125 protein-coding genes, 3 tRNA genes and 1 riboswitch (1 of these 129 running past the window's edge) are annotated in these 115343 nt (G+C 46.1%); of the genes, 101 read left to right on the top strand and 27 right to left on the bottom strand.

The window, feature by feature from the left end; genetic code table 11:
- Window positions 1-926: the 5' portion of a DMT family transporter gene (locus H6A32_RS06915; protein ID WP_204863990.1), read on the bottom strand. The gene continues 1 nt to the left of window position 1, outside the view; only the first 926 of its 927 coding nucleotides appear in the window; its start codon is at window positions 924-926; only part of the stop codon is in view: it crosses the left edge, with 2 bases visible at window positions 1-2.
- Window positions 927-1326: 400 nt separating this feature from the next.
- Between H6A32_RS06915 and H6A32_RS06910 the strand changes: the two genes are divergently transcribed.
- From H6A32_RS06910 to H6A32_RS06885, 6 genes are all read left to right on the top strand, one after another.
- Window positions 1327-3108: an adenine deaminase gene (locus tag H6A32_RS06910; RefSeq protein ID WP_087254695.1), complete on the top strand. Its 1782-nt coding sequence runs from the start codon at window positions 1327-1329 to the stop codon at window positions 3106-3108.
- A 24-nt stretch (window positions 3109-3132) separates the two neighbouring features.
- Entirely contained in the window at window positions 3133-4863 is a 1731-nt protein-coding gene (gene ade / locus H6A32_RS06905) for an adenine deaminase (RefSeq protein ID WP_204863989.1), read from the top strand.
- A 26-nt stretch (window positions 4864-4889) separates the two neighbouring features.
- Window positions 4890-6455, top strand: coding sequence for a xanthine/uracil/vitamin C permease (locus H6A32_RS06900; RefSeq protein ID WP_087169644.1), 1566 nt, complete (start codon window positions 4890-4892; stop codon window positions 6453-6455).
- Between the two features lie 182 nt (window positions 6456-6637).
- Window positions 6638-7678, top strand: coding sequence for an ABC transporter substrate-binding protein (locus H6A32_RS06895; protein WP_204863988.1), 1041 nt, complete (start codon window positions 6638-6640; stop codon window positions 7676-7678).
- Window positions 7656-8429: an ABC transporter permease gene (locus tag H6A32_RS06890; RefSeq protein WP_204863987.1), complete on the top strand. Its 774-nt coding sequence runs from the start codon at window positions 7656-7658 to the stop codon at window positions 8427-8429. The genes H6A32_RS06895 and H6A32_RS06890 overlap by 23 nt, the downstream gene beginning before the upstream one ends.
- 1 nt (window position 8430) lies before the next feature.
- On the top strand, window positions 8431-9054 hold the full coding sequence (locus H6A32_RS06885; protein ID WP_087169641.1) for an ATP-binding cassette domain-containing protein: 624 nt from the start codon (window positions 8431-8433) through the stop codon (window positions 9052-9054).
- A 51-nt stretch (window positions 9055-9105) separates the two neighbouring features.
- Here the strand turns inward: H6A32_RS06885 and H6A32_RS06880 are convergent, their stop codons facing one another.
- From H6A32_RS06880 to H6A32_RS06840, 9 genes are all read right to left on the bottom strand, one after another.
- Complete coding sequence (locus H6A32_RS06880) at window positions 9106-9555, bottom strand: Hsp20/alpha crystallin family protein (protein WP_204863986.1); 450 nt, start codon at window positions 9553-9555, stop codon at window positions 9106-9108.
- Between the two features lie 286 nt (window positions 9556-9841).
- Window positions 9842-10171, bottom strand: a complete 330-nt coding sequence (locus H6A32_RS06875; protein ID WP_087169638.1) for a type II toxin-antitoxin system RelE/ParE family toxin — start codon at window positions 10169-10171, stop codon at window positions 9842-9844.
- Complete coding sequence (locus H6A32_RS06870) at window positions 10168-10473, bottom strand: type II toxin-antitoxin system RelB/DinJ family antitoxin (protein WP_207753136.1); 306 nt, start codon at window positions 10471-10473, stop codon at window positions 10168-10170. Before H6A32_RS06870 ends, H6A32_RS06875 begins: the two co-directional genes overlap by 4 nt.
- A gap of 176 nt (window positions 10474-10649) precedes the next feature.
- A complete protein-coding gene (locus H6A32_RS06865) occupies window positions 10650-10772 on the bottom strand; it encodes a MerR family transcriptional regulator (RefSeq protein ID WP_330677504.1) in 123 nt (40 codons plus the stop codon).
- Window positions 10773-10934: 162 nt separating this feature from the next.
- Window positions 10935-11519, bottom strand: coding sequence for a sugar O-acetyltransferase (locus H6A32_RS06860; protein WP_204863985.1), 585 nt, complete (start codon window positions 11517-11519; stop codon window positions 10935-10937).
- An 84-nt stretch (window positions 11520-11603) separates the two neighbouring features.
- Window positions 11604-12020, bottom strand: a complete 417-nt coding sequence (locus H6A32_RS06855) for a hypothetical protein (protein WP_191433792.1) — start codon at window positions 12018-12020, stop codon at window positions 11604-11606.
- On the bottom strand, window positions 12007-12237 hold the full coding sequence (locus H6A32_RS06850) for a helix-turn-helix transcriptional regulator (protein ID WP_118636519.1): 231 nt from the start codon (window positions 12235-12237) through the stop codon (window positions 12007-12009). The genes H6A32_RS06855 and H6A32_RS06850 overlap by 14 nt, the downstream gene beginning before the upstream one ends.
- A gap of 180 nt (window positions 12238-12417) precedes the next feature.
- Window positions 12418-13521 (bottom strand): sporulation integral membrane protein YtvI, encoded by a 1104-nt coding sequence (ytvI, locus tag H6A32_RS06845; protein ID WP_204863984.1) that lies wholly within the window; start codon window positions 13519-13521, stop codon window positions 12418-12420.
- A gap of 108 nt (window positions 13522-13629) precedes the next feature.
- Complete coding sequence (locus H6A32_RS06840; RefSeq protein ID WP_087169633.1) at window positions 13630-14280, bottom strand: YczE/YyaS/YitT family protein; 651 nt, start codon at window positions 14278-14280, stop codon at window positions 13630-13632.
- A gap of 213 nt (window positions 14281-14493) precedes the next feature.
- On the opposite strand from H6A32_RS06840, the gene H6A32_RS06835 reads away from it, so the two are divergent.
- Window positions 14494-15519: a M42 family metallopeptidase gene (locus tag H6A32_RS06835; RefSeq protein WP_087169632.1), complete on the top strand. Its 1026-nt coding sequence runs from the start codon at window positions 14494-14496 to the stop codon at window positions 15517-15519.
- 135 nt (window positions 15520-15654) lie between these two features.
- The gene (locus H6A32_RS06830) at window positions 15655-16659 is read left to right on the top strand and encodes a hypothetical protein (RefSeq protein WP_087254677.1); all 1005 of its coding nucleotides are present in this window, start codon (window positions 15655-15657) and stop codon (window positions 16657-16659) included.
- A gap of 81 nt (window positions 16660-16740) precedes the next feature.
- On the opposite strand, the gene H6A32_RS06825 is transcribed toward H6A32_RS06830, so the two are convergent.
- Window positions 16741-17463: an ATP-binding protein gene (locus tag H6A32_RS06825; protein ID WP_204863983.1), complete on the bottom strand. Its 723-nt coding sequence runs from the start codon at window positions 17461-17463 to the stop codon at window positions 16741-16743.
- A 107-nt stretch (window positions 17464-17570) separates the two neighbouring features.
- On the opposite strand from H6A32_RS06825, the gene H6A32_RS06820 reads away from it, so the two are divergent.
- From H6A32_RS06820 to H6A32_RS06760, 14 genes are all read left to right on the top strand, one after another.
- A complete protein-coding gene (locus tag H6A32_RS06820) occupies window positions 17571-18266 on the top strand; it encodes a Crp/Fnr family transcriptional regulator (protein ID WP_087169629.1) in 696 nt (231 codons plus the stop codon).
- A gap of 1 nt (window position 18267) precedes the next feature.
- Window positions 18268-19239, top strand: a complete 972-nt coding sequence (locus H6A32_RS06815) for a LacI family DNA-binding transcriptional regulator (RefSeq protein ID WP_191427268.1) — start codon at window positions 18268-18270, stop codon at window positions 19237-19239.
- Between the two features lie 145 nt (window positions 19240-19384).
- Window positions 19385-20209: a glucose PTS transporter subunit EIIB gene (locus H6A32_RS16315; protein ID WP_346342252.1), complete on the top strand. Its 825-nt coding sequence runs from the start codon at window positions 19385-19387 to the stop codon at window positions 20207-20209.
- Window positions 20094-21188, top strand: a complete 1095-nt coding sequence (locus H6A32_RS16845; RefSeq protein ID WP_346342253.1) for a glucose PTS transporter subunit IIA — start codon at window positions 20094-20096, stop codon at window positions 21186-21188. The genes H6A32_RS16315 and H6A32_RS16845 overlap by 116 nt, the downstream gene beginning before the upstream one ends.
- 6 nt (window positions 21189-21194) lie before the next feature.
- The gene (locus tag H6A32_RS06805; RefSeq protein ID WP_204863982.1) at window positions 21195-22613 is read left to right on the top strand and encodes a glycoside hydrolase family 32 protein; all 1419 of its coding nucleotides are present in this window, start codon (window positions 21195-21197) and stop codon (window positions 22611-22613) included.
- 394 nt (window positions 22614-23007) lie between these two features.
- Window positions 23008-24372, top strand: coding sequence for a dipeptidase PepV (pepV, locus tag H6A32_RS06800; protein ID WP_204863981.1), 1365 nt, complete (start codon window positions 23008-23010; stop codon window positions 24370-24372).
- A gap of 178 nt (window positions 24373-24550) precedes the next feature.
- Window positions 24551-26284: an ABC transporter ATP-binding protein gene (locus H6A32_RS06795; RefSeq protein ID WP_087168717.1), complete on the top strand. Its 1734-nt coding sequence runs from the start codon at window positions 24551-24553 to the stop codon at window positions 26282-26284.
- Window positions 26277-28076 carry an ABC transporter ATP-binding protein gene (locus H6A32_RS06790; protein WP_087168716.1) on the top strand — a complete coding sequence of 600 codons (1800 nt, stop codon included), beginning with the start codon at window positions 26277-26279 and terminating at the stop codon, window positions 28074-28076. Before H6A32_RS06795 ends, H6A32_RS06790 begins: the two co-directional genes overlap by 8 nt.
- Before the next feature lie 51 nt (window positions 28077-28127).
- Window positions 28128-28721, top strand: coding sequence for an AAA family ATPase (locus H6A32_RS06785; RefSeq protein WP_087254651.1), 594 nt, complete (start codon window positions 28128-28130; stop codon window positions 28719-28721).
- A 21-nt stretch (window positions 28722-28742) separates the two neighbouring features.
- Window positions 28743-30008 carry a hypothetical protein gene (locus H6A32_RS06780; RefSeq protein ID WP_087254646.1) on the top strand — a complete coding sequence of 422 codons (1266 nt, stop codon included), beginning with the start codon at window positions 28743-28745 and terminating at the stop codon, window positions 30006-30008.
- A 46-nt stretch (window positions 30009-30054) separates the two neighbouring features.
- Window positions 30055-30690: a GntR family transcriptional regulator gene (locus tag H6A32_RS06775; protein WP_087168713.1), complete on the top strand. Its 636-nt coding sequence runs from the start codon at window positions 30055-30057 to the stop codon at window positions 30688-30690.
- Window positions 30691-30914: 224 nt separating this feature from the next.
- Window positions 30915-31832, top strand: a complete 918-nt coding sequence (epsC, locus tag H6A32_RS06770) for a serine O-acetyltransferase EpsC (RefSeq protein ID WP_087254640.1) — start codon at window positions 30915-30917, stop codon at window positions 31830-31832.
- Window positions 31833-31898: 66 nt separating this feature from the next.
- Window positions 31899-32057, top strand: coding sequence for a hypothetical protein (locus H6A32_RS06765; RefSeq protein ID WP_171027948.1), 159 nt, complete (start codon window positions 31899-31901; stop codon window positions 32055-32057).
- Window positions 32058-32077: 20 nt separating this feature from the next.
- Window positions 32078-32737, top strand: a complete 660-nt coding sequence (locus H6A32_RS06760; RefSeq protein WP_087168711.1) for an HAD family hydrolase — start codon at window positions 32078-32080, stop codon at window positions 32735-32737.
- Window positions 32738-32811: 74 nt separating this feature from the next.
- Here H6A32_RS06760 and H6A32_RS06755 read toward each other — a convergent pair whose 3' ends face one another.
- The 5 genes from H6A32_RS06755 to H6A32_RS06735 all read right to left on the bottom strand — a co-directional run bounded on the left by H6A32_RS06755 (window position 32812) and on the right by H6A32_RS06735 (window position 36639).
- The gene (locus H6A32_RS06755) at window positions 32812-33159 is read right to left on the bottom strand and encodes a hypothetical protein (RefSeq protein WP_204863980.1); all 348 of its coding nucleotides are present in this window, start codon (window positions 33157-33159) and stop codon (window positions 32812-32814) included.
- 19 nt (window positions 33160-33178) lie between these two features.
- Window positions 33179-34294, bottom strand: a complete 1116-nt coding sequence (gene nagA / locus H6A32_RS06750) for an N-acetylglucosamine-6-phosphate deacetylase (protein WP_087168709.1) — start codon at window positions 34292-34294, stop codon at window positions 33179-33181.
- Between the two features lie 72 nt (window positions 34295-34366).
- Window positions 34367-35098 (bottom strand): glucosamine-6-phosphate deaminase, encoded by a 732-nt coding sequence (gene nagB / locus H6A32_RS06745; protein ID WP_087168708.1) that lies wholly within the window; start codon window positions 35096-35098, stop codon window positions 34367-34369.
- Between the two features lie 60 nt (window positions 35099-35158).
- On the bottom strand, window positions 35159-35770 hold the full coding sequence (locus H6A32_RS06740) for a carbohydrate-binding family 9-like protein (RefSeq protein ID WP_158099290.1): 612 nt from the start codon (window positions 35768-35770) through the stop codon (window positions 35159-35161).
- On the bottom strand, window positions 35770-36639 hold the full coding sequence (locus H6A32_RS06735) for a class I SAM-dependent methyltransferase (protein ID WP_087168706.1): 870 nt from the start codon (window positions 36637-36639) through the stop codon (window positions 35770-35772). The genes H6A32_RS06740 and H6A32_RS06735 overlap by 1 nt, the downstream gene beginning before the upstream one ends.
- A 253-nt stretch (window positions 36640-36892) precedes the next feature.
- On the opposite strand from H6A32_RS06735, the gene yedF reads away from it, so the two are divergent.
- The 10 genes from yedF (at window position 36893) to H6A32_RS06685 (ending at window position 47967) form a co-directional block, all read left to right on the top strand.
- Window positions 36893-37501 carry a sulfurtransferase-like selenium metabolism protein YedF gene (gene yedF, locus H6A32_RS06730; protein WP_087168705.1) on the top strand — a complete coding sequence of 203 codons (609 nt, stop codon included), beginning with the start codon at window positions 36893-36895 and terminating at the stop codon, window positions 37499-37501.
- A gap of 168 nt (window positions 37502-37669) precedes the next feature.
- Window positions 37670-38719 carry a selenide, water dikinase SelD gene (selD, locus tag H6A32_RS06725; RefSeq protein ID WP_087168704.1) on the top strand — a complete coding sequence of 350 codons (1050 nt, stop codon included), beginning with the start codon at window positions 37670-37672 and terminating at the stop codon, window positions 38717-38719.
- 27 nt (window positions 38720-38746) lie between these two features.
- On the top strand, window positions 38747-40141 hold the full coding sequence (gene selA, locus H6A32_RS06720; protein WP_087168724.1) for an L-seryl-tRNA(Sec) selenium transferase: 1395 nt from the start codon (window positions 38747-38749) through the stop codon (window positions 40139-40141).
- Window positions 40142-40171: 30 nt separating this feature from the next.
- On the top strand, window positions 40172-42088 hold the full coding sequence (gene selB, locus H6A32_RS06715) for a selenocysteine-specific translation elongation factor (RefSeq protein WP_087254629.1): 1917 nt from the start codon (window positions 40172-40174) through the stop codon (window positions 42086-42088).
- Complete coding sequence (locus H6A32_RS06710) at window positions 42085-42990, top strand: selenium metabolism-associated LysR family transcriptional regulator (protein ID WP_087168702.1); 906 nt, start codon at window positions 42085-42087, stop codon at window positions 42988-42990. Before selB ends, H6A32_RS06710 begins: the two co-directional genes overlap by 4 nt.
- A gap of 114 nt (window positions 42991-43104) precedes the next feature.
- Window positions 43105-44244 (top strand): aminotransferase class V-fold PLP-dependent enzyme, encoded by a 1140-nt coding sequence (locus tag H6A32_RS06705; protein ID WP_087168701.1) that lies wholly within the window; start codon window positions 43105-43107, stop codon window positions 44242-44244.
- An 18-nt stretch (window positions 44245-44262) separates the two neighbouring features.
- Window positions 44263-45363: a YedE family putative selenium transporter gene (yedE, locus tag H6A32_RS06700; protein ID WP_087168700.1), complete on the top strand. Its 1101-nt coding sequence runs from the start codon at window positions 44263-44265 to the stop codon at window positions 45361-45363.
- A gap of 31 nt (window positions 45364-45394) precedes the next feature.
- The gene (locus H6A32_RS06695; RefSeq protein WP_343284064.1) at window positions 45395-45622 is read left to right on the top strand and encodes a sulfurtransferase TusA family protein; all 228 of its coding nucleotides are present in this window, start codon (window positions 45395-45397) and stop codon (window positions 45620-45622) included.
- Complete coding sequence (locus tag H6A32_RS06690; RefSeq protein ID WP_087254621.1) at window positions 45619-45855, top strand: DUF3343 domain-containing protein; 237 nt, start codon at window positions 45619-45621, stop codon at window positions 45853-45855. Before H6A32_RS06695 ends, H6A32_RS06690 begins: the two co-directional genes overlap by 4 nt.
- Window positions 45856-45984: 129 nt before the next feature.
- Window positions 45985-47967: a sodium-translocating pyrophosphatase gene (locus H6A32_RS06685; RefSeq protein WP_087168723.1), complete on the top strand. Its 1983-nt coding sequence runs from the start codon at window positions 45985-45987 to the stop codon at window positions 47965-47967.
- A gap of 43 nt (window positions 47968-48010) precedes the next feature.
- Here H6A32_RS06685 and H6A32_RS06680 read toward each other — a convergent pair whose 3' ends face one another.
- Both H6A32_RS06680 and H6A32_RS06675 read right to left on the bottom strand, forming a co-directional pair.
- Complete coding sequence (locus H6A32_RS06680) at window positions 48011-48598, bottom strand: TetR/AcrR family transcriptional regulator (protein ID WP_087168697.1); 588 nt, start codon at window positions 48596-48598, stop codon at window positions 48011-48013.
- A 34-nt stretch (window positions 48599-48632) separates the two neighbouring features.
- On the bottom strand, window positions 48633-49670 hold the full coding sequence (locus H6A32_RS06675) for a proline racemase family protein (RefSeq protein ID WP_087168696.1): 1038 nt from the start codon (window positions 49668-49670) through the stop codon (window positions 48633-48635).
- Window positions 49671-49978: 308 nt separating this feature from the next.
- On the opposite strand from H6A32_RS06675, the gene H6A32_RS06670 reads away from it, so the two are divergent.
- From H6A32_RS06670 to H6A32_RS06635, 8 genes are all read left to right on the top strand, one after another.
- A tRNA-Sec gene (locus H6A32_RS06670) sits at window positions 49979-50076 on the top strand.
- Window positions 50077-50257: 181 nt separating this feature from the next.
- On the top strand, window positions 50258-51586 hold the full coding sequence (gene prdC / locus H6A32_RS06665) for a proline reductase-associated electron transfer protein PrdC (protein ID WP_087254618.1): 1329 nt from the start codon (window positions 50258-50260) through the stop codon (window positions 51584-51586).
- 111 nt (window positions 51587-51697) lie between these two features.
- Window positions 51698-53548: a D-proline reductase (dithiol) proprotein PrdA gene (gene prdA, locus H6A32_RS06660; protein WP_087254615.1), complete on the top strand. Its 1851-nt coding sequence runs from the start codon at window positions 51698-51700 to the stop codon at window positions 53546-53548.
- A gap of 16 nt (window positions 53549-53564) precedes the next feature.
- The gene (locus H6A32_RS06655) at window positions 53565-53861 is read left to right on the top strand and encodes a CBO2463/CBO2479 domain-containing protein (RefSeq protein ID WP_171028009.1); all 297 of its coding nucleotides are present in this window, start codon (window positions 53565-53567) and stop codon (window positions 53859-53861) included.
- Complete coding sequence (prdB, locus tag H6A32_RS06650) at window positions 53858-54583, top strand: D-proline reductase (dithiol) protein PrdB (RefSeq protein ID WP_191433817.1); 726 nt, start codon at window positions 53858-53860, stop codon at window positions 54581-54583. Before H6A32_RS06655 ends, prdB begins: the two co-directional genes overlap by 4 nt.
- A 128-nt stretch (window positions 54584-54711) precedes the next feature.
- Window positions 54712-55482, top strand: coding sequence for a proline reductase cluster protein PrdD (gene prdD / locus H6A32_RS06645; RefSeq protein WP_191433819.1), 771 nt, complete (start codon window positions 54712-54714; stop codon window positions 55480-55482).
- Window positions 55483-55509: 27 nt separating this feature from the next.
- Window positions 55510-55974 (top strand): glycine/sarcosine/betaine reductase component B subunit, encoded by a 465-nt coding sequence (locus tag H6A32_RS06640; RefSeq protein ID WP_204863979.1) that lies wholly within the window; start codon window positions 55510-55512, stop codon window positions 55972-55974.
- Window positions 55975-56087: 113 nt separating this feature from the next.
- Complete coding sequence (locus H6A32_RS06635; RefSeq protein ID WP_204863978.1) at window positions 56088-56942, top strand: Rpn family recombination-promoting nuclease/putative transposase; 855 nt, start codon at window positions 56088-56090, stop codon at window positions 56940-56942.
- Between the two features lie 291 nt (window positions 56943-57233).
- Here the strand turns inward: H6A32_RS06635 and H6A32_RS06630 are convergent, their stop codons facing one another.
- On the bottom strand, window positions 57234-57752 hold the full coding sequence (locus H6A32_RS06630; protein WP_204863977.1) for a helix-turn-helix domain-containing protein: 519 nt from the start codon (window positions 57750-57752) through the stop codon (window positions 57234-57236).
- A 106-nt stretch (window positions 57753-57858) separates the two neighbouring features.
- Window positions 57859-58530: a hypothetical protein gene (locus H6A32_RS06625; protein ID WP_204863976.1), complete on the bottom strand. Its 672-nt coding sequence runs from the start codon at window positions 58528-58530 to the stop codon at window positions 57859-57861.
- Between the two features lie 349 nt (window positions 58531-58879).
- Here H6A32_RS06625 and H6A32_RS06620 point away from each other — a divergent pair, with 349 nt between their 5' ends.
- From H6A32_RS06620 to ftsH, 39 genes are all read left to right on the top strand, one after another.
- Entirely contained in the window at window positions 58880-59980 is a 1101-nt protein-coding gene (locus H6A32_RS06620; protein ID WP_204863975.1) for a hypothetical protein, read from the top strand.
- A gap of 29 nt (window positions 59981-60009) precedes the next feature.
- Entirely contained in the window at window positions 60010-61290 is a 1281-nt protein-coding gene (locus tag H6A32_RS06615) for a S41 family peptidase (RefSeq protein WP_204863974.1), read from the top strand.
- Between the two features lie 95 nt (window positions 61291-61385).
- Window positions 61386-62231, top strand: coding sequence for a hypothetical protein (locus tag H6A32_RS06610; RefSeq protein ID WP_204863973.1), 846 nt, complete (start codon window positions 61386-61388; stop codon window positions 62229-62231).
- A gap of 656 nt (window positions 62232-62887) precedes the next feature.
- Window positions 62888-63205, top strand: a complete 318-nt coding sequence (rpsJ, locus tag H6A32_RS06605) for a 30S ribosomal protein S10 (RefSeq protein WP_024731851.1) — start codon at window positions 62888-62890, stop codon at window positions 63203-63205.
- Between the two features lie 74 nt (window positions 63206-63279).
- Window positions 63280-63960, top strand: coding sequence for a 50S ribosomal protein L3 (gene rplC, locus H6A32_RS06600; RefSeq protein WP_087168684.1), 681 nt, complete (start codon window positions 63280-63282; stop codon window positions 63958-63960).
- 29 nt (window positions 63961-63989) lie between these two features.
- On the top strand, window positions 63990-64610 hold the full coding sequence (gene rplD / locus H6A32_RS06595; RefSeq protein ID WP_087168683.1) for a 50S ribosomal protein L4: 621 nt from the start codon (window positions 63990-63992) through the stop codon (window positions 64608-64610).
- The gene (gene rplW, locus H6A32_RS06590) at window positions 64610-64909 is read left to right on the top strand and encodes a 50S ribosomal protein L23 (protein WP_087168682.1); all 300 of its coding nucleotides are present in this window, start codon (window positions 64610-64612) and stop codon (window positions 64907-64909) included. The genes rplD and rplW overlap by 1 nt, the downstream gene beginning before the upstream one ends.
- A gap of 67 nt (window positions 64910-64976) precedes the next feature.
- Entirely contained in the window at window positions 64977-65819 is an 843-nt protein-coding gene (gene rplB / locus H6A32_RS06585) for a 50S ribosomal protein L2 (protein WP_087168681.1), read from the top strand.
- A 25-nt stretch (window positions 65820-65844) separates the two neighbouring features.
- On the top strand, window positions 65845-66126 hold the full coding sequence (gene rpsS / locus H6A32_RS06580; RefSeq protein ID WP_024731856.1) for a 30S ribosomal protein S19: 282 nt from the start codon (window positions 65845-65847) through the stop codon (window positions 66124-66126).
- 30 nt (window positions 66127-66156) lie between these two features.
- On the top strand, window positions 66157-66543 hold the full coding sequence (gene rplV / locus H6A32_RS06575; protein ID WP_048620766.1) for a 50S ribosomal protein L22: 387 nt from the start codon (window positions 66157-66159) through the stop codon (window positions 66541-66543).
- 11 nt (window positions 66544-66554) lie between these two features.
- Entirely contained in the window at window positions 66555-67211 is a 657-nt protein-coding gene (rpsC, locus tag H6A32_RS06570) for a 30S ribosomal protein S3 (protein ID WP_087168680.1), read from the top strand.
- Window positions 67211-67648 carry a 50S ribosomal protein L16 gene (gene rplP / locus H6A32_RS06565; RefSeq protein ID WP_087168679.1) on the top strand — a complete coding sequence of 146 codons (438 nt, stop codon included), beginning with the start codon at window positions 67211-67213 and terminating at the stop codon, window positions 67646-67648. Before rpsC ends, rplP begins: the two co-directional genes overlap by 1 nt.
- Entirely contained in the window at window positions 67638-67844 is a 207-nt protein-coding gene (rpmC, locus tag H6A32_RS06560; RefSeq protein ID WP_087168678.1) for a 50S ribosomal protein L29, read from the top strand. The genes rplP and rpmC overlap by 11 nt, the downstream gene beginning before the upstream one ends.
- A gap of 7 nt (window positions 67845-67851) precedes the next feature.
- The gene (gene rpsQ / locus H6A32_RS06555; protein ID WP_171027953.1) at window positions 67852-68112 is read left to right on the top strand and encodes a 30S ribosomal protein S17; all 261 of its coding nucleotides are present in this window, start codon (window positions 67852-67854) and stop codon (window positions 68110-68112) included.
- A gap of 36 nt (window positions 68113-68148) precedes the next feature.
- Window positions 68149-68517, top strand: coding sequence for a 50S ribosomal protein L14 (gene rplN, locus H6A32_RS06550; protein WP_087168677.1), 369 nt, complete (start codon window positions 68149-68151; stop codon window positions 68515-68517).
- Window positions 68518-68531: 14 nt separating this feature from the next.
- The gene (gene rplX, locus H6A32_RS06545) at window positions 68532-68843 is read left to right on the top strand and encodes a 50S ribosomal protein L24 (protein ID WP_087168676.1); all 312 of its coding nucleotides are present in this window, start codon (window positions 68532-68534) and stop codon (window positions 68841-68843) included.
- Window positions 68844-68866: 23 nt separating this feature from the next.
- Window positions 68867-69406 carry a 50S ribosomal protein L5 gene (gene rplE / locus H6A32_RS06540; RefSeq protein WP_087168675.1) on the top strand — a complete coding sequence of 180 codons (540 nt, stop codon included), beginning with the start codon at window positions 68867-68869 and terminating at the stop codon, window positions 69404-69406.
- 15 nt (window positions 69407-69421) lie between these two features.
- On the top strand, window positions 69422-69607 hold the full coding sequence (locus H6A32_RS06535; RefSeq protein ID WP_024731865.1) for a type Z 30S ribosomal protein S14: 186 nt from the start codon (window positions 69422-69424) through the stop codon (window positions 69605-69607).
- 143 nt (window positions 69608-69750) lie between these two features.
- A complete protein-coding gene (gene rpsH / locus H6A32_RS06530) occupies window positions 69751-70152 on the top strand; it encodes a 30S ribosomal protein S8 (protein ID WP_087168674.1) in 402 nt (133 codons plus the stop codon).
- A gap of 207 nt (window positions 70153-70359) precedes the next feature.
- Window positions 70360-70902, top strand: a complete 543-nt coding sequence (gene rplF, locus H6A32_RS06525) for a 50S ribosomal protein L6 (RefSeq protein WP_087168673.1) — start codon at window positions 70360-70362, stop codon at window positions 70900-70902.
- A 17-nt stretch (window positions 70903-70919) separates the two neighbouring features.
- Window positions 70920-71288, top strand: a complete 369-nt coding sequence (gene rplR, locus H6A32_RS06520; protein ID WP_087168672.1) for a 50S ribosomal protein L18 — start codon at window positions 70920-70922, stop codon at window positions 71286-71288.
- A gap of 21 nt (window positions 71289-71309) precedes the next feature.
- A complete protein-coding gene (gene rpsE / locus H6A32_RS06515) occupies window positions 71310-71819 on the top strand; it encodes a 30S ribosomal protein S5 (RefSeq protein ID WP_087168671.1) in 510 nt (169 codons plus the stop codon).
- A 14-nt stretch (window positions 71820-71833) separates the two neighbouring features.
- Window positions 71834-72016 carry a 50S ribosomal protein L30 gene (gene rpmD, locus H6A32_RS06510; RefSeq protein WP_024731870.1) on the top strand — a complete coding sequence of 61 codons (183 nt, stop codon included), beginning with the start codon at window positions 71834-71836 and terminating at the stop codon, window positions 72014-72016.
- 22 nt (window positions 72017-72038) lie between these two features.
- Window positions 72039-72479 (top strand): 50S ribosomal protein L15, encoded by a 441-nt coding sequence (rplO, locus tag H6A32_RS06505; protein WP_087168670.1) that lies wholly within the window; start codon window positions 72039-72041, stop codon window positions 72477-72479.
- Window positions 72480-73796, top strand: a complete 1317-nt coding sequence (gene secY, locus H6A32_RS06500) for a preprotein translocase subunit SecY (RefSeq protein ID WP_087254954.1) — start codon at window positions 72480-72482, stop codon at window positions 73794-73796.
- A gap of 70 nt (window positions 73797-73866) precedes the next feature.
- Window positions 73867-74511, top strand: coding sequence for an adenylate kinase (locus H6A32_RS06495; RefSeq protein WP_087168668.1), 645 nt, complete (start codon window positions 73867-73869; stop codon window positions 74509-74511).
- Between the two features lie 2 nt (window positions 74512-74513).
- Window positions 74514-75290, top strand: a complete 777-nt coding sequence (gene map, locus H6A32_RS06490) for a type I methionyl aminopeptidase (RefSeq protein WP_204863972.1) — start codon at window positions 74514-74516, stop codon at window positions 75288-75290.
- Window positions 75291-75539 carry a KOW domain-containing RNA-binding protein gene (locus H6A32_RS06485; RefSeq protein ID WP_118636487.1) on the top strand — a complete coding sequence of 83 codons (249 nt, stop codon included), beginning with the start codon at window positions 75291-75293 and terminating at the stop codon, window positions 75537-75539.
- A gap of 25 nt (window positions 75540-75564) precedes the next feature.
- The gene (gene infA, locus H6A32_RS06480) at window positions 75565-75783 is read left to right on the top strand and encodes a translation initiation factor IF-1 (protein ID WP_004607275.1); all 219 of its coding nucleotides are present in this window, start codon (window positions 75565-75567) and stop codon (window positions 75781-75783) included.
- 115 nt (window positions 75784-75898) lie between these two features.
- Window positions 75899-76012: a 50S ribosomal protein L36 gene (gene rpmJ / locus H6A32_RS06475; protein WP_003022746.1), complete on the top strand. Its 114-nt coding sequence runs from the start codon at window positions 75899-75901 to the stop codon at window positions 76010-76012.
- Between the two features lie 274 nt (window positions 76013-76286).
- Window positions 76287-76655 (top strand): 30S ribosomal protein S13, encoded by a 369-nt coding sequence (gene rpsM, locus H6A32_RS06470; protein ID WP_087168665.1) that lies wholly within the window; start codon window positions 76287-76289, stop codon window positions 76653-76655.
- Window positions 76656-76687: 32 nt separating this feature from the next.
- Window positions 76688-77083: a 30S ribosomal protein S11 gene (gene rpsK / locus H6A32_RS06465; RefSeq protein WP_024731877.1), complete on the top strand. Its 396-nt coding sequence runs from the start codon at window positions 76688-76690 to the stop codon at window positions 77081-77083.
- Between the two features lie 16 nt (window positions 77084-77099).
- On the top strand, window positions 77100-77693 hold the full coding sequence (rpsD, locus tag H6A32_RS06460; RefSeq protein ID WP_087168664.1) for a 30S ribosomal protein S4: 594 nt from the start codon (window positions 77100-77102) through the stop codon (window positions 77691-77693).
- 39 nt (window positions 77694-77732) lie between these two features.
- Complete coding sequence (locus H6A32_RS06455) at window positions 77733-78692, top strand: DNA-directed RNA polymerase subunit alpha (RefSeq protein ID WP_087168663.1); 960 nt, start codon at window positions 77733-77735, stop codon at window positions 78690-78692.
- A 105-nt stretch (window positions 78693-78797) separates the two neighbouring features.
- Complete coding sequence (locus H6A32_RS06450; protein ID WP_087168662.1) at window positions 78798-79325, top strand: bL17 family ribosomal protein; 528 nt, start codon at window positions 78798-78800, stop codon at window positions 79323-79325.
- 250 nt (window positions 79326-79575) lie between these two features.
- Window positions 79576-82188 carry a bifunctional acetaldehyde-CoA/alcohol dehydrogenase gene (gene adhE, locus H6A32_RS06445; protein ID WP_087254948.1) on the top strand — a complete coding sequence of 871 codons (2613 nt, stop codon included), beginning with the start codon at window positions 79576-79578 and terminating at the stop codon, window positions 82186-82188.
- A gap of 192 nt (window positions 82189-82380) precedes the next feature.
- The gene (locus H6A32_RS06440) at window positions 82381-83133 is read left to right on the top strand and encodes a phosphotransferase family protein (protein ID WP_087168660.1); all 753 of its coding nucleotides are present in this window, start codon (window positions 82381-82383) and stop codon (window positions 83131-83133) included.
- 131 nt (window positions 83134-83264) lie between these two features.
- Window positions 83265-83774: a GNAT family N-acetyltransferase gene (locus H6A32_RS06435; protein ID WP_204863971.1), complete on the top strand. Its 510-nt coding sequence runs from the start codon at window positions 83265-83267 to the stop codon at window positions 83772-83774.
- A 107-nt stretch (window positions 83775-83881) separates the two neighbouring features.
- Window positions 83882-85726 (top strand): ATP-dependent zinc metalloprotease FtsH, encoded by a 1845-nt coding sequence (gene ftsH / locus H6A32_RS06430; protein ID WP_087168658.1) that lies wholly within the window; start codon window positions 83882-83884, stop codon window positions 85724-85726.
- Between the two features lie 125 nt (window positions 85727-85851).
- Here the strand turns inward: ftsH and H6A32_RS06425 are convergent, their stop codons facing one another.
- A complete protein-coding gene (locus H6A32_RS06425; RefSeq protein WP_242959071.1) occupies window positions 85852-87108 on the bottom strand; it encodes a cell wall hydrolase in 1257 nt (418 codons plus the stop codon).
- A 128-nt stretch (window positions 87109-87236) separates the two neighbouring features.
- On the opposite strand from H6A32_RS06425, the gene H6A32_RS06420 reads away from it, so the two are divergent.
- The 9 genes from H6A32_RS06420 (at window position 87237) to H6A32_RS06380 (ending at window position 97108) form a co-directional block, all read left to right on the top strand.
- Window positions 87237-87818 (top strand): hypothetical protein, encoded by a 582-nt coding sequence (locus H6A32_RS06420; protein ID WP_087168656.1) that lies wholly within the window; start codon window positions 87237-87239, stop codon window positions 87816-87818.
- Window positions 87805-88635: a Cof-type HAD-IIB family hydrolase gene (locus H6A32_RS06415; RefSeq protein ID WP_087168655.1), complete on the top strand. Its 831-nt coding sequence runs from the start codon at window positions 87805-87807 to the stop codon at window positions 88633-88635. Before H6A32_RS06420 ends, H6A32_RS06415 begins: the two co-directional genes overlap by 14 nt.
- A 14-nt stretch (window positions 88636-88649) precedes the next feature.
- Complete coding sequence (locus H6A32_RS06410; RefSeq protein ID WP_087168654.1) at window positions 88650-89462, top strand: undecaprenyl-diphosphate phosphatase; 813 nt, start codon at window positions 88650-88652, stop codon at window positions 89460-89462.
- A 102-nt stretch (window positions 89463-89564) separates the two neighbouring features.
- Window positions 89565-90398: an AraC family transcriptional regulator gene (locus tag H6A32_RS06405; protein WP_087168653.1), complete on the top strand. Its 834-nt coding sequence runs from the start codon at window positions 89565-89567 to the stop codon at window positions 90396-90398.
- A gap of 78 nt (window positions 90399-90476) precedes the next feature.
- On the top strand, window positions 90477-91970 hold the full coding sequence (locus H6A32_RS06400) for an L-fucose/L-arabinose isomerase family protein (RefSeq protein ID WP_242960173.1): 1494 nt from the start codon (window positions 90477-90479) through the stop codon (window positions 91968-91970).
- 85 nt (window positions 91971-92055) lie between these two features.
- A complete protein-coding gene (gene xylB, locus H6A32_RS06395; RefSeq protein ID WP_087254931.1) occupies window positions 92056-93528 on the top strand; it encodes a xylulokinase in 1473 nt (490 codons plus the stop codon).
- A 106-nt stretch (window positions 93529-93634) separates the two neighbouring features.
- Entirely contained in the window at window positions 93635-94051 is a 417-nt protein-coding gene (locus H6A32_RS06390) for a DUF3783 domain-containing protein (RefSeq protein ID WP_207753134.1), read from the top strand.
- Window positions 94048-95853, top strand: coding sequence for an A/G-specific adenine glycosylase (gene mutY, locus H6A32_RS06385; RefSeq protein ID WP_204863970.1), 1806 nt, complete (start codon window positions 94048-94050; stop codon window positions 95851-95853). Before H6A32_RS06390 ends, mutY begins: the two co-directional genes overlap by 4 nt.
- Before the next feature lie 103 nt (window positions 95854-95956).
- Window positions 95957-97108, top strand: a complete 1152-nt coding sequence (locus H6A32_RS06380) for a double-cubane-cluster-containing anaerobic reductase (RefSeq protein ID WP_087168649.1) — start codon at window positions 95957-95959, stop codon at window positions 97106-97108.
- A gap of 96 nt (window positions 97109-97204) precedes the next feature.
- Here H6A32_RS06380 and H6A32_RS06375 read toward each other — a convergent pair whose 3' ends face one another.
- From H6A32_RS06375 to H6A32_RS06350, 6 genes are all read right to left on the bottom strand, one after another.
- Window positions 97205-97903 carry a phosphatase PAP2 family protein gene (locus H6A32_RS06375; RefSeq protein ID WP_087168648.1) on the bottom strand — a complete coding sequence of 233 codons (699 nt, stop codon included), beginning with the start codon at window positions 97901-97903 and terminating at the stop codon, window positions 97205-97207.
- A 46-nt stretch (window positions 97904-97949) separates the two neighbouring features.
- Window positions 97950-99302, bottom strand: coding sequence for a DUF5067 domain-containing protein (locus H6A32_RS06370; RefSeq protein WP_204863969.1), 1353 nt, complete (start codon window positions 99300-99302; stop codon window positions 97950-97952).
- Between the two features lie 120 nt (window positions 99303-99422).
- The gene (locus H6A32_RS06365; protein ID WP_204863968.1) at window positions 99423-100340 is read right to left on the bottom strand and encodes a diacylglycerol/lipid kinase family protein; all 918 of its coding nucleotides are present in this window, start codon (window positions 100338-100340) and stop codon (window positions 99423-99425) included.
- A gap of 92 nt (window positions 100341-100432) precedes the next feature.
- Window positions 100433-102172 (bottom strand): [FeFe] hydrogenase, group A, encoded by a 1740-nt coding sequence (locus H6A32_RS06360; protein ID WP_191433839.1) that lies wholly within the window; start codon window positions 102170-102172, stop codon window positions 100433-100435.
- Window positions 102166-103998, bottom strand: a complete 1833-nt coding sequence (locus H6A32_RS06355; protein WP_204863967.1) for an NAD(P)-binding protein — start codon at window positions 103996-103998, stop codon at window positions 102166-102168. Before H6A32_RS06355 ends, H6A32_RS06360 begins: the two co-directional genes overlap by 7 nt.
- Before the next feature lie 333 nt (window positions 103999-104331).
- Window positions 104332-104940, bottom strand: coding sequence for a TetR/AcrR family transcriptional regulator (locus H6A32_RS06350; protein WP_087168643.1), 609 nt, complete (start codon window positions 104938-104940; stop codon window positions 104332-104334).
- A 149-nt stretch (window positions 104941-105089) separates the two neighbouring features.
- Here H6A32_RS06350 and H6A32_RS06345 point away from each other — a divergent pair, with 149 nt between their 5' ends.
- The 13 genes from H6A32_RS06345 (at window position 105090) to H6A32_RS06285 (ending at window position 115077) form a co-directional block, all read left to right on the top strand.
- Entirely contained in the window at window positions 105090-107249 is a 2160-nt protein-coding gene (locus H6A32_RS06345; RefSeq protein ID WP_204863966.1) for a Tex family protein, read from the top strand.
- A gap of 83 nt (window positions 107250-107332) precedes the next feature.
- A riboswitch (FMN riboswitch) is annotated at window positions 107333-107452 on the top strand.
- Window positions 107453-107614: 162 nt separating this feature from the next.
- Window positions 107615-108250, top strand: coding sequence for an ECF transporter S component (locus H6A32_RS06340; protein ID WP_138373572.1), 636 nt, complete (start codon window positions 107615-107617; stop codon window positions 108248-108250).
- 151 nt (window positions 108251-108401) lie between these two features.
- The gene (locus H6A32_RS06335; protein WP_171027955.1) at window positions 108402-108950 is read left to right on the top strand and encodes a YcxB family protein; all 549 of its coding nucleotides are present in this window, start codon (window positions 108402-108404) and stop codon (window positions 108948-108950) included.
- Between the two features lie 12 nt (window positions 108951-108962).
- Entirely contained in the window at window positions 108963-109394 is a 432-nt protein-coding gene (gene tsaE / locus H6A32_RS06330; protein WP_204863965.1) for a tRNA (adenosine(37)-N6)-threonylcarbamoyltransferase complex ATPase subunit type 1 TsaE, read from the top strand.
- A gap of 2 nt (window positions 109395-109396) precedes the next feature.
- Complete coding sequence (gene trpS, locus H6A32_RS06325; protein ID WP_087254903.1) at window positions 109397-110482, top strand: tryptophan--tRNA ligase; 1086 nt, start codon at window positions 109397-109399, stop codon at window positions 110480-110482.
- Window positions 110483-110495: 13 nt separating this feature from the next.
- Window positions 110496-111215 (top strand): tRNA (adenosine(37)-N6)-threonylcarbamoyltransferase complex dimerization subunit type 1 TsaB, encoded by a 720-nt coding sequence (tsaB, locus tag H6A32_RS06320; protein ID WP_087254900.1) that lies wholly within the window; start codon window positions 110496-110498, stop codon window positions 111213-111215.
- Window positions 111202-111675: a ribosomal protein S18-alanine N-acetyltransferase gene (rimI, locus tag H6A32_RS06315; RefSeq protein WP_158099296.1), complete on the top strand. Its 474-nt coding sequence runs from the start codon at window positions 111202-111204 to the stop codon at window positions 111673-111675. The genes tsaB and rimI overlap by 14 nt, the downstream gene beginning before the upstream one ends.
- 56 nt (window positions 111676-111731) lie before the next feature.
- Window positions 111732-111956, top strand: coding sequence for a hypothetical protein (locus H6A32_RS06310; RefSeq protein ID WP_343215518.1), 225 nt, complete (start codon window positions 111732-111734; stop codon window positions 111954-111956).
- A 103-nt stretch (window positions 111957-112059) separates the two neighbouring features.
- Entirely contained in the window at window positions 112060-112971 is a 912-nt protein-coding gene (locus tag H6A32_RS06305) for a ribonuclease Z (protein ID WP_204863964.1), read from the top strand.
- Window positions 112972-112984: 13 nt separating this feature from the next.
- A complete protein-coding gene (gene tsaD, locus H6A32_RS06300) occupies window positions 112985-114013 on the top strand; it encodes a tRNA (adenosine(37)-N6)-threonylcarbamoyltransferase complex transferase subunit TsaD (protein WP_087254894.1) in 1029 nt (342 codons plus the stop codon).
- Window positions 114014-114028: 15 nt separating this feature from the next.
- Window positions 114029-114733, top strand: coding sequence for a 2-C-methyl-D-erythritol 4-phosphate cytidylyltransferase (ispD, locus tag H6A32_RS06295; RefSeq protein ID WP_204863963.1), 705 nt, complete (start codon window positions 114029-114031; stop codon window positions 114731-114733).
- 151 nt (window positions 114734-114884) lie between these two features.
- A tRNA-Ser gene (locus H6A32_RS06290) sits at window positions 114885-114970 on the top strand.
- Between the two features lie 18 nt (window positions 114971-114988).
- Window positions 114989-115077 (top strand) — tRNA-Ser (locus H6A32_RS06285).
- Window positions 115078-115343 lie beyond the last annotated feature (266 nt).

Raw genomic sequence — 115343 nt, 5'->3', positions numbered from 1 at the left:
TATGCTTTTTTAACCTGATAAATATTCAGAAGAAATACGGCTCCGATAATAAAGAAAAATCCAATGAGATCGGCGGCCGTAAACCGGGTGCCAAGCAGGAGAGCGGTCAGGATCACGGAGGAGACCGGATCAAAGTTTGCAAGGGTTCCGGCCTTCACCGGAGGCAGCAGTGATGCTCCGAAATGATAGAAGGTGGAGCCGGCCGCTGTTCCAATCAGGATCAGCCCGCAAAATCCGAGGATGACCTGCGGCGTGATGTCGATGGAATAGGTCCATGGGCGGACAAAAATGGAGAAAAAGATTCCGCTGATCAGCATTCCGCGCCCCACGATGTATTTGGCGCCGTAAGTCCGCACAATTTTTCCCGGAATCAGGGTGTAAGTGGAGTAGGAAAAGGCACAGATCAGACCGAAAACCAGGGCGTACCCGGAGATTGCAAGGTCCCCCGGCCGTCCGCCGGTGCTGATGATAAAGGTGCCCGCCACCGCGGCGATGATTGCGGCTGCTTCCGTCTTTTTCGGAAGTGTTCTGGTGCGGATGCAGGTGACGATCAAAATGATGATCGTGGACAGATACTGAAGCACCGTCGCGGTTCCGGAGTCGGAATAATAGATCGACATAAAAAAGGTAAACTGTGTCAGGCAGATACCGAAAATCGCGAAAAAGACCAGTGTCATCGTATCTTCCCTGGACTGCCAGATGGAAGGATGCGGATGTGCTTTGGAATCTTTTTTACGAAAAATCAGATCCAGCAGAATCAGGATAATCCCGGCGCTGATCTGCCGGATACAGAGGACAACCGGTGTCGGGAGTGCCAGATCGTGCAGCAGATACTGCCCGGAACATCCGGAAAATCCCCAACAGAGAGTTGCTATGATAATGGAAACGGTGCCGAGTAATTCTTTGTGTTTTGTCAGACGATGCATGAATTTTGATTCCTTTCTTTCTAAATGCGTCATATCCCAGTATTATAATACAAAACAGAGAAAGTGGCTATCAAAAAATAAAAGGAAGAAAGTGGCAGAGGGGTTCGTATCATGGAACGATATATAAGTATGACTAATGAATAATCATGCAAAATTATAATATACTAATATATTTCCAATCATTTTCACTTATGCTATGATGAAAAGCGAAAGGAAGCGTAAGCTTCGGCACAACCAAATATAGTTGAAAATTCTTCAAGATACATTCGCAGGACGGGAAACCTGTTTAGCCTTTGGCCGATGTATCTTTTTTATTTCCCATTCCTGCTGTATGGGGAGTAAAAAACACCCTTTACGGAATCATCCGTAAGAGGAAGCGAAACGCAAGGAGGATTTGAAAATGGAAAGAACAGTGGAAAATTTAAAGGAAATGATCCGCGCAGGACGCGGAAAGATCCCGGCACACAAGGTGATCCGGGGCGGACAGCTTGTCAACGTCATGTCAAGCGAAGTGTATCCGGCGGACATTGCCGTGTACAATGATATGATCGCGGCAGTCGGTGATGTGGAAGACTACATCGGACCGGACACAGAGATTATCGATGCCAAAGGAAGATACCTTGTGCCGGGTATGATTGACGGCCACATTCACAGTGAATGCAGCAAGCTCAGTATTACAAGTTACGCAAAAGCGGTTGTGCCAAGAGGAACGACAAGTATGATTTCCGGTCTGGATGAGTATATCTCCGTATCCGGTCTGGAAGGGCTGAAGGAAATCTTTGCTGAAGTGAAGAAAAGTCCTCTGAAAGTATTTTGGGGAGCGCCGTACAAGACTCCGTACACCATTCCGGAATCTACGGTTGCTTTTAATTTCACCAAAGAAGTGCATCAGGAAGTGCAGAAGTGGCCGGAATGCTTTGGAGTATGGGAAACAGTAAGAGAGTTCCTTCAGGAAGAAGATGAGGACACATTAGGGGCAATTGCCGAGGCCTTCAAGAACCGTCTTCCGGTTTTCGGATGTGCGCCGATGGCACAGGGCAATGACCTGAACGGTTACCTTTGCGGAGGAGTACGTCTTGACCATGAAAGCTACACCCATGAAGAGGTAGTGGAGAAGATGCGAAAAGGAATGCACATGCTGATCCGTGAATCATCGGTTACTCATTTCCTGGAAGAGAACATCAAGGCGGTAACAGAGGTCAACCCTGCATTTGCGCGCCGTGTCAGCTTCTGTACGGATGATGTGACCGCAACGGATATTCTTGAAAAGGGACATCTTGACAACGTGGTACGTCTGGCAATCAAGGCTGGAGTAGAGCCGATGACAGCGATTCAGATGGCAACCATCAACAGCGCGGAAGCATACCGGATCGACCATCTGGTAGGCTCCATCTGCCCGGGAAGAATCGCGGATATTCTGTTTGTCGATGATCTTCACAATTTCAATGTAGAAGAAGTCATGACAAATGGTAAAATGGTAGCAAAGGACCACAAGCTTAGCTATGAGCTGCAGGCGCCGGAGAGAAGTTCTGTATTAAAAGGGGTTCTGAAATGCAAAAAGACAACAAAAGAAGATTTTGAATACCGGACTTCCATTGAGAACGGGGAAGCGAAGGTACTGGCTATGGACGTCAAAGGACCGTTCGTCCGTAAGAGAAGAGATGTCGTACTGAAAGTGGAAAACGGCATTGTGCTTCCGGATCCGGAACAGGATGTGGCAATGGTATCTGTCCTCGAAAGATTTGGAAGAAACGGAAACAAGTCTCTTGCATTCTGCTCCGGATGGAAACTGAAAAAGGGTGCCATGGCTTCCTCTGCGGCACCGGATGACAATAACCTGGTTGTCATGGGAGTCAGTGCGGAAGATATGTCCATCGCTGCAAACTATGTGATCGAGCAGGGCGGCGGACAGGTTGTTGTTGCAGACGGCGAGATTCTGGAATTTCTGCCGCTTCCGGTCGGAGGAATCGTAAGCGATCTGGAACCGGAAGAAATAGCGGCATGGGAAAAGAAAATCGACCATGCGGCAAGAAGCCTGGGATCCGATCTGCCGGACCCGATGATGTACATGTTCTTCCTGCCGATTACAGCGATCCCGGATTACGCCATCACGGATGCTGGCCCGGTTGACTATACGGCGCTTACTACATTTGAACCAGTCCTTGAAGTTACTGAGAAATAGAAGTAGAAGAAGAAGGTAGAGATCATGAAAAAAGAAGAACTGAAAAAGCTGATTGATACGGCAGCCGGAAGAATCCCGGCGGATGTTGTGATTCAGAACTGCAAAATTGTCAATGTATTTTCGGGAAAAATAGTAGAGGGAAACATTGCCATCTGCGGAGACCAGATTGCAGGAATCGGCGACTATAAGGGAAAAGAAGTGATCGATGCCGGGGGCCGGTATGCGGCGCCTGGATTTATCGACAGCCATATTCATATTGAATCTGCTTATGTAAGCCCGGAAGAGATCGGACGTCTTCTTGTTCCTCACGGGGGAACAACGATCATTGCGGATCCGCATGAGATTGTCAATGTCTGCGGAATCAGAGGGCTGGATTATATGATGGAGGCCGCAAAAGGGACGAAGCTTGATATCAAGTATGTACTTCCATCCTGTGTTCCGGCTACTCCGTTTGAACATGCCGGCGCGGTCATCAATGCTCCGGAGATGGAAGAGCCGATCAAGAGGGACGGAATTCTCGGACTTGGGGAATTCATGAACTTCCCAGGAGTCATTGCGGCGGACGAAAGCGTGCTGGACAAACTGATGACAGCCAAAGAAGAAGGAAAGATCATTGACGGACACGGCCCTGGAATTACGGGAAAAGAACTCAATGCCTATGCGTCAGCGCGAATTCTTGCAGATCATGAGTGTTCTACTGTAGAGGAAATGGAAGACCGTCTGGAACGGGGAATGTATATCCTGTTAAGACAGGGATCTGCCTGCCATAATCTGCGTACATTGATTAAAGGCGTGACACCGGAAAACAGCAGACGGTGTCTGCTCTGTTCCGATGACCGCCAGCCAAAGACCATTTTGCACGAAGGACATCTGGACAACCATCTCCGGATCTGCGTGGAAGAAGGACTGGATCCGGTGACGGCGATCCGGATGGCGACACTGAATGCGGCAGAATGTTTCCGCCTCTATGACAGGGGAGCTATCGCGCCGGGATACCGTGCGGATATTGTCCTTCTGGATGATCTGAACGATTTCCATGTCAACCGTGTATGGATTGCGGGAGAACTGACGGCGGAAGAAGGAAGATACCTTCCGGAAATTCAGTTCCACGATATTTCTTCCGTAAAAGGAAGCGTAGTTGTAAAGGATTTCTCCAAAGAGAAATTCAAAATGCATCTGAAATCCGGTCATGTCAACGTGATCGGTATTCTGCCGGGAGGAGTTGTGACGAAAAAGGAAACAGCGGATATCAGACTGGATGAAAATGGGGAATTTATCCGGGACCCGGAAACAGATATCGTGAAAGTGGCTGTGGTGGAACGGCATCAGGGAACAGGAAACGTGGCCTGTGGATTCTTGAAAGGATACGGAATCAGGGAAGGTGCGGTTGCTCTTTCTGTGGCTCACGATTCCCACAATATCATCGTGGTCGGAGTCAGCGATGAAGAAATGGAATTTGCGGTCAACAGTTTGATTGCTCAGGAAGGCGGCATTGTTCTTGTGAAAGAGGGAAAAGTCATCGAGAGCATGCCGATGCCGATTGCAGGGCTGATGAGCGATCAGAGCGGTGAGTGGGTAGACCAAAAGCTGACCGACATTCATGAGAAGGCTTATTCAGAGCTTGGAATCAGCGGAGAGGTAGAGCCGGTTATGACACTGTGCTTCATGTCCCTTGCGGTGATTCCGGAGGTGAAACTGACCGATATGGGACTGTTTGATGTGACAACCTTCTCCTTTATTTCGACAGAAGCATAATACTTAAAAAGAAGAGAGAGAAAAAAATGAATAAAGAGAAAACACTTGTGCCATGGTTTCAACGTGGCGACATTGGTGGAATGACCTATTCCATTACAAATAACATTGTAAACTATTTGATTGTTATCACAACTCTTTCCGGCGTCCTGGAATGGCCGGATGAGATTGTATACGGATCCGTTATACCGGGTATGTCTGTAGGTCTGATGCTGAGCGGCATTTATTATGCGTTTATGGGACGGCGGCTTTCTAAAAAAGAAGGACGGGCAGACGTAACGGCTTTGCCATCCGGTGTTTCTACACCTGCCATGTTCGTTATGCTGTACGGAGTGATCATGCCGCTTCACTATGCGCTCAATGATCCGGAACTCGCATGGTCGGCAGCGGTAGCAGCATGTTTCATTGGAGGTGGAGTGGAAGCTCTTGGTGGATTTATCGGTCCGTGGATGAAGAGAAAACTCCCAAGAGCAGCACTTCTCGGAACGGTTTCCGGGATTGGATTTATCTGGATGGCGACGCAGGGAGTATTTGATGTGTTTGGAGATCCGCTTGTAGGACTTCCGATCCTGCTTGTCGCGTTCGTGGGCATTTTTGGAGGCTATCTGTTCCCGAAGAAGATTCCGCCGCTGGTGGTGGCCATTGTAGGTGGAATCGTATATGCATTTTGCCTTGGACGGACAACCGTTGATTTCAGCGGGATCGGATTTTACATTCCGAATCCGGTCAACAGTGTGCAGCATCTGATTAATGGATTTTCTGTGGTACTTCCGTACCTGACCATTGTGATTCCAGTGGAAATTTATAATTTCATCGAGACGATGGACAATGTAGAAGGTGCAAATGCTGCCGGGGACAATTACGATGTGCGGGAGACACAGTTTGCGGACGGAATCTGTACCATGCTTTCCGCAGTCTGCGGAGGGGTCATTCCGAACACGGTATGGCTTGGACATGCCGGACTGAAGAAATCTCATGCCGGAATCGGATATTCACTTGTTTCCGGTCTTGTACTCGGAGCGGCAGGAATCTTCGGACTGTTTACCTTTTTAAGCAATATGGTTCCGCCGGCAGTGTGCGCGGTGACCTTCCTCTGGTGTGCCGTGGTTATGGTAGCACAGGCCTTCAAAGACTGTCCGGTAAAGCATTATGGTGCCATTGCCGTGGCCATGGTTCCGCCGGTTGCGGACTATTTGTATACGCAGATCACCGGAGCAGTGGGACTTGCCGGTTACAGTACGGAAGTGTTGGCGGACGGAACGTCCGGCTACAATGCAGAAGTTACACAGATGATCAAAGATGCCGGGGTGATGTGGAACGGTGTGCCGGGCGTAAAAGCCGGGGCAATCATTATTGGAATTCTGCTTGGAACCATGACAGTCTTCATCATAGAAAAACAGCTTCATAAAGTAGGGATTACGGCTCTTGTAGGTTTTCTGCTTGCCTGCTTTGGATTTATCCACAGTGCACAGCTGGGCTTTTATCCGACCTCGCCGTTTGCGATCGGATATCTGATTATTGCCGTGCTGGCATTCCTTCTTCACCTTGGAAGAAATACCTGGTTCAAAGGGCCGGATGATTTTGAATATGTATAAGATTCAGCTGCCGGGTTCCCGGTGCCGCCATGTGCATCATCGTATGCACATAGGCGGCCAGGGGAACCTGGCTTTTTGTTTCCGTGACAGCCAGGAAATTGTGCAAAAAAACAAAACAGGCTTGCCCGGAGTAAAGAATTGATTTATCATAATATTATCTGACAGAAAGAAAGGAGCTTATTATGAAAAAGTTATGTTCATGGCTGCTTGTCCTGGTACTGGCTGCGGCGTCCCTCGCAGGATGCGGCTCTCAGAGTACGGATGAAGGCAGTAAGCAAAGTGAAGAAAATTCTGCAAAGCAGGAACAGACCGCAGAGCCGGTGGATGTCAATATCGCGGCACTGAAGGGACCGACCGCCATGGGAATGGTGAAGTTCATGGATGATGTGGACAAGAGCGAAGTGGATGATGAAAATTACAACTTCCAGATTGCGGCATCCGCAGACGAAGTGACACCGAAGCTGGTGCAGGGAGAGCTTGACATCGCGGCGGTACCGGCCAACCTGGCATCCGTACTGTACAACAATACAAAAGGTCAGGTACAGGTTCTGGCAGTTAATACACTTGGTGTTCTCTATATCGTTGAGAACGGAGAGACAGTACAGTCAGCAGCAGATCTGAAGGGAAAGACGATCTATGCAAGCGGAAAAGGGTCTACTCCGGAATATGCGCTGAATTATATTCTGACGGAAAACGGAATCGATCCGGCAGCAGATGTGACGATTGAGTGGAAGAGCGAGCACTCGGAATGTGTGGCGGCACTGGCAAATGATCCGAGCGGAATCGCAATGCTCCCGCAGCCGTTTGTGACGACAGCGCAGACAAAGAATCCAAATATCCGCGTTGCGCTGGATCTGACAGAGGAATGGGATAAGATTCAGGAGAATAAAGAGGAGAAGAGCGCGCTTCTGACAGGAGTCGTTGTTGCGAGAAGCGAGTTTGTAAAAGAGAATCCGGAAGCAGTGGCGAATTTCCTCGATCACTACAAAGAGTCCGTTGACTATGTAAACAAAAATACGGATGATGCGGCGAAGCTGGTTGGACAGTATGAAATTGTGACGGAAGAAGTGGCGAAAAAAGCGCTTCCGGAGTGCAACATTGTCTGCATTACCGGGGATGAGATGAAAGAACAGCTTTCCGGATATCTGCAGGTGCTTTTGGATGCCAATGCGCAGTCAATAGGAGGAGCGTTGCCGGAAGATGATTTCTACTACAGCGAATAAGAAGAAAAAAAGAACAATCAGATTATGGGCTGTGGCAGTCTGGCTGCTTGTGTGGCAGGCAGTCAGCACTTGGATCGGACAGGAGATACTGCTGGTATCTCCTGTTGTTGTTTTCAGGAGGCTGACAGAGCTTGTAAGGGAAACTGAATTCTGGCAGTCCATCGGATTTTCCCTGGTACGGATTCTGGGCGGCTTTCTTATTGCCATGGCAGCGGGGATTCTGGCGGCAGGACTTTCTGCCCGGTTCAGGCGTATTCGAGAGCTTCTTGCGCCTGCGGTGCTGACGATCAAGGCGGTTCCGGTCGCGTCCTTTGTCATCCTTGTGCTGATCTGGGTGCCCTCCCGGAATCTTTCCATCGTGATTTCCTTTCTGATGGTATTTCCGATTCTTTACACGAATGTACTGGATGGGATCCTTAGTACGGATTCGAAACTTCTGGAGATGGTGCAGGTATTTGATGTACCGAAGGCAGTACAGATCCGTTATGTCTATGTTTCGCAGGTCCTTCCGTTTTTCCGGTCAGGGTGTTCGGTGGCTCTTGGACTTTGCTGGAAGGCAGGGGTGGCGGCGGAAGTGATTGGAATTCCGGACGGCTCTATCGGAGAAAATCTGTACAATGCCAAAGTCTATCTGAACACGCCGGATCTGTTTGCGTGGACGGTGGTGATTGTGCTGATCAGCCTTGTATTTGAGAAACTGTTTCTGGCGGCGGTAGACCGGATTGTCAGTCATTTGGAAAGGATGAGCTGAGATGGATAATGGAAAAATCAAGATTTCCCGTCTTTTTAAGTCCTATGGTACGCACATGGTGCTTGCCGGTTTCTCGGCGGAGTTCGAAAAAGGGAAGACTACATGTGTTATGGCACCGTCCGGTGCGGGAAAAACGACGCTTCTTCGGATTCTGGCCGGACTGGAAGAGGCGGATTCGGGAAGTATCGAAGGAATGGAAGAAATGAAAAAGAGCATGGTCTTTCAGGAGGACCGGCTCTGTGAGAATTTAAGCGCCTCCGCAAATATCCGGCTGGTGCGGCAGAAAAAGCCGTGGGGCCGGGACCGGGAGGAGGTGCGTCAGATCCGGGAAGCAATGACGGCGGCCGGACTGTCCGGGTGCGAGGATCAGCCGGTCCGGGAACTTTCCGGCGGTATGCGACGGCGGGTTGCGCTTTTACGGGCACTTTGCTGCGACTGGGATATCCTGTTTCTGGATGAACCTTTCAAAGGTCTGGATGAAGAGACAAAAAAACAGGTTATGGACTATACGAAAGAAATGTGTACCGGAAAGACGGTGATCTTTGTTACACATGACAGCAAAGAGGCGGCGCAGATGGGGGCAGTCTGTATCAGCCTGGATCATAAAGAAGAGGAAAGACAATAAAAAACCGGCGGCAGTCACTGATGTTTGACTGCCGCCGGCTCTCTTTTTATATTAACCTTCGATGGAGATGTAATTTGCCTGCTCAACTTCCTTTTTCGTTTCCTTTGGAACGGAGATCTTCAGGATACCATCGGCATATTTTGCACGAATATCATCCTGGTGAATAGCATTGCCTACATAGAAGCTCCGGCTCATGGTGCCGTTATAACGTTCACGGCGGATGTAGTTGCCCTTCTTATCTTTCTCGTCGTTCTCTGTATTCTTCGAAGCGGAGATGGTCAGATATCCTTCTTTCAGCTGAACATTGATTTCGTCTTTCTTGTATCCAGGAAGATCGACATCCAGTTCATAGGAATCATCTGTGTCCCTGATATCTGTCCTCATTACTGATGTAGAACTCTTCTTGCTGTAAGAAGGTGTTCTTCTAAAGAAATCATCATCAAATGGGAAATCCATCCAGTCATCAAATAAGTTCTCTCCAAAAATACTAGGCATCATCATAAGTCATTTCTCCTTTCAATTGACAAAATATTTATGTAATCACCCCCGCTGGGGGAGTGGTATTTCGGGGCAGGTACCTGAGCTTTCCGGCTCTTTTCTATCTGTTCCCTTTGTTCTATGTGTAATATAGCACTTGATATTAGCACTGTCAAGAGGTGAGTGCTAATTTTTTGAAATTTTTTTGCAAATCTTGTAAAATCGGTGTTTGCAAACATTTTCCACTTTTGAATTTGAGTATAGAAAAAGCGGTTGATCTCCAAAGGAGAAACCGCTTTGTATGAATTGCTTATTGCTTTATATAGACGCTTAACTGTTCTTCAATGTTGCGTCCGCTGTACATGACACGAAGAATTGTTACCACCTGTTCTTCCACATCCGGAAGATAAAACACGATATAGTTATCTACCGCAACAAAACGTAAACCTCGGCTATGCCACGGTTCTTTTCCATATCTCGGAAAGCGTTCCGGCATTTCATCTAAACTTAATATCTGCTTTTCCAGACGTTCCAGTTGCTTTTCGGCATTTTCTGGTGACAAAAGTTCAAAAGTGATATACTCAAATATCCCTCGCAGATCTTCCTCAGCCTGTATTGATGTGACTACGTTAAAAATCATAAGCTATAATCTTTGCGAATATCAGCAAAAACCGTCTTTGCATCTTTGGTTCGACCTGCTTTCATATCCACATATCCTTTCTCCAACTCTGCATGCAGTTCTTCTGTTCCCAGCATACTTATATCTGTGAGCGTTCTGTCTGGGATTTTCACTTCAAAAGGAAGTCCCCGATGTAAGATAATCTGTTTATAAAACATATTGATAGCGTTAGAAGCAGGAATACCAAGTGTGGAGAGGATTTTTTCGGCCTGCTCTTTGACTTCAGGTTCTATTCTTGCATATAAATTTGCTGACTTTGCCATAATAACACAATGCTCCTTTCTCGTTCATATCTTTTTCTTTATTATACACAGATGTCCGCACAATAGCAATACGTTATATCCTGCGCTCCAATGATACGGTTGAACTGCTCTAACGTTCATAACTAATATTTTCTTCATACAACATTTTTTCGCACATGAATTTCACTCTGTTCAAATCAATAATCTGACTTTTTAATATTACTTTCATTTCTTGAAGGCTCAATGAGTTTTTCTTTTTCATAAAAACGGATATTAGAACGGGATAGACCTGTTCGTTCTTCTACATCTTTCATAGTCATGTTATGCATCCCCTTTCAAGCAACTCTAGTTTACTTAATAATAAGCTGTAAACAAGGCTTACAGTCAAGGATTTATCAAAAATCCGTCTATTAAAGCTGGAATAGCCGCAATAGACGGAGAGTCTCCAATTCTTTATCAACTTCAAATCTTTTTTACTAAATCTATTTATTTTCCCGTCTTACCCGGCAAGGATTTCCGTAAGCAATCGTGTTGCTTGGAATGTCCTTTGTGACAATACTGCCTGCACCGATAACAACGTTATCACCAATCGTGACGCCAGGCATAATAATTGCGCCTCCGCCTATCCATACGTTGTCACCGATTACGACAGGCGCGGTCTGTGTTTTGCAGAATTCAAAGGAGCCATCTTCTTTCGGTGAACCGAAACGGTCGGAAGCGTTGGTTGGATGAAATGCTGTGTAAATTTGAACATTTGGGGCGATCAGCGCATTATTGCCGATCCGAATAATATTATCGTCCAAAAAAGTACAATTCATGTTTACTTCACAATTATTGCCAAAATAAATATTGTTACCATAATCGACATAGAAAGGAGCGGTAATCCAGAGATTTTTCCCTTTTCCGCCAAGTAATTCATTTAAAATGCGTTCTTTTTCCTGTGCATTTGCGGAATCTGTCTGGTTATAGTCCCTGGCCAGGTCCTTTGCTTTATGCCATTGTGTCAAAAGCTCTTCATCGCCGCAGTCATAAAGCTGTCCGGCAAGCATTTTTTCTTTTTCCGTCATCTAATGTTCCTCCATTACTCAAAGATATAATTATTATATCTTTTTCTATAAAAAGAGGAAATAGATAAAAGGTAAACAAGTATTTTAAATTTTCCGGTTATAATAAATTACAGTAATTAATTCCAGAAGCATCATGGCGGCTAACATGATGCCAAACGCAAGTGTCATAGGTACCGATAATACTTCTCCGATGACAGAATGCCCCAGCATACATGCAAGCAGGCAGAGAAAGCAGATGCCTTCCGACCATAAAAATGCAGTACTTCGGGATTTGATCTTTACAAGCAAATTTCTCTCGTCAAGTTCGTTGATTTTATCTTCTCTGGACAGACCGGCGGATAAACTGCGGATTAGAATCCCAATCCCGAAGAACAGACATAAAACCATGATCAGGCTTCCCTTGATATCGAAGCCTTTCCAGATGCTTGCAATCAGCATCGCAATGCCAAGCAGGCAAAAAAACAATCCAAGGAAAAAATTATTCTTGTTATAAATCTTCATACTGCTTATCCTCCTTCTTTTTATTCTCTTTCAGACAGCATAAGTCCTCAACGGTGACACCGAATATCAGGGCCATCCGGTAGGCCAGCATCAGGGACGGACTGTACTGCTCCTTCTCGATGGAAATGATCGTCCTCGATGAAACGTGAACCAGATCAGCCAGCTGCTGCTGTGTCATTTTTGCTGCTGTTCTTAATTCTTTTACTCTTGTTTTCATGTGTACCCTCTCATCAATGTGAAGTCAGCTTCTTGTGAAGTTAACTTCATGTTATCAGAAGAATATGAAAATGTCAACAGATATATGAAGGAAACTTCATATTCCGGCTCCGGATGATTTCCCCATAAAAAAGCAGGAATCCCATTTATCCAGGAATTCCTGCTTTTTATATAGATAGCGTCAGCTATTGGTATTCTCGTCCGATTCTTTTGAACCCATCTTGAAGAGAAGGATTGTGCCGGTGCGGTTCAGATAGGAAAGCAGTGACAGCCCGATCGGAAAACCAAACAGACCGACTACACCGAACAGCTGGACACCGGCGAACATGCTGACAAGTGTAATAACCGGATGAAGTCCGATCTGTCCGCCTACGATTTTTGGCTCAATAATGTTGCGCACGACAGTGATGAATACATAGAGCAGCGCAAGCTTGATCGCTCCCGGAAAATCTCCGAGGATTGCAGAAATAACAGCCCATGGAATCATGATACCGCCGGTACCGAGAACCGGAAGAATATCAAAAACTGCAATGCACAAAGCGATCAGAACTGAATTCCTGATACCGATCAAAGTCAGGCCGACAGCCAGCTCTACAAATGTGATGCTCATGATCAGTGCGTAGGAGCGGATGCAGACAAATAATGTACCGACCACATACTGCTTGATCTGCCGGACCACGTTCTGGGCTTTGTCGCTTAACTGGCGCATGCAGAAAGCGGATAAGGCTTCGTAATCCATAGCAATAAAGAAGGTAGAGATGATCATTAAAACCAGCCGGATGAAAAGCATCGGAAGGGAGGACGCAATATTGGAAATTGCCTCCATACTGGTAAGAGAAAGATTCGATACAATTCCACGAAGAGACTGCATAAGCTGGTTCCACAAATAATCTACGGTATCCAGAATAGAAGGATCCGCCTGCTGGATCGCGTGTTCCAGCTGATCGAAAAGATCAATCAGGACCGGATTTACATACCGGAGATAAATCTGCGGAAGCCTTTGTATCAGGTCGCTTACATAAGAAAAAGCCCGGATGCTTCCAAGCACTAAAAGTGTACCGATTGTCACATAAAATACCAGAACCACAAGAATGGCTGACAGCTTCCGGGGAAGCTGTGTTTTTGTGGTAATAAACTGAATAGGGCGTCTCAATATATAGGCAATAAAAAGCGCCGCGACAAACGGGAAAAGAAAGGACAGCGCGAACCTCAGCACAAAAAAGGCGAGGGCAATAATAATTGCGAAGTACAAAAAGTTAATGATGAATTTTGTCCGTTTTTCCATTTGTTTTCATAACCTCATTCCATGTTCAATATAGAAATAACTCACTAATAATTAAGATATCGGAGATTTGTGAAAGTGTCAACAGAAAGTATGCTGCCAAAGCAGTTTTTATGCTTCTTCCAGCGGAAATCTCTCCCATATTTTTCCCAGACGTTTTGCAATCAGTCCGACCAGAAGGGCAGCGGCAACGGTTCCTTCCCTGACACCCTGAAGGCTTTGAGTAAACACGAGCGAAAGGATGCAGGCAGTCAGTACTAATGTCACATCAAATCCCACCTTCATATAACCGAATTTGACCGGAAGAACCTGGCAGATGGCAAGGACTACTCCTTCTCCGGCGAGAACGACTACACCGGCCTTGACCTCCAGGCTGACCCCGACGGCTACCAGAAAGATACCCGCCAGACAGACAATCCACTGCTGCCAGTATGTATGGCACTGTATGCCGCGGACCGCCCAGACCGCGAAATCAGTGAGATATCCAAAGAGAAAGGCTACAGGAAGCTGCATCAGCTGAATCAGATGATATTTTCTTCGGAGAATTAAAATCTGGAGCAGTATAAAAACGCAGTGCATGAGAATAGTAGCGGTTCCTACAGTAAACGGAGAAAACAGGCTGATGACATAAGGAACACTGGAGATCGGCGATGTCCCGAGACTGGCCTTGATGGAAAATGCCACCCCGAAAGCCATGATGGTAAGACCGGCCAGGAGAATGAAATACCGCTTAAAAAGGGTAACAGTCAGTTGATTATGCATGATACTCATTCCTTTCGATAAAACTACAGTGATGCGTAAAAGCGCATCCATCAATTACACAGCATTTCACTGCGTTCTATTTTATTATAGCATTTGAAAAGAAAATGTAAATTATGGGAAACGTTTTAATGGATGGGTAGCAAAACAGGCCCGTCTGATGCTATAATGGATCATACAAAGAGAAACAGAAGGTATGAGAAAGGAGAAGGACCAATGAATATGGAATACGTACTGGAGCAGCTGAAAAACCTGCTTGCAATCGACAGCCCGTCAGGCTATACAAAAGAGGTGACGGATTATCTTTTAAATGAATTTGAGAAACTGGGAGTGCCGGCATACCGCACAGTAAAAGGTGGAGTGATTGCGGATCTCGGCGGAGAAGACGCGGACAATGCGGTCTTTGTAGAGTCTCATGTAGATACACTGGGCGCGATGGTTTCACAGATCAAGAGCAACGGATGTCTGGAGATTTCTCCGGTGGGAGGAATCGACGCCAACTCCGCAGAAGGTGAGACTGTCCGCATCCGGACACGGGACGGACGTATCTATGACGGGACATGCCAGCTTTGCAACGCCTCTGTTCACGTAAATGGTAAATATGCGGAGACAAAGCGGACATACGATGTGATGGAGATTGTTGTTGACGAAAAGACATCTTCCAAAGAGGAGACGGAGAAGCTGGGAATTATGACCGGAGATTTTGTCTGCTTTGAACCGAGAACAACAATTACAAAGAGCGGCTATATCAAGAGCCGTTTCCTGGATGATAAGCTCAGTACCGCAATGCTTCTTGGATACGCAAAGCATATCAAAGAGGATGAGGTGACACCTAAGAGGAGGATCTATCTTCATATGACAGTGTTTGAAGAAGTTGGACACGGCGGTTCCGCTTCCATTCCGGATGGTGTGACAGAAGTGCTTTCCGTGGATATGGGATGTGTAGGAGACGGTCTTGCCTGCAAAGAGCATCAGGTATCGATCTGTGCAAAAGACAGCAAGGGACCTTACAATTATGATGTCGTTTCTAATCTGATTGAGGCGGCGAAAAAAGCGGGATGCGATTTTGCGGTGGATGTTTATCCTCATTACGGATCGGATGCGGATGCTGCACTGACAGCCGGATATGATGTGCGCCATGGATTGATCGGGGCAGGTGTTTATGCATCTCACGGATACGAGAGAAGCCATGTGGATGGAGTGAAGAATACTCTTCTTCTGCTTGAGACATATCTTGGATAGGCTGGAGAAAGACAGGAGATTACGATTTACTTAAAATTCTTAAAAAAATGTGAAAACCATTTTATCTAAAAGAATCCGTGTTAAAATACATGTGTTACAGAAGAAATCAGATTTACGGAAGGGGAGACTGATTGTATGGAACATAAGGGAGGACGGATTAAAGATCATATCAGACGGGAAGAGCCTCAGGGACAGGATGACTGGATCGATGTGGAGTGGCTGGATGATGATGAAGATCTGGACAGCCGGCCGGATGCAGCCTCCGGGGAACAAGGCGGTGCGCAGGACAAGTCTGAAGAGGAGCCGTTTGAGATAGAAGACTGGAGAGACGAGGAGAACTGGAACCTCGAGAAAAAAGAGGAAACACCGAAATCCGAGCCGGCAAAAGACCCGTCAGCGAAAAGGAAAAATACCGGAGCACGCAGCACGGATGGACAGAATCCGCAAAGAAAGCGACGTCCGCAGCAGCAGGGATCCGGTACAGGAAAAGACGGTAAAAATGGTAAAAAACCGGTGAAAAAAGCGCCTCAGAAAGACAGCCGCAAAGACGGCAGACGAGAGCAGGAGCAACGGGATCAGGACAGACAGAAGAAAAAGAAATCAGGCTCAGCGGCCCGCCCGGTGAAAGCAGCCGGACGTGTGGCAGGAAAAGCCGGAAAGACAGCAGGAAAAGCAGTCGGAAAGGGAATTTCCATTGCGCTGAAATGTGGATGTTTTGTCGTGATGGCTGTGATTGTTCTGGAATTGTGGCAGGAATTCTGGGTTGAGAGAAGTACGCTTGGCGAGATCTGGCGGGTGGCCGCAGACCGGAATTATGCACAGGCGCTCTACCTTGGCATTGCGGGAGTCATTCTCCTGTACGGTGTCATTTCTGCACTCTGGCTTCTTGGAGGAAAGAAGATGCCGGACGGTAATCGTGTCAGAAGCTACGACACGGGACGAGGGCTGACAGCATTTATTCTGTTTGCCATTCTGGCGGCAGCTGCAGGTTATGTGGTACCGGTGATCCCGGCAAGTCCACAGGTTCTGGAAGGTGCGAGACTGGCACTTGCAGTAGTGGAGCGTGTCAGCACAGTTATACTCGGATGCAGTGTGATTGGTGTTGTGCTCTGTGTGATCAGAAAAATAGTAGGAAGATAAACAAAGAGGAGGACGTGACGGACGTCCTCCTTGTTTTGTAAAAAAATATAAAATGATTCTTTGATCAAAAGCAGCGGAAAGTTAACGGTCCAGAATCTGTCCTTCCGGTGTGATGACCCGGACCTGCCAGGGAATCATTTTTCCGCTGTTTTTCAATGCCTGTACTGCCGCGCGCTCCAGACCGCCGCAGCAAGGAACCTGCATCCGTGCGATCGTAAGGCTTTTGATTTCATTGTTTGTTAAAATGGAGGTCAGTTTCTCCGTGTAGTCGCCTTCGTCCAGCTTCGGACATCCGATGAGAGTGACGTGATTCCGGATGAAATCCTGATGGAAATTTCCATAGGCATAAGCCGTGCAGTCCGCGGCAATAAGGAGATTCGCGTTGTGATAGTACGGTGCCTGCTCCGGTACCAGTTTGATCTGAACCGGCCACTGGGAAAGAAGTCCGGGACAGCCGGAGGTCTGTTGCGCGGTCTGCGGTGCCTCGCTTCGCTGAATGGATTTTGCCATGGTTCCAGGGCATCCGCAGGCGAGAGCTGGCTTTTCATCTGCGGCTTTTCCGGCTTTTTCTGCCTGGGCAGCTTTGACGGCTGCCTCATCGTAAGCAGGCGCCTCCCGCTCTTCAAATGTAATTGCATTGGCAGGGCATGCAGGCAGACAGTCTCCAAGACCGTCGCAGTAATGTTCATGCACCAGTTTTGCTTTTCCATCTATCATTTCAATTGCGCCCTCGTGGCACGCCTGGGCACAGAGGCCGCAGCCATTGCAGAGTTCTTCGTTGATTTTGATTATTTTTCTGATCATCATATTCCTCCTTGTTCATTTTGTTTACAGGAAACGGCTTGACTTCCTGAGTATAGGATAGTACACTCAGGAAAAAGAGTCGGTTGTAATTACAACGAAGGAGAATTATGGATCAAATACAAATTATAGCAGAATGCCCGTTGTTTTCGGGCATGACCGATATGGAAATCCGGGGGCTTGTAGAGGAGATCCGGGCTATAAAGAAATATTACCGGAAAGGGGAAGTCCTGCTTCATGCGGGAATGGTTCCGGGTGAATTCGGTATCGTGCTGGAAGGATGTATTCATATATTGAGAGAAGAGTTCAGCGGAAGTACTACACTGCTTGCGCAGGGAATGCCGGGAGAGATTTTTGCGGAGGCCTTTGCGGCGGCAGGTGAGCCGTCTCTTGTTACGGTGGAGGCAGCCAGAGATACGGAAGTACTGTGGATTCATTTTGGACGGATGATGAGGCGAAGCGGGACAGGAAGGGCGCAGCAGATCCTTGTGGAAAATATGATGCAGATCCTGGCGAAGAAAAATCTGTTTCTTGCAGGGAGGGTCGCCCATCTTTCCAGAAGAACACTTCGTGAGAAAGTGTTGTCATATCTTGGCGGACAGGCGGCGAGACAGGGGAGCAGAAGTTTTGAGATCCCGTTTGACCGGCAGGGGCTTGCGGATTATCTTGCGGCGGACCGAAGTGCCCTTTCAGCGGTGCTTGGAAAGCTGAAGAAGGAAGGAGTTCTGACGTTTCGCAAAAATCATTTCACACTGTTGAATGAAGATGTGGATGCAGAGAATGCAGGCAAAGGAGGAAAAGTTTGATATGACAATCAAAGAAATCGCACAGCTCGCGCAGGTGTCAAGTGCGGCTGTTTCCAGATATCTGAATGGTGGATATGTAAGTGAGGAGAAAAAGGAACGGATCCGGGAGGCTATTGAAAAGACAGGTTATCATCCGTCGGCCCAGGCGAGGATTCTGAGGACGAAAAAAGCAAGGCTGATCGGTGTCGTAGCACCAAAGCTCAGTTCTGAGTCTATTGCAAGAGTGGCGGACGGGATCGGAGAGGTGCTGGCGGAAAAGCAGTTTCAGATGCTGCTTACTGTTACCAACAACCGGTCGGAAAAAGAGCTGGAATATATGCGGCTGTTTGAAAATTATCCGGTAGACGGGATTATTCTGATCGGAACGGTCATCTCCAAAAAGCACGAGAAATTTTTTGAGCAGAGCAAGGTTCCCATCGTAGTGCTGGGACAGTATACGGATAAAGCAAACTGTGTGTATCATGATGATTATGGCGCAGCGAAAGATCTGGCAGGGAGGATTGCCGGAAAAGAAAAGAAAAAAATTGCCTATATCGGAGTGACAAGAGATGACCGGGCTGTCGGGCAGGAAAGAGAAGACGGATTCCGGGCCGGACTTCTGGAGGCGGGAATTGTTCTTCCGGAAGAACTGTACGGGCTTTCGGAGTTTTCTGTTGAGTCCGGGTACCGTCAGGCAAAAGCGATTTTAGAGAAAAATAGTGATATCGATATCATATCATGCGCGACAGATACAATCGCGGCGGGAGCGATGGAAGCTTTGAAAGAGTGCAAAAAGGAAAGAAGAGAAAAGGTGAAAGTGACGGGTTTTGGGGACAATCAGTTCTTAAAAGCAGTTTCCGAGGGAATCACAACAGTCCATTTTTACTATAAAACAAGCGGAATCAAGGCTGCGGAAATGCTGCTGGACATTATTGAAGAAGGACATCAGGTGCCGATCCGGATGAAACTCGGATACCAGATTATGGAACATTAGACAGAGGATAAAACAGATAAGCAATCAATTTTCACAAAAACAGAATAGAAAAATCAGTAAAAGTGCCATATTTACAAGTGGCACTTTTTTCGTTACTATTTATGCAGGATATGAAATCGATTACATAAAATGAAGGAGGAGAAACATGGATTACAGAAAAACAGCAGAAGAAATCCTGGAGCATGTGGGCGGAAGCAAAAATATTGTTTCTGCCGCACACTGCGCAACAAGGCTTCGCCTTGTCATTGCAGACAATTCCAGAGCGGATAAAACAGCCCTGGAAAACGTAGACGGCGTAAAGGGCGTATTTGAGGCATCCGGACAGCTTCAGATCATCCTTGGAACAGGGACGGTCAATAAGGTCTTTGATGAATTCATCGCGGTTTCCGGAGTGACGGCCAGTTCCAAGGCAGAGGCCAAGGAGGCCGCGGTACAGAAGCAGAATATATTTATGAGGGCAATCAAGCTTCTGGGGGACATTTTCGTTCCGATCATTCCGGCCATTGTGGCAAGCGGATTCCTTATGGGAATCATGAACTCTCTGGACTTTATGAATTCCAATGGATTTATCAACATTGATACGAGCGGGTCCTTCTATGTATTCGCCAATATCTTCAGCAATACGGCGTATACATTCTTACAGATCCTCATCGCGTTTTCGGCAGCAAAAGCATTCGGTGCCAACCCGTATCTGGGAGCAGTCATCGGTATGATTATGATCAATCCGAGTCTTCAGAATGCCTACACCGTAGCGACAGAAGGTGTGCAGGCTACCCAGTCCGTCTTTTTCGGACTGTATGACATTGACATGGTCGGTTATCGGTCCGGTTTTCGTATGGGCGGAAAATGCGGTTCTGAGTGCGATTCAGTGGCTGCTTACCCTGCCGCTTGGGATCGGAAGCCTTATCATGGGCGGACTTTATGCTCCAACGGTTGTAACAGGCATCCACCAGATGTACACGGCCATTGACCTTGGACAGATTGCACAGTACGGAGTGACCTACTGGCTTCCTCTTGCAAGTGCGGCAAACATTGCACAGGGTGCGGCGGCGCTGGCAGTGGGAATCAAATCCAGAGATAAAAAGGTGAAATCACTTGCCCTTCCTTCGTCATTAAGTGCGTTTATGGGAATCACGGAGCCGGCAATTTTCGGAGTCAACCTTCGGTTTTTCAAACCGTTTATCGCAGGGTGTATCGGAGGAGGATGTGGAGCACTTTATGCCTCAATCGTGCATCTGGGAGCAAAAGGAACCGGTGTAACGGGTATTTTCGGAATCCTGCTTTGTCTGGAACAGCCGGTTCAGTATATTATCGAGATGGTCATCGCAGTGGGTGTGGCATTTATTCTCTCTTTTATTCTTTATAAGGATCAGAATAAAGATCAGAAGCCGGAAGTTGTGAAGGCGGATGCACCGCAGACATTGCCGGAAGAACACAGGGATGAAAAAGAGGCAGGCGAGATTCCTGCGAACACAACAGCAACGGCCGGAAGCGAAGAACTGCATACACCGGTCAATGGAACATTGATTCCGGTATCTGAGGTCAGTGATCCGACGTTTGCGGCGGAAGTGCTTGGGAAGACGGCGGCAGTCATCCCGTCAGACGGACAGATCGTGGCACCTTGTGACGGTCAGATTGTCAGTATCTATGAGACGGGACATGCAGTCTGCATTGCAAGCAGTCTCGGAGGAGAGATTTTGATTCATGTAGGAATCGATACAGTCAAGATGGAAGGAAAAGGATTTACGACAAGAGTAGCGGACGGGGATCAGGTACATGCCGGGGATCTGTTGATCGAAGCGGATCTTGATCAGATCAAAAAGGCCGGATACGATACGGCAACCATGATGATTCTGACCAATGCCGACAGCTTTGCGGCGGTTGATAAGGCTGAACCGCAGGAGGTCAGCCGGGGAACGACAGTAATGACGATCAGAACAGGAGCTTAGAATTCAATGAATGCATTATCCAAAGATCTTACAAAACTGGTCAAAATGATTGAGAAGATTGAGAGCCGGTCCGGAGAGCCAGACAGGTTCCGGCCAAGATTCCATCTGGCCCCTCCGGCCGGATGGCTGAACGATCCGAACGGGCTGTGCCAGTATCAAGGCCTGTATCATGCTTTTTTTCAGTACTCTCCATTTGACGTGGAGGGAGGCCTGAAACTGTGGGGACATTCCACAAGCCGTGACATGCTTCACTGGGAATATCAGGGAGCGGCACTTTACCCGGATCAGCCGTTCGACTGCCATGGTGTTTATTCCGGCTGTGCGTTGACAGAAGATGGCAGAATTTCTTTTTACTATACCGGAAATGTCAAGCTGGACGGCGACTTTGATTATGTGACGGAAGGAAGGGAAGCCAACACCATACTCGTGGAGAGCGGGGATGGCTTCCGGTTTGGACGAAAGCAGCTTTTGATGACAAATGAAGATTATCCGGAAGATGTGACAAAACATGTCCGGGATCCGAAAGTCTGGAAAGGGAATGGCATCTACTACATGATTCAGGGGGCCAGACGGAAAGATGATGTTGGAGAGGCGCTTCTATTTGCATCTTCAGACCGGATTCACTGGTTATTGAAAAACAGAATTACCACAAAAGAGCCGTTTGGCTTCATGTGGGAATGTCCGGACTACTTTGAAATTGATGGAAAGAAGATTCTCTCTGCATCGGTACAGGGACTGGAAGGTGAGAAATGGAAAGACAAAAATGTCTACCAGTCCGGTTATTTTGAAGTGAAAGGCCACGTTGCAGAGCAGTGTACGCTTTCGGAATATGTACTCTGGGATTACGGTTTTGATTATTATGCGCCGCAGAGCTTTGAGACAGAGGATGGCCGGAGAGTCCAGATTGGATGGATGGGAATGCCGGACTGTCCGGAACATACAAACCGGACTATCGAGGACGGATGGCAGCACTGCTTCACTATTCCAAGAGAAATTTATGTGAAAGACGGAAGAGTCCTGCAGCGTCCGGTCAGAGAACTGGAAGAAAGGAAACGGATTCTGGCAGAAGCGACAGGCGGCCTTTATGTGGAAGAAGAACCTGTTTATGAAGCAAGAATTGCGGAAATCAAAGAAAATCAGTTCCATGCTGTACTCGGAGAAGAATTGATTCTTGAATATCGGGACAGCAGATTTGAGATGCGGTTTATCAATCCTTCCAAAGACAATGCGTCCGGCGGACGGACCCTCCGGTATCAGGAAATCGAAACTCTGAATAATGTAACCATTCTCACAGATGTATCGACCTGCGAGGTGTTTGTAAATGATGGAGAGTATGTCTTTTCCACGAGATTTTATCCGGAAAACTACGGACTTCAAATTCAGGCGGACGAAGCGAAGATAAAGATGTGGGAACTGGTTTCGTAAAAAGGTTAATGATTATAGTAGGGCAGTATCGCGGCAAACGGTACTGCCCTGCTTTTGCCATCTGGAAATAGGGGACATGACTCGTATGAGAGAAAGCCAAATCAGATATTACGGTTAAAAGAAGAGGGTATTGCATTTGAACCGTAGAAATCAGAATCTACGGTTGCGAAACAAGAATTGCCAGATCAAACCGTCTGCGGCCACTAAAACCTGCGGTTATAATGGAGAAATTTCCCCAGAAAGCCGAAAAATCTGACTATCGGAACCGGGCGGGTTTCTCAGCAGTTTTCTCCTGGCAAAATCGTCTGATATCTCTTGCCTTTTGTCATGGAATATTATAGAATAATTCTGTGAGTTACTATGCTGAAGTGATTCAGCGAAAGGAGTTATAGCAATGGGATATGAAAAATTAAACGAGAAGATGATGGAGCTTAAAGATGAGATCTTTGCTTCCATCAAAGAGAGTGTCGCAATCGAAAGTGTCAAAGGCGCACCGGAGGAAGACGCACCATATGGAAGAGGACCGAAGGAAGCTCTGGACCACGCTCTGGCACTGGGCGAGAAGCTTGGATTTAAGACAGGCAATCTTGACAACAAGGTTGGCTGGATCGAATATGGCGAGGGCGAAGAAATGGCAGCGGTTCTTGGACATCTGGATGTTGTTCCGCTTGGAGAGGGATGGAAATACCCGCCGCTGGCATGCGAGATTCATGACGGACAGATGTACGGCCGCGGAGTTCTGGATGACAAGGGACCGGTAATAGGAGCGATTTATGCACTGAAAGCGATCCGTGATCTCGGACTTCCGATCGACAGAAGAATCCGTGTGATTTTCGGAACAGATGAAGAAAACGGTTCTTCCTGTGTAAAACATTATAACGAAGCTGGCGGAGAACAGCCTGCGATCGGCTTTACTCCGGACGGACAGTTCCCGGTTATCTTCTGTGAAAAGGGACAGTCTTTCTGGGAAGTTACAAAGAAAGTAGAAAATCCGTCCAGTGTCAAAGTGCTTTCTATTGAGGGCGGTACAGCAAAGAATGTCGTAACACCAAAATGTACAATGGTTGTAGAAGGTGATCTGGATGTCAAAGAAGCAGACGGCATCACCGTGACAAAGGCAGATGGAAAGACTACAATCGTGGCAGAAGGACAGGGCGCACATGGCAGTACTCCGGAAAAAGGAGTCAATGCGGCAATCAAGCTGTTTGAGGCTGTAAAAGATTGTGGCATCAATGGAGATCCGGGACAGATGATCAACTTTATTCTGGAAAAGATCGGAACAGAGACAAATGGAAAATCTCTCGATATCTGCTGGACAGACGAGGAGACAGGAGAGACAACAGTCAACCTTGGTGTTGTAAAATGCACAGAGGAAGATCTGTTCTTCACACTGGATATCCGCTATCCAAAGAACGGAGACCGCGACACCCTTGTTGCAACAATGAAGAAACAGGCAGAGGCTTATGGAATGAATGCAGATCTGGAGTCTGAAGGCAAACTGTTATACGTGCCGAAGGATTCTGAGCTGATTCGGAAGCTGATGAACGTATATAAAGAAGAAACAGGAAGAGACGATCAGCCGATCGCCATCGGAGGCGGTACATATGCAAAAGCATTTGATAATATGGTTGCTTTTGGGCCGACATTCCCGGGAGAGCCGGATGTCATTCACCAGCCGAATGAATGTGCGGATGTAGAGAAAATGATGCTGTCCTACCAGATTCTGGCGGCAGCAATGTATGAGATTGCACAGAAATAAAATGCTGATTTAAGACAGAATAGAAAAAGGATTCCGGAACTGTTCCAATGTCCGTTTTGTGATGTTGGAAACAGTCCGGAATCCCTTTTTTTGCGTGAAAATGCATTCCCCTCTTGCCGGAAAATATAGGATATGATACATTGGGCTTACAACACTTTTGGATGAGGGAGGTTATGAGGTGAAACTGATTTTGGAGTATCTGAAAAGATACAAATTCTGGTTTGTCCTGAACGTGATTTCCGTCTTTGGATTTGCTCTGGTGGAACTGGGGATTCCGACGATCATTTCCTATATGATCGACCAGGGAGTCATGAATGAGGACAAAGGATTTTTGATGAAGATGGGAGTGCTGACAGCGGTGATTTCTGTGATTGGCGTCTGCGGTACCATTCTTCTTGGTTACTGCTGTGCCCGGATTTCCACAGGGATTGCTCATGATATCCGGCAGGATGTTTTCCGAAAGGTACAGACTTTTTCGCACAGCGAAATGAATGAGATCGGAGTGGCATCTTTGATTACGAGAACAAACAATGATGCTTTTCAGATCATGATGTTTATGAATGTAATTTTGAGGACGGCAGTGCTGACCCCGGTTATGATTGTAGTAAGTTTCATGCTGACAGTCCGCACCTCTTTGGATCTGTCGCTGATCATTATTTCTACGATTCCTCTGATTATTATCGGGGTCGTTATTGTGGCGAAGATCTCCTCTCCGATCAGTGAGAGGCAGCAGGCGTCACTGGATTCTATCAACCGGATTTTCCGTGAGAATCTGACCGGTATCCGTGTCATTCGTTCTTTTAATAATGATGAATATGAATCTGAACGGTTTGACAAAGAAAATGTAAATTTTATGAACCAGTCGAAAAAGCTGTTTAAGCTGATGACCTCGACAGATCCGGTATTCTTTCTTATGATGAATCTTGCGATCATCGCGATCTATGTTGTTGCGAGCTTTATGATTGATGCCGGTACACTTCCTGTTGGAAAGCTGATTGCTTTTATGGACTATGTTTTCCATGCAATGTTTTCCGTATTGCTGTTCTGCCTTGTGTTTATGATGTATCCAAGGGCGAATGTGTCGGCAAAACGTATCCGGCGGGTACTTAAAACTGAGTCAATCATCGAGAACCACCCGGATGCTTCAAAGACAGAGGACAGGGAAAAGAGTATCGTATTTGATGATGTTACTTTTGCTTATCCGGACGGAGAAGAAGCGGTTCTGCAGCATATTTCTTTCGAGGCGAAGAAAGGCGAGACGGTAGCATTTATCGGAAGCACCGGTTCCGGAAAGAGTACGTTGATCAAGCTGATCCCGAGATTTTATGATGTATCAGCCGGAAAGATTTTGATCAACGGAGTGGACGTACGGGATATGGACATTTATAAGCTCCGCGAACGGATCGGATTTGTGTCCCAGAAGGCCAATCTTTTCAGTGGAACAATTGAGGAGAATATCCGTTTCGGCAACCGGAACGCGAGCATGGAAGAAGTAGTCCATGCGGCAAAAGTAGCGCAGGCCTATGATTTCATTATGGAGAAACCGGGGCAGTTTCAGGAGAGGATTGTAGAAGGTGCGGGAAATGTTTCCGGAGGACAGAAGCAGAGGCTTTCGATCGCAAGAGCACTGGTGCGGCACGCGGATATCTATATCTATGACGATTCTTTCTCCGCACTGGATTTCCGGACGGACGCAAAGCTGCGCAGTGAGCTTCGTAAGGAGATGACAGATGAGATTGTCCTGATCGTTGCGCAAAGAGTCTCTACGATTATGGATGCGGACCAGATTATTGTTCTGGACGAGGGCAGGATCGTCGGAAAGGGCACGCACAAAGAACTGCTTAAAAACTGCAGTGTATATCATGAAATTGCAGCTTCCCAGCTGAGTGAGGAGGAACTGGCTTATGAATAAAGAACAGATCGGCTGGAAGACATGTATGAAAGGGATGGGACGGTTTGTAAGTCCGTACAAAGGAAAACTTTTAGTGGCAGTCCTGACGACAGTGTTTGCGACAGCAATCTATTCCCTGAATCCGACAATAGAGGGGCTTGCAACGACACAGCTCGCCCGGGACGCGTCTGAAATTCTCCAGGGTGTCAGCGGGGCACATGTACATTTTGACAAGGTATTCCGCATTCTGGCGCTTCTTGGTACAAGTTATGTGACAAGGGCACTGGTGCTCCTTGTGTCGGCATTTTTCCTGACCAATGCGATTCAGCAGACGATGCATGATTTGAGAGGGGCACTTCAGAAAAAAATCCAGAAGATGCCGGTCAGCTATTTTGACGAGCACGCTTTTGGAGATGTATTAAGCTGTGTGACCAACGATGTGGATACGCTGAGCAATGCTCTGCAGCAGACGCTGACCAGGGTGATCAGCGGGGTGCTGACTTTTATTCTTGCGGTCAGCATGATGCTTCGGATCAATGTAGCGATGACGCTGATTGCATTGATCATTATTCCGCTCGTGGCACTTATTACGAAGGTATTTGTAAAGCGTTCCCAGGATCTGTTTGACATTCAGCAGAAAACCGTAGGACAATTGAATGGTGCAATCACGGAGCTGTACGGCGGATTTAATGAGATTATCAGTTACAATAAACAGGAAGATGTGGAAAAACAGTTTGAGGAAGTAAATCAGAAGATGAGAAATTCCGCGTTCAAGGCGCAGTTTGTCTCCTCTTTGATTTCTCCCTGCGTGTCACTTGTGACTTACCTGACGATCGGTACCTGTGCGGTAATCGGATGTCTTCAGGTTATTCAGGGGACCATTACGATCGGACAGCTTCAGGCATTTGTGCGCTATATCTGGCAGATCAACGATCCGCTGTCCCAGGTTTCCCAGCTTTCCGCACAGGTACAGGCAGCCTTTTCCGCCATGCGCAGAATCTTTACCCTTCTTGCTGAGAAGGAAGAGGATCAGGGCGGAAAGGCAGAGATTGCAAAGGATAAAATCGAAGGCAATGTGACCTTTGAACATGTACAGTTTGGATACGATAAGGAACTTCTGATGAAAGATGTCAATATCGATGTCAAGAAAGGCCAGACGGTGGCGATCGTCGGTCCGACAGGAGCAGGAAAGACAACGCTGATGAATCTGCTGCTCCGCTTTTACGACGTGAAGGGTGGTTCCATCAAGATTGACGGCATTGATATCCGGGATATGAAACGGGAAGATCTGAGATCGCTGTTCTCGCTCGTACTGCAGGATACATGGCTGTTCTCCGGAAGTATTTATGACAATATCCGCTACGGAAGACAGAATGCAAGAAAAGATGAGATTATCAGCGCTGCGAAGATGGCAAATGTCCATCACTACATCCGCACACTGTCCAGAGGATACGATTCACTGATCAATGAGGAAGCGAACAATATTTCTCAGGGAGAAAAGCAGCTCCTTACCATCGCAAGAGCGATCTTAAAGGATCCGCAGATTCTGATTCTGGACGAGGCGACATCCTCGGTGGACACCAGACTTGAGAGAAGGCTTCAGGAAGCCATGCTTCGGGTGATGGAGGGAAGAACATCCTTCGTTATCGCCCACCGGCTTTCTACAATCCGGGACGCGGACATGATTCTGGTACTGCGGGACGGAGATATTGTGGAACAGGGAACACACGAAGAGCTTCTGGCAAAGAAAGGAATGTACGAAAAACTGTATCATTCTCAGTTCGCGGGACAAAATTTTGATGAGGTTTGCTAGACATTGTGGTATGATAGTGTATAGATAATATGAGGAAAGGGGCATGAATCCATGAAAAAGAAACTCATTTTAGTTACATCACCACCGGCATGCGGAAAAACCTATGTTGCCATGAAACTTGCGGCAGAACTGAAGCATGTTGTATATCTGGATAAAGATGCACTGATTATTCTGAGCAGACAGATTTTTGAAGTGGCAAATCAGCCATATGACAGAAGCTCGGATTTCTTTGAAGAACATATCCGTGATTACGAATATGCGGCGATTCTGGATATGGCAGTGGATGCGCTGGAATACGATGACATTGCGCTGATCAACGCGCCGTTTACCCGTGAGGTCAGAAATCCGAGATTTATGGAGAGCCTCCGGCAGGATCTGATGCGAAAGAATGCAAGACTTTATGTTGTGTGGGTTGTCACAGATCCGGCAATCTGCAAGAAGAGGATGATCCGGAGAAACAGCGACCGTGACACATGGAAGCTGGCACACTGGGATGAGTACATGGCAAAGACTGATTTTTCCATCCCGGAAGAACTGAACGACAAAAGCAAAGATCAGGAGCTCCTTCTGTTTTATAATTCCAATGAAGAAGAGTTCCGCAAATCCATGAAAGAAGTGGTACGAAAACTCCAGGATGAGGAGTAAAGAGAAAAGTCAGACAGACGAATGCAGACAGGAGATTCCGGCCGGACGGCAGGGGATCTCCTGTCAGACGTAGGGGGAGTCTGGAACAAGGACAAAAGAGAGGACCGGAATATGGAAATACAGATGTACAATATGGGGCTTGGAGAATGTTTCCTGCTGGAAGACGGAACAGAAAAACTGGCAGTCAACTGTGGAACCCGCAATAAAAGAATCAATGGGACAGACAGCGGAGAGATTTACCGGGAGATACAGGACCGGGCGGCAGAAGAGGGATATGATTTGCTGATTACACAGTTTGATCCGGAACATATCAGCGGGTTCCTCCAGACAGGCCGGGTACGGCCGGGTGACGGAATCCGGACTGTATACCTTCCGGATCTCTTTTCGGAACGGTGGATGAACGAGGTGCTTGCTCTGCTGCTTTTGCAGGATCTTTCCAGAGGAGGGTTTCTTCCGGGAAAAGCGGTGACACTTACCAGCCTGATGGAAGTACTTTTAACTTTTCCGGGCAGGCTTTGTTTCCTGAAAAGGGGAGAGAGCATCGGCGGGAGGTATCAGGTACTCTGGCCGCAGAAAGACGGACTGAAAGCGGAGATGGAACAGACACTTAAGTCCGCGGGGATTCTCGACGCTTTTTATGAGCAGGACCGCTGCATGTGGAGAGAACTGGTCCGGGTCTCCTCAAGAATGAGAGAGATTTACATGCGGCTTCTTGCCATTTCCAGAAGCGCGGATGTTCCGAGAAATGAAGAAGGAATCCCGGTGGAACTGGAAGAGGACATCAAAAACTTCCGGTCGGACTTCAGAAAGCTGCGTAGAAACGAGCGGTTTCTTGGAATGGTGGAACGGTGCCAGAAACATCTTGAGATTCTGAAAGCATTTCATGACAGGACAGGACTGATTTTTCATACCCGTGAAGACAGCAGCAGGAATTTTCTCTATACAGGAAACACCTGGAAAGAAAGGGCGGCATGGCTGGCGGCAAATGAGGACGGGCTCGCCGGACTTCACAGAGAATACTGGTGCATTACGCTTCCGGGACATGGGACGGATGCCTGTTACTGGGATTTCTCGGAGTATGCTCCGAAGCACTTCCTCGTATCCAACGGGTACGTAGCGGGACAGGAGAACGGGAAGGTATCCGGACGTTACAGCGGCATGTTCGCCGTCCCGGATGTAACGATGCACTGTACCAGCGCAGACTGGTGCGAGGGGCGGAGGAACGGTATCTGCAGCTGCTGGAGCGCGCAGATCACATCTCCGCATCATTATTCCGTCATCCGGTAGCACGAAAGAAAAGATCCGACATGCAAAGAAAGGGAGGACAGACAGAATGAATAAGAGAAGAGCAGATAACGGAATCCCGAAGTATCAGCAGATTGCTACGGATATTGCCTATAAAATTGTAAATGGAATTTATCAGGAGGATCAGAAAATCTATGCAAGATCCGCCATCGGGAGTCAGTACAGTGTTTCTTCGGAGACAGCGCGCAGAGCAATGTGCATTCTTGCGGACTGGGATGTGGTGACGATTGAGAAAAACAGCGGTGTTCTGATCAAGTCGGTGGATAATGCAAAGAATTTTCTTCAGCAGCAGAAACAGACAAAATCAATCCAGAATCTAAAACGGAATATTCTTGACAGTGTGGAACGCCAGCAGCAGGAAATCAAAGAGCTCTATGATTATCTGACAGAGATGATTGATCAGATTGAGCGTTACCGGTCAACCAATCCATTTATCCCGTATGAAATTGTGATTACAGATCAGACTCCTTATCTGGACCGGACTGTCGGGGAAGTGGATTTCTGGCAGGAAACCTTTGCGACCGTGATCGCAATCAGGAGAAATGGAGTGCTTATGATGTCTCCGGGGCCAAAAGCGGTGTTTAAACTCAATGATATCCTGTATTATACAGGGGATGAGGAATGTCCGGAAAGGGTACAGAAATTTATGTATCCGCATCAGTAAAAAAGTACTTGCAAAAGTAACAACTTTAAAATAAAATAGAGTTGTCATTCATGGCTATAATGTAACTCACAAAAAAGAGCAGGAGGTTCTGATGCAGATCTTCCTGTTTTTTTCTTTTACCCGGCCCGGAACGTCAGGGAAGGGAGAGGACTGCATGAAAAAGAACAAGGTTGACATCACATTCACACTGTAATAAGATAAAGCAAAAAGAAAATGGAGTCATTATGAAAAAAGATACGATAAAAGAAGTTGTAGAAAAACTGAACCGTAATTACCTCACTGAGGAACTGTTCATGCCGAAAAAAGGGCGGAGGCTTCCGGAGCGCGCGGCGGTGATTGAGATTATCCGTGATCTCAGACAGATTATTTTTCCGGGATATTTTGGAAAAGACAGCGCGCTGGAACTGGATACCGCCTACTATGCAGGATACCGGATCAACCATCTTTACGATGCGCTGAAAGAGCAGATCACCATTGCGCTGAGATATCAGGGGAAAGAAGAGAATGTAGAGCAGAAGGCTCAGGAAGTGACGGACCGCTTCTTCTCCCGGATTCCGGATATCCAGAATCTGATGCTCAAAGATGTACAGGCTGGATTTGACGGGGACCCGGCGGCCCAGAGCCGGGAGGAGATTATCTTTTCCTATCCTGGACTGTTCGCGGTTTATGTGTACCGGATTGCCCATGTGCTTTATGGTGAAAAGATCCCGTTTATTCCGCGGATCATGTCAGAGTATGCGCATGGAAGAACAGGGATCGATATCAATCCGGGAGCCAGAATCGGAGAATATTTCTTTATTGACCACGGCACCGGAATTGTAATCGGGGAGACGACCGAGATCGGTGACTATGTCAAACTTTATCAGGGCGTGACGCTGGGGGCGCTGTCTACAAGAAACGGACAGAAGCTTGCCGGACTGAAACGACACCCTACCATCGGCGACCATGTGACGATCTACTCGAATTCCACCGTCCTTGGTGGAGATACAGTGATCGGGGAACACTGCATTATCGGAGGAAATACTTTCATTACAGAGTCCGTGCCGCCTTACACGAAAGTAAGCGCCAAGAGCCCGGAACTGATTTTCAAAACGCCAAAAGAAAATCAGGAAAAGAAGAATCTCTGGGAGTGGGAAAACTAAAACTCCTTTACCTTGGAAGACGGAAGTAGTAAAATATAGGCAAAAGAACAACAGGAGGGAAAGTTTATGGGACAGGAACTGATTTTAAAATTAAAAGAAGTAAAACAGGCACTGGTAGACCTTGATCTCAAAGGCGAAGAGTGGGAAGAACGTCAGGAAATTCTGCAAAAGCTTGAAGACGTGACCTCCTATGTAAAGGATGCCATGGGAAGCGGAAAACTATAGAGCAGAAAGGATGAAAGACGATGCAGCCAAAGATCAGGGCACTGGTATTTGACATGGACGGGCTTCTCTTTGACTCGGAGAAAGTGGTCCAAAAATCGTGGTATATCGCCGGAGAACGGCTGGGATACCCAAACGTAGGAGATCACATCTATCATACCCTCGGGTTTAATGTTGTAAGAAGAAGCAGGTATTTCAGGGAGACATTTGGAGAGGAATTTCCGGTAGAGACCTTTAATCAGATGACAAGGGAGATTTTCTATGAATTGAAGGAGACGGAAGGAGTTCCGAAAAAGCCGGGTGTGGATGAGCTGCTTTCCTACGCAAAAGAAGAAGGATACCTGCTGGCGGTCGCCACTTCGTCCGGGGAGGCCTATTCCAGAACGCTTCTGAAAGAGGGAGGGATCTGGGATTATTTTGACGCCGCGGTCTTTGGCGATATGGTCACACATGCCAAGCCGGATCCGGAGATTTATCTGAAAGCATGTGAGAAACTTGGAGTGAAGCCTTCGGAAGCGGCCGCACTGGAGGACTCGCCGAACGGAATCCGTTCTGCGTATGCGGCGGGCATGTATCCGATTGTCATACCGGATCTGGTCAGGCCGGACGAGGAGATCAAAAGTCTCAGCACATGGCAGTGTGAATCATTGTTTGATGTGATCAGTATACTGAAAGAAAAGTAAGAATCAGCCGTACAGAAAAGGCAGTCTTTCTCTGTGCGGCTGATTTTGTGATGTATGAGGAATGTGCGTACGTCCTAAAGATTCAGAAAGCGGCTGTAGCATTCCTCAAAGACGTGAATCTGATGTGTCAGGTCTTCTGCCTGTATGTCGGACAGACTTTCCAGAAGAAGATCCTGAGCACGGTGTACGCCTTCTTTGTCAAGAGGAGGCGTAAGAGCGAAATCGCTGTAGGCCCGAAGCTTCTGGAAATAGAGGTTCAGGTCCGCGGGATTTTGTTCCTTATATGCCAGTTCATACATATAGTGGGAGTCTGTAGCATCAGAATCACTGCATTTTTGACAGATCCACTTTCCAAGGTAATAATATTGATTTCCGATCCGGTAGACAAATCCCGGACGGGAGATGAAATCCTGATGGTTCATATCCGGCACCTCCTTGTCATTAGCCGTTGATGATAACCTGTTTCAGGGAAAGATCCGGATTTAACAGGACCAGATTTCCGATTTTGCCCGGAGAGATGCTTCCGTACAGATGCTCCAGGTGCAGTGCGCGTGCCGGATTGTAGGTGGCACAACGGACAGCGTCTTCCAGCGGAATGTCCATCTCGGTTACTGCGGTACGCATACAGTCGGCAAGGTTTGTCACGGATCCGGCCAGTGCTCCACCCTCTGCCAGAGTGGCATGTTTTCCGGACACATTGACATCCAGTCCGCCGAGGGTGTAGGAGCCGTCCGGCATTCCTGTGGCGCGCATACTGTCACTGATCAGGCAGATTCTTTCGGAACCAAGCATGGCAAAGGCAGCCCGTACCATGGACGGATGAATATGGACTCCGTCACAGATCAGCTCTGCGAATACATGTGGACTGTCAAATACAGCGCCGACAACACCCGGTTCCCGGTGGGTAAATGCAGGCATGGCATTGAAAAGATGAACCGCATGGCAGGCTCCGGCATCGAAAGCGGCCTTTGCGTCTGCATATGGAGCGTTTGTATGTGCCAGAGAAACGGATACGTTGTCCTTCACTTTCCGGATAAAATCAAGTGTCCGTTCCAGACCCATTTCCGGCGCAACGCCGATAAATTTGATCAGCCCTTTTGCGGCATCCTGAAATTCATTAAAAAGAGCGGCATCACATGGAATGATATTCCTTTCGTCCTGCGCGCCTTTCTTTGCGATGCTGATAAAAGGCCCTTCCATATTCAGACCCACAAGATGTGCACCCTGCTCATTTGTGTAGGAAGCAGCGGTAGCAAGAATCTTCTTGAGCTCTTCTGAAGGAAGTGTCATGGTGGCCGGACAGATGGTTGTTACACCTATGGAAGCTTCATATTCGGCAATTGTCCGAAGTGCTTCCGGATCGTTATCACAGACGTCGGCTCCCATGCATCCGTGAAAATGAATGTCAATCAGTCCCGGAATGGCGTAGGCACCGCCGCCGTCCACAACTTCACCGGAACCGGAAGCAGTTTCGCAAAACAGTCCGTCTTCAATCACTACATCACCCGGATGGAAGTGAAAATCCTCCCCGTATACTTTTACATTTTTGATAATCATAATAGTACTCCTTTGTCTGAAAGAAAAGGATGCCGGGAAAGAATCCTTCCTCCCGGCATTCCTGATTACATGTTAACGAGGAACTTTGGAAAAAGCAGCCTCATCAGCTACAACGGTTACGTCCGGATGGAACTGCAGGATTGATGCAGGTACTTCCGGTGTAACAGGCCCAAAGAATGATTTTGCGACCGCTTCAGCTTTATCTTCTCCGCTTACAATAAGGAGAATTTTCTTTGCGCGCATAATGGTTCCGATTCCCATGCTGTAAGCCTGTTTCGGAACATCATCAGCGGAAGCAAAGAAACGTTTATTTGCTTCAATCGTACTTGGCTGAAGGTCAACACAATGTGTTGCTTTCGGGAATTCACTGCCCGGTTCGTTGAATCCGATATGACCATTGTGTCCGATTCCGAGAAGCTGAAGATCCACACCGCCGAGAGAAGCAACGACTTCTTCGTAGTGCGCACATTCTGCTTCGCTGTCTTCGCATGTGCCGTCCGGGATATTGGTGTTTGCCGGATCGATATTTACATGATCAAACAGATGATCATGCATGAAATAATAGTAGCTCTGATCATTATCTTTTGGAAGTCCCTTGTACTCATCCAGATTGGCTGTCTTCACCTGTGAAAAATCAAGGTCACCATTCTCGTATTTGGCAACAAGGTTTTTGTAGGTTCCGACCGGAGAAGAACCTGTAGCCAGACCAAGTACACAGTCCGGTTTTGAAATAACCTGTGCTGCGATGATGTTGGCAGCTCTCTGACTCAGAGCATCGTAATCTTTTTCCACGTAGAATCTCATGACTAAAATCTCCCTTTTGTTTGATAGTTACAGTATAACACATAAAAAGAGAAAGTACTTTCAAAACGTGGCTTTTTCAAAAAATTCCGGTCTGTGAAAATCCGGAGCGTCTGACAGGATGGGCGAAAATGCAGCGTAATGCTCGATGGACGGATCTTCCGAAATCTTATAAAAGTTGCAGGAAAAGGTATCGGGAAGACCGGATTTTGTGATTCCGTAAATCTGTTCCAAAAGGGAAAGCGGAAGATGGAAGGTCAGTTTCCAGCAGTCCGGCATCAGACGGACATGGTGTGACAGCGCACGGCATTCTGCTTCCGAAAACAGGGTACGGCCGGTACGGGCAAATCCGTACTGGGCAAGGAGAGCGCCGTTTGCGTTGAATTCCAGATTGATATACGGAGAGAGTTTCCGGCTTCGCTTTCCGGAAAACGGGAAGTGAAAAAACGCTTCCATGGCACTGTCCAGGTAAACAGGAACCTGAAAACCGGTCTGACGGCGGAGCGGATCTGTCTCAAAACAGGTCATTTCCACGTAGAATCCGTCACCGGGCACATATCCGATCCGGCCTGTAACGGGAGGAGCAAATTTCGTTCCCCAGAGTAAATGGGACACCTCAAATGAGGTGCCCTCTGAAGATAACTGTTCCGGGAAGGAGAGGATCTGAATTTTCATTATGCCGAAACCCCGCTTTCCCAACGGCCGCTTGCCCCGCATGGAAGTACAAGACCGTTTGAAGAAACCGGAAGACCGATTTCCTGAGAGTCCACATGACCGTGGAACTGTTTCAACTCCGTGCCGAGCATATAGGTCAGAACTGCAGGAGCGAGGCCGGTTGTGTAAGAGTTGACAAGGAAAAACAGCGGCTTGTCGGACAGAATCTGTGTACACTTCTGGATCAGAGGATGAATGGCATCCTCGATCTTCCAGATCTCGCCTTTTGGTCCGCGGCCGTAGGAAGGCGGATCCATGATGATGGCATCATAATGATTTCCTCTGCGGATTTCTCTTTCGACAAATTTCATACAGTCGTCCACAAGCCAGCGGATCGGCGCGTCCGAAAGGCCGGAGGAAGCAGCATTTTCCTTTGCCCATGTGACCATGCCTTTGGAAGCGTCCACGTGAGTGACGTGCGCTCCGGCAGCGGCAGCCGCAAGAGTGGCTCCTCCGGTGTAGGCAAACAGGTTCAACACCTTGACCGGGCGTCCGGCGGAACGGATTTTTTCAGAAAACCAGTCCCAGTTTGCCGCCTGTTCAGGGAAGAGTCCCGTATGTTTAAAGCTGAAAGGCTTCAGATTAAAGGTCAGATCCCGGTAATGGATCTGCCATTGCTTCGGAAGGCTGAAGAATTCCCATTCTCCGCCGCCTTTTTTACTTCTGTGATAATGTGCGTTTGGATGATACCACCCGCGGTTTGTCTTTTCAGTATTCCAGATTACCTGCGGGTCCGGGCGGACCAGGATGTAATCACCCCAGCGTTCCAGCTTTTCCCCGCCGGAACAGTCTATGACTTCATAATCTTTCCAACCATCTGCAATCCACATGATTAACAATCCTTTCTATATCTGATATTTATCGTGACGGTGTGATTCCGTTTTGTGAATCCTCCATAATCCTGTTTATTATAGCAGTAAAGGAATAAAAGCTCAATGAAAAACACCCTTTTTGAGCTGAACCTATAGAAAAAGCAAATGATTGATATACGAAAAATCGATAAGTAAATCCGTTTACCGGCTATTTGCTTAGTGTTAAAATAATCGGTAGATATGGAACTAAACAGGAAAGGTGGAACAAGAAATGATCAAAGTAAACGCAATCGGAGATAATTGTCCGATTCCTGTAATTAAAACAAAGAAAGCAATGAAGGAGCTGACAGGACCGGATACAATCGAAGTGCTGGTAGATAACGAAATCGCTGTTCAGAATGTGACAAAGATGGCTCAGTCCTCAGGCGGAAAAGTAACATCCGAAAAGAAAGCGGAGAAAGAATACCGCATCCTGATTGAGATGGAAGGTGCACCGGCAGCAGAAGAGGCTGAAGAAGAGGTTTCCTGCACACCGGACAAGAGAGGAAATACGATCGTTGTCGTATCTTCGGACAAGATGGGAAGCGGAAACGAGGAGCTGGGAAAAGTCCTGATGAAAAGCTTCCTCTTTGCGGTGACACAGCTTGAGGAGCTGCCAAAGACCATGCTCTTTTATAATGGAGGCGCGACACTGACGACAGAGGAGTCCGACTCTCTGGAAGATCTGAAGAATCTGGAGGCACAGGGCGTTGAGATCATGACGTGCGGAACATGTCTTGATTACTATGGACTGAAAGAGAAGCTGGCTGTCGGAACAGTAACAAATATGTACAGCATTGTAGAGACGATGGAACAGGCATCAAAAGTGATCAGACCATAAAGACAACAGTATGGAAGTATACATCAGGATCGGCATCAGACTGTGCTGATCCTGATATTTTTTTGACGGGAAACGTAGATTTTTGGTTGATCTTGTTTCGGTTTATGATATAATAAAAAAGTTATAAGTTTTTTCTATAAGTACATGCGAAAGGAGAAGAAGAAAAAGATGATTCAGGATGTGAAATTGACACAAATGACAAAGACGGCGGGGTGAGCCGCCAAGATAGGTCCTGAGACCCTTGCCCAGGTTCTGGGTAAGCTACCGAAATTCCATGATGACAACCTGATCGTCGGAATAGAGACAGCGGATGATGCTGCGATCTACAAGGTGACAGATGACATCGCCATGATCCAGACGGTTGATTTCTTCACTCCGATCGTAGATGATCCATATATGTTCGGCCAGATTGCGGCAGCCAATTCGTTAAGCGATGTGTGGGCCATGGGAGGAGAGCCGAAGGTGGCGCTTAACATCGTCGGATTCCCGAACTGTCTGGATCCGTCCATTTTAGGAGAAATCTTAAAAGGCGGAGCGGACAAGGTGATGGAAGCAGGCGCCGTGCTGGTGGGCGGACACACCATTCAGGATGATGAACCGAAATACGGACTCTGTGTTTCCGGATTCGTTCATCCGAAGAAGATTTTTAAAAATTACGGCTGCAGGCCGGGAGATAAGCTTATTCTGACAAAGCAGATTGGAAACGGTATCGTCAATACGGCGATCAAAGCGGAGATGGCTTCTGAAAGAGCGATCAAGGAGGCAGAGACTGTCATGTCTTCTCTCAACAAGAAAGCGAAAGAGGTTGTGGAGAAGTATGACGTATCCGCCTGCACGGACGTGACAGGATTCGGGCTTCTTGGACACGGGGCCGAGATGGCAACTGCAAGCGGAGTGTGCCTGAATCTGGATGTGAGAAAGATCCCGTATTTTGCGGATGCGGTTGAGTATGCAAAGATGGGACTGATTCCGGCAGGGGCGTACAAAAACAGAGGACATTCCGGACAGTATGTGGATATCGGCAGTACGCCGGAACACTACGTGGATCTCCTTTATGATCCGCAGACATCCGGAGGGCTTCTGATCAGTGTTGCGCCGGAGCAGGCAGATGCTGTCATGGAAGATTTTGAGAAAAAGGGACTGGATACCAGGGTGGCCATGATAGGTGAAGTATCGGAAAAAGATCAGGAGGACAACACATTCATCCGGCTTGTATAGATGCCGGAGAATGGAAAAGAGACGAAAATGGACAAAAATATTTTTTACCGCAGTATTCCGAAGGTGGATATACTGCTGGAAGATGAAAGAATCCAAAACGCAGCTTCGATTTATGAACGAGACACGGTGATGGATGCTATCAGGGAGCAGACAGAGTATGTGCGCGGACTGATCCGGACATGCGACGAAGAGGAGACGATCCGCCGCGGAATTGACAATCTGATTCCGGATATTATCCGGCGGGTGGAGAAGATGCATACGCCGGATATGCGCCCGGTGATCAATGCGACAGGTACGATTCTCCACACCAATCTGGGACGTGCCCCGATCAGCAGGGAGCATATGGCAAGGCTTGCGGAAGTAGCATGCGGATACTCCAATCTGGAGTATGATCTGGAGGCCGGCAGACGTGGGGAGCGGTACTCTCACTTTGAGAAGCTTCTCTGCAAGATTACGGGAGCGGAGGCTGCCATGGCAGTCAATAATAATGCTTCTGCCGTTATGCTGATTTTAAGTTCCATGGCAAAAGGAGGAGAGGTTGTCGTATCCAGAGGAGAGCTTGTGGAAATCGGCGGGAAATTCAGGATTCCGGACGTGATGGAGCAAAGCGGAGCCAGACTTGTGGAAGTGGGAACGACGAATAAGACGCACTATTCTGATTACGCGGATGCTGTCACAGAGGAGACGAAAGCTTTTCTGAAGGTTCACACAAGTAATTACCGGATTGTCGGATTTACCGAGTCCGTAGGCATCGACGATCTGATTCCGCTGGGACAGGAGTATGATCTTCCGATTATCGAAGACCTCGGAAGCGGTGTACTCATTGATCTGAGTAAATACGGACTGACTTATGAGCCGACGGTACAGGATTCCATCCGGAAGGGAGCGGATGTAGTCTGCTTCAGCGGGGACAAGCTTCTTGGAGGACCGCAGGCGGGAATTATCGTCGGAAAGAAAAAATACATTGATAAAATGAAGAAGAACCAGCTGACAAGAGCCCTCCGTATCGACAAGTTTACGGCGACGGCGCTGGAGCTGGTATTACAGGAATATTTAAGCGAAGAAAACGCGGTAAACAAGATTCCGGTTCTTCGCATGATTACAAAATCTGCCGAAGAGGTGGAAAAGTCTGCAAGACGATTTAAACGGATGCTGGAAAGAAAAGGACTTAAGGCGGCTATCACTCTTCAGAAGTGTGAATCCCAGATCGGAGGGGGATCTCTTCCGCTTGAGAGGATTCCGAGTATGGCTGTCGGCATCCGCCCGGAAACGATGAGTGTTCCGGAGCTTGAGACGGCAATGCGCCATCTGGAGGTTCCGATCATCCCAAGGACGGTCAACGATACGATTCTGATGGATGTGAGGACCATCGAGGAAGACCGGATGAAGCTTGCGGCAGACGAGTTAAAGCAGATATTATAATTACGATAGAGACAGTGGGAATGAAATAACATGAAACACATTATCATAGGAACAGCCGGTCATATTGACCATGGAAAGACGACGCTGATCAAGGCGCTGACAGGAAGAAATACAGACCGATGGGAAGAAGAGCAGAGAAGAGGGATCACGATCGATCTTGGATTTACCTATTTCGACCTTCCAAACGGCGACCGGGCAGGGATTATCGACGTGCCGGGACATGAGCGTTTTATCAACAATATGGTTGCAGGCGTGGTAGGGATGGATCTGGTCATGCTTGTAATCGCGGCGGATGAGGGAATCATGCCGCAGACAAGAGAACATATGGACATTCTTGGCGAGCTTGGTATTGAGAAGAGTATCATTGTCCTCAACAAATGCGATCTTGTGGATGAAGAGTGGATGGAGCTTGTCGAGGAGGAAGTGCGTGAGGAACTGCATGGCACATTCCTTGAGAATGCACCGATTGTAAAGGTATCCGCCGCTACAGGAGAGGGGCTGCCTGATCTTATCGATACGATCCAGCGGATGACGGAAAATGAAGTGACGGAAAAAGATATTCATACGATTCCGAGACTTCCGATTGACCGTGCGTTTACCATATCCGGATTCGGGACAATCATTACCGGAACCCTGCTTGCGGGGACAATCCGGAAAGAGGATACCCTTTGCATGTATCCGATCGGAAAAGAATGTAAAATCCGGAATATCCAGGTCCACGGCGAAAATGTGGATGTCTGCTATGCCGGACAGCGTGTGGCCATTAATCTCTCCAACATCAAAAAGTCTGAGATCAAGAGGGGCTGTGTTCTTGCGCCGCCGAAAAATATGAAAAATACAGATCTTTTGGACGTAAGGCTCAATGTTCTTCCATCTTCCATGAGGATCCTTACCAATAATGCAAGACTTCACCTGTTTACAGGGACAAGCGAAGTTCTGTGCCGTGCCGTCCTGCTTGATAAAGAGGAGATCGGACCGGGCGAGAGCGGCTTTGTGCAGCTGCGTCTGGAGGAGGAGATCGCCGTGCGAAGAGGCGACCGGTTTGTTGTGCGCTTCTATTCTCCAATGGAGACCATCGGGGGCGGCGTGATTCTGGAGCCGAATCCGAAATGGAAGAAGAGATTCCAGCCGGATGTGATTGAGGAACTGAAGAAAAAAGAGTCCGGCTCCTCTGCTGATGTGATCGAGCTTCATATCCGCCAGCATGACAAGACTATGGTGACAGTTGCGGAACTGGCCAAGATCACTGCGCTTGCACCGGAGGAAGTGGAGGAAGATGTAAAAGAGCTGCAGGCGGCAGGACAGATTCATGTGTTCCCTATGAAGAAAGATACCTATGTATGGCACAGAAGTTCGCAGGAGAGCATGACAGAGTCCATTTTAAAAGAGCTGGAAGGATTCCATAAGGCTCATCCGTACCGGCCGGGTATGCCGAAGGCAGAAGTGCATATGCGCTTTATGAAGCAGGTCAAGCCAAATGTATTTGACATGTATATTGAAATGCTGATAAATGAGGGAAAGATCGGACGCAGCGGAGAGTACCTCCATGCCCCGGCTTATGAGATACCAAAAGATGCGGTATTTGAGAAAGCATCCCGGACGATTCTTGAGACCTTTGAGAAAGCGGGGTATGATTTTGTCCGTTTTTCAGAGATCGTATTTCCGAAGCTCCCGGACGGAGTGAAGGAAGATGTGCTTCAGGTGCTGATTTCCGACGGAACTGTCGTAAAGATCAACGATGAAATGTATACACTGGCGTCCTATATGGAGAAAGCAAAAGCAAAGATTATTGAGAAACTTCAGAAGGACGGTTTGATTACGATTGCTGAGGTGCGGGATATGTTTGGAACAAGCCGGAAGAGCGCCAAGCCGATCCTGGAATATATGGACAGCCAGAAAGTGACTAAGAAAACAGGAGCAGAGAGCGAAAGGGTTGCATATTTATGAATTTAAAACAGTTGGAGGCATTCGTATGTGTTGCAGATAAGAAGAGCTTTTCCAAAGCGGCAAGGGAGCTGTATCTGACACAGCCGACGATCAGCGCACATATTGCCTCGTTGGAAAAGGAGCTGGATGCAAGGCTGTTTATCAGAAATACAAAAGAGGTGAGTCTGTCCGAGGATGGAACCGTTCTCTACAGCTACGCAAAACAGATGATTGATCTGGAAGAGCAGATTGAGGCATGTTTCTGCGGAGAGAGACAGTCGGATGTCAGAAAGATCACAATTGCGGCATCCACAATTCCGGCGCAGTATATTCTGCCGGGGATTTTGGCAAGGTTCATTGAGAAATATCCGAAAGAGCAGTTTAAGGTCATTGAGACGGACAGTTCCAAAGTGATCGAACTGATCTCCGGGGGAGCGGCTGATATCGGGTTTTCCGGAACTGTTCTCGAGAGGAAGTTCTGCAAATATATTCCTTTCTATAAGGATGAACTGATTATCATTATGCCGAATACGGAAAAGTATCAGGCGCTTATGGAGCAGGAAAATCTGGACTGGCTGAAATCAGAATCCTATATCATGAGGGAGGAAGGATCCGGGACACGAAAGGAAGCGGAAAAACAGCTGAAACGCTACGGGATCGATGTGGATCAGCTTACCGTAGTCGCAAGTATGGAGAGCCAGGAGGCAATTAAACGTTCCGTCATGAACGGAATGGGAATTTCCATTATCTCCAGACTGGCAGCGGAAGAAGAAGTCAGAACAGGAAAGGTGCTTTGCCGCAAGGTGCCGGGTGAAGGAGAAGGCCGGGACCTGAATGTCGTTTACAATAAAAACTTTCACCTTTCAAAATCCGCTGAGCGGTTTATTAAAGTAGTGAAAGAAATGTATCAAATTCACAAGTAATTACAGATTGCCAATTTATAGAATGTTTCTATAAATTGGCAATTTTCATAGGGTTTTTAAATTAGACTGGATTTGATAAAAAAGATATACTAGAGGTAATGGGAGGGAGAGACTATGATTTATCTTGATAATGCGGCGACTACGATGCATAAGCCGCAGGAAGTGATCGATGCGGTTGTAAATGCAATGGGTTCCCTTGGAAATGCAGGGCGAGGTGCCAATACAGCATCTCTGGGGGCGGCGCGGATCATTTATGAAGCAAGAGAGCGCCTGGCAAAGCTCTTTGGTGCGGAGGATCCGAAGCAGATCGCGTTTACATCCAATTCTACCGAAAGCCTGAATACGGCAATTCGGGGATTGATAGATCCTGGAGATCATGTAATTACGACTGTACTGGAGCATAATTCTGTCCTCAGGCCGATCTATGATCTTCAGGAAAAAGGAGTGGAAGTGACTTTTGTAAAGAGTGATGACAAGGGCAGGATCTGTTATGAAGAGATCGAGCAGGCAATCCGTCCAGAGACAAAGGCCATCGTGACGACACACGGATCCAATCTGACGGGAAATCTGGTTGATATTGGAAGGATCGGAAAGATGGCACATGACCATGGTGTTCTCTATATTGTGGATGCATCCCAGACGGCGGGGGTTTTCCCGATTGATGTCAAAGCCATGCATGTGGATGTACTCTGCTTTACAGGACACAAAGGACTCCTGGGCCCGCAGGGAACCGGCGGGCTTTATGTGAGAGAAGGACTGAAGATTCGTCCGCTGAAGATGGGAGGAAGCGGAGTACAGACATACAATCATCATCATCCGTCTGAAATGCCGACGGCACTGGAGGCAGGCACACTCAACGGGCATGGAATCGCAGGACTGAATGCGGCACTCGGTTACATCGAACGTGTTGGGATTGATACGATCCGCAGAACCGAGCAGAAGTGGATGCGGATGTTTTACGAGGGGGTAAAAGATATTCCCGGCGTGAAAATCTACGGTGATTTCGAGACGGAAGAGAGATGCCCGATCGTTACACTGAATATCGGGGATTATGATTCCGCGGAAGTCAGTGACGAACTTCTGATGACGTACGACATTTCCACGAGACCGGGCGGACACTGCGCGCCTTTGATGCATGAAGCGCTCGGTACGGTAGAACAGGGATCCGTACGCTTCAGCTTCTCCCATTTCAATACTGAGGAAGAGATTCAGACTGCCATCCGTGCAGTAGAAGAACTCGCGAAAGAAGAATAAGGAACAGGAGGAAAGAGAATGAATTTATCTGACTCAAAGAAAAAACTGGCGCTTGCCGGCGTTGTCTGCGGTATCGTTGCTGCAGTTCTGGCGGCAACAGGAAATCCGGCGAATATGGCGATCTGTATCGCATGTTTTGTCAGGGACACTGCAGGAGCTCTGAAATTCCACAGCGCGGCGGCAGTACAGTATGCCAGACCTGAAATTGTAGGAATTGTGCTGGGAGCATTTGCGATCTCATTAGCGACAAAGGAATACCGGTCTACCGGAGGATCTTCTCCGATGATCCGTTTTGTCCTTGGAATGATCATTATGATCGGTTCTCTTGCATTCCTTGGCTGCCCGCTTCGTATGGTACTCCGTATGTCAGCAGGTGACCTGAATGCATGGGTTGCCCTGATCGGATTTGCTGCCGGCGTTGCAACAGGAGCATTTTTCCTGAAGAAAGGATTCAGCCTTGGACGGGCACATGAGACCAATGCCGCAAGTGGTACAGTACTTCCGATTCTGATGGTGGGAATTCTGATTTTAAGCGTATGCACAACACTGCTTGCTGCATCAGAGCCGGGGGCAGGCCCGGGAGCCCTTCACGCCCCGATTCTGATTTCTCTGATCGGTGGTTTGATCTTTGGAGCTTTTGCGCAGAAATCCAGAATGTGTTTTGCGGGAAGTATCCGTGATATTATTCTTGTCAAAAGTTTCGATCTGATTTCTGTTATCGTAGGACTGTTTGCAGTTATGCTGATTTATAATATCGCAACAGGCGGATTCCACCTCGGATTCAGTGGACAGCCGATCGCACATTCCGCGCATCTGTGGAATATTCTCGGGATGTATGCGGTAGGATTCGCGGCAGTACTTGCCGGTGGATGTCCTCTTCGCCAGCTCGTTCTGGCAGGACAGGGATCTTCCGATTCCGCAGTCACGGTACTGGGACTGTTTGTCGGCGCTGCTGTATCACATAACTTTGGACTGGCAGGCGCGGCAGCAAGTGCGGCAACTGCGGACAAGGCAGCGTCCGCAGGCGGAGTCAGCACAGCAGGTCAGATTGCAGTTGTCATCTGTATTGTCGTATGTTTCATAATTGCATTGACAAATAAGCGGAAAATGGCGAAATAGTATGGTATTTTAATGAAATGTATGTTATTCTATGAGAAAGGATGATAATGAAATGAAGGAAGTAGATGCAAGAGGACTTTCCTGTCCGGAACCGATCATGCTGACAGCAGAGGCGATCAAAGGAACGACGGAGCCGGTAAAGGTACTTGTAAGCGAACCTCATCAGAGAACGAATGTAGAGAAATTCGCGAAAGATAAAGGCAAGAAGGTTACCGTGACGGAAAAGGGCTCTGAATTTGAAATAGTGATTGAATCATGAGAAAGAAAGAATTAAAGCTGGTAGTGACATTCCATACGACAGCAGATGCTATGGCAATGGAAAAGACTTGTAAAGAACATGAAGTGAATGGCAGACTGATCCCTGTACCAAGGGCGATTTCGGCGGGATGCGGACTTGCCTGGTGTGCGGATCTTACGGACAGGGATTCGGTGCTTGACATCATGGATCAGGTGGGAATTGAACACGAAGAGCTTCACGAATGTATGGTATAATCAGGAGAAAACCGGATTTTCATTATGAAAATCCGGTTTTGCTTTTGGGGGGACAAATTTCCGCGGGGCGGGCTGTTCTGTAAAAGCAGAAAGTACAGCAAAGTCATGAAATTGAGAGGAGGAGATGATATGACATTAATGCTGAAAGTAGTTCCTGTATTTGCTGCAGCGGCACTTCTGTTTGCGGTTTATCTGGCGCTTAAGGTTTCCAGACAGGAGGCAGGAACCAGGAGAATGCGGGAAATTTCCGAAGCCATTGCGGAAGGAGCTGGAGCTTTCCTGATGGCGGAATACCGGATTCTGATAGTCTTTGTTGTAGTGCTGTTTGTACTGATCGGTATTGGAACGAGAAGCCTTGTAACGGCCGTGTGCTTTGTAGCAGGTGCTCTGTTTTCGACACTTGCCGGTTACTTTGGAATGCAGGTGGCGACAAAGGCAAATGTCCGAACGGCAAATGCGGCAATGAAATCCGGTATGAACCGGGCTCTTTCCATAGCATTTTCCGGTGGAGCCGTGATGGGGCTTTGTGTGGCAGGTCTCGGGGTTCTTGGTGTCAGCATGATTTATCTGATTACAGGAAATATTGATGTGCTCTCCGGATTCAGCTTCGGAGCATCTTCCATCGCACTGTTTGCCCGTGTGGGAGGCGGTATCTATACGAAGGCGGCAGATGTTGGCGCTGACCTGGTCGGAAAAGTAGAGGCCGGAATACCGGAAGATGATCCGAGAAATCCGGCTGTCATCGCGGACAATGTCGGAGATAATGTCGGAGACGTGGCCGGAATGGGAGCTGACCTTTTTGAGTCTTATGTAGGGGCATTGATTTCGGCTCTGACACTTGGAATCGTATATCATGAGACGGCAGGCGTCGCGTATCCGCTCGTGATTTCCGGGCTTGGACTGATTGCTTCTGTTCTTGCGACCTTCTTTGTAAAAGGAGATGAAAAGTCGAATCCGCACAGAGCTCTTAAGATGGGAACGTATGTATCAAGCGCACTGGTGGTTGTTGTGTCGCTTGTCTTCAGCCTTGCGTTCTTTGGTAGCCTCAGGATGGCGGGAGCGGTGATTTCCGGTCTGGCTGTGGGCCTGCTGATCGGAATTATCACAGAAATTTATACATCAGCAGATTATAATTCGGTAAAAGAGATTGGAAAGCAGTCAGAGACAGGAGCGGCGACAACGATTATCAGCGGTATGGCTGTCGGAATGAAATCGACAGCGGCGCCGGTTCTTCTGATCTGTGTCGGTATTTTTGCGGCATACCAGTGCAGCGGTCTTTATGGAATTGCGCTGGCCGCAGTAGGAATGCTGTCTACAACGGCTATTACTGTTGCGGTGGATGCCTATGGCCCGATCGCGGATAATGCGGGAGGTATTGCAGAGATGGCGGGGCTGGACGAATCGGTCCGTCAGATTACGGATAAGCTCGATTCCGTTGGAAATACGACAGCGGCGATAGGAAAAGGATTTGCCATCGGTTCTGCAGCCCTGACCGCGCTGGCATTGTTTGTGTCCTACGCTGAGGCAGTCAGGCTGGATCAGATTGATATTCTGGACAACAGAGTTATTATCGGACTTTTTATTGGAGGAATGCTGCCGTTTCTATTCTCGTCCATGACAATGCAGAGTGTATCGAAAGCAGCATACCAGATGATCGAAGAAGTAAGAAGACAGTTTAAGGCAATGCCGGGGATTATGGACGGTACAGAAAAACCTGATTACAAATCCTGTGTGGCAATTTCTACAACAGCAGCCTTGAAGGAAATGCTGATCCCGGGAATTATGGCGGTCGCATCTCCGGTAGTAACAGGGCTGATCCTTGGAACGGGGGCGTTGGGCGGTCTTCTGGCAGGAGCGCTTGTAACCGGTGTCCTGATGGCCATTTTCATGTCCAATGCAGGCGGAGCCTGGGATAACGCAAAAAAATATATTGAGGACGGACATCACGGTGGAAAGGGAAGTGAGGCGCACAAAGCGGCAGTAGTCGGAGATACCGTGGGTGATCCTTTCAAAGATACCTCGGGGCCGTCTATTAATATTCTGATCAAACTGATGACAATTGTTTCGCTGGTGTTTGCACCGTTGTTCCTTTCGGTCGGCAGTCTTTTGTAAAAAAGAAAAAAGAGAATCCTGCACGAAAAGTGCAGGATTCTCTTTAAATACCATGAACAAATGTATCCAGTACGTGGGGCAGAAGACGCCCGCTGTACTCGGACAGGGAATATGTACCCCGGCATAATGCCCAGTCATAAATCATGGAACGCTCATACATGGCGTAAATCTTGAGCAGTTCATCGACAGTACAGCCGGGATGAAACTCTCCGGTTTCCACCGCGTGTTCCAGGATCTCTCTCAGCCAGGTAAAGTACAGACGCTGCTCGTCAAGAAGCGACCGGTGGTCTTTTGTGACAAGCTGAGAAGAATACAAAAACGCAATAAGATTGACATCAATGCTCGTTTCGATCATATGGAACAGTTCTCTGTTCAGATACAGAAGTGTATCATAGGCAGACAGATCCGGATCAATTTTTGACTGAAGATCTTCATATTTTGAGTCAAACAGATCGGAGATGGAATTCAGCAGTGCCTCTTTCCCCTTGAAGTAATGGTAAAAGGTTCCTTTTGATGTCTTGGAAAGAGCGATAATATCTTCTACGGTTGTTTTGTCATAGCCTTTTTTGTAAAAAAGATTCCATGCCGCTTTTACTATACGGCTTTTCGTGGAAGAACGTTTTCTTGGCATAAAAATCTGTGTCCTTTCTGCATGACTGTGAGGTCTAGTGACCTACGCGGAATCCGTATTTCAGCGGATCGTCCGGGTCAATGACGTAGGTGGAAAGACCTGTAACATAAGCAGATCCTGTAATCCGCGGAATAACAGCATTGTAATCGCCTACTTTTGCTTCACCGAGAATAACACCTTTGAACTGGGAGCCGATAAAGCTTTCGTATACGAAAGGTTCACCGATACCGATTTCACCTTTTGCGTACAGTGTGGCAAGTTTTGCGCTTGTACCTGTTCCGCACGGAGAACGGTCAGCCATATGATCGCCGAAGATTACAACATTTCTGCGGCTGCATCCAGGTGTATCTGTATGACAGTAGAACTCGGCAAGGTCTACAGTTGTAATGTCGAGCTCCGGATGTTTTACTTTTACTTCTTTGTTGACATTCTCCAGAAGCTTCATTCCAAAATCCTGAAGGAACGGAACAGTCTTGGAATCTACGTGAAGATTCAGGGACGGCTGTTCTGCATCGATAATGGCAAAGAAACTTCCGCCGAAGGAAATATCATAAGTAATTTCTCTTCCGTCTACGACTGTTTTGAGATTTTCTTTATAAAGGAATGCAGGTACGTTTGTCAAAGTAACGCTGACAACTTTTCCGTCTTTTACCTGAGCCTTTGTACGGATTAATCCGGCCGGAGCCTCAAGAACGACTTCTGTCTCAGGTTCTTTTGCTTCGATCAGTCCTGTTTCGATTACGGCTGTAACTGTACCGATTGTACCATGTCCGCACATGTTCAGATACTCTCCGGTATCCATGAAAATAACGCCGAAATCAGCTTCAGGGTTGACCGGTTCTGTCACAACAGCGCCAAACATGTCGTGATGTCCCCGTGGTTCAAACATCAAAGCCTGACGAAAATGATCGTAATGCTCTGCGAGATAGTTCTTTCTTTCAATCATGGTATTACCTTCCAGTTTCGGGAAACCGGAAACTACAATACGTGTAAATTCTCCGACTGTGTGTGTATCCACAGCTAAAAAAGATGCCTCAAAATTATCAAGATTTAATTTTGGGTTCAGTTCCATGATCAGATCCTCCTTAGAAAAAATACTTCATAAACTTTGATTGCCTATAGATAAAAGCGATAAATCTATCGGGCGGGACGCTGTACGGTATGCAGAAAAAAATACCGGCGGCATAAGCCGGAAGCGGCAGGTGCCATATAGTAGACCGCATTCTAGTACGGCGTCTAGTAAGTTATTACAATTATGACTGAAAAGCCTTGAAAAGTCAACGGCTATTTGCTAAAATACAATTGACAAAAATTTAATTATTTTTCTGTTGAAATTTGCCGTCAAGTGTGGTAAATTGTCTATGCGAAAAAGCATAACATGGAGGTAGATGAGTAACTGGTGTGCTTCCTGGTCTTCAAAACCAGTGTAGGGCGTTAAGAGCGTCCTGGGTGGGTTCGATTCCCACATGCCTCCGCCAGAAAGAAAACAGGCCTGTAAATATGCGGGCTTCAGATATCAGCCGGGAAATGACCGCGCTGAGCATCTTATAGAAATCATCAATAAACAAACATTGCTGTGGATCACGACGGGAGACAGATCGTATATTGGAGACCGAGCTCATATCCCGTATAAAATATAAAGAAAAGGAGCATGTTGTTATGGGAAACATTCAACTTTTACTGCGTCAGCACGTAGGAGCGCCATGTGAACCGGTTGTAAAAGCCGGAGATGTGGTAAAAAAGGGTACACTTGTAGCAAAACCGACCGGACTTGGAGCGAACATCTTCTCCAGTGTTTACGGTGTGGTAGAAGAAGTAAAGGAAGATCGCATCGTGATCAGGCCGGATGAAGAACAGCCGGATGAGTACGAAAAGATTTCCGAGGGCACACCGCTTGAGATGGTGAAAGAAGCCGGAGTAGTCGGCATGGGCGGCGCAGGATTCCCGACAGGAATCAAGCTGGACGCGCATCTGGATCATGGCTATATCCTTATCAATGCAGCCGAGTGTGAGCCTGGTCTATACCATAATATCAGACAGATCGAGGCCGAGAGCGACAAGATCGTACGCGGCGTGAAATATTGTATGGATATCGCAGGCGCTGACAAAGCGATTTTTGCAATCAAGAAGAAAAATGAAAAAGCAGTAGAGACACTTCGGACTGCAATTAAAGATGAAGAAGCCATGACGATCCACCTTCTTCCGGACATCTACCCGATGGGAGAGGAAAGAGCGGTTGTCAGAGAGTGTCTTGGAATCGAGCTTGAGACAACACAGCTTCCATCTGCTGCCAATGCGGTAGTAGTCAATGTGGAGACGATCTCCAGAGTGGCAGAAGCTATCGAGGAGAGAAAGCCGTGCTTTGTCAAGAACATGACAGTAATCGGCAAGCTTAACGGCGGAAACGAGCCGCACGTCTTCATGAATGTTCCGGTAGGGACAAGCGTTGGGGAAATGATCGAACGTGCGGGCGGTATTGACGGCGTATACGGAGAGATCATTATGGGAGGACCTTTCACCGGAAATCCGACAGATCTCGATGCTCCTGTTACAAAGACGACAGGCGGTATCATCGTGACCATCGATTTCCCGAACCTTCACGGTGCAAAAGTCGGACTTCTTGTCTGCGCATGCGGCGGAAGCGAAGCACGTATGAGAGATATCTGCGAAAAGATGAACGGTGTTGTAGCATCTGTAGCAAGATGTAAGCAGGCTGTTGAGAACAAGCCGGGCGCACCGCTTAAGTGTGAAAGACCGGGTAACTGCCCGGGACAGGCAAAGAATAACATCCAGTTTAAAAAAGACGGATGTGAATACATCATTATCGGTAACTGCTCCGACTGTTCCAACACAGTTATGGGATCTGCTCCGAAGATGAAACTGAAAGTATTCCATCAGACAGACCATGTCATGAGAACAATCGGACATCCATTATACAGATATCTGAGAGTTTCCAAGCATGTAGAACAGTTTCCAGACGGGAAATAAAAGAAACGGTATGGCATAAAAGTACATCACATTCTGCGTCACCATGCGGTGTGGTTGTATATATAGAAAACGGCGAAGAGCCGAAGGAGAAAATCAAGGAGGGAATGAAACATGTCAATTACAGCTGAAACAGCGAAAGCTCATGCAAAAGATCCGGCCGTGCTTTGCTGCAGGGCGGAAGAGGGCATCACAATCGAAGCTGCAAATCTTGAGGATCCGGCGATCTTTGATGATCTGGTAGATTCAGGACTTCTGAATCTGGAAGGCGTCCTTACGATTGAACAGGTTCTTGGTGCAAAACTGAAAAAAACATGTGATTCACTTACAGCACTTACACCGGATGTCGTAGAAGGATACAAAGAAGCTTCTGCGGAAGAACCGGTAAAAGAAGAAACAGCTGAAGAAGAAGCACCGGCAGTTCAGCCGGAAGTGCCGGCTCCGGCACCGGCAGCAGTACCGGGTGGAGTATTTAAACTCCATATCGGAGAAGGAAAAGATATCAATCTGGAAATCCCGGTTGGCATCATGGGAGGCTCTGCAGTAGCAGCAGCACCGGCTCCGGTGGCAGTAGCAGCGGCACCGGCAGCAGAAGAAAAAGAAGCAAGAGTGATGGGAACACTCACAAGAAAGCATTTCAAAATCACTGAAGTAAAGAGAGGACCGGAGACAAAGATCGACGGAACAGTGCTTTACATCCGTGAAGGAATCGAAGAAGAAGCAGCTGCAGGCCAGGAACTGGTAAACAGCTTAAAGATTGATATTATCACACCGGAGATGTACCACACATACTCCAACACAATCATGGACGTACAGCCGATTGCCACAAAAGAAGGCGAAGCTGAAATCGGAAATGGTGTAACACGTGTACTTGACGGCGTTGTTATGATGGTAACAGGTACAGATGCAAACGGCGTTCAGATCGGTGAGTTCGGTTCTTCCGAAGGATACCTGGATGAGAACATCATGTGGGGACGTCCGGGAGCACCGGATAAGGGTGAGATCTTCATCAAGACAGAAGTGATCATCAAAGAAGGAACAAACATGGAGCGTCCGGGCCCGCTCGCTGCACATACAGCGACAGACGTGATCACACAGGAGATCCGTGAAGCCCTTAAGAAACTGGACGACTCACTTGTTGTTGATACAGAGGAGTTTGAACATCTCAGACATCCTGGAAAGAAAAAAGTAGTCATCGTAAAAGAGATCATGGGACAGGGCGCTATGCATGATAACCTGATCCTTCCAATGGAGCCGGTAGGAGTACTTGGAGCGAAACCAAATGTAGACCTTGGAAACGTTCCGGTTATGACATCTCCGCTGGAAGTGCTTGATGGATGTATCCATGCACTGACATGTATCGGACCTGCATCCAAAGAGATGTCCAGACACTACTGGAGAGAGCCTCTCGTACTGGAAGCACTCCATGACGAAGAGCTTGACCTCTGCGGCGTTCTTTTCGTAGGAAGCCCGCAGATCAACGCAGAGAAGTTCTATGTATCCAAACGTGTCGGACAGACAGTAGAAGCTCTGGATGTTGACGGTGCATTTATCACAACAGAAGGCTTTGGAAATAACCACATTGATTTTGCAAGTCATCATGAGCAGATCGGAAAGAGAGGAATCCCGGTAGTTGGATTATCTTTCTGTGCTGTACAGGGTGCACTCGTTGTTGGAAATCCGTATATGACAAACATGGTTGACAACAATAAATCTGAATCCGGTATCGAAAATGAAGTTCTTGCATGCAACACACTGTGTAAAGAAGAAGCAGTACGTGCAATCGCAATGCTGAAAGCAGCAATGGCAGGCGAGGAAGTAAAACCGGCAGAAAAGAAATGGAATCCGAATGTCAAGGCAAACAACATCGAGATGATCGAAAAGGCAACAGGAACAAAGATTGATCTCGTTGCAAATGAGCAGTCTCTCCCGATGAGCCAGAAGAGAAAAGAAAAATACGATTAATAGATGGTAATGACGTATGGAACTGAAATATGGAGATAAAATCATAAGAATGGAAGGCGTCATCGTCGAGGTACATGACGGATGCGTAGGAGTTGACCTGAAAGGAAGGCTCGGCTATCTGAAGATTCCGATGCGGATGCTGATCACAGATTATCCGGTCAAAGTCGGACAGGAAGTGGCATGGAACATGAGCTTCGTAGAGCAGATGGGGCCGGAGATCAATGAGAAGTACGTCAGCAACCTTGATATCTACAAGAGGCGTCAGAAAGAGATGCGCGAATTGAATGAAAATCATGAGGAGGTTTCAAAATGAGCTTAACGGTTGTGAAAGGTTTACAATCTGAAATTTATGTTCCGATTACTCCGCCGGCAGTATGGACTCCAGTAACAAAAGAGATTAAAGATATGTCTATTGCTCTTGCTACTGCAGCAGGTGTCCATAAGAAAAGCCAGGAAAGATTTAATCTTGCCGGAGACTTCACATGGAGAAAGATTGAAAATACAACTCCATCCAGTGAACTGATGGTTTCACATGGTGGATATGATAACGGTGATGTAAACAAAGACATCAACTGTATGTTCCCGATCGACAGAATCCATGAACTTGCAAAAGAAGGATTTATCAGAGCATGTGCTCCGGTACACGCAGGATTCATGGGCGGCGGTGGAAATCAGGAGAAATTCAAACATGAAACTGGTCCGGCCATCGCACAGATGTTTAAAGAAGAGGATGTCGACGCAGTCATCCTCACAGCTGGATGAGGTACCTGCCACCGCTCTGCAGTACTGGTGCAGAGAGCGATTGAAGAGGCTGGTATTCCTACAATTATCATCGCAGCCCTTCCACCTGTTGTTCGTCAGGCAGGTACACCACGTGCGGTAGCACCGCTCGTACCAATGGGAGCAAATGCCGGAGAACCGAACAACGTAGAAATGCAGACAGAGATTGTAAAAGCAACTCTGGAGCAGCTCGTTGCAATCGATACTCCAGGAAAGGTAGTTCCGCTTCCATTTGAATACATTGCAAAAGTTTGATGCAAATCATTATGGGATCTGTACAGAGTGTACAGATCCCTATTTTCATTTGAAAATCAAATATCATTTTCTGAAAGTGCAAAGTGTGTTATGATAAAAAAGGATCAACAGGAAAGGAATCAAATGCCATGGGAGAAGAGACAAAACAGCTCCGCCGGCTTGTGATTAAAGCCTACCACATACGGGAAGCTATGTGGGGCGAGGAGAACAAGGTGGAGGAAAGCGGCGTGCTGACTGTGAATAAAGAGAGCGCAGACCGCTACAAACGTGGAAAAGAAGACTATATATCAGATATTTCTTTCCGGATTATCAAACCGGAAGAACGTGATCAGTATACCAATACGATTATGGACATTATCCCGATTTCAGCGAAAGTACTTGGAAATATCGGGGAAGGAATTACTCATACGCTGACAGGTGTCTATGTGATCCTGACAGGCGTGGATACTGTAGGAAAGCAGACACATGAATTCGGATCCTCGGAAGGAAACCTGAAGGAGCAGATCTGTTACGGAAGAGCCGGGACGCCAGGAGAAGGAGATATCATGATTGCCTTTGATGTGACGCTTCAGGAAGGAATGGGTCAGATCCGGGCAGGGGTAACGGCGGCACACAGCGCATGTGATGAATTTGTCCAGGAACTCCGGGAACAGCTGAAGAAATTTCATGGGGACCGCTGCACAGAACGTCACGAATATTACGATGTGGTACGTCCGGGAAAGAAAAAAGTACTCATTATCAAACAGGTGGCCGGGCAGGGAGCTATGTATGACATGCATCTCTTCGCAAAAGAACCATCAGGCGTGGAAGGAGGACGCTCCATCATTGATATGGGAAATATGCCGGTCCTTGTAACACCAAACGAATACCGGGACGGTATTCTGCGGTCCATGCAGTAGAAAAAGAACGAAAAGGGGTGACAAAGAATGGGAATCGGACCTTCGACAAAAGAAACAACACTTCACAACTTCCGTGATCCGCTTCTGGATGTAGTGTCAGTCGATGAGGATCTGGATCTGATGGGAATTCTTATCGTAGGAACACCACAGGATCAGCAGGACAAAGTGCTGGTGGGAACCAGGGCGGCAGTCTGGGCGGAAGGAATGCGCGCGGACGGCGTGATCATCTCTGCAGACGGATGGGGAAACAGCGATGTCGATTATGCCAATACAATCGAACAGCTCGGAAAACGCGACATTCCGGTGGTGGGAATCCACTTTTCCGGAACGGCCGGACAGTTCGTGGTGACCAATCCGTATATGGATACGATTGTTGATATGAATAAAAATCCAAAGGGCGTAGAGACCGACGTGGTCGGCGAAAATGCGGTAGACACCATGGATGCACGAAAAGCAACGGCAATGCTGAAACTGAAAATGCGAAAACGATAGAAAATTGAAAATGTGTTGAAAAATACAGGAAAGCAGGGAGATTGCGGGTGGAATTCTTCCTGCTTTCGTCGTATAATAAAGGCATAGGATTCCTCTGCGCATGGAGGATTCATATGAAAAAAAGAAAAACACTACAGGAACTGACAATCAAGGATAACTTTCTCTTTGGCGCCGTTATGGTAAACGAAGAAAATTGTAAGGAATTTCTGGAAATGGTGCTGGAAATTGAGATCGACCAGGTTAAGGTCAGTAAGGAAAAGAGCATCGTTTACCATCTGGAATATAAGGGCGTCCGCCTGGATGTTTATGCCAGAGATGAGGAGCATACACACTACAATATTGAGATGCAGGCAGAGAAAAAGCCGGTTTTAGGAAAAAGGAGCCGCTATTATCAGAGCCAGATGGATATGGAACTTCTGATGAGCGGGGAGGACTACACGGAACTTCCCAATACCTATGTGATCTTTTTGTGCGATTTCGATCCTTTTGGAGCAGGAAAATACCGCTATACCTTTCAGTCGGTCTGTCAGGAAACAGAGGAAGCATCGTTGGAAGACGGACGGAAGATTTTATTTCTGAATACCCGCGGGAAGAATGACGCAGAAGTTCCGGGCAAACTGGTAACATTTCTGAGATTTGTCAGAGCAGGACTAAAGGAGAGCCAACAGGATTTTGGAGATCCCTATGTCCAGAAGCTTCAGGAGTTTATTTCGTATGTGAAGCAGAGCCGGGAAATGGAGGAAAGATTCATGGTGCTGGAAGAAATGCTGAGAGATGAAAGAAGCCGGGGAAGAGTCGAAGGTAAAGCTGAATTTGTCTTAAAGGTGCTTTCGGCGTACGGAAAAGTCCCGGAATCACTCAATGAAAGAATTACTAAGGAAACTAATTCGGGAATGCTGGATCAATGGTTCCAAATAGCTCTGGAATGCGGTTCCGTTGAGGAATTTGAGCAGAAAATCAAAGAGTAAGATGCATCGGTCTATTTAAATTATTATAAAAGCTGATTATAGGATACAGATATGACAGAAACGGATGTTTTGTTGTATCTGTATTACTGTCTATGGTACACATCAATCGCTGTCATTTCGACAGAATTTCAATGAAAAGCAGAGGAATTCTATTATCAAATGTGTTTTTTCTTTTTGGCTGGATCTTAGAAGCGGATAACTACTGTTCTTTAAGAGGAGAAGAATGGGATATGAAAAACCCGAAACGGGATCAGACAGAGCAGTTTCGGGTTTGCTTTTTTGATAGTAGTTTTATGAAAAAAACTGGGCGTAATAAATCAAATCGTGAATGATACATGCCACACAGATGAAAAGGACAATTCCTTTAAAGTATGGGCGGGATTTTACTGTTTTAATAACATAGATCAAAAGAAAAACGCCCAAAAAAGGAAGCTCAAATGCGGCAATGGCGAGCACAATGAGAAAAATGCTCTCCAATTTGGAATTTACTGCATCTTCTGCACTGGAAACAGGAGTTTCGCCGGAAGTTGCCTCTGTAACGGCCGGCTCGGCAGAGGGTAGTACTTCTTGGAGATCTGCCGTTTGCTCTTGTATATCGAGTGTATTCTCTGGTGTAACATTGCCGATCAGACTGTCAACGCTCGTCTGATAAAGCTGACTCAGGAGGACAAGATTTTCCAGATCCGGGAAGGATGCATTATTCTCCCAGGCGGAAATGGCCTGGCGGCTGATATGCAATTCATTTGCCACTTGCTCTTGCGTGAAATGCCGGCTTTTACGATGCTCTTTTAAGTAACTTCCGATCTGCATAACTATCTTCCTCCTTTCAGCAAAATCAATATTGCCTGAAACTGATATAATATTAACATAAATTCCAGAAAATTACAATAAGTGTCAAATGCCTTATATTGGATGATTAGTAAATGCCCCAGTAAAATTCTGATAAATATTGTGCGAACGTGAGTGAAAAAATCGTGCATTTCCCAGGAGCAAATGTTCTGATAGAAGCATATAAAACAGCATAGAAAAAGCTGAGACAAAATGAAAAAAGATTAAGTGCAGAAATATCGGAAGATAATGCATACAACAGACCGACCAGTAAAACACCAGCCAGTTTATTGCGAAAGATATCCTGAAAAAAGGTCAGCAAAAATCCATGATAAAGCATGTTTTGGCCTAATAATGCCAGGAAAAAATCAGCTCCTGGTAAAAAGGTGTGTAGATAATGATATCTCATATGGATCAGGCAGATGTTCCATACTTCTAAAAGATGAGAGATGAAACGACTTGGATTACCAAGAAAAATCAGAAGGAATATCAGGAAAACAGCAAAAAGTATCTGAGAAATAATCTGACTAAAATGAAATCCATATCTGTTTAATGGTTCATGCAGGAAAAAGCGGATCAAAAATACTGGGAGAAAGAACTCGAGCAGATAAATAATCCACCAGTGATCCAACAGCATGGTGATCCAGGATGGAGCGGGTTTAGATAAAACATGATACATGTTGAAAATATAAAGTATACATGAATAAGTGATTCCGATAATAAAAAATGCCATCCATTTCTTTTTTTCTTTTTGATCCATCTGAGATTCCTTTCTATTATTCCCTGATAATTTTCGACTTCATTATTATAGCATAGAGCGTAAATAAGAGAAAGAAAGTATCAGTTTCCGATGCAAGCAATGGTTGCCAGGTAAAAATTTTGTGTTTTACAAAGATGCAAGAGCTCTTTTCTGGGAATAGAGAGGGATTACAGTATAATAAAAGGTGTGGAACAAAAAAGTATAAAGCGATAAAGCGAAGAAGTGTGTGTAATGCCCGAACTACAGATCGCAAGGTAAAATACTTATAGAGATTTTATAACGTTACGCTGGAACATTCAAAATAGAATTGCAGTTGGTATTTTAGCAATAGAACGGGAGGAAAGTGTAAATGAAGAAAAAAGGTTGGAACAAGCGAGTATTTGTTGCGATTTTAGTGATTGTCATGGCTGCTGCGTGTTTCGGGTGCGGGCATGAAACAGGTGTGGGGGCAGAAGAAAAACAGGAGGAGCAAAAACCAGACGGCATCTATCTATACGGAGAAACGCATTCTAATGAATATATCCAAAAACGAGAACTGGAAATATGGGGTGACTTTTATAAAGAGGGAATGAGAGATCTTTTCGGGGAATATCCATATTATGATGCTAAGCTTCTGAATACGTGGATGCAGGCGGAAGATGACGAAATTCTTTATATGCTGTGGAAAAACTGGAGTGGAACGTATGGTGGAGAAATTGAAACATACAATTTTTTCAAAAGCATAAAAGAGAAGTACCCTGAGACTGTATTTCATGGTACCGATATTGGGCATGATTATAAGACATCAGGGCAGTGGTATCTCGATTATCTGGAAGAGCATGACCAAAAAGACTCCGAGGATTATCAAAAAACTCAGGAGAATATGGAGCAAGGAAAATACTATTATGACCATTCGGCAGATCCGGTCTATCGTGAAAATAAAATGGCAGAGAATTTCATAGAAGAATATGAAACAATGGATGAAGCGCCAATTATGGGAATTTATGGAGGAGCACACACGGATATTGAGGGAATGGATGAGCTGACACAGACTGTGCCATGCATGGCAAACCAGCTGCATGAAGAATATGGGGATCGCCTCCATACTACGGATCTGAGCGGATATTCCGATTATGGGGAGGAAAAGGATCCGATTATTACAGAAGAGATGGAAGCGCAGGGGAAAAAATATCAGGCGTCTTATTTTGGAAGATTCGGCGCTTCGTTTGTTGGTGACGAATATGAGTATGTAGATTATTGGCGGCTGGAAAATGCATATCAGGACTTTAAAGAGGCTTCGCCTGGCAGTGAAATATTGAGCGAAGATTGCTTCCCGATGAAATTAAAGGCAAAGCAGGTCTACATGCTGGAATTGATCAAAGAGGATGGTACGGTGGAGCGGAAATATTTCCGGACGGATCAGAATTCGTTTGAGAAAATGGGGTATGTGAAAGAACTTGTTGTTGATTAAGTGGAAGTGCTGGCAGGAGGAAATTGTCTATGAAATTTTGGAGATTTAAAAAGAAGTGGATTGAGGCGGTACTGGCTTTTGCGATGACGGCAGTGCTTGCAGGATGTGCATGGCAGGGGACGGCAATATCGGAAGAAGGAGGTCTGCTGACTAAAACACAGGTGGAGGAAGACAGGAAACAGGCGATTCAATATGTGGAAGATGTACATCCGTTCTTTGAATTGGAGGAAGATCAGTCGGAATATAAGGAAGCGAAAAAAGCATACATCAGTCAGACACAGTCGGGTATGACTGTCTGGGAATTCTGGGGAGCAACGGCAGAGTACATGAGTTCTCTTCGCGATGCACATACAAGGATTCAGGATCCTGGAGAAATAAAAGTATTAGACATACCTGCTTCTTATGAAAACGGAAAATCATATCTGTGGGAAAATGGGAAAAGGACCGGGCTTTATGTAGAAAAAGTTGGAGGAGTGGATGTAGAGAAAATATACGAAAAAATCGATAAAATGATCGTGGCGGAGAATGCAGCAGCAGAAGAACAGAACAGAGAAAAGTATCTTGCAGTGAACACGATTCTAAAATTCTGTGGAGCGGTATCGAAGAATGATCAGGTAGAGGTAGAATTCTCGGATGGCACAAAACGGATCTACTCCTTTATGGAAGTTGGTAGATCCACCGAAGAAGTGACAAACAATTGTTTTACTGAAGGTGATATTTTTGTGGTAGATTTCAATACCTGTGAAGTTGATCAGACACTGGAAGAAATTGCGGTAAAACTGGAAGAAGCAGTGGAAAATGGATGTACGAAAGTCATTATTGATGTACGGGGGAATATGGGAGGGGACTCGAATGCTTGCTTAAGGATTTTGGAAGCAATGGGAATGAGGGAGCCTTACTATGGAAGTGTTATCAGATTTTCCAAAGAAGCGAAAGAACAGGGAGGAGTTCCAATAGATCACGGAATAATTGAAACAAAGGGATCGACACTCATGGCTAAAGCGAATGAGGATGTTCAGTTGATTGTCCTGTCTGATCATATCACATTTAGTTCGGCAACGATGCTTTGTGTTTGGGTGAGAGACGGAAAATTGGGAAAAATTGTCGGAGAACCAAGCACTAATAAGCCGAATTCCTATGGTGATATTTTGATGTTTCAATTAGAAAATTCGGGTTTAGTTATGTCGGTTTCATACAAAAAGTTTACACGCCCCGACAGTTCCAACAACGAAGACATGCTTGTGCCGGATGTCCAGACATCATCAGAGGATGCGTATGATAAAGCAGTAGAATTATTGAACCGGCAATAAACGGAAACCACTTGCACTCCCTCGCCTGTCCGTTTGCTATATTATAATAGAAGAAACAGATCGTTCTGTTTGATGAAAGACAGGAGGCGGAGCATATGAAAACAGTCAATACTGTTCCGGAGATTCTTTCTACATTTCCGGATTCTCATTTTGACAAGCAAAGATGGCGGGACTATGCAGGAGCAATCCATCCGGAACTTCCTAAACTCTGTGAAGAAGATACGGCAAAGTATGAGTTTGAAAAGGATGTCCTCCCGGTAATTGAGACAGTACTGGGGGAACCAGAGCGGATCCGGCATCTTGGCAGCAGGTTTGAGCGTGTTGTGGCGGAGCTTCAGGAGCGCCTTCCGGTCCTGTTTGAAAAGGAATGTGAAGTGACGGTTGTTTTATATCTGGGACTTTGCAATGCGGCGGGATGGGTGACGTTCCTTGGAGGGAAGAAGGTCGTTCTGCTGGGCGTGGAAAAGGTTCTGGAACTGAACTGGGACAGCGAGGAGAAGCTGAAGGCACTTTTGTACCATGAGATCGGACATATCTGGCATGAGATATACGGGAACCTGGAGTTCCCGGCGCATACACAGAGCAGGCAGTCGATGCTCCAGCTCTGGCAGGAGGGAATTGCCATGGTATGCGAGCAGATCTTAAGCAAAGATGAGAGGTATTACCATCAGGATGAGAATGGATGGCTTGCATGGTGTCAGGAGCAGGAGCCGATGATTAAGGAGGAATACGGGAGACGCCTGGAGCAGGAGGAAAGTACGCAGGATTTCTTTGGAGACTGGTGCGATTTCTGCGGCTATTCGGATGTAGGCTATTATCTGGGATGCCGGTTCGTGAGATGGATGATGAAAGAGAATGATCTCCGGGAGATCGCAGCGATGGGGGCCGCGGAACTGTTGGAAAAGTACACCCGGTTTGCGGGGAAAGAGTTACCTGCATAATATAGAAGAAAATGAAAAGGCGGATACGCGATCGCATCCGCCCTTTCATTTTGGTATGTCATTGAGAGGTTTTCCTGATTACATTGTAGTTTCTACATATACAAAACTGGGGAATCTCTTAAATAGAGGATGTATATAAGAATTGGAGACGTCGCTGATACTTTGGGGGAATATCAGGGACACTACAATGTAATCGTTTAGTACTTTAATGTACTAACACGCTATCACTATACCATGAACAAAAGGAAACTGTCAAGAGTTTAACGGAAAAAAGTAAAAAAAGTATTGTTGCTGTTCGCGCCGAACCGCCGCCCGCATGCGCGCTCGTCGCACAGACGCGCTTCAGTTCCGTGCTGCGTGTATCAAAAAAAATACAAAAAAATGTAAAAAGGGCTTGCAAATTTATATTGTTTCATATATACTGAAAAAGCTGTGACATGATAGCGATGAAACGTGAGGTTGCTGCCTGGAAATGGCAGGTTTTTCCGCGGAGCGAATGTCAAGTTAGGAAACTGGCGACAAGTCACTGTACGAATCAATAACATCCATTGAAACATGGTAACAACGTGTGAGTCGATGTGGACACGCACGGGAGAGTGTACAGTCACCGCTTGTCGTACTGAGTTTGAAAGTACGAAAAGGAGGCGACTTTTTTTATGGCAAGTCAAGTAATGAGAATCACACTGAAGGCATATGATCATCAGCTGGTTGATGCATCTGCCAAGAAAATTATCGAAACTGTAAAGAAAAATGGAGCAAAGGTGAGCGGACCGGTACCGCTTCCGACAAAGAAGGAAGTAGTTACAATCCTGAGAGCTGTTCACAAATACAAAGATTCCAGAGAGCAGTTCGAGCAGAGAACTCATAAAAGACTGATTGATATCATCACACCAACACAGAAGACAGTTGATGCATTATCCAGACTGGAAATGCCGGCAGGTGTGTACATCGATATCAAAATGAAACAAAAATAAGAAAGCAGTATTCCTAAAATTTAGGATGAACGGATGCATGTCCGTTCCGCTGTAAATCACAGGAGGTAAACATAATGAAGAAAGCTATTTTAGCAACAAAAGTCGGAATGACTCAAATCTTCAACGAAGATGGAGTATTAACTCCGGTAACTGTTCTTCAGGCTGGTCCTTGTGTTGTAACACAGATCAAGACAGTTGAGAACGATGGTTACAAAGCTGTTCAGGTTGGATTCGTTGACAAGAAAGAAAAGATTGTCAATGTTGACAAGAGTGGCAAGAAAGAAATTGTCCACAGAAATGGTGTGACAAAAGCTGAGAAAGGACACTTCGACAAAGCTGGAGTATCCGGAAAGAGATTCGTAAAAGAATTCAAATTTGACAATGCAGAAGAATATGCACTTGCACAGGAAATCAAAGCTGATATCTTCGCGGTAGGAGATAAGGTAGATGCAACAGCAATCTCCAAAGGTAAAGGATTCCAGGGTGCAATCAAGAGACATAATCAGCACAGAGGACCTATGACACACGGTTCCAAATTCCACCGTCACGCAGGTTCCAACGGTGCGGCTTCCGATCCGAGCAAGGTATTCAAAGGAAAGAAAATGCCGGGACACATGGGAAGCAAGAAGATCACAATTCAGAATCTTGAAGTAGTAAGAGTTGATGCAGAAAACAATCTGCTCTTAGTAAAAGGTTCCGTACCAGGACCTAAAAAATCTTTAGTAACAATCAAAGAAACAGTAAAGAGTATTTAGGTTTTTGAGAGGAAAGGAGGAACATAGTAATGGCAAACGTAGCTGTTTACAATATCGAAGGTAAAGAAGTTGGTACGATTGACTTAAATGATGCTATTTTCGGTGTTGAAGTTAACGAACACCTTGTGCACATGGCAGTTGTACAGCAGCTTGCAAATAAACGTCAGGGAACACAGAAAGCAAAGACTCGTTCTGAAGTATCCGGCGGCGGAAGAAAACCGTGGAGACAGAAAGGAACAGGTCACGCAAGACAGGGATCAACAAGAGCTCCGCAGTGGACAGGCGGTGGAGTGGTATTTGCTCCGACACCGAGAGACTACTCTTTCAAATTAAACAAGAAAGAAAAGAGAGCAGCTCTGAAATCCGCTCTGACATCCAGAGTAGAAGAGAACAAGTTCATCGTAGTAGATGAAATGAATTTCGATGAAATCAAAACAAAGAAATTCCAGAATGTATTAAGCAACTTAAACGTATCCAAAGCATTAGTGGTATTAGAAGACGGCAACACAAAGGCTGAGCTTTCTGCAAGAAACATTGCCGATGTTAAGACTGCACGCACTAATACAATCAATGTGTATGATATCCTGAAATACAATACAGTGATTGCTACAAAAGCAGCTGTAGAGGCGATCGAGGAGGTGTACGCATAATGGCAAACATTCAGTATTATGACGTAATCCTGAAACCGGTGATTACAGAAAAAAGCATGGGGCTTATGGCTGACAAGAAATACACATTCCTTGTTCATCCGGAAGCTAACAAGACTCAGATCAAAGAAGCAGTTGAAAAAATGTTCGCTGGAACAAAAGTAAAGAGTGTCAATACAATGAACCAGGACGGAAAGACAAAACGCCGTGGCATGACATACGGAAAAACTGCTAAGACGAAGAAAGCGATCGTAGCTCTTACAGAAGAAAGCGCAGAGATCGAAATCTTCCAGGGACTCTAGGATATAGAGAAAATAAACGGTGCAAATCCGTGAAACCAATAATTAGATAACGAAAGGAGATACAGTAATGGGAATTAAAACATACAGCCCATATACACCTTCCAGAAGACAGATGACCGGATCTGATTTTGCTGAGATCACAAAGACAACTCCAGAGAAATCTCTGCTTGCATCCAAGAGCAAAACAGCTGGTCGTAACGCTCAGGGTAAAATTACAGTAAGACACCGCGGAGGCGGAGCTAAGAGAAAATACAGAATTATCGATTTTAAGAGAAATAAAGATGGAATTCCGGCAAAGGTAATCGGTATCGAGTACGATCCGAACAGAACAGCCAACATCGCTCTGATCTGCTACGCAGACGGCGAAAAAGCTTACATCCTTGCACCGCAGGGACTGACAGACGGAATGACAGTTATGAATGGACCGGAAGCGGAAGTAAGAGTAGGAAACTGCCTGCCGCTCTCTGAAATCCCGGTTGGTACACAGATTCACAACATTGAGCTTTATCCAGGAAGAGGCGGACAGCTCGTTCGTTCCGCTGGTAACAGCGCTCAGTTAATGGCTAAAGAAGGAAAATACGCTACACTTCGTCTTCCTTCAGGCGAAATGAGAATGGTACCGCTTGTATGCCGTGCATCAGTTGGTGTTGTTGGAAACGGCGAACACAACCTGATCAACATCGGTAAAGCAGGACGTAAACGCCATATGGGCATCAGACCTACAGTTCGTGGTTCTGTTATGAACCCGAATGACCATCCGCACGGTGGTGGTGAAGGTAAGACTGGTATTGGACGTCCAGGCCCGTCTACACCTTGGGGCAAACCGGCACTTGGTCTTAAGACAAGAAAGAAAAACAAAGCGTCTAATAAGCTGATCGTAAGAAGACGTGACGGAAAAGCTATCAAATAAACAGTTTTGAAGGAGGTTAAACCTAATGGCTCGTTCACTTAAAAAAGGACCATTCGCAGATGCGAGTTTACTGAAAAAAGTAGAAGCTATGAACGAATCCGGAGACAAGTCTGTTATCAAGACATGGTCCCGCCGTTCTACAATTTTCCCGATGATGATCGGTCATACAATCGCCGTTCATGACGGAAGAAAACATGTCCCGGTATATATCACAGAAGATATGGTTGGACACAAACTTGGAGAGTTTGTTGCAACAAGAACATACAGAGGACATGGAAAAGACGAAAAGAAATCCAGAGTAAGATAATAAACGTGTATTCGAAAGGAGGGTTCATCCATGGCTAAGGGACATAGATCTCAGATTAAAAGAGAAAGAAATGCGAACAAAGACACAAGACCATCAGCTAAGTTATCCTACGCAAGAGTCTCTGTTCAGAAAGCATGCTTCGTATTAGATGCCATCAGAGGTAAGGATGTAACAACAGCACTTGGAATTTTAACATACAACCCAAGATATGCTTCCAGCTTGATTAAGAAATTATTAGAATCAGCAATCGCAAACGCTGAAAACAATAACGGTATGTCACCAGAAAACCTTTACATCGCAGAATGCTATGCGAACAAAGGACCTACAATGAAACGTATCAGACCAAGAGCACAGGGTAGAGCTTACAGAATCGAAAAGAGAATGAGCCACATTACACTTGTGTTAGATGAAAGATAAGGAGGGCAATCATGGGACAGAAGGTTAATCCACACGGATTGAGAGTCGGTATCATCAAAGACTGGGATTCCAGATGGTATGCAGAAAAAGACTTCGGCGACAATCTGGTTGAAGACCACAAAATCAGAAAATTTCTTAAAAATAAATTATACAGTGCCGGAATCGCAAAGATCGAGATCGAAAGAGCATCTGACCGTGTAAAAATCATCGTTTACACAGCAAAACCGGGTGTGGTAATCGGTAAAGGCGGTTCTGAAATCGAGAAAGTGAAAGCAGAACTTCAGAAGATGACAGATAAGAAAGTTATCGTTGACATCAAAGAAGTAAAGAAACCGGACAGAGACGCTCAGCTCGTTGCTGAAAACATCGCACTTCAGCTTGAAAACCGTATTTCTTTCAGACGTGCTATGAAGTCCTGCATGAGCAGGACAATGAAGGCAGGAGCGCTTGGTGTGAAAACATCCGTTTCCGGACGTCTTGGCGGAGCTGATATGGCTCGTACAGAGTTCTACAGCGAAGGAACAATTCCGCTTCAGACACTTCGTGCAGACATTGACTATGGATTCGCTGAGGCAGACACAACTTACGGAAAAGTAGGTGTGAAAGTCTGGGTATACAAAGGCGAAGTTCTTCCAACAAAGGCTAATCAGGAAGGGAGCGATAAATAATGTTAATGCCAAAAAGAGTAAAACGTCGTAAACAGTTCCGTGGCTCCATGAGAGGTAAGGCTTTACGCGGAAATAAGATTACTAACGGTGAATATGGTCTTGTGGCAATGGAACCTTGCTGGATCCGTTCCAACCAGATTGAAGCTGCCCGTGTTGCTATGACTCGTTATATCAAACGTGGTGGTAAAGTCTGGATCAAGATTTTCCCAGATAAACCTGTAACTACGAAACCAGCTGAAACGCGTATGGGTTCCGGAAAAGGTACTCTTGAATACTGGGTAGCAGTTGTAAAACCAGGACGTGTTATGTTCGAACTTTCCGGAGTACCGGAAGAAGTTGCACGTGAAGCGCTGCGTCTTGCAATGCACAAATTACCTTGTAAATGTAAAATCGTTTCTCGCGCAGACTTAGAAGGCGGTGATAACAGTGAAAATTAATGCATTTGTAGAAGATTTAAGAAAAAAATCAGTTTCAGAATTGAATGAAGAATTAGTAGCTGCTAAAAAGGAACTCTTCAACCTGAGATTCCAGAACGCAACGAATCAGCTTGAAAATACAAGCAGGATCAAAGAAGTAAGAAAGAATATTGCCAGAATCCAGACAGTGATGACTGAGATGGCAAAGGCTGAGTAAGGAGGGAATGAACGTGGAAAGAAACCTGAGAAAAACAAGAGTTGGTAAGGTTGTCAGCGACAAAATGGACAAAACAATCGTAGTTGCAGTTGAAGACCATGTGAAACACCCGCTTTACAACAAAATCGTGAAGAGAACTTACAAATTAAAAGCACATGACGAAAACAACGAATGCAACATTGGAGATAAAGTAAAAGTTATGGAAACAAGACCGCTGTCCAAGGACAAGAGATGGAGACTTGTGGAAATAATGGAAAAAGTGAAATAATTTCACGATGGAGCAGAATATAAGGAGGTTACCTGCATGATTCAGCAAGAAAGCAGATTAAAAGTAGCAGATAACACAGGTGCTAAAGAATTACTTTGTATCCGTGTTATGGGCGGTTCTACAAGAAGATATGCAAATATCGGAGATGTGATCGTTGCTTCTGTTAAAGACGCAACACCAGGCGGCGTTGTTAAAAAAGGTGACGTTGTAAAGGCTGTCGTTGTTCGTACAGTAAAAGGCGCACGTCGTAAAGATGGTTCCTACATCAAATTCGATGAAAATGCTGCTGTTATTATCAGAGACGACAAGAACCCAAGAGGAACTCGTATTTTTGGACCAGTTGCGAGAGAACTTCGTGAGAAACAGTTCATGAAGATCGTATCTCTGGCTCCGGAAGTATTATAAGGAGGTACCTGAGAATGTCAACTATGAAAATTAAAAAAGGCGACACTGTTAAAGTTATCGCTGGAAAAGATAAAGACAAAGAAGGCAAAGTAATTTCCGTTGACAGAAAGAACGGAAGAGTTCTGGTAGAGGGTGTCAACATGCTGACAAAGCACACAAAACCAAGTGCTTCTAATCAGGAAGGCGGCATCATCCATCAGGAAGGACCTATTGATGCATCTAACGTAATGTACGTTCACAAGGGAAAAGCTACAAGAGTAGGTTTCAAGATGGACGGAGACAAGAAAGTACGTTACGCTAAATCAACAGGCGAAGTGATTGATTAATTCGAGAAAGGAGGTCTAGCGCTTTGAGTAGATTAAAAGAACAGTATCAGAACGAGATCGTAGACGCTCTGATCAAGAAATTTGGATATAAAAACATTATGGAAGTACCGAAGCTCGACAAAGTTGTTATCAACATGGGCGTAGGTGAAGCTAAAGAAAACCACAAACTTCTGGAATCTGCTATTGCTGACATGGAGACAATCACAGGTCAGAAAGCAGTTACAACAAAGGCTAAAAAGTCCGTGGCTAACTTCAAAATCAGAGAGGGTATGCCGATCGGATGTAAAGTTACATTAAGAGGTGAAAAAATGTACGAGTTCGTTGATCGTCTGATCAACCTTGCACTTCCTCGTGTACGTGACTTCAGAGGTGTAAATCCGAACGCATTTGACGGAAGAGGAAATTATGCCCTTGGAATCAAAGAACAGCTGATTTTCCCGGAAATCGAATACGATAAGGTTGACAAAGTTCGCGGTATGGACGTAATCTTCGTAACAACTGCAAAGACAGACGAAGAAGCTCGTGAATTACTGAAACAGTTCAACATGCCATTCGCAAAGTAGTAAAGGAGGAAAATCATGGCAAAGACAGCAATGAAAATCAAACAGCAGCGCAAACAGAAATTCTCCACAAGAGAATACAATCGCTGTAAAATCTGCGGCCGTCCGCATGCATATTTAAGAAAATATGGTATTTGCCGTATCTGCTTCCGTGAATTAGCTTACAAAGGAGAAATTCCGGGAGTAAAGAAAGCAAGCTGGTAGGCCCGTTAACTGCTTTACGCTCATCCCTGACCGGGATGTGCGGGGCGAAAGGCTGCTCTCCGGCATGTTCCGGAGAACTCCTTGAAAAAGGATATCCGCAGTCAGGAAACAAAATGAACCATTCCATAAGGAGGAAATTGAAAATGACTATGAGTGATCCAATCGCAGATATGCTTACAAGAATTCGTAACGCAAACACTGCAAAACATGATACAGTAGATGTACCGGCTTCCAAAATGAAAGTCGCTATCGCAGACATCCTTGTAAACGAAGGATATATTACAAAATATGATCTGATTGATGAAGGAAGCTTCAAAACAATCAGAATTACATTAAAATACGGCGCTGATAAGAACGAAAAAGTTATTACAGGATTAAAGAGAATCTCTAAACCGGGTCTTCGTGTATACGCAGGCAAGGAAGAGCTCCCGAAAGTACTTGGTGGACTTGGAACAGCAATCATCTCCACAAACCAGGGTGTAGTAACAGACAAAGAAGCAAGAAAACTCGGTGTTGGCGGAGAAGTACTCTGCTTCGTATGGTAAGCACTGAACACTTGGCGAGCACAAGCGCAAGCGCAGTGCGAGGTTAGTGTGAAGGCTGCTCCCAAGCGTCAGCGAAAACGAGCCGCAGGCGAAGTTTGAGCTTAGGCGCACGGAGCGAGGCATGTATATAGGGATATGATCCCCATGAAACTGAAAACAGAGCGGATCAGGTCCGTTCCGAAAATTTAAGTGTAGGAGGTATACGTTATGTCACGTATCGGAAGACTTCCGGTTGCAATCCCGGAAGGAGTAACTGTAGAAATTGCAGAGAACAATAAAGTGACTGTAACAGGTCCAAAAGGAACTCTCGTAAGAGAACTTCCAGTTGAAATGGAAATCAAAAAAGAAGACAATACAATCGTGGTTACAAGACCGAACGACTTAAAGAAAATGAAATCTTTACATGGTCTTACAAGAACGCTGATCAACAACATGGTGATCGGTGTAACTGAAGGATACCAGAAAGTTCTTGAAGTAAACGGTGTTGGTTACAGAGCGGCAAAAGCCGGAAAGAAACTTACATTAAGCCTTGGATACTCTCATCCGGTAGAGATGGAAGATCCGGAAGGAATTGAAACTGTACTTGAAGGACAGAACAAAATCATTGTTAAAGGTATCAGCAAAGAAAAAGTTGGCCAATACGCAGCTGAAATCAGAGACAAGAGAAGACCGGAACCTTACAAGGGCAAAGGTATCAAGTATGCTGATGAAGTTATCAGACGTAAAGTTGGTAAAACTGGTAAGAAATAAGTAAGGAGAGTGTGAAAATGGTTAGCAAAAAATCAAGAAGCGAAGTTCGTTTAAACAAGCATAGAAAGTTACGCAACCGTTTCAGCGGTACAGCTGAAAGACCACGTCTTGCTGTATTCAGAAGCAACAATCATATGTATGCTCAGATCATCGATGATACAGTTGGAAACACTCTGGTATCAGCTTCCACTCTTCAGAAGGACGTGAAAGCAGAACTGGAAAAAACCAACAATGTAGAAGCAGCAGCATATCTTGGAACGGTTATTGCTAAGAAAGCTCTGGAAAAGGGAATCAAGGAAGTTGTCTTTGACAGAGGCGGCTTTATATATCAGGGAAAAGTCAAAGCATTAGCAGACGCAGCTAGAGAAGCTGGACTGGAATTCTAGAAGTTGAGGAGGAAAACACAGATGAGACGTAATCACATTGATGCTAGTCAGTTAGAGTTAAATGAAAAAGTAGTATCAATTAAACGTGTAACCAAAGTTGTTAAAGGTGGCCGTCACTTCAGATTCACAGCTTTAGTAGTTGTCGGCGATGGAAAAGGCCATGTTGGTGCAGGTTTAGGTAAAGCGGCAGAAATTCCGGAAGCAATCCGCAAAGGAAAAGAAGACGCAATGAAAAACATCATCACAGTTGCACTGAATGATGAAGAAAGTATCACTCATGATATGTATGGAAAATTCGGAAGCGCAACAGTACTTCTGAAAAACGCTCCGGAAGGTACCGGAGTTATTGCCGGCGGTCCGGCCCGTGCCGTGATCGAGATGGCAGGAATCAAGAATATCCGTACAAAATCTTTAGGTTCCAACAACAAACAGAACGTAGTACTCGCTACTCTGAACGGCCTGAAGAATGTAAAGACACCGGAGGACGTTGCAAGACTTCGCGGCAAATCTATTGAAGAGATCGTAGGCTAAGGAGGACGGTTAACATGGCAAATTTGAAAATCACATTAGTGAAATCAACAATCGGTGCCATTCCGAAGCATAAAAAAACAGTTGAAGCATTAGGTTTAAAGAAGATGCACAAAACAGTTGTACTTCCGGACAATGCTGCAACAAGAGGTATGGTACAGCAGGTAAGACATTTAGTAAAAGTGGAAGAAGAAGCTTAATATCAGATAAGGAGGTGTCATAATGGACTTATCAAATTTAAGACCAGCTGATGGTTCAAAACACAGCGATAATTTCAGAAGAGGCCGTGGACACGGATCTGGAAATGGTAAGACAGCCGGAAAAGGACACAAAGGTCAGAAAGCACGTTCCGGAGCAACAAGACCGGGATTTGAAGGTGGACAGATGCCATTATACAGACGTATTCCGAAGAGAGGTTTCACAAACAGAAATACAAAGGAAATCGTTGGTATCAATGTAAGCGCATTAGAAGCATTTGAAAATGATGCAGTTGTTTCAGTAGCAGCTTTAATCGAAAAAGGAATCATTAAGAACCCGAAAGACGGCGTTAAGATTCTTGGAAATGGAGAGTTAACCAAAAAGCTTACAGTTCAGGCTAATGCTTTCAGCGAAGGCGCAAAAGCTAAAATTGAGGCTCTTGGTGGAAAAGCAGAGGTGATCTAATTGCTTCAGACAGTCCGTAGGGCATTTCAGGTTGAAGAGATCAGACAGAGACTGTTCTTCACATTTTTGATGCTGATTGTTGTAAGACTCGGATCCGAACTCCCGACACCGGGGGTGGATCCGACATACATCCAGAACTTTTTTGCGAGCCAGACCGGAGATGCATTTAACTTTTTTGATGCATTTACCGGAGGTTCCTTTACCCAGATGTCCGTTTTTGCGTTGAGCATTACGCCGTACATCACTTCCTCAATTATCGTTCAGCTTCTTACAATTGCGATTCCGAAGTTGGAAGAGCTCCAGAAAGAAGGAGAAGAAGGAAGAAAGAAGATGACGGCGATTACGCGTTATCTTACAGTTGCGCTCGCATTAATCGAGTCTGCTGCAATGGCAATCGGATTTGGACGTCAGGGTCTTCTTGTAGAGTTTAATTTTGTGAATGCAGCTGTTGTCATCATGACACTGACAGCCGGTTCTACTTTGTTGATGTGGATTGGTGAACGTATTACAGAAAAAGGTGTTGGAAACGGTATTTCCATCGTACTTCTGATCAACATTCTCTCCAGAATTCCACAGGACTTCGTGACGTTATACAGTCAGTTTATGAGCGGTAAAAGTCTTGCTAATGCAGCTCTCGCGGCTGTTATTATCCTGTTGATTCTGCTTGTAGTGATTGTTTTTGTTATCATTCTGCAGGATGCGGTTCGGAAGATTCCGGTACAGTATTCTCAGAAGGTTGTCGGAAGAAAAACAATAGGCGGGCAGTCTACCAATATTCCACTGAAGGTTAACACAGCAGGAGTAATCCCGGTTATCTTCGCATCTTCTCTGATGCAGTTCCCTATTGTTATCGCTTCTTTCCTTGGAAAAGGAGACGGGGACGGTATCGGAAGTGAAATACTGAGAGGCCTGAATTCAAACAACTGGTGTGATCCATCAAATCTTCAGTATTCATGGGGATTAATCGTATATATCCTCCTGACAGTATTTTTTGCATATTTCTATACGAGTATTACATTCAATCCGATGGAAATTGCAAACAATATGAAAAAAAGCGGAGGTTTTATCCTTGGTATCAGACCAGGAAAACCGACGGTCGAATATTTGACAAAGATCCTGAATTATATCATTTTCATCGGAGCGTGCGGTCTTGTAATTGTACAGATTATTCCGTTCTTCTTCAACGGAGTATTCGGTGCAAATGTTTCTTTCGGAGGAACATCCATGATTATTATCGTAGGTGTCGTTCTGGAAACAATCAAGAAAGTCGAATCCATGATGCTTGTTCGTAATTACAAAGGATTTTTAAATACCTGATGATTTTAGCTCGCGGAAGATTTTTTCGCGAGTTAAAGTTCTATAAAGAGATAATATGGAGGTACGCAGTATGAAAGTAATTATGTTAGGTGCACCGGGGGCAGGTAAAGGAACCCAGGCAAAGAAGATCGCGGCAAAATACCAGATTCCTCACATTTCCACGGGAGACATTTTCCGGGCAAATATTAAAGAGGGAACAGAACTTGGAAAAAAAGCAAAAGAATACATGGATCAGGGACTTCTTGTGCCGGACGAACTGACAGTAGATCTTGTAATTGACCGTGTAAAACAGGATGACTGCAAAAACGGATATGTACTCGACGGATTTCCGCGTACAATTCCGCAGGCAGAGGCTCTTGACAAGGCACTTGCCGCACTTGGTGAAAAAATGGATTATGCAATTGATGTAGATGTTCCGGATGAGAATATTGTAAACCGTATGGGCGGAAGAAGAGCGTGTGTCGGATGTGGAGCTACATACCATATTGTCTATGCTGCGCCGAAACAGGAGAATATCTGCGATGTTTGCGGTAAAGAGCTGATTTTGAGAGATGACGACAAACCGGAAACAGTTCAGAAGCGCTTGAACGTATACCATGAGCAGACACAGCCGCTGATTGACTACTACAACAATGCAGGTATTCTGCGTGAAGTAGACGGAACAGTCGACATTGACGACGTATTCGCAGCAATTGTAAAAATTCTTGGAGAATAAAAATGTCCGTGAAAATCAAATCAGCCCGCGAGATAGAGTTGATGACGGAAGCCGGAAGAATTCTTGGAGAAGTTCACAGGGAGCTTGGAAGGGGAATCCGGCCGGGGATGTCAACCGCTGATATTGATCATCTGGGGGAGGAGATCATCCGAAGTTACGGATGCACTCCCTCCTTCCTCGGTTATAATGGATATCCGGCTTCGATCTGTGTATCTGTCAATGAGGAAGTCGTACATGGAATTCCGGACCGGCACAGAATCATAAGAGAAGGAGATATCGTTTCTCTGGATGCAGGGGTTATTTACAAAGGCTATCATTCCGATGCTGCCAGGACGCACATACTGGGAGATGCGGGAGAAGAAGTCAGAAAACTCGTGGAAGTGACGAGGCAAAGTTTCTTTGAAGGTATGAAATATGCAAAAGAGGGTTATCATTTATATGATATTTCCCGCGCAATCGGAACATATGCCGGATATTTCGGGTATGGAGTTGTCAGGGAACTTTGCGGCCATGGGATCGGAACGAAGCTGCATGAAGATCCCCAGATTCCAAACTTCGCAATGCCGCGCAGAGGACTGAGGCTGAAGGCAGGAATGACCCTTGCGGTTGAACCGATGATTAATCTTGGGACAGCGGATGTCAAATGGATGAGGGATGGCTGGACTGTGGTGACAAAAGACAGGAAACCTTCCGCACACTATGAAAATACCATTCTGATTACAGAGGGAGAACCGAAAATTTTGACATTGTCGGAGGAAGAGGGCAAAGAGGAGACTTAGATGTTAAGTTATGAACCGGGAATGCTTGTGAGATCACTTGCAGGGCATGACAAAGGAAAGCTTTATATTATAATAGAAGAAAGAGATCAGATGCTTCTGCTTTCGGACGGGAAGATCCGGACTATGGAGAGGCCGAAAGCAAAAAAAGTCATGCATGTCCAGCTGATCAAAGAAAAGCTGGAAGAGAAGGAAATGACGGATATTTCCATCCGTTCATTCATAAAAAAATATCAGAAAGAACACATGTAAAAGGGATTCAAAAAGGAGGAACAGCATGTCAAAGGCTGACGTAATCGAAATTGAAGGAACTGTTGTTGAGAAACTGCCAAACGCAATGTTCCAGGTAGAACTGGAAAACGGACACCAGGTGCTTGCACACATCAGTGGAAAGCTCCGCATGAATTTTATCAAAATCTTACCGGGTGACAAAGTAACTCTGGAACTTTCACCGTATGATTTATCTAAAGGAAGAATTATCTGGAGAGATAAATAAAAAAAGTATTGACTTTTGAAGAGAGAAAAACTATAATATTAGATGCCGTTCGTGGGCGAAGTCCGCACAAACGGCAGCAACAGTAGGTTTACAAGGTATGAAAGGAGGATTTGACATGAAGGTTAGATCATCAGTAAAACCGATTTGCGAAAAATGCAAAGTTATCAAGAGAAAAGGCAGTATCAGAATTATCTGCGAAAATCCGAAGCACAAACAGCGTCAGGGCTAATCAGGCTGACAAAGCAGTGATTTGGAACATGAATTAGGCGGCTGATAGTGTGACACGCCAGGCGGTGTGTAGCGCTATTTTAAATATACAAGGCACCGCAGGATGGGCCATTGTATATTGCTTCTAATACCGGCAGTCATGAACCCAAAGGTTGCCGGAAAGGGCATATTTAACATACCGGATATGCCTGGGCACATCAGTATTCCGTCAAATACGGTATGCCCCAGTTAAAGACAATATGAAACAAAACATGTAAAAATGGAGGAAAACAAGTATGGCTCGTATTGCAGGTGTTGACTTACCAAGAGACAAACGTGTAGAAATCGGTCTGACTTACATCTACGGAATCGGAAGAGTAAGTTCCAACCGTATCTTAACAGAAGCAGGAGTAAATCCTGACACAAGATGCAGAGATCTGACAGACGAAGAAGTTAAGAGAATCAGCTCTGTTATCGATGAAACTCAGGTTGTTGAAGGTGATCTTAGAAGAGAGATCGCTATGAACATCAAGAGATTACAGGAAATCGGATGCTACAGAGGAATCCGTCATAGAAAAGGACTTCCGGTTCGTGGACAGAAGACAAAGACAAATGCCAGAACAAGAAAAGGTCCGAAGAGAACAGTAGCAAATAAGAAGAAATAGTACACAATATTCAAGAAAGTAGGTTAGTTTAAATGGCAAAGAAAGTTGCAAAGAAAGTAACAAAAAAACGTGTCAAGAAAAACGTTGAACATGGACAGGCACATATTCAGTCATCTTTCAATAACACAATCGTTACTCTGACAGATGCACAGGGAAATGCTTTATCATGGGCAAGTGCCGGCGGTCTGGGATTTAGAGGTTCAAGGAAATCTACTCCATATGCAGCACAGATGGCAGCTGAGACAGCAGCTAAGGCAGCATTAGTACATGGTCTGAAATCAGTAGACGTTATGGTAAAGGGACCAGGTTCAGGAAGAGAAGCAGCAATCCGTGCGCTTCAGGCATGCGGAATTGATGTAACAAGCATCAAAGATGTAACTCCGGTACCACACAATGGTTGCCGCCCACCAAAACGTAGAAGAGTCTAATTAGGAGGAAAAGAGCATGGCAGTAAATAGAGTTCCGGTTCTGAAAAGATGCCGTTCCCTCGGAATGGATCCGATTTATTTAGGAATTGATAAAAAGTCCAAAAGACAGTTAAAAAGATCTAATAGAAAAATGAGCGAGTATGCACTTCAGTTACGTGAAAAGCAGAAAGCAAAATTCATCTACGGCGTATTAGAAAAACCGTTCCGTAACTACTACAAGAGAGCAAAACAGATGAACGGTATGACAGGTACAAACCTGATGATCCTTCTTGAAACACGTCTTGACAACATCATCTTCCGTATGGGATTTGCCAGAACAAGACGCGAAGCAAGACAGATCGTTGATCACAAGCACGTACTCGTAAACGGCAAGCAGGTGAATATTCCGTCCTACCTTGTAAAGGCCGGTGATGTAATCGAAATCAAAGAGAAATGCAAAGGTTCTCAGAGATATAAAGATATCCTTGAGGTAACAGCAGGACGTCTTGTACCGGCATGGTTAGATGTAGATGCAGAAAGCTTAAAAGGAACAGTAAAGGAACTTCCGACACGCGATGAGATCGATGTACCGGTTGATGAAATGCTGATCGTCGAATTATATTCTAAATAATAACCCGTAAAACGTGCTGATAGCAGGAGGGAACTTATAGTGTTTGATTTTAATAAACCGAATATCGAAATCACAGAAATGTCAGAAGATAAAAGATACGGCAGATTTGTTGTGGAGCCGCTGGAAAGAGGCTACGGAACAACACTCGGAAACAGTCTGAGAAGAATTATGCTGTCCTCTCTGCCTGGAGCTGCAATTAGCCAGGTAAAGATCGATGGTGTACTTCATGAATTCAGTTCCATTCCGGGAGTGAAGGAAGACGTTACTGAGATTATCATGAATCTGAAGACATTGGCGATTAAAAACACTTCAGAAACAGACGAACCAAAAACAGCTTATATCGAATTTGAAGGAGAAGGCGTTGTAACAGGCGCTGATATTCAGGTGGATTCTGATATTGAAATCATGAATCCGGATGTTGTCATTGCTACGCTGAACGGTGGAGCAGACAGCAAGCTTTACATGGAGCTGACCATCACAAAAGGAAGAGGTTATGTAAGCTCGGATAAGAACAAGAAGGAAGATCTTCCGATCGGCGTGATCCCGATTGATTCTATCTACACTCCTGTAGAGCGTGTAAATCTGACTGTACAGAATACTCGTGTCGGACAGATTACAGACTATGATAAGCTGACGCTGGATGTATATACAAACGGTACCCTGCTTCCGGATGAGGCAGTCAGCCTTGCGGCAAAAGTGTTAAACGAACATCTGAAGCTCTTTATTGATCTCTCCGAAGTGGCTCAGGCTGCTGAAGTGATGATCGAAAAAGAAGATGATGAGAAAGAAAAAGTTCTTGAGATGAGTATCGATGAGCTGGAACTTTCTGTTCGTTCTTACAACTGCCTGAAGAGAGCTGGAATCAATACCGTAGAAGAGCTGACAAACAGAACTCCTGAGGATATGATGAAAGTACGTAATCTGGGACGTAAGTCTTTAGAAGAAGTGTTAGCAAAATTGAAAGAACTCGGCCTCGAACTCAGCCAGGGAGAGGAATAGAGAATAAGATAATTTCCTGCCGGTAAGCCCGATGTGCGCGGCAGGGCATTTGACTAGTAAGCCCGAAGATGCATAATCAGATGTAAATAATGGAGGAAAAGAACAATGGCAAAGTATAGAAAGCTTGGAAGAAGAAGTGATTTAAGAAAGGCTCTGTTAAGAAATCAGGTTACAGCTCTTTTAAATCATGGAAGAATCAGAACAACAGAAGCGAAAGCGAAAGAAATCCGCAAAATCGCTGAAGGTCTGATTGCAATGGCTGTAAAAGAAAAAGATAACTTCGAAGAAGTAACTGTAACAGCAAAAGTTGCACGTAAAGATGCTGACGGAAAGCGCGTGAAAGAAGTTGTAGACGGAAAGAAAGTAACCGTTTACGATGAAGTTGAGAAGAAGATCAAAAAAGATCTTCCATCCAGACTGCATGCACGCCGCCAGATGCTGAAAGTTCTCGTTCCGGTTAAAGAAGTTGTAGACGGAAAGAAGAAAGCTCCGAAGGAAGTAGATCTTGTTGAAAAATTATTCACAGAGATCGCTCCGAAATACGAAGGACGTAACGGTGGTTACACAAGAATCGTAAAGATTGGACAGCGTAAAGGTGACGCTGCGATGGAAGTATTCATCGAGTTAGTTTAATATTGAGAACATAAACGGTTTTCCTTTTATGGAAAGCCGTTTTTTATGTTTTAGAAATGAGTTACAGTCATAAAGTAATCGGAAAAATGACGAAGACAATCATAAAATCAGGCATTCGTTTATGCAAAAAGTAGAAAGAGTTTTCTTCGTTAAAAAATTATCAAAAATGAATTGACAAATAATTAACGATGAACTATACTAAGCACAGTGAAACGATAAAAACGTTTTAGAGTTTAGGAGGAAGATAAGCATGGCGACAAAGAAAAAAGAAGCACCAGCAATTATTGACAATGTGGAAGCTCTTATTGAAAAAATCAAAGCAATGAAAGAAGCTCAGAAGGTATTTGCTACTTTTACACAGGAACAGGTCGATAAGATCTTTTTTGAAGCAGCAATGGCAGCTAACAAGGCTCGTATCCCGCTGGCAAAGATGGCAGTGGAAGAAACCGGAATGGGCGTTGTCGAAGATAAGATTATTAAAAATCACTATGCGGCTGAATATATTTACAATGCATATAAAAATACAAAGACATGCGGTGTGATCGAAGAAGACACAGCATACGGAATCAAAAAGATTGCAGAGCCAATCGGTCTGATTGCCGCTGTTATTCCTACGACAAACCCGACATCTACAGCAATCTTCAAGACACTGATTGCGTTAAAGACAAGAAATGCAATCATTATCAGCCCGCATCCACGTGCAAAAGCATGTACGATTGCGGCAGCCAAAGTTGTGCTTGACGCAGCTGTCAAAGCAGGTGCTCCGGAAGGCATTATCGGATGGATCGATGTTCCGTCTCTGGAACTGACAAATGAAGTCATGAGAGATGCTGATATTATCCTCGCTACAGGCGGCCCTGGAATGGTAAAAGCTGCATACTCCTCCGGAAAACCGGCACTTGGAGTAGGTGCAGGAAATACACCGGCAATTATTGATGAGACAGCAGACATCAAACTTGCTGTAAACTCCATCATTCATTCTAAAACGTTTGATAACGGTATGATCTGTGCTTCTGAACAGTCCGTAACTGTTCTGGAGAGTGTATACGAAGAAGTAAAGAAAGAATTCGCTTATCGCGGATGCTACTTCTTAAAGAAGGATGAGATCGAAAAAGTAAGAAAAACGATCATTATCAACGGTGCCCTGAATGCGAAGATCGTAGGACAGAGCGCATACACAATTGCAAAACTTGCAGGAGTAGACGTTCCTGAAAATACAAAGATCCTGATCGGTGAAGTAGAATCCGTAGATATCTCTGAAGAATTTGCTCATGAGAAACTTTCTCCGGTACTTGCAATGTATAAAGCGAAGACATTTGACGAGGCTATCGCAAAGGCAGAGCAGCTTGTTGCAGACGGTGGATATGGACATACTTCTTCCCTGTACATCAATACAGCAGAGAAAGAAAAAATGGCTAAACATGCTGCAGCAATGAAGACCTGCCGTATCCTGATCAACACACCTTCTTCCCAGGGTGGTATCGGTGATTTATACAACTTCAAACTTGCTCCATCTCTGACACTTGGATGTGGATCCTGGGGAGGCAACTCCGTATCCGAAAACGTAGGAGTGAAACATCTGATCAACATTAAGACAGTTGCCGAGAGGAGAGAGAATATGCTTTGGTTCAGAACACCTGAAAAAGTTTACTTTAAAAAAGGATGTATGCCGGTGGCTCTCGACGAGCTCGGAACAGAGATGCACAAAAAGAAAGCATTCATCGTTACTGATACATTCTTATACAAGAATGGTTATGTAAAACCGATCGAAGAAAAACTCGATGAGATGGGAATTCAGCATACATGCTTCTACGAAGTGGCACCGGACCCGACTTTACAGTGCGCACTCAAAGGTACAGACCAGATGAGAGCATTCGAGCCGGATACAATCATCGCTCTTGGCGGTGGATCCGCAATGGACGCAGCAAAGATCATGTGGGTAATGTATGAACATCCGGAAGCAAACTTTGAAGACATGGCTATGGACTTCATGGATATCCGGAAGAGAGTTTACAAATTCCCTAAGATGGGAGAGAAAGCTTACTTTGTAGCAATCCCGACTTCTTCAGGTACAGGTTCCGAGGTGACACCGTTTGCGATCATCACAGACGCTGACACAGGTGTAAAATGGCCTCTGGCTGACTACGAATTACTTCCAAACATGGCGATCGTTGATGTTGACAACATGATGACACAGCCGAAAGGACTGACGAGTGCATCCGGTATTGACGTTATGACACATGCGATCGAGGCTTATGTATCCATCATGGCTACAGAATATACAGATGGTCTTGCATTAAAGGCAATCAAGACAGTATTTGATTACCTTCCGGCAGCTTACGAAAAGGGAGCGGCAGACCCGATTGCGAGAGAGAAGATGGCAAACGCTTCCTGTATGGCAGGTATGGCATTCGCCAACGCATTCCTTGGACTGAACCACTCCATGGCTCACAAACTTGGTGCGTTCCACCACATTCCGCACGGTGTGGCAAATGCGCTGCTTCTGACAAACGTAATCCGCTACAATGCTGCAGAAGTACCGGTTAAGATGGGAACATTCTCACAGTACCAGTATCCGCACGCTCAGGCAAGATATGCTGAGGCAGCAAGATTTGCAGGAATCTGCGGCAAGGATGATGCTGAGACAGTAGAATTATTCTGTGAAAAACTGGAAGAATTAAAGAAAGCAATCGGAATTCCGAAAACGATCAAAGAATGGGGAATCAAGGAAGAAGACTTCCTCGCTACACTGGACGAAATGGTAGAACAGGCATTCAATGATCAGTGTACAGGAGCAAACCCGAGATACCCGCTGATGAGCGAAATCAAAGAGCTTTACCTGAAATCCTACTACGGCAACTAAATGATATTCGTACTTCATATGCAAGGTGTGGCAGGAATTGCGCACCTTGCATATTTTGTAAAAAAATCGTATAAAATGTGCAGTCAATATATAAAATAACGAAAAGTTTGTTAAAAAATTTACCAATATAAGAATGTTATGGTATAATAAGGATAAATCGAAGATCAGTTTTGACAGACAGGAGGTAATCTTATGAAACTGGAAAATGTAATCGTAGAACGCCCATACAAAAAAGTATACCGTTGCGACGAGGGGATCGCGAAAGTTTTTGAACCATCTCATCCAAAGGAAGATGTATTTAATGAAGCGCTCAATCAGGCAAGAGTCGAGGCAACAGGGTTAAATATTCCAAAGGTAAAAAGTGTAAATGAAATTGATGGAAAATGGGCACTTGTCATTGATTATAAAGAGGGAAAGACACTCGAAGAGCTGATGCAGGAAAATCCGGATAAGATGGACGAGTACATGGAGCAGTTTGTGGATCTTCAGCTTGAGATTCACAGCAAGACAGCACCGCTTTTAGGAAAACTCAAAGACAAACTGAACCGCCAGATCAACAGTCTGAAAGATGTGGTGGATGCTACGACCAGATATGAACTCCTGACAAGACTGGACAGCATGCCAAAGCATCACAAAGTATGTCATGGTGATTTTAATCCAAGCAACGTGATCGTAGGAGAAGACGGATCCCTCTATGTGGTTGACTGGGCTCATGCCACACAGGGAAACGCAAGTGCGGATGCAGCCATGACCTACCTTCTGTTTGCACTGAAGGATCAGAAGCTCGCTGATAAATACATGGATCTGTTCTGCAGGAAGAGCGATACGGCAAAACAGTACGTACAGCAGTGGCTTCCGATCGTTGCGGCAGCACAGCTTACAAAGAAACATACGATGGAACAAGATTTCCTTATGAAATGGATCGATATCTTCGATTATCAGTAAATGATTATGAATTTACACACGCCGGACCTTGCGGGTCCGGCGTATTTATTTCGGCCGGGACCTTTAGAAAGACTGGTTTTATCCGGAGGAAAAACGTGATAAAATGGAAAGACATAAAAGGGGGACGAAATATGGTAATCAGAGAAACAAAAAAGGAGGATCTGAAACAGGTCATGGAAATTATCAGGATGGCCCAGAAGCTTTTTAAAGAGAGCGGGATCAATCAGTGGCAGGATGGCTATCCAAACAAAGAAGTCCTTCTGGGAGATATCCGGAAGAGACAGAGCTACGTGGCAGAAGAAGAGGGGAGACTGATCGGTACAGCGGTGCTTTCTCCTGAAAGAGAGAGTACATATGAAAAGATAGAGAAAGGAGAATGGCTGACGGGACCGGATGCGGACTATGTCGTCATTCACAGAATCGCGACACACAGAGATTACAAAAGGCGCGGAACAGCCGGCAGTTTTTTGAAAAAAGCCGAGGATCTGGGCAGAGAACATGGAGCCGGGAGTATTCGGATTGATACGCATCCGGACAACCGGATCATGCAGAACTGGTTGAAAAAGAACGGTTTTTCCTACTGTGGATGGATCTGGCTTGTAACCGGAGATCTGCGCTATGCCTATGAAAAGTTGTTATAAAGTGGTAAGAAAGTATATACTTTTTTTAGAAAAGCTTTAGATTTCTTCCATGGTTTCTACACAGACGCCATGCTATACTAAAACAAGAAAATGAAGGGAGATACGCAATGAAAGAAGTTAAATCACCTAGAAAACCTTTTATCATATATGCGCTCGTGGTTGCGGTAGTCATCCTTCTGCTGAACGGGCTGTTGTTCCCGAACATACTGGAGCAGAGGACAGAAGAAGTCGATTACGGTACATTTATGACGATGACAGAAAATAAAGAGATTGGACTTGTGGAGGTTCAGGATACAGAAATCGTTTTTACGGACAAGAATCAGGAACATGTCTACAAGACCGGTGTGATGAATGATCCCGGACTGGTGGAGCGTCTTCATGATGCGGGAGCGAAATTCTCCCAGAATATCGAAGAGCAGATGCCGGTATGGATGAGCCTGCTGCTTTCCTACGTTATTCCGATTGCCATCTTTCTGTTTATCGGGAACTGGCTTTCGAAAAAAATGGCAAGCAAGATGGGCGGGCCGAATTCCATGGCGTTCGGAATGGGAAAGAGCAATGCCAAGATTTATGTTCAGTCCGACTCCGGAATTCACTTTTCGGATGTGGCAGGTGAGGAGGAAGCCAAGGAGCTTTTAAGTGAGATCGTTGATTTCCTTCATAATCCGGCAAGATACAGAGAGATCGGTGCTTCCATGCCGAAAGGAGCCCTTCTCGTAGGCCCTCCTGGTACCGGTAAGACGCTGCTTGCCAAGGCAGTAGCCGGAGAGGCAAATGTTCCGTTCTTCTCCATTTCCGGATCGGAGTTCGTAGAGATGTTTGTCGGAATGGGCGCTGCCAAAGTGCGTGACCTCTTCAAACAGGCGAACGAGAAGGCGCCGTGTATCGTCTTCATTGATGAGATCGATACCATCGGTAAAAAGAGGGACGGACAGATTGGCGGCAATGACGAACGGGAACAGACGCTGAACCAGCTTCTGACAGAGATGGATGGTTTTGACGGTTCCAAAGGTGTTGTGATTCTGGCGGCAACGAACCGTCCGGATTCTCTGGACCCGGCGCTGTTAAGACCGGGGCGTTTTGACCGAAGGATTCCGGTTGAGCTTCCGGATATGCAGGGAAGAGCGGATATTCTGAGAGTCCATGCAAAGAAGATCAAGATCGCTGATAATGTGGACTTTAACGAGATTGCCAAGATGACAGCAGGTGCTTCCGGTGCGGAGCTTGCCAATATTGTCAATGAGGCTGCTTTAAAGGCGGTAAGAGAGCACAGGAAATTTGCGACCCAGGCCGACATGGAAGAGAGCGTGGAAGTAGTTATCGCAGGATATGAGAAGAAGACCCGTGTGCTGTCCAACAAGGAGAAGCTGCAGGTGGCATACCACGAGGTAGGACATGCCCTGGTGGCCGCGTTGCAGACCCATTCCGCGCCGGTTCAGAAGATCACGATTATTCCAAGGACAAGCGGCGCACTTGGATATACGATGCAGGTGGATGAGAAAGAGCATTTCCTGATGTCAAAAGAGGAACTGGAAAATAAAATCGCAACCTTCACAGGAGGACGTGCGGCGGAAGAGCTGATTTTCCACTCCAGCTCCACAGGAGCGTCCAATGATATTGAACAGGCGACAAAGCTTGCAAGAGCAATGATTACTCAGTATGGTATGTCAGATGAGTTTGATATGGTGGCTCTTCAGCATATCAGCAACCAGTATCTGGGTGGAGACGCATCCCTTGCCTGCTCCGATGAGACAGCATCCTACATTGATAAAAAGGTAGTTGAACTTGTACGGACACAGCATGAGAAAGCAAGAAGAATTCTGGAGGAGAATATCATGAAGCTTCATGATATTGCAAAATATCTCTATGAACACGAAACCATCACCGGCGATGAGTTTATGGAAATACTGAATCGCAGACCGGAACAGGCAGGAGGTCCGGTGCAGGAATAAAGAAAAAAAGAAACGCTATGCAGAAATCGGGAGAGATCCTGATCTGCATAGCGTTTTCATATGCAAATTATTAAAAATCCGCCGGCGTAATGCCGGGTCAGCAAGGATGTGTTGTCAGAAACTTATTAGAAAAATACATTTCCTCCTACGACAGTTCCACTGTGACCGGTAGATGCGGCGCGGAACTGATAACATCCGCTGACAGATGCAAGCCGTTTGCCGTTGAGGGCATCTCTTGCTACCTGATAACAGATGGAGCTTGGTCCCCGGTTCAGAACTTTACTGAGACTTCCGTTCCAGGTCGGGGAAAACTGTCCGCTCTGGTAAATGACGCCTTTTAATGTATTAGGATATCTTGGACTCTCTACACGGTTCATAATGACGGTAGCAACAGCGAGAAGCCCGTCGTATCCGCCTCCGCCTGCCTCGCATTCCAGAATTGCCGCAAACAGAACGAGGTCGCTTGTTTCGGCAGGAGCAGAAGGTTTCTGGGTAGTTGAATTATCGGCCGGCGGCTTCTGATTTCCTGAATTAGACGTATTGTTATTATTGTTATTGCTGCTGTTATTTGAGCTGCCGGAGGAATTTCCGCCGGAAGGCTTCTGGGTATCCGCAGGTTTCTGAGCAGATGCCTCCTGCTTATTGTCAGAAGATGATTCGCTTTTGCCGGAGTCTTTGTCAGAAGAAGTATCTGATTCGAGTTCGCTCGTACCGGCTGCATTGTAAGAGTCTGTTGTCGTTTCCAGTGCTTTTTTTGCAGCTTCTTCAGCGGCCTTTGCAGCAGCAAGTGCCTGGGAAGAAGCAGTAAGCTGTCCGTTGGTTGATTCAATCCGGGAATTCAATTCAGCCTGCTTGGATGTCATCTGCTGTTTCATGGCATCCAGTTCTTCTTTTTGTTTCTTCAGATTTTTCTCTTTTTGATCGATATCCTGACGCAGATCCTGCAGCTGCTTGAGCATTTTACGGTCGTATTCCGTAACGCTTGATACAAAGTCCACACGGTTCAGAAATTCGCCCATGCTGTCTGAAGTAAGAAGAATTTCGAGAAAAGAAACATTCCCGCTTTCATATATGTACTGAATACGTTTCTTCATCGACTGATACTGCAGATCTTCATTCACCTGTGCGGCAGCCAGATCAAGCTCTGTCTGCTCGGCTTCTTTATTCGTGCTTTCAATCTTCGCGGCAAGGGAGGTGATTTCCCCGCTGATAGAAGAAAGCTGCTCATTCAAATCCTGTAATTCGGACTGGAGATCCTGTGTTTCCTTTTCCAGATCAGCTACGGAATCCTCTGCATATACAAGAACAGGGGAAGCCATCAGAACGGCGGCACAGGTAAAAGCAGTACATGCACGCAGTAAAGGTTTAAGTTTTGCTTTCATCATACCGAATCCTTTCGTAAAATTAAATACAGATAGAGTATACTATAAATTGCGGAATTAATCAAATTTTGATAGAATATAAATAATTATGTAGGCCAAGAGTCATTTATGAAGAAAGGATAACGAAAATGGGAAGCAGGACAAAAGAAGCAGAGTTTGAAGAATACAGGCTCCGGATTTATCCATGGGTGCGGGAAATCCCGGGGGATGCGGCCGGATGGGAGAAAGAGGGCTGTTCGCCGGAAGACACCCCGCTTCTGTCTTTTGTGGACGGTCTGATGACGGTATTTGTAATACAGAAAGAAGAAGAGGTTTTTGAAATTTTGAAAGATTCGATGCTCCCGGAAGGGATGACACCGGAAGAGATTTACCGGACTGCCTGCGAGAATCTGGCAAGGGATGTGGAGTTTGTCTTTTCCAATACCCTGTTTGGAGGATTCGGCGTGATTGCGGACGGAGTACACGAGGCAAGTGCGCTGTGTCTGCGTCACGTCTGGGAAGTCTGTACGGAAAAGCTGCAGGACGATGTGGTGATCATGGCACCTTCCAGGGATCTGCTTTTATTTGCGCCAAAGTCGGATAGAAAGACCGTGCAGTCCATGATTCAGTTTGGGGAGCAGGGATGGCTGCAGAGTGAGCACAGGCTGACAAAGCGGCTGTATCAATATTCCAGAGAAAGAAAGGAACTGACAGGTTATGAGAGAGATTAAGATGATCGGGCTGGATCTGGACGGTACGCTGCTCAACAGTGAGAAAAAGGTGACGAAATATTCAGAAGAAGTACTCAAAGAGGCGATCCGTCAGGGAGTAACGGTCCTTGTGGCAACCGGACGGCCACTGTCCGGAGTGCCGGAGTTTATGAGAGAGTTTCCGGGGATGCGGTATATTCTGACTGCAAACGGAGCTAGAATCTATGACAGAAAAGATGGAGAGAAGCTTCTTTTTTCGCATCTTTTGTCCAACGAAGATGCATCTAGAGTGTTGGACATATTTGAAGAATACGACACACTGAGAGATGTCTATTATGACGGAGTCGGGTACGCGAATCGTGCCGCGATTGAACAGGTGGAAAAATATTATCCCGAGCCGGGCATGCGTGAGTACATCAGGAAGACGAGAAAACGGGTGGACAATGTCAGGGACAAGATGAAGGAGTTTTCCTTTGGAATGGATAAGATCCAGGCTGTGTTTGCAGATCTGGATGAGAGAAAAGAGGCAATGAGACGGCTGAAAGAGACGACAAATCTTGCTGTTACCGGAGCTTTGGTCAATAATGTCGAAGTCAATGCGGCAGGTGTCAATAAAGGAAACGGGCTTCTGGAGCTTGGAAAGCTTCTTGGAATTACAAAAGATGAGATTATGGCCTGCGGGGACGGACTCAATGACCTGGTGATGCTTCAGACAGTGGGATTCGGCGTTGCCATGGCAAACGGCCATGAGGAAGTCAAAAAGCATGCGGATTATATTACGCTTACCAACGAAGAGAACGGCGTGGCAAAGGCAATAGAGAAGTTTGTACTGAGGTAGGGGAGGTTCAGAGATTGGACATTATTATTTCGATTATACTTGGAATCATACAGGGAATTACCGAGTGGCTGCCGATCAGCAGTACCGGACATTTGCTTCTGGCAGAAGAGTTTCTGCATATGAGTGTCAGCAATGAATTTGTAAATATGTTTAAAGTGGTGATTCAGCTTGCGTCGGTGATTGCAGTCATTGTTTTGTATTTTCACAAACTGAATCCGTTTTCATCACGGAAGACGCCGAAACAGCGGTGGAACACGATAGAGCTTTGGATGAAGGTGGCGGTTGCGTGCATTCCGTCAGCAGTTGGACTGTTCATCGATGACATTGTGGATGAAAAGCTGTCCAACTATGTTGTGATTTCCCTGATGCTTATTATCTACGGTGTACTTTTTATCGTTATTGAAAAGTGGAACAAACACAGGAAACCGGGAGTGACAAAGCTGAAAGAGCTCACCTACTGGACCGCATTTGGAATCGGATGTTTCCAGGTACTTGCGATGGTTCCGGGTACGTCACGTTCCGGTGCGACAATCGTGGGAGCCCTTTTGATCGGTGTGGCAAGACCGGTGGCAGCGGAGTTTACCTTCTTTCTTGCGATTCCGACCATGGTAGCGGCAAGCGGACTGAAACTGATCAAATTCGGATTCAATTATACGGGACATGAGATTGCGGTTCTGCTGACAGGATGTGTCGTATCGTTCCTCGTTTCAGTCTTTGCGATCAAATTCCTCATGGGATACATTAAGAAGCACGACTTTACCGTGTTCGGATACTACCGGATTATTCTGGGTGTCGTTGTGCTGGGATATTTCCTGATTTTTACTTAAAATCATAATGCGAGACGGAGAAAGTGGATTTGATGCGCCGGGCATGGAATCCACTTTCGTAGTTTTGACAGGATACATGGAGAGAAAGGGAGAAGAAACTTTATGGGATATGAGCATGAACTGATTATTCCAAATGAAGGCTTTCCGTTTAAACTGTTCCGGTTTGAAGGGAAAGACGGACATTATGTGCGGGAGAAACACTGGCACCGCTCCATCGAGATTTTTGCAGTGTTTGAAGGGACGCTGACCTTTTTTATCAATGAGGAGAAGTATCCGCTGAAACCGGGAGAATTTATTCTTCTGAATTCCAATGAGATTCATTCAGTTGTATCACCCCTTCCAAATCATACGATTGTTCTGCAGATTCCCATGAATGTATTTCGGAATTATTATGCTCAGGATGGAATGATTCTTTTTACACACAGTCCGAGAAGGCAGGATCAGAAGATTATGGAGCTGATGGAGAGCATGTACCGGGACATTCAGATAAAAGAGACCGGATACGAGTGGAAGGTGCAGAGCGATTTTTTCATGCTGATTTATCTGCTGGTCACAAAGTACCGGAAACAGGAGATTCTTCCGGAGGAGATCCGGCATTACCGGAAGCTGAACCGGCTTTCCATGATTACCGGATATATCCGGGATAATTATACAAAAGATCTGTCCCTGGAGACGGTGGCAGAGATTTTCGGCTACTCGCCGTCCTACCTTTCCCGCATGTTCCAGAAATATGCCAGGACAAATTATAAGACTTTCCTCCAGGATGTCCGGGTAGAGTACGGTTTTCAGGAACTTGCCAACACGGATCACACCATCGGGGAGATCGCCATGAATCACGGCTTCCCGAATCAGAAGGCATTTACAAGGGAATTCAGGAAGAAGTACGGGATTCTTCCGAGCGAATACCGAAAAAGACAAAAAAGTGCCATGGATTAGCTAAATTATTGGTGGATAAGGACAAAAAAGAACTGCTATAATCATTTTAACAGAGCCGAAATTCAGGAGGAAGAAAAGATGAGTCTGGAAATGAATATGCCAAAAGTAAAATTAGGAATCGTTGCGGTGAGCAGAGACTGCTTTCCGGAGAGCCTTTCCGTGACAAGAAGGGAAAACCTTGTAAAAGCCTACTCGGCAAAATATGATGCGGAAGATATTTATGAATGCCCGGTGTGCATCGTGGAAAGTGAAATCCATATGGTACAGGCACTGGAGGATATTAAAAAAGCAGGATGCAATGCGCTTTGCGTATACCTTGGAAACTTTGGACCGGAAATCTCCGAGACCCTTCTTGCAAAACATTTCGATGGACCGAAAATGTTCGTGGCGGCAGCAGAGGAAACAGGAGACGATCTCTGCCAGGGAAGAGGAGATGCATATTGCGGAATGCTGAATGCAAGCTATAACCTGGCACTTCGCAATATCAAAGCCTATATTCCGGAGTACCCGGTAGGCGATGCAGAGGACTGCGCGGATATGATCCACGAATTCCTGCCGATCGCAAGAGCTGTGATTGCCCTTCAGGATCTGAAGATCATCAGCTTTGGACCACGCCCGTTAAATTTCCTTGCATGCAACGCGCCGATCAAACAGCTTTATAACCTCGGTGTGGAGATCGAGGAAAACTCCGAACTGGATCTTTTTGAAGCATTCAACAAACATGAGGGAGACGAACGGATTCCGGCCATTGTAAAAGAAATGGAAGAAGAACTCGGAGCAGGCAACAAGAAACCGGAAATCCTCACCAGACTTGCACAGTATGAACTGACATTAAAAGACTGGATCCGGGATCACAAAGGATACAGAAAATACGTGACCATCGCAGGAAAATGCTGGCCGGCATTCCAGACACAGTTCGGTTTTGTGCCATGCTACGTCAACAGCCGTCTGACCGCACAGGGCATCCCGGTATCATGTGAAGTTGATATTTACGGAGCACTCAGCGAATTCATCGGAACCGTTGTAAGCCAGGATGCCGTAACGCTGCTTGACATCAACAACACCGTACCAAAAGATCTGTACGAAGCAGACATCAAAGGAAAATACGACTATACACTGAAAGATACATTCATGGGATTCCACTGCGGCAACACCGCATCCGGAAAACTCACCTCCTGCGAGATGAAATATCAGATGATTATGGCAAGAACCCTTCCGGAAGAGGTGACACAGGGAACACTCGAAGGAGACATCGTACCTGGAGACATTACATTCTACCGCCTCCAGAGCACCGCAGACAACAAACTGCGTGCATACATTGCTCAGGGAGAAGTTCTTCCGGTGGCAACCAGATCCTTCGGATCCATTGGAATCTTCGCAATTCCGGAAATGGGAAGGTTCTACCGCCACGTTCTCATCGAAGGCAACTACCCGCACCACGGCGCAGTCGCATTCGGACACTACGGAAAAGAACTGTACGAAGTATTCAAATACATCGGTGTCGACGTTGACGAAATAGGCTACAACCAGCCAAAAGGCGTAAGATACAGAACAGAAAACCCATTCGCTTAAACATTTTTGTTTAACGGGGACGTGTTCCGATGCACCGGAACACGTCCCCAATGAAAATAGGAAGAGAAAAAGGAGGGCAGAGCCTATGTTATATCTTGGTGTGGATCTTGGAACATCGGCGGTGAAGCTTTTGCTGATGGACGGACAGGGAGAGATCCGGAAGATTGTTTCCAGAGAATACCCGATTTCCTTTCCGCATCCGGGCTGGTCGGAGCAGAATCCAGAAGACTGGTACGAGAAGAGTATTGAGGGAATCCGGGAGCTGACTAAAGATGTGGACAGGTCGGAAGTGGCAGGGATCAGTTTTGGCGGACAGATGCATGGTCTGGTCGTGCTGGATGAGAAGGATGAGGTAATCCGTCCGGCGATCCTCTGGAATGACGGCCGTTCGACAAAGGAGACGGATTATTTAAATGAAGTGATCGGACGGGAAAAGCTGTCTGCATATACGGCCAACATTGCGTTTACGGGATTTACAGCGCCTAAAATTCTCTGGATGAAAGAAAATGAGCCGGAGAAGTTTGCGCGGATCAGGAAAATCATGCTTCCGAAAGATTACCTTGCGTACCGGCTGTCCGGGACGTTTTGCAGCGACTATTCGGATGCGTCCGGTATGCTTCTGATGGATGTGAAGAACAAGTGCTGGTCCAAAGAGATGATGGAAATCTGCGGAATCAGCAGGGAGCAGCTGCCGGATCTTTATGAAAGCTATGAGGTGGTCGGCACTTTGAAAAAGGAGGAGGCTAAAAAACTCGGACTGCCGGAGAGCGTGAAAATCATTGCGGGAGCCGGGGATAATGCGGCTGCGGCTGTGGGAACCGGAACTGTCGGCGAGGGAATGTGCAATATTTCCCTCGGAACGAGCGGTACCATCTTTATTTCCAGCCGGAAGTTTCAGGTAGACCGGTATAATGCGCTTCACTCCTTTGCCCATGCGGATGGATACTATCATCTGATGGGCTGCATGCTCAGCGCAGCATCCTGTAATAAATGGTGGATGCAAGATATTCTTGGAACATCGGAGTTTACAAAAGAGCAGGAAAAGATCGTAAAGCTGGGAGAAAATCAGGTGTTCTATCTTCCGTATCTCATGGGAGAGCGTTCCCCGCACAATGACCCGATGGCACGGGCAACATTTACAGGGATGACGATGGACACGACGAGAGAAGAGATGACGCAGGCGGTACTGGAAGGTGTTGTATTCGGACTGCGGGATTCTCTGGAAGTGGCGAGAAATCTTGGAATTCAGATTGAACGGACGAAAATCTGCGGAGGCGGGGCAAAAAGCCTGCTCTGGAAAAAGATGGTAGCCAACATCATGAATCTGAAAGTGGATGTGATTGAAAGCGAGGAGGGGCCGGCGCTTGGAGGAGCAATTCTGGCGGCAGTCGGATGCGGTGAGTTTGAAAGTGTTGAGGAAGCGGCCGCGAAACTCGTAAAAGTGGTGGAAACCGTGGAGCCGGATGAGGATCTGACAGAGAAGTATGAGGAATGTTATCAGAAATTCCGGAAAATTTACCCTGCATTGAAACCGGTCTTTCGTAAGATTGTATCTTAAATGAAAAGGAGAGGCAGTCGTTTCTATAGATGGAAGCGGCTGCTTCTTGTTTCTTTTTCCGATTCGTGTTACTGTAAGAGGGACAGAAAAAAAGAAGGAGATCATAATGAGAGAATCGATTTTATTAATGAATTTCAAAGATAAAAAACAGCTGAAAGGGATTCAGATGACGGCCTTTCTGTTGAAATTGAAAATCCGGATGGTAGAAGAGAAGGATTTCCTTCAGCCGCTCGGATATCTGGCGGGAGTGGAAGGAATTGAACCGTCAGACGAAGTATTTCAGGGAGAAGCTCCGGAGCATGAGATTCTGGTGTTTGCCGGCGTGCCGGATGCGAAGCTTCAGAGGATGCTGGCTGAGATGCGTAAAAACGGTATCAAAAAGGTGGATCACAAGGCGATTCTGACACCGACGAATGTACACTGGAACACAATCGAACTGTATGAGGAGCTGGACAAGGAGCATCAGGCGATCAAGAAAGGACAGCAGGCTCACGAAGGCAGCAGTCCGGAGGAGAACGCATGAAATATACAGGGATAGAAAAGGCGGTCTTTCTTGAGAGGCCGAACCGGTTTATTGCCTATGTCAACGGCATCAGGGGACAGGAGGAAGTGACAGAGACAGTTCACGTCAAAAATACAGGACGGTGCCGGGAGCTGCTGCTTCCGAATACGGAAGTGTACGTGCAGCATTCGGACAATCCGAACCGGAAGACGAAATGGGATCTGATCGCGGTGAAAAAGGACGGTCAGATCATCAACATGGACTCTCAGGTGCCGAACAAGGCAGCGGGAGAGTGGATCCGGGAAGGAAACCTTTTCGCGGATATGGTGCGGATCAAGCCGGAATATCAGTATGGAAATTCCAGAATTGATTTCTGCGTGGAGACCAGAGAGAAGAAGATCCTGATTGAAGTCAAAGGAGTCACCCTGAAAGAGGGAGAGACAGCGAAATTCCCGGATGCGCCAAGCGAACGGGCGGTGAAGCATTTGGAAGAACTGATGCGTGCTGTGGATGAAGGATGGGATGCTTATGTTTTTTTCGTGATTCAGATGAAAGGTGTGAAAGAGATCCTGCCGAATGTGGATACTCATCCGGAATTTGCACGGGCACTGTGGAAAGCGAGGGAAAAGGGCGTGCACCTGATTGCAAGGGACTGCATTGTCACAGAAGATGAGATCCGGATCGATCAGGAGATCCCGGTCCGGTTCCCGGAGGAGATGGAAGAAGAGAAACCGCAGGAGCGTCTAAAACATCTGCCGGAGCCGTTGACTGCATGGTTTCGGAAGGAGCAGCGGGATCTGCCGTGGAGAAAGGATGCGACAGCCTACCATGTGTGGGTATCTGAAATCATGCTGCAGCAGACGAGGGTAGAGGCAGTAAAGCCGTTTTATGCCCGTTTCCTTGACGCATTGCCGACCATACAGGATCTGGCGGACGCGCCGGAGGAGAAGCTTCTGAAACTGTGGGAAGGACTTGGGTATTACAACCGTGTGCGTAATATGCAGAAAGCGGCCAGACAGATTGTGGAGCTCTATGAAGGGGAAATGCCGGCAGATTATGACCAGATTCTTTCTCTTTCCGGAATCGGCAGCTATACGGCAGGAGCCATCAGTTCCATCGCATATGGAATTCCAAAGCCTGCGGTAGACGGAAATGTCCTCCGTGTCCTGACCAGGATTCTGGCGGATGGAGAGGATATTATGAAAGCCTCCGTCAAAAAGCGGATGGAAGGAATGCTGGAAGAAATTATTCCCGCAGATGCGGCAAGCGATTTTAACCAGGGCCTGATTGAGCTGGGTGCCATCGTCTGTGTCCCGAACGGGGAGCCGAAATGCAGTAAATGTCCGGTAGAGGAGTTCTGTCTGGCGCATCAGAGAGGAGCAGAGCTTTCCTACCCGGTTAAGAAAAAGGCGAAAGCAAGAAGGATTGAGGAGAAAACCGTCTTTATACTAAAAGACGGGGAGAACATTGCTCTTCATAAACGTCCGTCATCCGGCCTGCTGGCAGGACTCTATGAGTTCCCGAATGTAAAAGGAAAACTGACTCAGGAGGAAGCAATCCATCATATTGCGGAGCTTGGACTTTCACCGCTTCGGATTCAAAACATTGGAGAGGCAAAACATATTTTCAGCCATGTGGAGTGGCACATGACCGGATATGCGGTGAGAGTGGACGAGCTGGAGAAAATATCCGCAAAGAATCTGGTTTTTGCGCATCCGGAAGAAATTCAGAAAGAATACCCTGTTCCGGCAGCATTTGAAGCCTATACAGATCAGATCGGCATTCTGATCGGGCAGGAAAAATATGAGCAGGGAAACCTATAGAAAAACATAATAAAACTATAGATACATGACAAATATCAATTAGCCCCATCCTGTCAGAAAATGTTACCATATAAGGTAGATAGGCAAAGACAGGAGGAAAAAAATGGAACTGATTAAAGAATTACCAGATGTATTTGAAGAATTTGCTGAACAGAGACAACAGTCATTTCTGGGCATTAAGGAGTTAAAAGACAAGGGCGTGCCGATTGTAGGCACATTCTGTACATATTTTCCACAGGAAATCGCGATGGCAATGGGAGCAGCTACAGTGAGTCTTTGCTCCACATCCGACGAGACGATTCCGGCGGCTGAGAAGGATCTGCCAAAGAACCTGTGCCCGCTGATCAAATCCAGCTACGGCTTTGCGGCAACAAAGAAGTGCCCGTTTTTCTATTTTTCCGATCTGGTTGTAGGAGAGACAACCTGTGACGGGAAAAAGAAGATGTACGAATACTTAAGTCAGTTCAAGGATGTCTTCACAATGGAGCTTCCGAACCGACAGACAGAGGACGGACTTCAGCTCTGGAAAAATGAAATCATCCGCTTCAAAGAATATCTGGAGCAGAAGTTTGAAGTGACAATCACGGAAGAGCAGATCAGAGATGCTGTCAGAGTGCAGAATGAAGGAAGAGTGGCACTGAAGCGTCTGTATGAGCTGATGAAACTGGACCCGGCTCCGATGAAAGGACAGGATCTGTTTAAAGTGTTATACGGAAGTACATTCAAACCGGACAGATCCAAGATTCCGGCAGAAGTGAATGCGATCGCTGACAAGATCGAAAAGGAATACGCAGAAGGAAAGATGGAAGAAAAGAAGCCTCGTATTCTTGTGACAGGATGCCCGATCGGCGGAGCGACAGAGAAAGTGATCAAAGCCATCGAGGACAACGGCGGAATCGTTGTTACTTTTGAAAACTGTTCCGGAGCAAAATCCATTGACAAGCTTGTGGATGAAGATACAGACGATATCTATCAGGCAATCGCTGAGAGATATTTAAGCATCGGATGCTCTGTCATGACACCGAACCCGAACCGTCTGGAACTCCTTGGAAGACTGATGGACGAGTATCAGGTAGACGGAGTGGTAGAGATGATTCTTCAGGCATGCCATACATACAATGTAGAGAGTCTTGGAATCCGCAGATTCGTAAATGAGGAAAAAGGAAAACCGTACATCAGCGTTGAGACAGACTATTCTCAGGCAGACATCGGACAGCTCAACACGCGTATCGCTGCGTTTATTGAAATGCTTTAAAACAGGAATCGGAAAGAGACCGCATATAAAGTATCCCCTTCAGGATCCGTGCCTTACCGCATGGACTCCAAAGGGGATATTTTTATTTCGGGTTTATTAATCACCCATGGCTTTTTTAACAGAATGCTTTGTGACTTTCGGGCGGAATACCTTTCTGGATTCTCTGACGTATACGACCGGATAAAGCAGAGTTGCCATGCAGCCTGCCAGTGTCACATCGATTACGGAATGCTGCTTTAAAAACATCGTGGCAAGGATGATGGATATTCCGAGAACCAGAGATCCGTAATGGATCACCTTGCGGCTCGAAAGTGTTTTGTTGTGTGAGATGGCAATGCAGACACCGATAGAGTTAAATACGTGAATACTTGGAAGAACATTTGTCGGAGTGTCTGCCTTGTACAGCGTTTTAACCATATCCACAAAAATATTGTCCCGCTCGAATTGAACCGGGCGAAGATCAAGACCGTTTGGATAGAGGGTCGAAATAATTAAAAATATGGTCATTCCGGTAAAAAGGAAAGCGGCCATTTTGTAAAATCCGGATACATCGTGAAAGAAGAACCAGAGAAAAGTGACCGCAATAAACGCAAACCACAAAAGATACGGGACGATAAAATACTCTATAAAAGGAATATAGTCATCGACCGCTGCGTGAATCACGTGAAAATCGGAATTTGCTGTTACGTGTTGCTCAAGATAGTAAAACCAGGGTAAATAAAGAAAAATATACAAAAATACCCAGGCATGTTTATATCGGTAAATCAAAGCTTTGCATTTACTTCTTGAAAACATTCGGATTTCTCCTTTTAACGAAAATGATGAAAGTAAGTGAACCGGATTAATCCAGATTCAATGTTGTCTCAGCTATATTACTGTTTGAACCGAAAGTTTCATAAAGCTGAAGAGTCACATCGGACTGATCAAGAAGAATAAAGGAGGTGCACACACGCACGCTGTCGCCCTGGCTGACTTCTGCGCTTTCATTTTCTGACAGTGGTTCATCCGAGACAATCGTAGGATCCAGAGTGGTATCATCCTGCAGTGCCTTGAAAGTAACGGCAACAGATGGAACCAGGGTTTCGGAACCTTTATTTGTAATTGTGTAATAAACCATAAGAGCCTGTTCGCCCTCATAATCTGTTCCGATATCAGATTTTTCAAATGAGACGGTAAAATCATCCGTGGTCAGACGTAGATTTTTACCGGAACTTGCCGAACTCTGCGGAACCACATACTGAGCCGCATAGTAGGCACCGGCTGCAACCGCAACTGCAACGATGAAAACAAGTACCCGGAGGGCAACATGGATCTCTTTGGCACAGCCAAGTGCAAAGAGCAGAAATGCTCCAAACAAAGCAGACACAAAGAGCAGAATCTGTACAGTCATGACAGAACCCGGGATAAAGAATCCTCCTACGGCTCCTCCAAGATAAAAAATACAAGGTACAATAAATGCCGGCACGCTGTTCCTGCGGTGAGTAATTAATACCACAAGACCACCGATCAGGAAGCAGACTGCAAGTACCATACCGGCAATTCCTGTCAGTCCCGGCGTATGTATAAAGGTAGTAAAGATACCTGAATCATAAGCCTGGTAAGCAAGAAAAGCGGCGCATAGGATCGATACAATTCCAATCAGAACACGGAAACCACCGAAAACCGGAATTACATCATCAGCTTCCGAGTCATCAGAAGTTTCGTCTTTTATATTCAGCATGGCCTCATAATTGGCCTTCATTTCTTTTTCACGCTCATTCCTTACCGCTTCCGGAGGGATGTTGGAATAGGTCTGTCCTTCCGGTTCTGCCGTTTCTGTTTCAGAAGATTCTTCCTGAACAGATTCTTCCTGAATAGATTCTTCCGAAACAGTTTCTTCTTCAGGTTCTTCCGGAGATGTTTCTGTTTGATCGGCTTCTGCCTGAACCGGCTCTTCCGGAACAGTTTCTTCTGGAGTCATGCTTGTCTGAGCTTCTTCTGCCTGAATTTCTTCTGTCTGGTTAGTTTCTGTCTGAGTTGTTTCATCTGGCTCTTCCGGCTTTACCGGTGCAGGTTTTTTCCTGCGGACAGGTCTGGCAGACTGAAACCGGTCCAGAGTTTCCTGGCTGAATTTCTTTTTGCAGGAATCACATAAAAAATAGCCAGGAGTTTTTTTGCTTTCCCGCAGTTCATTACCACATTTCGGACATTTCATAGCGTTTCTCCCCTTTTCATTTGTATGTCCATCATCTGATGACAGTCACTATATTATACCATCAGTAAATCTTAGTATACCACAATTCTGTGAAAAGAGATTGAATATTTTATAAATATTTTAAGATACGATCACTTTTAAAGGACAGGCCTCGATAGAAGCTGTAAAACATCGTTGTAAAAAAACAGGTTCGCCGTCTGTATGTACGGGAAGGGCACTGGCTGTATGGATGGAAACTTTTTTGCAGCGGAATAAATGGACACCGTGAAATTTTGTATGTTTCCCGAAAAGCGCGAATGGAAGAGTAAGAAGAAGAGCCGAAGCCTTCAGGCCGGATACGACCAGAACATCAAGTTGTCCGTCGTCCGGCCGGGCATCAGGACAAAAATAAAATCCGCCGCCTTCACAAGGGTGGTTCATCACTGCAGCAAACCATCCTTTTGGAAAGGACACCTCTTTTTCATCATCAAGGACGATATGGAAAGGGCAGGTGGATGTAAGTAAAAGCCGGTGAAGCGCAATGACGGCATAGGTAAATTTCCCGAGATGAATCCGGTTCAGTATCCGCTTCCACTTTGAAACAACCGCTTCGTGGCAGATTGCGGCATCGAAACCTATGCCGGCACTGACTGCAAAACGCCGGTGTTTCCCTTCGTATGACATGGTTCCAACGTCCATGTGTACGGTCTGTCCTGGATTCAGGATAATTTCCAGAGCGCGCAGAGGATCATTTGGGATACCAAAGCTGCGGGCAAAATCGTTGCTGGAGCCGGTTGGGATATAACCGAGTGTAACCCGCTCCGGAAAGCAGATCCCGTTAATGACTTCATTCAAAGTGCCGTCTCCGCCGAGAACCACAAGAACACGGGAAGATCCGTCGGAGGTAAGCTCCCGGACATATGTGGTGGCTTGCCTTTGATATTTTGTGAAAAAGGCGGTATAACAGATTTGGCGCTGTTCTAGCTGAGCCTCAACGGTGTGCCAGATTGTGAGTCCTTTTCCAGAGCGGGAGTGCGGATTGATGATAAAAGTGTACATAATTCCTCCTGAAATTTTCTGAAATAAAAACCGCCTTCGGAGAATGGCAGAAACAGCCGGATCTCCGAAGGCAGAAATAAAATCAGTGCATATTATCTGTCAGAACGAGGCATCGCCCATGCCTGATGATCAGTATGTAACAGCTGGTGGGCACGGTGAGACAGCGGCTGTCCCATAAAGTCCGCATACAGCTTCTGTACATCAGGATTTTCGTGGGAAAAACGAAGTGGTGCATTCTTGTCCAGGAAGTAGAGGCTCTGTCCTCTTTCGTAGGCAAGTTCTTCGCCATCGTGGATGATCTGTCCGCCTCCGCCTACACAGCCGCCAGGGCATGCCATGACTTCCACGAAATCATAATGGACTTCTCCGCGTTCGATCTGCTGCAGCAGACGTCTTGTATTTCCAAGTCCGCTTACAACAGCAGCTTTCACAACGGCATCGCCAATCTGGATTTCAGCTGATTTCACGCCTTTTCCGTCATTGCGCACAGCCTTAAATGCATCCGGATCCGCATTTCTTCCGGTTACAAGATAGTAAGCGGAACGAAGAGCAGCTTCCATAACACCGCCTGTTACACCAAAGATAACGCCGGCGCCTGTATATTCTTTCATCAGTCTGTCAAATTCCCGATTCTCAAGAGAATGCGGCGGAATGTGGGCAGAACGGATCATGCGCGTCAGCTCACGTGTGGTCAGAACCACATCGGTATCATGACCGGCGTATTCTTCATAGAAAAGCTCCATATTGCGCTCTCCTTTTTTCGCGACGCAAGGCATGATGGAAATTGTAAAAATACGATCCGGACTTACATTGATGGAATCTGCAAAGTAAGTCTTCATCACTGCGCCAAACATCTGCTGAGGAGATTTGGCTGTGGAAAGCTGAGGCACCAGATGCGGGAACTGGGATTTGATGAAACGGATCCATCCAGGACAGCAGGATGTAAACATCGGACGTAATTTCGTCTCTCCTTTAGTAAAACGTTCCAGAAATTCATTTCCCTCTTCCATGATCGTAAGATCGGCGGAGAAGCTGGTGTCAAACACATAGTCAACTCCGATCTTGTGAAGAGCATCAGCGATTTTGTTGACTGTAGCATCTTCACGTGAAAGACCAAGAGCCTCGCCCCATGCAGTACGGACAGCCGGAGCGATCTGTGCTACTGTGATTGTGTCTTTATCTGCAATTGCATCCCAGACTTTTTCTGTATCGTCGCGCTCGCGCAGAGCACCAACCGGACAATGAGTAATACACTGTCCGCAGAGGGAACAGTCTGCTTCTTCAATCTTACGGCCGCCTGATACATTGACTGTAGAGCGGGAGCCGGTTCCTTCCAGATCCCAGATGTGCAGGCTCTGAACCTTGTCACAGATCTGGATACAGCGCATACATTTGATACATTTTGCGGAATCCCGAATCAGCGGGAAATCCTTGTTCCATGGCTGGCGTTCGATACGCTCGCCGAATGGAAGCTCCAGAATATTCAGGTCGTTGGCAATCTTCTGAAGAGAACAGTTGCCGCTGCGGACACAGGTCGCGCATTTGCAGTCATGCTGGGAAAGAATGAGCTGCACGGTATTACGGCGGTCCGCACGTACCTTCGGGCTGTTTGTATAAAGAACCATGCCTTCCTGAACAGTGTTGTTACAGGAGGTGATCAGGCGGTCCTTACCTTCCATTTCTACTACGCAGACACGGCAGGCAGCGATTTCGTTGATATCTTTCAGATAACAGAGTTTCGGAATGATGATTCCGTTTTGAGCTGCCGCATCCATAATCGTGGTACCTTCCGGTACACAGATTTCTTTATTGTCGATTTTAAGATTTACCATACTTTCTCGCGGCCTCCTTTAAATATTCCAAAACCAAAGTGGTCGCAGCGCAGGCAGCGGTTTGCCTCCTGCTGTGCTTCCTGACAGGTCATGCATTGTTCTACACCGTCAAAGTCGTGGATACGCTCACAGGCTTCCCGCTCAGGAAGCTCAACACGTCCGCACGGTACACGGTCATCCAGATTCGGCTCCGGAATCTCGACATCACAAGTGATTTCGTGATGGTATCCCAGATATTCATCAATATTTGCGGCAACAACCTTTGCGGCCGCGATCGCGCGGATTACGGTAGCAGGACCGGTAGCGCAGTCTCCGCCGGCAAAAACTCCAGGAAGATTGCTGAATCCGCCGAATTTTTCAGCCATGATTTTTCCTCTTTCTACAGGAAGCCCGGCTTTTTCAAAATGTTCTGTTTCAATGTTCTGCCCAATGGCAACGATCAGGGTTGTACATGGAACAAACTCATCCGGAAGTCCGGACGGTTTGACACTTGCGCGTCCTCCTTTGATCTGGCTGATCATCTGCGGTGTCACATAGATACCGCGGATATGTCCGTTTTCATCCGTCTCGATGCGGGAAGGAGCGCGTAATGTGCGGATTTCCACGCCTTCTGCAATGGCACCTTCAATTTCGGCCGGAAGCGCAGTCATGTCTGCGGTACGGCGGCGGTACAGGATGCTGACTTTTTTCGCACCAAGTCTGACAGCAGAACGAACAGCGTCCATGGACACATTTCCGCCTCCGACAATGGCAACTTCCTGTCCGGTAAGATCCGGGTTAATACCTTTTCCTACATCACGGAGGAAACGGACTGCGGACATTACGCCCTCGGCGTCCTCGCCTTCGATGCCGAGTTTTTTATCTGTGCTGGCTCCGATAGTGATCAGGACTGCATCGTAGGAAGCGCGCAGTTCCTGTACGGTGATGTCCTGCCCGATACGGAGACCGTATTTTACTTCGACGCCGGTATCAAGAATTGCCTGAATGTCTTCGTTGAGACGGTCTTTCGGAAGACGGTAGTTTGGAATACCATAACGGAGCATACCGCCAAGTTCCGGAAGCATCTCATATACAGTTACCTGATGTCCCATAAGCTGCAGATAGTATGCGGCACTTAATCCTCCAGGGCCGCCTCCGATGACTGCGACAGTCTTTCCGGTGGAAGGAGCGCATTCCGGCGGAGGTACCTTTCCGGAATAGTCCGCAGCCATCCGCTTCAAACCGCGAATATTGACAGCATCATCGACCATATTACGGCGGCATCTTGCCTCACACGGATGTTCGCAGATAAATCCGCACGTGGTCGGGAACGGATTGTCTTTCCGGATCAGCCGGATAGCATCGGCGTAGCGTCCTTCGCGTACGAGAGCGATATAGCCCGGGATGTCAACGTGGGCAGGACAAAGTGCAACACATGGAACAGGCTGGTTGTAGGTACATGTACAACGTCCGTTCCGGATATGCTCTTCATAGTCTTCACGATAACCGATCAAGCCTTTATAAACCATATTGGCAGCTTCATATCCGATGGCACAGTCCGCGGTCTCCATAATTGAACGGGCGGTACGCTCCATCAGGTCAAGGGTTTCCATTGTAGCCTTTCCATTCAGAACATCTGTGATCAGATGTTTCAACTGTAAAAGACCAATACGGCATGGTACACATTTGCCGCATGTCTGAGCATGGCACAGTTCGAGGAACGCCCTCGAGATATCTACAGGGCAGAGTCCCGGCGGGCTTGCTTCAATCCGCCGCTCTAAATCTTTGTATAATCCCTCAACGACCAGCTGCGCTTTGCTCGGGGTAGGGAGTTCTAGTCTGCTCATATCTTTTCACCTCACAATTTCATTTTACGAATCACGTATACTTTTATTTTACAACATGTCAGAAAAATACACAATAGAAGTTAAAAAATAGACAATGAAATTGGGAGGAATGTACAAAACATAGAAAATGCCTATAAATGAAGAAATATATCAGGATAACCGATTTGATTTTGCAGGGGGCCGGGGATATAATAAAAGCATCAAAGGTAAACAGTTACCAAAGTAAGAATTACAAATTCCCTTCTAAAATGAAAAGACCTTTCAGAAACGCTTATCTGAAAGGTTTTTGCCATTTCTAAACTGTTTTGTTCCCTGACGGGAAGCGAAACCACACTATTTCAGAACACTGTCCAGATATTTCCCGAGTGAACGCTCCATATTTCCGTCAAAGTCTGTATTTCCGTCCCGCAGACACCATTCAAAGACATTTCCGATGACAATCATCCGGATATCGGTGGAGATCTCATCCAGGGACAGGCTGGCAGATACAGTGCCGGCTTCCAGTGCACGAGCCAGGTAATCCGTTACTGTTACGATCGGATAAGGCCGCTTTGTGCGGATGGCCGGATTTAGAGCCTGGTTTTTTGGCGTGTAATAGTTGGATATAAAAGCGACACCGAGCTCTTTGCAGTAGCTGACATAATTAAGATAGACAAGAATGATTGCCCTTTTTGCCTCGGCGGCATTTTCCGGGAGTTCCAGACAGTCCGGATCGATCGTAGGCTGTTCTTCTATATAATAGGAAAGCAGGTCATCTTTTGTTTTAAAGTGATGATAAAAGCTTCCGTTGGATACGCCTGCTTCTTCACAGATGTTTTTGATGGAGAGTGCATCGTACCCTTTCCTCTGAAGAATACTCTTCGCGGCGGAAAAGATCCGGTTTTTCGTTTCAAGAGATTTTTGCTGCTGCTTTGACAGAGTCTGTCCGTTCGTTTCTTTCATAATCAGTGCCCTCCTTATCATCCAAAATATAACATAGGAAGAGTCAGATTTCAAGAAAAACAGAGCAAACTCTGTTTTTATGAAGTTGCGCAGAAAAAGACCTTCCGCTATAATGACAGGGAAGTACTTTTTTGGAAAGGAATCAAAAAATGGATATTATTCAGAAGATTACGGCAGAACTGAATGTAAAAAAATGGCAGGTCGAAGCGGCAGTCGGACTGATTGATGAAGGAAACACGATCCCGTTTATTGCAAGATACAGAAAAGAAGCAACTGGAACACTGGATGACGAGCAGCTCAGAAAACTCCATGAGAGACTTACTTATCTTCGGAATCTGGAGGAGAAGAAAGCGCAGGTGCTCTCAAGTATCGAGGAGCAGGGAAAGCTTACCGAAGAACTGAAAGCTCAGATTCAGGAGGCGCAGACCCAGGTGGCGGTGGACGATCTGTACCGTCCGTACCGTCCGAAAAGAAGAACGAGGGCGACAATCGCAAAAGAAAAAGGACTGGAGCCGCTTGCGGCGCTTCTCCTTTTACAGAAGTTGAAAGAGCCGGCGATTGAGGCGGCCAAAGCCTATGTATCGGAGGAAAAGAATGTTGCCTCCCCTGAAGAGGCACTTGCCGGCGCACAGGACATTCTGGCTGAGATGATCTCCGATGAGGCAAAATACCGGACGAGAATCCGGAAGATGACGTTCCAGAAAGGAAAGATTGTTTCAGAGGCAAAGGATGAAAAGCAGGAATCGGTCTATGAGATGTACTATGAGTTTGAGGAAGCAGCATCCAGGATTGCCGGTCATAGAATTCTGGCTCTGAACCGGGGAGAAAAAGAAAAAATTCTGACGGTCAGAATGGAAGCGCCGGAAGAAGAAATCCTCCGCTATCTGGAAAAACAGATTATTCATGGGGATAATCCATATACAGAACCTGTATTAAAAGAGGCGGTCAAGGACAGCTACAGTCGTCTGATTGCGCCGGCCATTGAGAGGGAAATCCGCAATGAACTTACGGAAAAGGCGGAGGACGGGGCCATTGCTGTGTTCGGGAAAAATCTGACACAGCTTCTTATGCAGCCTCCGATTACAGGACGGGTTGTGCTTGGCTGGGATCCGGCATTCCGGACCGGATGTAAACTTGCGGTTGTGGATCCGACCGGAAAAGTGATCGGAACGACAGTGATTTATCCGACAGCGCCGACTACCCCTGCCAAAATCAAGGCATCCAAGGACCTGCTCAAAAAGATTATTCCGAAGTATCATATCAGCCTGATTTCTCTTGGAAACGGAACAGCATCCAGAGAATCGGAACAGTTTATTGTGGAACTGTTAAAAGAAATCCCGGAAGAGCACGTACAGTATGTGATTGTAAATGAGGCGGGAGCATCAGTGTACTCCGCAAGCAAGCTGGCATCGGAAGAATTTCCGAATTTTGATGTGGGACAGAGAAGTGCCGCGTCAATTGCAAGAAGGCTTCAGGATCCGCTTGCAGAACTTGTAAAGATTGATCCAAAATCCATCGGGGTCGGCCAGTACCAGCATGATATGAACCAGAAAAAGCTGACGGAAGCGCTGAATGGCGTGGTGGAAGACTGTGTCAACAAGGTCGGTGTAGATTTGAATACGGCATCTGCTCCGCTTTTATCCTATATTTCCGGTATCTCAAACACAATCGCAAAAAATATTGTGGCTTACAGAGAAGAAAACGGAAGATTTACAAACAGAAAGCAGCTTTTAAAGGTGCCGAAACTTGGACCGAAGGCATATGAGCAGTGTGCGGGATTTATGCGGATCGAAGGCGGGGATAATCCGTTTGACAGGACAAGCGTCCATCCGGAATCCTACGAAGCGGCAGAAAAACTTCTGAAAAAGCAGGGATTCACAACAGAGGATTTAAAAGCAGGAAATCTTGCAGCCCTTCCGGCCACCATCCGCGACTACCGGAAACTGGCAGAAGAGCTTGGAATCGGTGAGATCACTCTGCATGATATTGTAAAAGAGCTGGAAAAGCCGGCCAGAGATCCAAGAGAAGAGATGCCGAAACCGATTCTCAGGACCGACGTTCTGGAAATGAAAGACTTAAAAGAAGGGATGGTTCTGAAAGGAACGGTTCGCAATGTCATTGACTTCGGGGTGTTTGTGGATATCGGCGTTCATCAGGATGGTCTGGTACATATTTCCGAAATCACCGACAAAAAGTTTATCAAACATCCGTTGGAAGCGGTCAGTGTGGGTGATATCGTGGATGTTAAAGTACTGAGTGTGGACCTCAAGAAAAAACGGATTCAGCTTACTATGAAAGGAATCCGGTAAAGAATGCTGCTTACCCAGAATGTAAAAGACAAAAAGGTATTGAATTTTCCAAAAGACTGTTCTATACTAAATGTTAACAGGAAAAAATTCTTCGGGGTCGGGTGAAAGTCCCAACCGGCGGTGAAAGTCCGCGACCTGCCATTGGCAGCTGATCCGGTGCAATTCCGGAACCGACAGTACAGTCTGGATGAGAGAAGAAATGTACGAATCGTCAGATATCTGTATCTGAAGCAGAGCATCAAACCCCGGAACATATGGTTCCGGGGATTTTTTTGTACATTCCCATTTCCATAAGGGAAACTTTATGGCAGGAAGAGTTTCTTTTCTGAATTGAGTCTATCATTCAAAAAAAGGAGAGAAGAAACATGGAAAACACGCAGAAAAACACACAAATAAGAAGAAGAAGCAGTACGAAAGTCAGATCGATGGCCCAGGTCGGCATGCTTGCAGCGGTAGCTACCGTCCTGATGCTTTTTGAATTTCCGCTTCCTTTTGTACCGAGCTTTTACAAACTGGATATCAGTGAAATTCCGGTCCTTCTTGGAACATTTGCGATGGGTCCTGTGGCGGGAGTTATGACAGAATGTATCAAGATTCTTCTGAATTTCGTGATTAATGGGACTACAACAGGCGGTGTGGGAGAGATCGCAAACTTCCTGATCGGATGCAGTCTCTGTGTGCCGGCGGGTCTGATTTATCAGAAGATGCACACAAAAAAGGGAGCGGTGATCGGACTTGCAGCAGGAACAGTATTCATGACGCTGATCGGATGCGTGCTCAATGCCTATATCCTGCTTCCGACCTATGCTGCAGCATTTGGAATGCCGCTTGATACGATTGTTCAGATGGGGCATGCATTGAATCCGGCAATTGACGGAGTTGCAACTTTTGTGATCCTTGCAGTGGCACCGTTTAATCTGATCAAGGGTATTCTGGTATCGGCAATTCTGCTTTTGATCTATAAGAAAGTCAGTCCGGTCCTCCATAGAGTAAATGAGTAAAAATGACAGAAAATTACTAAACCGAAACCTCTGCTGTGCGCAGAGGTTTTTCTGATCCTGGAAAAATCAGGAGATTCTTCGCAAACTTGCTGTTGTAACCGCGGACAGGATGCGTTATAATTTCAATATTCGGAAATATGGAGGAATACAGATGAAACCAAGTTTTGAAGTGAAAATGACACAGGAAGCACTTTTTGAATTTCTTATGTTTCATACATATCACGGGATCAAGGGAATTTTATACCTCGTAGTGGGAGTTGCCTGCTGGATCGGTGCGATTATAAGTTTTGCGATGGGCAGGGTTTCCTGGGGGCTGGGGCTTGTGTTTGTTTTTGCAACTCTTTTGTTTGTTGTACCATCGATCTTAAAGTTCAGTGCAGCCAGTCAGTTAAAGAAAAGTAAAATCTACAGCACGCCGATCCGCTATACGCTGGAAAAAGACGGGCTCAGAGTAGAGCGTGCCGGAAAAAATAAAATCACTCCGTGGAAAGATATGTACCGCGTTATGATGACACCGAATCTGGTGGCGATTTATCAGACACCGTATGCGGCATTTATTTTCCCGAACAGTGATATCGGACCGCAGATGGATCCTCTGAAGAAGACATTGCGGACATTGTTCCCGGAGGAGCTGATTGAGGATAATTCCGGTAAGATCCTTCCGTTTCTGTTTTCAAGAAAGAAGAAAAAGAAAAAATAGGGAGGAGACACTATGGTAAGAGAGACATATTCAGAGCAGGAGACGTTTGAGCTCGGAAAAGAAATCGGCGAATCGGCCCAAAGCGGAGATGTCTTTACTCTGGAAGGGGATCTTGGCGTCGGCAAGACGATTTTTACAAAAGGGCTTGCGTACGGACTTGGAGTATGTGAGGATGTTGTAAGTCCGACCTTTACGATCGTGCAGGAATACGAAGACGGGCGTCTTCCGTTCTATCATTTTGACGTGTACCGGATTGGAGACGTGGAAGAGATGGATGAAATCGGATATGAAGATTACATTCACGGTGAAGGCGTATGTCTGATTGAGTGGGCGAATCTGATTGAGGAGATTCTACCGGAAACAAGAATCCGGATCGTGATTGAAAAAGATCTGGAAAAAGGATTTGATTACAGAAAAATTTCTATCAATAAACTGGAGGGATAATAATGTCAAAGATTATATTAACAGGGGACAGACCGACTGGAAAGCTTCATGTCGGACATTACGTCGGTTCTCTGAAAGGGAGAGTAGAGCTTCAGAATTCGGGAAAATATGATGAAGTGTTTATCATGATTGCGGATGCTCAGGCTCTGACAGACAATGCGGACAATCCGGAGAAGGTGCGCCAGAATATTATTGAGGTTGCGCTTGATTACCTTTCCTGCGGACTGGATCCGGAAAAAGCAACGCTTCTGATTCAGTCACAGATTCCGGAGCTTTGTGAGCTTTCCTTTTATTATATGAATCTGGTAACCGTATCAAGGCTCCAGAGAAATCCAACGGTAAAATCCGAAATTCAGATGAGAAACTTTGAGGCGAGCATTCCGGTCGGATTTTTCACCTATCCGATCAGCCAGGCAGCGGATATCACCGCATTTAAGGCAACGACCGTTCCGGTCGGTGAAGACCAGCTGCCAATGCTGGAGCAGACAAAGGAGATCGTGCGGAAGTTTAATTCCGTTTACGGAGAGACGCTGGTAGAGCCGGAAGTTCTGCTCCCATCCAATCAGGCATGTCTGAGACTTCCGGGTACAGACGGAAAGGCAAAGATGAGCAAGTCTTTGCATAACTGTATTTACCTTTCCGACAGTGCGGACGATGTGAAAAAGAAGATTATGAATATGTTTACCGATCCGAACCACCTGAAGGTTTCTGACCCTGGAAAAGTGGAAGGAAATCCGGTATTTATCTATCTGGATGCATTCTGTAAAGACCGTCATTTTGAAGAATTCCTTCCGGAATATGCAAATCTGGATGAACTCAAAGCCCACTATACACGCGGTGGCCTTGGCGATGTGAAGGTAAAACGCTTCCTCAATGAAGTGATCCAGGAGGAACTGGAGCCGATTAGAAAACGGAGAAAAGAATACGAAAAAGACATTCCGGCAATCTACGAGATCCTGAAAAAGGGAAGCGAGAAAGCGGAAGAAGTAGCGGCAAAGACACTCTCTGAAGTGAAGGCTGCCATGAAGATCAATTATTTCGATGATGCCGAGCTGATCAGAGAGCAGGCAGAGCGATTCCAGAAATAGAAGGGGCGTTATTATGCGGATACTGGCACTGGACAGTTCGGGCCTGACAGCAAGTGTGGCTGTTGTGGAAGACGAACAGATCCTGTTTGAATATACGATGAATTATAAAAAGACACACTCTCAGACATTGCTGCCGATGCTTGATGAGGCGGTCCGGATGACCGGACTTTCTCTCGGGTCGGTGGATGCGATTGCTGTGGCAGGAGGGCCGGGGTCTTTTACCGGACTTCGGATCGGTTCTGCGACTGCGAAAGGACTGGGACTTGCACTTGATAAGCCGCTCATCCATGTGCCGACGGTCGATGCCATGGCATACCGAATGTTCGGATGCAGCGGGCTGATCTGTCCGATCATGGATGCAAGAAGAAATCAGGTGTACACAGGAATCTACCGGTTTGAAGAGAAGTTTGAAACAGTAAAAGAGCAGTTGGCGGAGGACATTACCGTCCTTGCCGGAATGCTCAATGAGCTTGGAGAACGCGTTGTATTTCTCGGGGACGGAGTGCCTGTATACCGGGAGAAAATTGAGGAGACAGTAAAAGTGCCGTATGTTTTTGCACCGCCTCATATGTGCAGGCAGAGTGCGGCGGCAGTCGGCGCGCTTGGACTGGTTTATGCGAAAGAGGGAAAGACAGAGCATGCGCGGGATCACAAACCGGACTATCTCAGGATGTCCCAGGCGGAGAGGGAGAGACTGGAACGAGAAAAGGAACAACAACATGATTGCCCGTAAGGCCAATGAAGAAGATGCAGCCCGGATTGCAGAGATAGAACGGGCTGTTTTTTCTGATGCGTGGAGTGAAGATGCAGTCCGGGAGACGATGTGCCAGAAAACGGCGGAAATCTACGTGGCAGAGGATAGGAAAACAATTGTCGGGTACATTGTGATTTATACAGTACTTGATGAAAGTGAAGTTGTTCGGATTGCCGTTGACGCCGGATTCAGGGAAAGAGGAACAGGAGGCTTTCTTCTTGACACCGTAATTTCAGAAGGTGCATTGAAAGGAACTGCCGTATGGCATCTTGAAGTCCGGAAAAGTAATATGGCAGCACGCGCCCTCTATCAAAAGAAGGGGTTCCGGGATGTCGGAATCCGAAAAGGATTTTACGATAATCCGAAAGAGGATGCGGTTCTGATGACAAGAAGTCTGGAAACCGTTTCCGGTGTACAGGAAGAACGGGACAGACTATAATAAAGGCGTAACAAAAGCGAAACGAAAGTGGAGGGATTTGTATGCGCCGCTATACGATGAAAGAAAGAAGAGAAACAGAAACGATTTTCTGCAACGGGTGTGGAAAAGAAATCAAGATAAAGGATGGCGTAATACGGGAAGGGCTTATTTCTGTAGAAAAAAGATGGGGATATTTTTCTAATAAGGACAACGAGGTGCACCGTTTTGATCTTTGCGAGGAATGCTATGACAGGATGGTTTCGCAGTTTGTGATTCCGGTGGAGAAGGAAAATGAAGTCTGACCAGACAGTCCCCTCTCGGTATGCAGCTGTTCTTTACTGAGAATAAAAGACTTGCTCTTTTTGTGGAAGAAAAGTCAATGATAGGACAGTTAGGAGAGAAAAAATGCTGGATGTTTGTTTGTTGGGAACCGGCGGCATGATGCCGCTCCCATATCGCTGGCTGACGTCACTGATGATGCGCTATAATGGAAGCAGTATTCTGATCGACTGCGGAGAGGGAACACAGATAGCGATCAAAGAAAAAGGATGGAGTTTTAAGCCGATTGATGTGATCTGCTTTACTCATTTTCATGGAGATCACATCAGCGGGCTTCCCGGACTTCTGCTTACCATGGGGAATGCGGACAGGCAGGAGCCCCTCACCTTGATCGGGCCGAAAGGGCTGGAACGGGTAGTGAATGCACTGCGCATTATTGCACCGGAACTACCTTTTGAGCTGCGTTTTATGGAAATCACAGAGGCGCAGCAGACGTTTGAGATGGAAGGATATCGGATCCGTGCATTCCGGGTGAATCATAACGTGACCTGTTACGGCTATACGATCGAGATTGACAGGGCCGGAAGATTTGATGTAGAACGTGCCACGAGTCAGGAGATTCCTCAGAAATTCTGGCGTTTTCTCCAGAAGGGGGAGACCATCGAGGACGGAGACCGGATTTACACACCGGACATGGTGCTTGGACCACCGCGGAAAGGGATCAAACTTACATATTGTACCGATACACGGCCGACAAAGTCGATCCGGGAGAATGCCGAAGGCTCGGATCTGTTTATCTGCGAGGGAATGTACGGTGAGCCGGAGAAGGCGAAAAAGGCAGTGGAATATAAGCATATGACCTTTTACGAGGCGGCGAAACTTGCCAGGGAGGCAGATGTAAAAGAGATGTGGCTGACGCATTACAGCCCGTCGCTGACAAGACCGGAAGAATACATGGACGAAGTACGGAAGATTTTTCCTTACGCAAAGGCGGGAAAAGACCGGATGAGTGTGGATCTGGATTTCCCGGAATCGTAGTGGAGGTAGGAAGATGAGCGAAGAAAAAGATATTACAATACTTGCAATAGAAAGCTCCTGTGATGAGACAGCCGCGGCAGTTGTGCGAAATGGAAGAGAAGTTCTTTCCAACATCATTTCCTCTCAGATTGACCTGCATAAGCTGTACGGAGGAGTTGTGCCGGAAATTGCTTCCAGAAAACATATAGAGAAAATCAACCAGGTAATCGAAGAGGCACTTTCTGAAGCAAAGTGTACCCTGAATGATATTGACGCGGTAGCGGTGACATACGGACCGGGACTTGTCGGAGCACTGCTTGTGGGAGTGGCTGAAGCGAAGGCGATTGCCTACGCCAGAAACCTTCCTCTGATCGGAGTGCACCATATTGAAGGGCATATCTCAGCAAACTATATTGAGAATAAAGAATTGGAACCACCGTTTCTGTGTCTGGTGGTATCCGGAGGGCATACACATCTTGTATGTGTGGAAGACTATGGAAAATATAAAATTCTCGGAAAAACGAAGGATGATGCGGCAGGGGAAGCGTTTGACAAAGTAGCCCGTGCCATTGATCTTGGCTATCCGGGAGGCCCGAAAATCGACAAGCTTGCAAAAGAGGGAGATCCGAATGCTATTGAATTTCCAAGAGCGCATGTCGGAGACTCGGTATACGACTTCAGTTTCAGCGGAGTAAAATCTGCAGTGCTTAATTATATCAATGGGTGTAAAATGAAACAGATTGAATATAATCGGGCAGATATTGCGGCATCCTTCCAGAAAGCGGTGACCGATGTGCTGGTAGACCATGCCATGATCGGAGTCGAAAACTATGGATTGAAGAAACTGGCAATTGCAGGCGGCGTCGCATCCAATTCTGCTCTGCGCGCAGCTATGGGCCAGGCATGTCAGGAAAGAGGAATCGAATTTTACCATCCTTCTCCGATTCTCTGCACGGATAATGCGGCTATGATCGGGGCAGCAGGATACTATGACTATAAAAACGGGATTCGAAGCGGATGGGATCTCAATGCAGTGCCAAATCTGAAACTGGGAGAGCGTTAGAAAGCAGGAGGAGCCATGAAAGCAAAAGGGATTGCGGTCGTGCTTGCGGCAGGACAGGGAAAAAGAATGGGCGGAACCATTCAAAAGCAGTATATGGATTTATGCGGGAAACCTGTACTTTATTATACATTGAAGGCGTTTGAAGAATCAGAAGTGATCGATCAGGTCATACTTGTATTAGGAAAAGAAGAAAAAGACCAGGTAAGAGAATCAATTGTAGACTTTTATGGATTCCAGAAAGTGACTCAGATTACAGAAGGCGGAAAAGAACGGTATGATTCTGTCTGGAATGCGCTTCAGATAGTTGACAAGATGGAAGATAAGGAAGAGAGCTATGTATTTATCCATGACGGAGCCAGACCTCTTGTAGACGATTCTATATTAAAACGTACCTATGAAGAGGTGAGACGAAGCGGGGCATGTGTAGCGGGAATGCCGGTAAAAGACACGATCAAAATTGTTAATGAGAATCTGGAAACAGAAGAAACACCTGACAGAAAAAAGATGTGGATGATACAGACACCACAGGTTTTCAAGGCGCCGCTGATTATAGAAGCATATCGGAGGATGATGGCTGTCCCGCACAGTCATGTGACAGATGATGCCATGGCTGTGGAAATGGTGATGAAGCACCCTGTAAAGATGGTGGAAGGATCCTATAAAAATATTAAAATAACAACGCCGGAAGATCTGAAAATTGCGAAAGTGTTTTTAAAATAAAACGTGTTTGCGCCCTGAGAAAAAAGACATTTTCAGGCCGGAAAAGAAAGTTGCAAAATATGTAAATTATTTGTTGACAAGGAGAATCACTTCTGATAGAATAATCATTGTTCGCTGAGCGAACAGAAAATGTTTGTAAATACGGCAGTATGGAGAGGTATCGAAGTGGTCATAACGAGGCGGTCTTGAAAACCGTTTGTCCGCAAGGGCGCGTGGGTTCGAATCCCACCCTCTCCGCTTTATACAGACAGTCCTGGAGAAATACCCAAGAGGCTGAAGGGGCTCCCCTGGAAAGGGAGTAGGTCGTTAATAGCGGCGCGAGGGTTCAAATCCCTCTTTCTCCGTTTCGCAGGAATAAAAATGTCAAAAAAACTCTTGACATTACGCAACTGCGATGGTAAAATAAACAAGCTTACACTGCTGATGCAGAAAAGCGGAATCACAACAGCTTGCTGACGAGCACGGTTGAAAAATAAAAAAAGTGCTTGACAGAAACGAACGGATGTGATAATCTAATATAGCTGTCGCGAGAGAGCGGCAACGAAAACAAAGAACTTTGATAACTGAACAATAGACAACGATCCCTGAAAATTCATGAGAATTATTCAGA

Origin of the sequence: Drancourtella massiliensis (assembly GCF_016900655.1) — a bacterium.
GTDB lineage: Bacteria > Bacillota > Clostridia > Lachnospirales > Lachnospiraceae > Sellimonas > Sellimonas catena.
This window is presented reverse-complemented; position numbering and strand designations above follow the sequence as displayed.

Coding starts and splice junctions, on each gene's coding strand:
- H6A32_RS06910 (WP_087254695.1), top strand. CDS start 1,327: ATGGAAAGAACAGTGGAAAATTTAAAGGAAATGATCCGCGCAGGACGC.
- ade (WP_204863989.1), top strand. CDS start 3,133: ATGAAAAAAGAAGAACTGAAAAAGCTGATTGATACGGCAGCCGGAAGA.
- H6A32_RS06900 (WP_087169644.1), top strand. CDS start 4,890: ATGAATAAAGAGAAAACACTTGTGCCATGGTTTCAACGTGGCGACATT.
- H6A32_RS06895 (WP_204863988.1), top strand. CDS start 6,638: ATGAAAAAGTTATGTTCATGGCTGCTTGTCCTGGTACTGGCTGCGGCG.
- H6A32_RS06890 (WP_204863987.1), top strand. CDS start 7,656: ATGATTTCTACTACAGCGAATAAGAAGAAAAAAAGAACAATCAGATTA.
- H6A32_RS06885 (WP_087169641.1), top strand. CDS start 8,431: ATGGATAATGGAAAAATCAAGATTTCCCGTCTTTTTAAGTCCTATGGT.
- H6A32_RS06880 (WP_204863986.1), bottom strand. CDS start 9,555: ATGATGATGCCTAGTATTTTTGGAGAGAACTTATTTGATGACTGGATG.
- H6A32_RS06875 (WP_087169638.1), bottom strand. CDS start 10,171: ATGATTTTTAACGTAGTCACATCAATACAGGCTGAGGAAGATCTGCGA.
- H6A32_RS06870 (WP_207753136.1), bottom strand. CDS start 10,473: ATGGCAAAGTCAGCAAATTTATATGCAAGAATAGAACCTGAAGTCAAA.
- H6A32_RS06865 (WP_330677504.1), bottom strand. CDS start 10,772: ATGACTATGAAAGATGTAGAAGAACGAACAGGTCTATCCCGTTCTAAT.
- H6A32_RS06860 (WP_204863985.1), bottom strand. CDS start 11,519: ATGACGGAAAAAGAAAAAATGCTTGCCGGACAGCTTTATGACTGCGGC.
- H6A32_RS06855 (WP_191433792.1), bottom strand. CDS start 12,020: ATGAAGATTTATAACAAGAATAATTTTTTCCTTGGATTGTTTTTTTGC.
- H6A32_RS06850 (WP_118636519.1), bottom strand. CDS start 12,237: ATGAAAACAAGAGTAAAAGAATTAAGAACAGCAGCAAAAATGACACAG.
- ytvI (WP_204863984.1), bottom strand. CDS start 13,521: ATGGAAAAACGGACAAAATTCATCATTAACTTTTTGTACTTCGCAATT.
- H6A32_RS06840 (WP_087169633.1), bottom strand. CDS start 14,280: ATGCATAATCAACTGACTGTTACCCTTTTTAAGCGGTATTTCATTCTC.
- H6A32_RS06835 (WP_087169632.1), top strand. CDS start 14,494: ATGAATATGGAATACGTACTGGAGCAGCTGAAAAACCTGCTTGCAATC.
- H6A32_RS06830 (WP_087254677.1), top strand. CDS start 15,655: ATGGAACATAAGGGAGGACGGATTAAAGATCATATCAGACGGGAAGAG.
- H6A32_RS06825 (WP_204863983.1), bottom strand. CDS start 17,463: ATGATCAGAAAAATAATCAAAATCAACGAAGAACTCTGCAATGGCTGC.
- H6A32_RS06820 (WP_087169629.1), top strand. CDS start 17,571: ATGGATCAAATACAAATTATAGCAGAATGCCCGTTGTTTTCGGGCATG.
- H6A32_RS06815 (WP_191427268.1), top strand. CDS start 18,268: ATGACAATCAAAGAAATCGCACAGCTCGCGCAGGTGTCAAGTGCGGCT.
- H6A32_RS16315 (WP_346342252.1), top strand. CDS start 19,385: ATGGATTACAGAAAAACAGCAGAAGAAATCCTGGAGCATGTGGGCGGA.
- H6A32_RS06805 (WP_204863982.1), top strand. CDS start 21,195: ATGAATGCATTATCCAAAGATCTTACAAAACTGGTCAAAATGATTGAG.
- pepV (WP_204863981.1), top strand. CDS start 23,008: ATGGGATATGAAAAATTAAACGAGAAGATGATGGAGCTTAAAGATGAG.
- H6A32_RS06790 (WP_087168716.1), top strand. CDS start 26,277: ATGAATAAAGAACAGATCGGCTGGAAGACATGTATGAAAGGGATGGGA.
- H6A32_RS06785 (WP_087254651.1), top strand. CDS start 28,128: ATGAAAAAGAAACTCATTTTAGTTACATCACCACCGGCATGCGGAAAA.
- H6A32_RS06780 (WP_087254646.1), top strand. CDS start 28,743: ATGCAGACAGGAGATTCCGGCCGGACGGCAGGGGATCTCCTGTCAGAC.
- H6A32_RS06775 (WP_087168713.1), top strand. CDS start 30,055: ATGAATAAGAGAAGAGCAGATAACGGAATCCCGAAGTATCAGCAGATT.
- epsC (WP_087254640.1), top strand. CDS start 30,915: ATGAAAAAAGATACGATAAAAGAAGTTGTAGAAAAACTGAACCGTAAT.
- H6A32_RS06765 (WP_171027948.1), top strand. CDS start 31,899: ATGGGACAGGAACTGATTTTAAAATTAAAAGAAGTAAAACAGGCACTG.
- H6A32_RS06760 (WP_087168711.1), top strand. CDS start 32,078: ATGCAGCCAAAGATCAGGGCACTGGTATTTGACATGGACGGGCTTCTC.
- H6A32_RS06755 (WP_204863980.1), bottom strand. CDS start 33,159: ATGAACCATCAGGATTTCATCTCCCGTCCGGGATTTGTCTACCGGATC.
- nagA (WP_087168709.1), bottom strand. CDS start 34,294: ATGATTATCAAAAATGTAAAAGTATACGGGGAGGATTTTCACTTCCAT.
- nagB (WP_087168708.1), bottom strand. CDS start 35,098: ATGAGATTCTACGTGGAAAAAGATTACGATGCTCTGAGTCAGAGAGCT.
- H6A32_RS06740 (WP_158099290.1), bottom strand. CDS start 35,770: ATGAAAATTCAGATCCTCTCCTTCCCGGAACAGTTATCTTCAGAGGGC.
- H6A32_RS06735 (WP_087168706.1), bottom strand. CDS start 36,639: ATGTGGATTGCAGATGGTTGGAAAGATTATGAAGTCATAGACTGTTCC.
- yedF (WP_087168705.1), top strand. CDS start 36,893: ATGATCAAAGTAAACGCAATCGGAGATAATTGTCCGATTCCTGTAATT.
- selA (WP_087168724.1), top strand. CDS start 38,747: ATGGACAAAAATATTTTTTACCGCAGTATTCCGAAGGTGGATATACTG.
- selB (WP_087254629.1), top strand. CDS start 40,172: ATGAAACACATTATCATAGGAACAGCCGGTCATATTGACCATGGAAAG.
- H6A32_RS06710 (WP_087168702.1), top strand. CDS start 42,085: ATGAATTTAAAACAGTTGGAGGCATTCGTATGTGTTGCAGATAAGAAG.
- H6A32_RS06705 (WP_087168701.1), top strand. CDS start 43,105: ATGATTTATCTTGATAATGCGGCGACTACGATGCATAAGCCGCAGGAA.
- yedE (WP_087168700.1), top strand. CDS start 44,263: ATGAATTTATCTGACTCAAAGAAAAAACTGGCGCTTGCCGGCGTTGTC.
- H6A32_RS06695 (WP_343284064.1), top strand. CDS start 45,395: ATGAGAAAGGATGATAATGAAATGAAGGAAGTAGATGCAAGAGGACTT.
- H6A32_RS06690 (WP_087254621.1), top strand. CDS start 45,619: ATGAGAAAGAAAGAATTAAAGCTGGTAGTGACATTCCATACGACAGCA.
- H6A32_RS06685 (WP_087168723.1), top strand. CDS start 45,985: ATGACATTAATGCTGAAAGTAGTTCCTGTATTTGCTGCAGCGGCACTT.
- H6A32_RS06680 (WP_087168697.1), bottom strand. CDS start 48,598: ATGCCAAGAAAACGTTCTTCCACGAAAAGCCGTATAGTAAAAGCGGCA.
- H6A32_RS06675 (WP_087168696.1), bottom strand. CDS start 49,670: ATGGAACTGAACCCAAAATTAAATCTTGATAATTTTGAGGCATCTTTT.
- prdC (WP_087254618.1), top strand. CDS start 50,258: ATGGGAAACATTCAACTTTTACTGCGTCAGCACGTAGGAGCGCCATGT.
- prdA (WP_087254615.1), top strand. CDS start 51,698: ATGTCAATTACAGCTGAAACAGCGAAAGCTCATGCAAAAGATCCGGCC.
- H6A32_RS06655 (WP_171028009.1), top strand. CDS start 53,565: ATGGAACTGAAATATGGAGATAAAATCATAAGAATGGAAGGCGTCATC.
- prdD (WP_191433819.1), top strand. CDS start 54,712: ATGGGAGAAGAGACAAAACAGCTCCGCCGGCTTGTGATTAAAGCCTAC.
- H6A32_RS06640 (WP_204863979.1), top strand. CDS start 55,510: ATGGGAATCGGACCTTCGACAAAAGAAACAACACTTCACAACTTCCGT.
- H6A32_RS06635 (WP_204863978.1), top strand. CDS start 56,088: ATGAAAAAAAGAAAAACACTACAGGAACTGACAATCAAGGATAACTTT.
- H6A32_RS06630 (WP_204863977.1), bottom strand. CDS start 57,752: ATGCAGATCGGAAGTTACTTAAAAGAGCATCGTAAAAGCCGGCATTTC.
- H6A32_RS06625 (WP_204863976.1), bottom strand. CDS start 58,530: ATGGATCAAAAAGAAAAAAAGAAATGGATGGCATTTTTTATTATCGGA.
- H6A32_RS06620 (WP_204863975.1), top strand. CDS start 58,880: ATGAAGAAAAAAGGTTGGAACAAGCGAGTATTTGTTGCGATTTTAGTG.
- H6A32_RS06615 (WP_204863974.1), top strand. CDS start 60,010: ATGAAATTTTGGAGATTTAAAAAGAAGTGGATTGAGGCGGTACTGGCT.
- H6A32_RS06610 (WP_204863973.1), top strand. CDS start 61,386: ATGAAAACAGTCAATACTGTTCCGGAGATTCTTTCTACATTTCCGGAT.
- rpsJ (WP_024731851.1), top strand. CDS start 62,888: ATGGCAAGTCAAGTAATGAGAATCACACTGAAGGCATATGATCATCAG.
- rplC (WP_087168684.1), top strand. CDS start 63,280: ATGAAGAAAGCTATTTTAGCAACAAAAGTCGGAATGACTCAAATCTTC.
- rplD (WP_087168683.1), top strand. CDS start 63,990: ATGGCAAACGTAGCTGTTTACAATATCGAAGGTAAAGAAGTTGGTACG.
- rplW (WP_087168682.1), top strand. CDS start 64,610: ATGGCAAACATTCAGTATTATGACGTAATCCTGAAACCGGTGATTACA.
- rplB (WP_087168681.1), top strand. CDS start 64,977: ATGGGAATTAAAACATACAGCCCATATACACCTTCCAGAAGACAGATG.
- rpsS (WP_024731856.1), top strand. CDS start 65,845: ATGGCTCGTTCACTTAAAAAAGGACCATTCGCAGATGCGAGTTTACTG.
- rplV (WP_048620766.1), top strand. CDS start 66,157: ATGGCTAAGGGACATAGATCTCAGATTAAAAGAGAAAGAAATGCGAAC.
- rpsC (WP_087168680.1), top strand. CDS start 66,555: ATGGGACAGAAGGTTAATCCACACGGATTGAGAGTCGGTATCATCAAA.
- rplP (WP_087168679.1), top strand. CDS start 67,211: ATGTTAATGCCAAAAAGAGTAAAACGTCGTAAACAGTTCCGTGGCTCC.
- rpsQ (WP_171027953.1), top strand. CDS start 67,852: ATGAACGTGGAAAGAAACCTGAGAAAAACAAGAGTTGGTAAGGTTGTC.
- rplN (WP_087168677.1), top strand. CDS start 68,149: ATGATTCAGCAAGAAAGCAGATTAAAAGTAGCAGATAACACAGGTGCT.
- rplX (WP_087168676.1), top strand. CDS start 68,532: ATGTCAACTATGAAAATTAAAAAAGGCGACACTGTTAAAGTTATCGCT.
- H6A32_RS06535 (WP_024731865.1), top strand. CDS start 69,422: ATGGCAAAGACAGCAATGAAAATCAAACAGCAGCGCAAACAGAAATTC.
- rpsH (WP_087168674.1), top strand. CDS start 69,751: ATGACTATGAGTGATCCAATCGCAGATATGCTTACAAGAATTCGTAAC.
- rplF (WP_087168673.1), top strand. CDS start 70,360: ATGTCACGTATCGGAAGACTTCCGGTTGCAATCCCGGAAGGAGTAACT.
- rplR (WP_087168672.1), top strand. CDS start 70,920: ATGGTTAGCAAAAAATCAAGAAGCGAAGTTCGTTTAAACAAGCATAGA.
- rpsE (WP_087168671.1), top strand. CDS start 71,310: ATGAGACGTAATCACATTGATGCTAGTCAGTTAGAGTTAAATGAAAAA.
- rpmD (WP_024731870.1), top strand. CDS start 71,834: ATGGCAAATTTGAAAATCACATTAGTGAAATCAACAATCGGTGCCATT.
- rplO (WP_087168670.1), top strand. CDS start 72,039: ATGGACTTATCAAATTTAAGACCAGCTGATGGTTCAAAACACAGCGAT.
- H6A32_RS06495 (WP_087168668.1), top strand. CDS start 73,867: ATGAAAGTAATTATGTTAGGTGCACCGGGGGCAGGTAAAGGAACCCAG.
- map (WP_204863972.1), top strand. CDS start 74,514: ATGTCCGTGAAAATCAAATCAGCCCGCGAGATAGAGTTGATGACGGAA.
- H6A32_RS06485 (WP_118636487.1), top strand. CDS start 75,291: ATGTTAAGTTATGAACCGGGAATGCTTGTGAGATCACTTGCAGGGCAT.
- infA (WP_004607275.1), top strand. CDS start 75,565: ATGTCAAAGGCTGACGTAATCGAAATTGAAGGAACTGTTGTTGAGAAA.
- rpmJ (WP_003022746.1), top strand. CDS start 75,899: ATGAAGGTTAGATCATCAGTAAAACCGATTTGCGAAAAATGCAAAGTT.
- rpsM (WP_087168665.1), top strand. CDS start 76,287: ATGGCTCGTATTGCAGGTGTTGACTTACCAAGAGACAAACGTGTAGAA.
- rpsK (WP_024731877.1), top strand. CDS start 76,688: ATGGCAAAGAAAGTTGCAAAGAAAGTAACAAAAAAACGTGTCAAGAAA.
- rpsD (WP_087168664.1), top strand. CDS start 77,100: ATGGCAGTAAATAGAGTTCCGGTTCTGAAAAGATGCCGTTCCCTCGGA.
- H6A32_RS06450 (WP_087168662.1), top strand. CDS start 78,798: ATGGCAAAGTATAGAAAGCTTGGAAGAAGAAGTGATTTAAGAAAGGCT.
- adhE (WP_087254948.1), top strand. CDS start 79,576: ATGGCGACAAAGAAAAAAGAAGCACCAGCAATTATTGACAATGTGGAA.
- H6A32_RS06440 (WP_087168660.1), top strand. CDS start 82,381: ATGAAACTGGAAAATGTAATCGTAGAACGCCCATACAAAAAAGTATAC.
- H6A32_RS06435 (WP_204863971.1), top strand. CDS start 83,265: ATGGTAATCAGAGAAACAAAAAAGGAGGATCTGAAACAGGTCATGGAA.
- ftsH (WP_087168658.1), top strand. CDS start 83,882: ATGAAAGAAGTTAAATCACCTAGAAAACCTTTTATCATATATGCGCTC.
- H6A32_RS06425 (WP_242959071.1), bottom strand. CDS start 87,108: ATGAAAGCAAAACTTAAACCTTTACTGCGTGCATGTACTGCTTTTACC.
- H6A32_RS06420 (WP_087168656.1), top strand. CDS start 87,237: ATGGGAAGCAGGACAAAAGAAGCAGAGTTTGAAGAATACAGGCTCCGG.
- H6A32_RS06415 (WP_087168655.1), top strand. CDS start 87,805: ATGAGAGAGATTAAGATGATCGGGCTGGATCTGGACGGTACGCTGCTC.
- H6A32_RS06405 (WP_087168653.1), top strand. CDS start 89,565: ATGGGATATGAGCATGAACTGATTATTCCAAATGAAGGCTTTCCGTTT.
- H6A32_RS06400 (WP_242960173.1), top strand. CDS start 90,477: ATGAGTCTGGAAATGAATATGCCAAAAGTAAAATTAGGAATCGTTGCG.
- xylB (WP_087254931.1), top strand. CDS start 92,056: ATGTTATATCTTGGTGTGGATCTTGGAACATCGGCGGTGAAGCTTTTG.
- H6A32_RS06390 (WP_207753134.1), top strand. CDS start 93,635: ATGAGAGAATCGATTTTATTAATGAATTTCAAAGATAAAAAACAGCTG.
- mutY (WP_204863970.1), top strand. CDS start 94,048: ATGAAATATACAGGGATAGAAAAGGCGGTCTTTCTTGAGAGGCCGAAC.
- H6A32_RS06380 (WP_087168649.1), top strand. CDS start 95,957: ATGGAACTGATTAAAGAATTACCAGATGTATTTGAAGAATTTGCTGAA.
- H6A32_RS06375 (WP_087168648.1), bottom strand. CDS start 97,903: ATGTTTTCAAGAAGTAAATGCAAAGCTTTGATTTACCGATATAAACAT.
- H6A32_RS06370 (WP_204863969.1), bottom strand. CDS start 99,302: ATGAAATGTCCGAAATGTGGTAATGAACTGCGGGAAAGCAAAAAAACT.
- H6A32_RS06365 (WP_204863968.1), bottom strand. CDS start 100,340: ATGTACACTTTTATCATCAATCCGCACTCCCGCTCTGGAAAAGGACTC.
- H6A32_RS06360 (WP_191433839.1), bottom strand. CDS start 102,172: ATGGTAAATCTTAAAATCGACAATAAAGAAATCTGTGTACCGGAAGGT.
- H6A32_RS06355 (WP_204863967.1), bottom strand. CDS start 103,998: ATGAGCAGACTAGAACTCCCTACCCCGAGCAAAGCGCAGCTGGTCGTT.
- H6A32_RS06350 (WP_087168643.1), bottom strand. CDS start 104,940: ATGAAAGAAACGAACGGACAGACTCTGTCAAAGCAGCAGCAAAAATCT.
- H6A32_RS06345 (WP_204863966.1), top strand. CDS start 105,090: ATGGATATTATTCAGAAGATTACGGCAGAACTGAATGTAAAAAAATGG.
- H6A32_RS06340 (WP_138373572.1), top strand. CDS start 107,615: ATGGAAAACACGCAGAAAAACACACAAATAAGAAGAAGAAGCAGTACG.
- H6A32_RS06335 (WP_171027955.1), top strand. CDS start 108,402: ATGAAACCAAGTTTTGAAGTGAAAATGACACAGGAAGCACTTTTTGAA.
- tsaE (WP_204863965.1), top strand. CDS start 108,963: ATGGTAAGAGAGACATATTCAGAGCAGGAGACGTTTGAGCTCGGAAAA.
- trpS (WP_087254903.1), top strand. CDS start 109,397: ATGTCAAAGATTATATTAACAGGGGACAGACCGACTGGAAAGCTTCAT.
- tsaB (WP_087254900.1), top strand. CDS start 110,496: ATGCGGATACTGGCACTGGACAGTTCGGGCCTGACAGCAAGTGTGGCT.
- rimI (WP_158099296.1), top strand. CDS start 111,202: ATGATTGCCCGTAAGGCCAATGAAGAAGATGCAGCCCGGATTGCAGAG.
- H6A32_RS06310 (WP_343215518.1), top strand. CDS start 111,732: ATGAAAGAAAGAAGAGAAACAGAAACGATTTTCTGCAACGGGTGTGGA.
- H6A32_RS06305 (WP_204863964.1), top strand. CDS start 112,060: ATGCTGGATGTTTGTTTGTTGGGAACCGGCGGCATGATGCCGCTCCCA.
- tsaD (WP_087254894.1), top strand. CDS start 112,985: ATGAGCGAAGAAAAAGATATTACAATACTTGCAATAGAAAGCTCCTGT.
- ispD (WP_204863963.1), top strand. CDS start 114,029: ATGAAAGCAAAAGGGATTGCGGTCGTGCTTGCGGCAGGACAGGGAAAA.